Raw genomic sequence first — 115,343 nt, 5'->3', positions numbered from 1 at the left:
CAGGCTGCCCGGGCTTAAAGTTCACACCGCGAAAATCAGCGGGATCAGCAAAGTAGCCGTCGCCACCCACAACAGAATTTCCGGAAGATAAACTTACACAAGAGGAGCTCAATGAAATTCCAAAAATTAAAAAAACAAATTTAAAATCAATTTTTTTTATTGTACTCATCGACAACTCCCTTCACTTGATGCCGCACAGGATGACATAACAGAAAAATTTGCTCTTGCATCAACTGCCTTTTCGTTTATTCCATCACCCGGATTCCAAGGCGCCCAGATATTATTAGAATTCTGAAGAAACCCAGTAGCTTTTTGATAAAGAGCCTCCGCTCGATAACCGTGCTGCTCCCTTTCGAAGCGATCGGATCTCGATTGGGGAAAGCCATACTTAACTATCCGCACCCCGTGATCGCCTTCATGCACAACTCTCATCGCCACACCATTTGCAGCCCCGGAGGCACCAGCGCTTTTACCCTCAATGGCTTTCAAGTCAAACTTCACACTCCCTTTCCCGTCCCTATCCGTATTGATCCGAGCTGCATCTCCATTTAAATTTCCAAAGGAAACCTTCACATCAGCATTGCCTTTCTCACCAAAAAACTTTACAGCGGCATCCAAAGTACTTTTCTCCCCAATGGAGAGCTTCCCACTCTCCGATGCATCCTTAGCCATTTTTATTGCATCATCAAATTTTGAACAATCCTGCTCACTCCCAGAGCAAACATAGCGGCCATCTGGATCTGAAAACCTGAATGGATTGTTATTTGCATACCAGTAGCGATTGAAGTTTGTTCCCGGCTTCGCATAGGCGGTAACAGGATCAATAGATAAGAACCGCCCGACCACCGGATCATAGTACCGCTGCTGCATGTACGTCAGCCCGGTGGCTGGATCCTGCACATGGCCGGTGAACCCGGGTCCATCGGTCAGCGGGCGATTGAGCAGCTTGCCGTAGGGTTCGTACTCGCTGGTCTCGATCAGGTTGCCGCTGGCGTCGGTGACCGCGAGCGGGGTGCCGAGGGCGTCAGTGTGGACGTACTCCACTGTATCGGCCGCCGCATGAAAAGGCAGCGCGGGGACCAGCAGCCACAGCAGTTTGATCAAGGGCTTGGCGATTCCTTTCATTTCGTATCCGATGCTCATTAGCCTCTCCCCTCAAGCGTCGGTGTGAAGACAGCTGACCAAGCCGAGCATCCGTTCTCGTTGCAAGCGCGCACCTGCACGGTGTTGACGCTGCCGGTCTTGCTCAAGGTGACGAAGGTATTGGGTCCGGAGTAGCTGACCGCACCACTTATCTCGTACCGCGTAGCGCGCGCCCTCGGCGTCCAGTCCAGTTCGAACGTGGCTGGTGAGGTGTTGATGTAGCGATAGCCGGTATTGAACGACGGCGTGGCCGGCGGCGAGGTATCCACCACCGTGGTCTGCGTATTGGAATACGGTCCGCAGCCGGCGATGTTGCAGGCCTTGGCCCGGTAGGCATAGCTCCCGTTGCCCTTGCCGGTGAATGCCTGGCTGGTGGCGTTGGCGTTCTGCGTGGCGGTCCAGCCGCCGCCGTTGGCGCTCTCTTCCAGGATGTAGCTGCTGGCGCTGGCCACACCGCTCCAGCTCACCGTGTAACCATTGACGCCGGCGCTGGCCGGGGTGCTCAGGCTGGGCGCGCCGCTCGGGGCGAAGATCACTTGAGTGGAGACGTTGCCCGAGTACGGACCACAGCCAGCCGCATTGCAGGCCTTGATCCGGTACAAGTAGGTGCCGGCGCCGCGGCCACCGACCCCGGCGCTGGTGCCGGGAACCGAGGCGATGCCGGTCCAGGCGCCGCCATTGGCGCTCTCTTCGAGGTTGTAGCTCACGGTGGTGGCCACCGTGCTCCAGCTGAGCGTGTAGCTGCCGCTCGTGTTGGTCGCCGGTGCGCTGAGCGAGGGCGCCGCGGCTGGCGCATAGACGGCCTGTACCGTGCCGGTGCCCGAGTACGGGCCGCACCCGGCCGGGTTGCAGCCGCGCACGCGGTAGGCATAGCTGCCAGCGGCCTTGCCGCTGTACGCGTTGCTCTGCGCGCCGCCGCTGTAGGACACGCCCCAACTGCCGCCGTTGGCGCTCTCTTCCAGGGAGTAGCTGGCCGCGCCGGTGACCGTGCCCCAGCTGACGGTGTAGTTGCCGACCACGCCGGTGCCGGGGACGCTGATGCTGGGCGCATCGCTGGGGGCGAACTGCACCACCGCCGTCCCTGTGGCGCTCCACGCATCGCAGTAGCTGCCCAGGCAGGCGCGGGCGCGGTAGGCATAGCTGCCGGCCGGCTTGCCCGAGATCGCCTGACTGCTCGCAGTCCCCGAATACAGCGCGGCCCAGCTGCCGCCGTTGGCCTGCTCCTGCAGTTCGTAGCGGTTGGCCGAGGCCACCGTCGACCACTGCACGGTATAGCTGCCGGAACTGCTGTAGCCGGGAACGGTCACGCTGGGCGAGGCCAGCGTCGGCAGGTTGCTGACCTTGGCCAGCAGGCTGCCGCCCAGGTACACGTACTCGGTGATCTTGCCGACGCGTTCGTCGCGCTGGTAGCGCAACACGCCGTCCTGCCCGTACAGCGAGACAATGTTGCCCAGGCTCGGGCTGTTGGCCAGCACCCGGCGCCCTTGCGCGTCGTAGCGGTAGGTCTCCAGCCCGGTGACCTCGCGCAGACGATTGCCCTTGTCGAACAGGTAGTGGATGCCGTTCTTGTTGGACAGGTTGCCCTGCGCGTCGTAGCTCAGCCCGATCACCGCTGAGCTGTCGGAACTGTTGTTGACGCTCAACAGTTGCCGATTGGCATTGTAGAAATAGCTGTAGTCGCGACTGCCGCCGACCTTGACCGCGGTCAGGTCGTCGAGCACGTTGTAGCTGTAGCGCGCCAGGTTGTCGCCGCCGAACATCGCCGATTGCGTGGTGGACAGGCGATCCAGCCCGTCGTAGCTCATGCTGCGGGTCTGCCGGCCACGCGCGTAGTCGGTGATGCCGCCGACGTTGCCATTGGCATCGTAGGTGTAGCCCAGGTCGAGGGGATTGCTGGCGCCGCTGTCGGAACTGCGCGCAGGCAGCTGGCGTGCGTTCTGCGCCATCGTGTGCACGATGCCGTTGCCGTAGGTGAACTGCTGGATCGCCCCGTTCGGGTAGTAGCCCACACCCAGTGCGTAACTGTTGGCCTGGGTGGCTTGGCCCAGCGCGTTAGGCGCATAGTTCAGCGACAGTCCCGAGGGATAGGTGACCCCGGCCGGGTGGCCGTTGGCGGTGTAGGCGTAGCCGATGCTCAGCGCGCTGGAGCCCGGCTGAGTCATGCTCTCGCTCTGCAACAGGCGGCGCTTGTTGTAGGTATACGCGTTGACGACTGCGTTGCCACCATTGCTGTTGTTGGTGGTGACCTGCGCCGGCAGTCCATCGACGGTGTAGACGAAGGACTGATTGCCGACGCCGTCCGGGAACGCGAGCGTGGCCAAGCGGTTGCGCGCATCGTAGCCTCTGCCGACCTTGGCGCCGGCGGCAACGTCGGCGCTGTTGCAAGCCGAAGTCGAGGTGTAGCCCTGCCCGCTGGCCGACCAGGCCAGGTTGCCGGCCGCGTCGTAGTCCATCACCGTGGCGCCGGTTTCCGGTTCGATGGTCTTGCACAGCTGCTGGTAGCCGTCGTAGACGTAGCTGCGCGTGACCGACAGCGAACTGTCGGCATTGCGGCGGCGGATCGATGTCGGCTTGCCGAACACATCCAGCGTGATATCGGTATTGGCGCCTTCCGGATGCATGATCCACACCGGCTTGGCGTAATCCGGCTGATCGAATATCTGGAACCCGCTGACCGTCTGTTGGCCACGCGGATTCGTCACGCGGGTCTGGCCATTGGGCAGGTATTCGGTACGTGTGGTCAGCAGTCCTAGTTCGCTGTCCTGCGACACGGAAGTCGCCCGACCCAGTGCGTCGTACTCGTTCCAGGTGCCGGTGCTGAGCGAATCGGACGTTCCAGGATAGGAGCTGAACGTGGCACGGCCGTCGTAGTCGTAGGCGAACTTCTGGAAGCGCTGGGTGCCGGCTTCGTTGCCGGCATCGAACTCGCGGGACAGCACCGGGCGCCACAGCGCATCGAAATAGGTCAGCTTGCGCCCGTTGCCGGTGGCCACGGTCTGCCGCCAGTGGCCGGCGCCCAGCCCGTACTCGCTGCCGTTGACCTGTTCGAACGCCTGGGTGGTGGTGTTCCAGGCCACGCTGTCGTTGGCCGGATAGGCGATGCTCGCCAGCCGGCCCATCGTGTCGTAGCCATAGGTGGTGGTGTAACCGTTCTCGTCGGTGGTCGAGGTGATCCAGCCGCTGTCGTTGACCGTGGCCGACTCGGTGTTGCCGTCGGCGTAGTGGATCGATTGCGGGACGCCGCGTTTCCAGTTGGAGACGGTGGTCGTGTTGTTGTTGCCGTCCTTGACCGTCGCCAGCGTGCCGTCGCTGTTATAGCCCAGGGTCAGGCGCAACTTGCCGAACGACCAGCGTTGCAACGGCATCGCGTTGGTGTCGTAGCTGGTCTGCGACTCTACCAGCCCGGTATTGGTATTGGTGCTCTTGGCACTCTGGCCGACGATCCACTTGCCCAGATCGTCGTAATACTCGGTTGCATCCGTGCGCGAGTGCCAGGGGCTGGCACGGGTGACGCTGAGCGTGCGTGCAAACGCATCGAAGCCGTTTGCGGTCCAAGTGTGGGAGACGCCGTTCTGCTGCACGACTTTGCTGCGCAGCGGGCGAAGCACGTTGGTCAGGGGATTGGGAATACCGAGCAACGACTGCCCCATTTCCGCAGGGAAGGGCTGCGCGTCCACGTCGGCATCGGCGAAATAGGTGTTGCTGGTCTTAGACAGCGTATTGCCGTTGGCATCCAGCGCCGTGGTACTCAGTAGGCGGCCATCGTTGAGGCCGTACATGATTCCGAATTCGTAAGCGGTGGCGGTGCCGTCCGGATTGGTCACCTTGGCCGTCTTGCTCGGCGTGCAGGTTGGGCAGGGATCGGTCGCTTTGCCCGTCTTGTAAAATTGCGTTACGCCCTCGCCCGGCAGGTAATGCCAAACCTGCTGCGCTAGACCCGGACCCGTCACGATCTTCGACGTCAGTACATAGTTGTCGGAGTAGTTGGGGACATAAGGATTCGGCGGCTGCTGACCCGTCGGTAGAGCACACCGGATGATGGGGGTATGGCTCCGGTACTGACGTCGGTAGTCGAAAGCGAACATGCCTACGGCCCCGGAAGGATGGGTCACCTGCAGCGAAACCGCGCCATCCATGAGATCAGGCTCATAGACGCAACTGCTAGCACCACCGCCGGCTGGTGGCTCGCGCTTCGGCAGCATGTTGCCGCTGACGATGCTGTAGGTCCACTGCGAGCCATCGGGTTGAGTAACCGTCTTCAGGCGATAGGCCCCTTGTGCCGATGGATACGCGGTACTGAATTCGTACCCATACGTCCAGGTCTGGCCATTGGTCTGGATGCTGCTGATCAGGTCGCCGTTGTAGTTCAGCGCGATCGCGCGCCCGTCGCTGGATTGGATGGAGGACAGCTTGTCGCCCGTATAGCTGTACGTCACCCAGTTGCCGAAGCGGTCTTCGACGCGGCTGGCCGCAAGCGCGACGCGGGCACGCACAGCAGGATTACCCGTGCCCGCCTGCTCGTAGCCACCGATGGGGGTGACGATCGCGTAATCGAAGTAATACTTAACCCCGGCAGGCGAAATCGCCAGAAAGCCCTCGCCGCCATAGTTGATGGTATTGGCCAGACAACCCAAGCGCCAACCATCCTTGGTGATCCACGGACGCGCAAGGCCATCGGTCGGGCGCGGCGTCTTGGTCTGGTTGTCGACCAACAACTCCTGCTCGCCCGCACCTGGGATATGCAAATAATAGCCATGCCACATGTCATAAGCGCTGTACGCAACGCTTCCGATCGTCATCGCCGCATCAGGTATGGCAGGAATGGAACATCGCGAAGTAGGCGATGCGCCTTTTATCACCCAGCCTATGTCAGCTCGGAACTCGCCATAAACGCGCGGCGTGTCGATTTCCCAGTCGCCGAAGCCTTTTGCCGCGTATACCGAACGTCAATTCATGACCTTGAATTCGCGTCCAACCTCGACGGGCAATCCGTTATTGCCCGGTACGTCCACGTCGGTGGCGTAAAAGCTGACGCTCATGTTGTACAGACTGATGCTCTCACCGAAGATATCGCCCTTCAGCGGGCCAACCACCTGCGAGGCCTTGATCTTCTTCTCGTACTCCTCGTAGGGCCCCAAATTATCTGACGCATGCGTACGCGCGCTCAGGCACAGCAGCACCATGCCGATCACCAGCCGTATCCCGACCATCGATTGCCTCTTCCTTTTCAGCCCGTTGCGGGCCGAATTCCCTGAATGACCGCGAGGCTCCCAACAGCGAGTATCGCGATAACGAAAATCGCAAAAAACGCAATGCAACACTTATCGCGCCAAGGCGCGAGGCAATCGATCGAACGGAAGATCCCCTGTCGGCCGGATTCCGGCTTCGTCGAATTATTTGACCAATTCAGGGATGGCTGTCAAGAAAATTTTCAAGCATCCGATGAGCGGCCTCGCCTCAAAAAGTTCGGCGCCGTCAGCTTGCCGCTACGCAGTTCGCGTACGACCGATTCATTACAACGTCATCCAAGTGTGTGGGCGTTGTCTGGCGCGACGTAACTGGCATGCAGGTCAAACTGTCGATGCTGGCTGGCAGCCCGAGGGTGTTCACAAAGCGCGGCACGGGCGAGAATCCCGGATCCTCCCTTCCGCGCTTTTCCGATGAACGCCAGTGATACCGTCGCACTGTCCTTGGATCAAGCCACCGCGTTGGTCGAACGCATCCTGCGCCATGCCGGTTTCGGCCCGGCGCATGTGCGAACCCTCACCGCCACGATCGTCGCGGGCGAACGCGACGGCTGCGCGTCGCATGGGCTCTACCGCACCCTGGGATGCGTGGCGACGCTGCGCAACGGCAGGGTCGTGGGCGATGCCGAGCCGGTCGTGCGTGACCAGGCACCCGGGATCGTCCGCGTCGACGCATGCGGCGGCTTTTCGCTGCTGGCATTCGAGCGCGGCCTGCCGGCGCTGATCGAGAAGGCGCGTGGCAATGGGCTGGCGGCACTGGCGATCAACCATTGCGTGCATTTCTCCGCGCTGTGGCCGGAAGTCGAACGCATCACCGAGGCCGGGCTGGTCGCGCTGATCTGCAATCCCAGCCATGCCTGGGTCACGCCGGCCGGTGGCCACACGCCCCTGCTGGGAACCAACCCGCTCGCGTTCGGCTGGCCGCGCGGGGACGCGCTTCCCTTCGTGTTCGATTTCGCCACCAGCGCGGTGGCGCGCGGCGAGATCGAACTGCACCGCCGCGCCGGTCTGCCGATTCCCGAAGGCTGGGGGGTGGACGCCGCCGGCAGGCCGACCACCGATCCGAACGTGGTCGCCGGCGGCGGTGGCGCGATGCTGACCTTCGGCGGACACAAGGGGTCGGCGCTTTCCGCCATGATCGAACTGATCGCCGGGCCGCTGATCGGCGACCTCACCAGCGCCGAATCGCTGGCGCATGACGCCGGCGCCGGCGCTTCCCCGTACCACGGCGAATTGATCATCGCCTTGGACCCGGTGCGGTTCCTTGGCGCGGAGTGGGCGACGCACATGGCACGCGCCGAGGCGTTCTTCGCCGCCTACCAGGACACCGGTGCGCGGCTGCCATCGCAACGCCGCTATAAGGCACGCGAGCGCAGCATCCGCGAAGGTGTGCGGATTCCGCACGACCTGCACCGGGACCTGCTGAAGTTGCTGGAGTAAGCCGGCGCGGCGCGGCTGTGCGGCACGAGCGCCAAGTGCGCCCGACGTCACGGCTGCGCAGGAAACAAGGCGCCGCACCAATCGATCCGAAAGCCTAGCCGTCCAGCGTCGACGGCAACCGGACATAACACGCATCGAGGGAAGTGCCGGATTCCTGCGGTCGCCGATTTACCGGCAGTCTGGTACTCGCCGTATCAGTCGTCGGCGCCGTCACAGTCGCGCAATAGGCCAGCGTCATGGGCGCTGATCGCCACGCCTTGGCGATCGCTCCACAGCGCCCCAGGATCTGTCCGCACCGGCGGCAGCCATGTACGGGCTGCCGCCAGGATCGCGCACTACGACATCGAAGCCCGCGTGCAGACGCCGACCGGGAACGGCGTCCGCACGTCCTGGTTCGGACTGGACGACAGCAGGCCTAGAACTTCACCGTCGCCCGCGCCCAGTAGTAGCGGCCGAGCAGGTCGTAGGTGGCCACGTCGGTGTTGGCGTTGCCGACGTTGTTGGCGTAGTACAGCGGCGGTTGCTTGTCGGTGAGGTTGTCCACGCCGAGTTCGACGCGGGTGCGCCACTGCGCGAACTGGTAACCCACTTGCGCGCTGTGATAGACGTAGGCGCCGATGCCGCGCACCACGCCGGGCTCGCCGACGTCGGCCGACAGGTTCTGCCGCGCGTCGGCGCTGCCGATCTCGGTGGCGCCGATGTAGCGCATGCGGTAGTTGGCGCTCCAGTTGCCGAGATTCCAGCCCAGGGTGCCGAGCGCGCGCCAGCGCGGAAAGTTGCCGTAGGCCTGGGTGTACTTGCCGGCGTTGTGGATGGTGACGGTGTTGGGGTCGGTGCTGTCCGGGTTGACGTCGTAGCGGATGGTGTAGGTGCCGTTGAGGCCGGCGTTGAAGCTGCCCCAGGCGGTGTCCGGCAAGCGGTAGTTGAGGCTGAAGTCGGCGCCGCGCGCCCACAGCTTGCCGAGGTTGACCGTGGGCTCGGCGACGTAGTTGATGGTGCCGTTGTCGTTGCGGTGGATCAGCGCGCAGAACGCGCTGCCCGAGTTGGCGTAGCACTGGTTGAACACGGTCTGCGCCGACACGGTGGTGATGGTGTCGTTGAGATCGATGCGCCACACGTCGGCGCTGATCGACAGCCCGTCCAGCCAGCCCGGATCGTAGACCACGCCGAAATCGTAGGACTTGCCGGTTTCCGGCTTGAGCTGGTAGCCGGCCACCACCGCGCCGGAGGCCTTGGCCCCGATCTGGTTGTCGGCCTGCTGGTAGCTGCCGTCGGTGGGCACGTTGGCGCAGGCGCCCTCGTGGCCGCCGGTGTAGCCGTTGCAGGGATCGTTGACCGTGGCCGAATCGCCGACTACGCCGGAATACAGTTCATTGATGTTGGGCGCACGGAACACCTGCGAGACGGTGCCGCGCAACAGCAGGTTCTCGATCGGGCGCCATTCCAGCGCAACCTTGCTGTTGGTCTTGCTGCCGACCGAATCGTAGTCGGAGAAGCGGCTGCCCACGGTCAGGTTCAGCGAATGCACCAGCGGCAGTTCCGACAGCAGCGGGAACAGCGCCTCAGCATAGGCTTCCTTGACGCTGAAACTGCCGCCGAGCACGGTGGCGCAGTATTCGATCACCCCGCACAGGCCGTTCTCGTCGCCGGTCCACAGCGCGTCGGCGGCGGTGGAGGTGCTCTCCTTGCGGTAGGACACGCCGGCGGCCAGGCTCACGGTGCCGGCCGGCAGCTCGAACAGGTTGCCGTTGGCGTTGGCCTCGAACTGCTTGACCCGGTACACGCTGGTGACGATCGGGTTGACCACCAATGCCTGCAGCGCGGCGAGGTTGTTGGGGCTGTTGAGGTTGAAGATGTCGATCGGGGTACAGCCGGCGATCGCCGCGCCGGCGCTGCCGCACTTGACCGTGCCGTCACTGTCCAGGAACGAGGGACCGACCGCGGCGTTGAATCCGGCGTAGTCGAGGAACCCGTTGTTGATCGATTTCTGCTTGACCTTGCCGTAGTTGATGCTGGCGTCCCACTGCCACGAGCTCTCGCCGAAGCTGCCGCGCAGGCCCGGATTGATCTGGAAATTGTAGGTGTTGTACTCGTAGCGGCGATTGCCGAGCACAGTGGCGCGGCTGTTGAAGTCGTTATACGACTGGCCGGCGCTGCGGTCGGTGCCGAAGTTCAGCCCGAACGGGTTGTAGTAGCTGGCCGAGGACACCAGGAAGTTGTCGCCGTTGGCGAAGATCGGGATCGGCGCGATGATCGAGGCCGAGCTGGTCTTGCTGAAGTAGCTGTTGACGTAGCCTTCCAGGTGATCGTTGAAGCGGAAGCTGCCGATCACGAAGGCGTTGGTGCGCTCCTGCGGCGTCTGCAGCAGGTTGTACGGCTGGTAGTTGTAGGAATCGGTGGAGGCGACGTAGCAGTGGTACTGGCTGGGATCGGTCGGGCTGCTGCTGCCGCCATTGAAGGTGACGCGCGAGCAGCCGTTGCTGGCCGCCAGCGCCCTGGCCTGGGCCGAGCCGTCGTTGAAGCTGATGCTGCCGGTCGGCGTGGCCGAGGAGCCCTGCTTGACCGGCACGCCGCCGATCAGCGACAGCGCATCCTTGGAGTAGCCGCGCGCGCCGGCCGAGACCGGATCGATGTCGTGATAGGAGACGCCGGCGATCACGCTGCCGCGGTCCCAGGTCTTGCCGGCGGTCAGCGAGAAGTTGCGGCGGTTGCCGTCGCTGCGCGAACTGGTGCCGAAATCGGTGCTGGCCTCGATGCCGTCGAAACTCTTGCGCAGGATGAAGTTGACCACGCCGCCGATCGCGTCCGAGCCGTACACCGCCGACGCGCCATCGCTGAGCACTTCCACCCGCTCGATCATCGTCGCCGGGATCGCGTTGACGTCGTTGCTGGCCAGGCGCGTGCCGTTGACCAGGATCAGCGTGCGCTTGTCGCCGAGGCCGCGCAGCGAGATGGTCGAGGCGCCGGTACCGCCGCCGTTGTTGGTGTTGGGGTTGGTCGCGTTGCCGGCGATCGACGGCAGTTCCTGCACCAGATCGCCGAGCGTGGCCTTGCCGGTGGCCTCGATCTGCGCGCGGCTGATGGTCACCACCGGATTGGCGGTTTCGGTGTCGACGCGGCGCAGGCGCGAGCCGGTGACCACGATGCTGTCCAGGGTCTGGGTCTTGCCGCCGTCCGCGTCCGCCTCCTGCGCCAGCGCCGACCACGACGCGCCCAGCGACAGCGCGGCGATCACCGCCAGCGCCAGCGGCTGCGGCACCGGTGCGTTGCGATGCGAGGAAGGGTTTGCGTGCGGAAACGACATGGGAATCTCCTGAGCGATGGCGACACGGGGCATGGACGAAAACGAATGGCCGAACGGATCCGCGCCGGCTCTGCGCCAGCGGACGGTTGATGCAACGAGCGCGACGCTTCCAGCGCCGCCAGCAACTGCGTTTCCCGCGCCCGGTCTATGCAAGAACGGACGCAACGGCGGGGATGCTCGATGTCCTTCGCGCAATGCGGTGCGCGCGGATCCCCGGTATTGCAGATGGAGGGCGAACGGCAGCGGCGGGTCCTGTCCCGCACGCCGGCGTGTCGGCCGAAGAAACAGCCAGGTCATCACGTTTTAACGACGTGGTCACAATGTGCCCGGAAGTGGAGCCTGCGTCTTGTCGCAATTAGCGGCTCTGCGTGCGGAATAGTGCATGGTCGTGGCTATCCGGCGCTTCGCTTGCTTGCCCGCCGCGCATGCGGGCTGCTGCGCACGCGACATGATGGTCATGCGCGGCGGGGCTTTGCTTGATGCAACTCGGCATAGCGCCAATCACCCTGGCAGCGTTGCGATGCGCGCGGCGGACTTTCGGCATCGGACCAGATGGCGATCGAAGCGCAAGCGTGGTCGCACGCGCGGCGGGCGGCATGCGCCGCCACGCGTGCCGCCGTCCGTGCGCTCAGTGCGCTCAGTGCGCGCGTGCGGCCGGCGGCGGCGACAACCGCAGCAACACCACGCCATGCGCGGCGACCTGCACGCTGCGCAGTCGCTCGGCCGCCTGCGAACGGCCGCGCCACAGATCGCGCCAACGGCGTCCGTGCAACGCGGTGCCGGCGTCGTCGGCCGTCAGCATCACCTGCTGCGGCTGCGTATCGCGGTTGAATACGCCCAGCGCGACGCCGCCGTCGGCCAGCGGCTTGCGCCAGATCTCGATCGCGCCGTCCTTGCGCACCGCCCTGCCCTGCACGCCCAGAGCATCCTGGTCGATCGCGAGCACCTCGCGGTTGCGCAGGATCGCCAGCGTCGCCGGCGTCATCTGCCGCAGGTCGTTGCCCAGCAGCAGCGGCGCCGCCGACAGCGCCCACAACGCCATGTGCGTGCGGTACTCGTCCATGCTCATGCCGCCGTTGCCGACCTCGAGCATGTCCGGATCGTTCCAGCCGCCCGGCCCAGCGTCGGCGGGATCGCCGTTGCGGTCGAAGCCAATCGAGGCCATCTTCGCGTAGCTGTCCTCGATGTCGCCGGTGGTCCGCCACAGATGGCCGCCGACCTCGTGCCCCCACTGGCCGACGTGGTCGCGTCCGTACTGGCACAGGCTGTAGACGATCGGCCGTCCGGTCGCGCGCAGCGCCTGGCCCATCTGCAGGTAGGCGCGGCGCACCTGCTGCGGATCGCGGAAGATGCCTTCGCCCGAGCACAGGTCGTACTTGACGTAGTCGATGCCCCAGCCGGCCCAGGTGCGCGCGTCCTGTTCGACGTGGCCGTAGCTGCCGGCGTAGCCGGCGCAGGTCTTCGGCCCGGGCGAGCTGTACAGGCCGAGCTTGAGGCCTTTGCCGTGCACGTAGTCGGCCAGTGCGCGCATGTCGGGGAAGCGCGAGTTCGGCTGCAGCACGCCGTCGCGGTCGCGCTCGCCCTGCCAGCCGTCGTCGATGTTGACGTACACGTAGCCGGCATCGCGCAGTCCGGACGCGACCATCGCGTCGGCGATCTGGCGCACGGTGGCGTCGTCGATATGTTCGGCGAACCGGTTCCAGCTGCTCCAGCCCAGCGGCGGAGTCCGCGCCAGGCCGTCGCTCGGCAACGCCGCGTAGTCCGGCAGCGGCGCGACGGGAAATGCCAGCCGCGCCGCATCGGCCTCGCTGCCGCGGCGCGCGCGCACGTCGACCTGCTCGTCCCAGATGCGGCCGGCCACGTGCAGTCGGCCGTCCTCCAGGGTCGCGGTCCACGGCTGCGCCGGCAGCCGCGGATTGCCGTTGTCGATCTGGAAATGGGCCACGCCGCCGTCGATGCGCAACTGCTGCATCGGCACGTCGCCGTACCAGTCGGTGGTGATGCTGCCGTGCGGTTGGCCATCGCGCTCGGCGATGCGCAGATAGCGCGGGCCGGGGAACGATGGGCCCTGGTCGATCACCCAGATGCCCTGCAACTGGCTCGCCGAACGCGCCGCCGCGGCCTGCGACGGCGCATGCGCGCAGCCACCGCTGCCGACGGCGGCGAGCGCGAGCAGGCCGTGCCACAGCCAGCGGCGAGCGGAGGAAACCGAGCGCGCTGCCATCGCCGGTTCCTGGCGGGGAGCCAGGCCAGCGCCGCGCGCGCGCGCCGCGGCAGCGCTCATGCGCTCGCGGCCGGGATCAACCAGCCGCCGAACAACGGCCCGGCGGTGTCGCCGTGCTGCGGCTCGATGCGCAACGTCAGCTGCGCCGCATCGCGGGTCAGTGCCGGCGGCAGCGGATAGTCGCGGTCGACGAAGTCGATCACCTGCCCGCGCTCCACCTGCACCTCCACCGCCAGCTTGCCGTTGACCAGGATGTTGAAGCGGCCCTTGTCGCTGCCCCAGAAGCGCAGGCGCAACGCCAGCGGCTGTGCGCTGCCGCGCATCTGGAATTCGACGAAGCCCTTGCCGCGCACGTCGCGGCACTGCTGGCGGCGGTAGGCGCCGCCGAAGGAGGTGTCGCTGCTCAGCTTGTGCGCCTGCTCGGAGGCCTCGTCGCCGAACTGGATCATGTCCACCGCACTGGCCTGCAGCGCCGCGCGCTCGGCCTGCTGGCGGGTGCGCCGCGCCGCCTCCTGCGCCCACTGCGCCGGTGCCATGCGCTTGAAGTACAGCGCGCTGCGGCGTTCGTACTGCGCATAGAACGGCACGAAGGTCAGCCCCTGCGGCTGCGTGCTGCTGGCCAGGAAATGCCCGGACTGCGGCAGTTCGGCGAAGCCGGCCAGCGGGTCGGCGGTCGCCACCAGCGCCGGGTCCGGCGCATCGTAGGGTTCGGCGACCGGACCGAGGTCGGCGGCCAGCGCCAGCGGACCGCGCATCACCACCACCGTGTCGGCATCGCCGGCGGCGTGCTCCAGCCGCAGCGGCGTGGCCAGGTCCAGTTCGATCACGTCGCCGCTGCGCCAGTCGCGCTCCAGCGCCAGGTAGCCGTCGGCGAGCGTGGCGCGCTGGGCCTTGCCGTTGAGACGCACGGTATAGCGGCCCTGGCACCAGGCCGGCAGCCGCAGCAGCAGGCGCCGCGGCGTGCGCGCGCCGGCGCGGCGCAGCTGCAGCCGCACCTTGCCGTTGTCCGGCACGCCGCTGTCCAGTTCCAGCGTCAGGTCGCGCTCGGGCCAGTCCAGGGTGGAAGGGATGTACAGGTTGACGTACAGCGCGGAAGCGTCCTGCCAGTAGATCGAATCGCCGAACTGCGCGTGCGCTTCCATGCCGCTGCCGACGCAGCACCAGAACGAGTCGAACTTGTCGGAGAAGCCGCGCTCGCCGCCGCTGATCATCGGCGTCATGTAGGTGAACATGCCCGTGCCCGGATGCTGCGCGGCCATGACGTGGTTGTGCAGGGTGCGTTCGTAGTAGTCGAAGTAGCGCGCCTGCGGCGTCCACTGGTACAGGTGCCGGGTCAGCTTGAGCATGTTGTAGCTGTTGCAGTGCTCGCAGGTCTGCTCGGTCAGAAACGCGGCGATGGTGTCCGGTTCCTGGAAGTACTCGCGGTCGGCGTTGCCGCCGATCACGTAGCTGTAGTGCGCGGTCACGGTTTCCCAGAAGAAGCGCGCCGCGGCGGCGGCATCGGCATCGCCGGCGACCTCGAACTGGCGGGCCTCGCCGATGAACTTGGGCACCTGGGTATTGGCGTGGATGTGCGGCAGCGCGTCGCGGCCGGCCGCCGCCGGGTCGATCACCTTCTCGTGGCGCAGGCGCTTGCCGATCGCGATCCAGCGTGCGTCGCCGGTGCGCGCGCCCAGTTCGATGTAGGACTCGTTGAGGCCGCCGAACTCGGTGTCCAGCAAGCTCTGCATCTGCGCATCGTCGAGCGCGTCGAACACGCCGGCGAAATAGCCGGCCATCGGCACCAGCACCGCCAGCGCCTGGGCGTTGCCGGCCAGCGCATGCGCATCGAGCAGGCCGGCGAACAGCTTGTGCTGGGTGTACAGCGGCGACCAGCTGCCGTTGAGGTTGAACTTGCTGCCCTTGATGATGCCGCGGCGCACGTCCTCCATGACCGCCTTGCCGCCCTCGATCTCGCCCTTGTCGTTCTTGCGGGTGAAGCCGCCGACGTAGCCGTCCGCGTCCTTCGCCTGCGCACGCGCCAGTTCGGCGACGATGTAGTCGATGCGCTTGCGCAGTTCCGCGTCGCGGGTCTGCGCATGCATCTTGGCCAGCGCGCTGAGGTAGTGGCCCAGGGTGTGGCCGGCGATGGTGTCGCCTTCCCAGCCGCCGTAGACCGCGCCCTTCGGCGGCAGCCCCGCGTACTGCAGGAAATTGTGCAGCAGCCGGTCCGGCTCGAGCTCCATCAGGTAGCGGCGATTGGTCTGCAGCGAATCCAGGAACAGCGAGGGTTTGAGCGTGACCTGCTGCAGCGGCAACGCCTGCACGCGCCCGGCGCTGGACGCGGCCGCATCCAGCGGGAAGCGCAGCAACCCGGCGGCCATCGCCAGCGCGCTCCATTGCAGGAAGCGGCGGCGCGATGGATCCAGCGTCGCCGCATCGGCGGCGGCGGCGTGCGCGCACTGCGCCGTATGGACATGACCCGAACCCGGACTCATCGGGCACCGCTCTGCTGGACGGCCTCGGGACGCGGCGAGAAAACATGGCAATACATAGCGCTTGCTCCTTTGCACGTGGCGGCGGCAGGCAGGCCCGACCGCGGCCACAACAGGACGGGTTGTCGCCACTGTGTCATCGATACGTCATCGCGTCTTGTCGCCACGGCTGCGCAGACATGCGGATTTGTGCCGAATGGCGCGGGCGGCAGGCGGTCGTCACAGCGCCAGGCGGATCCCGCCGTAGTACATCCGCCCGATCACGTCGTACACGCCGGCGTGGTAGCCGAGTTCGAAATTGGCGCCGCCGGCCTCCGCGCCCGGCACCCGCGGCGGCGCGCGGTCGAATGCGTTGGTGATGCCGCCGAACAGTTCCAGCCCCGACTTGAGCCGGTAGTAGCCGGACACGTCGCTGTAGAACACGTTGCCGGTCCAGACCTTCTGGTAGTCGGTGTCGGTGATCTGGGTGCTGGTGCGCATCTTGGCGATGTGCCGCAGCGACCAGGTCGCGCCGGCATGCTGGTTGGACCAGGTGCTGCGCAACACGCCCTTCCACTGCGGCGAGCCGAACACGCCGGCGAAGCGGGTGACGTCTTCCGGCTGATCCGGATCCAGGGTGTAGTCCTGGCGAATCAGGCGCGTGTAGTTCAGGTCGAACGACAGCGCGCCGGCGTTCTGGCCCCAGAGTCCGGCCAGGTCGTAGCGGTATTGCGCGGCGAAATCGACGCCGCGGGTCAGGTAGCGCGACAGGTTCAGCTTCTGCGTGATCACGTCGAGCAGATTGCCGCCGGCGTCGCGGCCGACGAAGGAACAGAACTGATTGTCCAGCGTCGGCGCGTCGACGCACTTGTTGATGATGGTCTGCGCCGGGAACGAATCGATCGCGCCGCGCAGGTCGATGTTGTAGTAGTCCACCGACAGCGAGAAATCCTCCAGGAAGCGCGGCCGCAGCACCACGCCGACGGTGCGGGTCTTGGCGGTCTCGTTGCCCAGGTCCAGGTTGCCCTTGGTGATGATGTCGCGGTACAGCCAGTAGGTGTCCTTGTCGGACGGGTTGAGCTGCGCGCAGTTGGCCGCGGCGTACTGGCTGCGGTCGGTGCGATAGCGCAGGTTGTAGGTGTTGCACGGGTCGGTGATCCACATGCCGCCGATGCTGCTGGCGGTGTACAGCTCGCCGATGTTGGGCGCGCGCACCGCCTTGCCGTAGGTGCCGCGCAGGGTGATGTCGCGGATCGGCGACCAGTCGATGCCGAACTTGTTGGTGACGGTGCGGCCGGCGGTGTTGTAGTCGGACACGCGCACCGCCGCGTCCACGCCCAGCCGCTCGGCGAACGGCTTGCCGGCCAGCAGCGGCAGGTGCAGTTCGCTGTACAGCTCCTTGACCTCGTACTGCCCGCGCAACGGCAGCTGGGTGGTGCCGAGGGTGGCGTCGTAGGCCGGGTTGGCCGGGTCGTACTGGGCGATCGCGCCGATGTCGTTGCGCTCCTTGCGGTACTCGCCGCCGAACACGATCTGCGCCTCGCCGCCGGGCAGGTCGAAGATGCCGCCGGAGGCATAGGCCGACAGCACCTGCTGCGTCATCGTGGTGGTGGCCCAGTCCGAGTCGTAGCGCAGGTAGCCGATCTCCTCGGCGGTCAGGCGCTTGAACGGGTTCAACGGCACGCAGCCGTTGCCCGGGTCGTCGAGCGTACTGCGGCAGATCGCGCTGCCGTCGGCGGCGGTGGTGGAATCGACCGCCAGGTAGTAGCGGTCGTAGGCCACCGTGTCGATGTCGCGGTTGCGCTGCCGGGTGCGGCCGTAGGAGTAGTACGCCGCGTAGTTCCACGCCCGCCCGCCCAGGCTGAAGTCGCCCTCCAGCCCGACCACACCCTGGAACAGCCGGCGCCGGTACTCGCTGCCGCCCTGCCCCAGTTCGTCGTCGAAGTGCCGCGCGAAGTACACGCCGTCGGTGATCGCGCCGCCGTTGGCCGCGCGCATCTCGTCGGTGATGAACGGGCTGTCGGCCGGCACCGCCTCGCTGCCGAACGCGCTCAGCGCGCGCCATGCCGAGCGCGAACTGTTCTGCGAATAGCCGACGTTGGCGAACAGACGCAGGCTGTCGCTGAAATCGAAATTGAACGTGGCGCGGCTGGAGAAGCGGTCCGACGGCACCGACAGGTACCACGAGTCGTAGCGGCCGCCGTACTCGCCGCCGTCGGTGAGCAGGCTGCCCAGCGCGTCGACCGGATTGGCCAGGCTCAGCGGTGCGGCGTTGACGTAGCCGCCCGGCCCCAGCACCGGCGCGCGCAGGCGCCCGTCGGCGGTCATCGCATAGTGGCGCCCGCCCAGGATCAGCTGCGCATCCTCGGCGTTGTTGATGTTGCGGTTGTTGTCGGAGATCCAGTAACGCTGGTTGCGGTTGTTGCGCGTGTACATCGGATAGCCCATCGCGGTCCACGGCCGGTCCTGGCCGGACACCGAATCGGGCTCGCGTTCGTAGAAGCCGTACACGGTGACGTTGCCGCGGTTGTCGGCAAAGTTGCGGCCGAACAGCGCATCGATGCTGGTGCTGCGCATGTCGCCGCGGCTGGACGCGCCATAACGGGCGCTGGCGTCCACGCCCTGGAAGTCCTTCTTCAGGATGAAGTTGGCCACGCCGGTGACCGCGTCGGCGCCGTACAGCGCCGAGGCGCCGCCGGTGATGACTTCCACGCGTTCGACCAGGCTGGAGGGGATGTTGCTGACGTCCACCGCCGAGGTGCCGGGAATCGCCGGCACCTGGCGGCGGCCGTCGACCAGCACCAGCGTGCGTTGTGTGCCCATTCCGCGCAGATCCAGCGCGTTGATGCCCGGATTGCCGGCCAGGTTGCCGGTCTGGCTGGTCTGGGTCAGCGCCAGGCTCGGCAGCTGGTTCACCACGTCGGCGATCTCGGTATAGCCGGCGGCGCGGATCTGCTCGGCGCCGATCACGGTCAGCGGCGTCGGCCCGTCCAGCGCATCGTTGCGGCGGATGCGCGAACCGGTGACGACCACGCTGTCCAGGGTCTTGGCGTCGGCGGCGGCCGTTTCGCCGCCGTCGGCGGCAGCGGCTGCCTTGTCCGGCACCTTGGTTGCGTCCTGCGCCGCGGCGGGCAGCGCCACCAGCAAGGCCATGGCGATCGCGCCGCACAACAGGCTGCGCCCTTGCCCGCGGCGATCGCGACAGAAAGAGGCTGGACGGAGGGAAGGCAAGCGAACCTGGCGCATGGCGTGTCTCTCGGTTGGTCGGCCTGCACGAAAAATCCAGGCCGCACGACGCCACGTCCCCGTGGCCCAAGGCGGCGGGAACCTACGTCGATCGATGGAGGCCGTGCTTCCCCGCACGGCGCAGAATGCGTTGCGCGTCACTGCGCAGCGCACTTGCAGGGTTTCACGCTTGCGGGCGCAGCGTCTTGTGGAAAAACGTCGCCTTTGATGTGGAAATTTGTCGATATGTCGCAGCCGATGGCGGTCGTCGCCACGCGGCGACTTCCGCATGCCGCATGCGCATCACCGTCAGTGCGCGACCGCTGTCGGCGCCGCCGCCTGGCGGTTCCAGTCCGGCGTCGGCGCCTGCTGCAGCCAGCGCACGAAGAAATCCAGCAACCGGCGCTGGCCGTACGCGCCGCCGGCGCCGTGGTCGCCGCCCGGCACCACCAGCAGATCGAAATCCTTGCCGGCCTTGATCAGGCGATCGGCGACCTGGAAGGTGCTGGCCGGATCCACGTTCTGGTCCATGTCGCCGGTCACCAGCAGCAGATGCCCCTGCAGGCGCCAGGCGTTGTCGACATTGGACGAGGCCGAATACCACGGCCCGACCGGCCAGCCCATCCACTGCTCGTTCCACCAGATCTTGTCCATGCGGTTGTCGTGGCAGCCGGAATTGGCCACCGCGGCGGCATAGAACTCGGGATGGAACAGCAACGCGCCGAGCGCGCTCTGTCCGCCGGCGGAGGTGCCGTAGATGCCCACGCCCTGCTCGATCGCGTACCACGGATACTGCGCCGCGGCGGCGCGATGCCAGGCGATGCGATCGGGAAAACCGGCGTCCTTGAGGTTGCGCCAGGCCACGTCGTGGAACGCGCGCGAACGGTTGTTGGTGCCCATGCCGTCGATCTGCGCCACGGCGAAGCCGAGCGCGGTCAACGCCGGCACGCGTGCGCTGAAGCGCTTGGGCACGAACGCGCCGTGCGGGCCGGGATAGATGTTCTCGACTACGCGGTAGCGGCGCCGCGGATCCAGCCCCTGCGGACGATGGATCACGCCCCATATCTCGGTCTTGCCGTCGCGGCCGGGCGCATGCAGCGGCAGCGGCGGCACCCAGCCGGCGGCGAGCAGCTGCGACAGGTCGGTGCGCTCGACCTGCCGCACCAGCGCGCCATCGTCGCTGCGGCGCAGTTCCAGCACCGGCCCCAGGTCCACGCGCGAATACAGGTCGAGCAGCCAGCGCCCGTCGGGCGAATAGACCACCTGGTGATCGGCCGGCGCCGGAGTCAGCGCGGTCAGGCCGCGGCCGTCCAGGCCGATGCGATAGGCGTGCTGGTAGTACGGGTCTTCGCCCGGGAGCATGCCGGAGGCGGTGAAGTACACCTGCTGCGCGGCCTCGTCGACGCGATCGACCTTGCGCACCACCCACTCGCCGAGGGTGACCTGGCGCGGCGCGGCGTCGCTGCGCGTGTCGTACAGGTACAGATGCTCCCAGCCGTCGCGCTCGGACGCCCACAGGGTGCGCGCGCCGTCGGCGAAATCGTGCCGGTAGTACTTGCCGCCGTCGCCGCTGAGCGCGCTGTACTCGATGAAGGTCGGCGAGGTTTCCTCGATCAGCGTGCGCGCCTGCGCCGTGCGTCCATCGGCCTCGATGACCCGGTAGCGCTGGTGGCCGCGTTCGTTGTATTCGAAGGTGAAGCCGCTGCCGTCGCGGCGCCACTGCGGCCAGCCCAGGGTGAACGCATTGGGAAACAGCGTCGCCGGCACCGCCTGCGCGCGGCGTGTGGCCAGGTCGAACAGCACCGGCCGCAGCACCGGCAGCGGATCGCCGGGCTTGGCATAGGCCTGCTGATGCAGCTTCGGCTGCAGCTGGTCGGAGGGCGCCGACTCGATGTAGTACACCGTGCGCGGCGGCGCCGGCGTGACCCGGTAGGCGACCAGCCGGGTCGAGTCCGGCGACCAGGCGAAGCTGTCCACCGCGTAGTACCCGGCCGCGCTGCCGTCGTGGCTGAGCGCAAAGGGCGCGCCGCCGGCCGCCGCCGCGACCACCACGTTGCCGGCCTCGACCCAGGCCCGCCACTTGCCGTCCGGCGAGGTCTGCGCATGCGCCGGGCCCTGCTTCAGCGGAATGCTCATGTCGTAGGAATCGGGTTCGCGCGCGCCCATGTCGCTGCGCGTGCAGCGGTAGTCCGGCAAGGCGCAGCGCCAGCGCACGCGATCGCGCTCGAAGTCCAACTGGCGCTCGCCCAGCGTCACCTCGGACAACTGCAACGCCGTCGCATCGACCGGCTGCCCGCCACTTGCGGACAGCGCCGCCGCCAGCCGCACGTGGTCGAAGGCGAGTTCGTTGCTGCCGCTGTCCACGGCCGCGCGCCGGTATTCGATCGCCGGTGCGGCGCCGGCGCGCGCGAGCGAACGCCGATACAGGAAATGCCCGGCGTCCAGCCACACCGGTTGCGACGGTTCGCGATCGACCAGCGCCTCGTAGCGGCGACTCAGTGCCTGCGCACGCTGGTAGTCGTCCGCGCCCGGCGCCGCCAGCGCGCACGGCGCCAGCGCGAGCGCCAGCAGCAGCGCTGCCACGGTACGCAGCGGCACACGCAGCAGCCACGCCTGTCGCCCGATGCGATGCCCGCGATCCGTCTGCATTTCCTCACTCCTGCTGTTCAACGATCGTCGCACTGTTGCGCAGCCGCCGCGTCGGCTGGCGCCAGGCGCTGCGCGCGCGTGGCCCACATTTCCCACTCCTGCACCGCAACGGCGGCGTAGCGGCCGTCGGCGCCGGACGCATCGAACACCGCGCGCACGCAGCGCGTGGTCACCGGCGCAAAGCGCAGCGTCTGCACACGGTGGGCGACCGGCGCGTGCGCCGCCTGCGCCAACGGCAGCCACTGTCCGTCCTTGCGGTATTCCAGGCGCCAGCGCGCCGGCGGCGCCACGCCTTCGTTCGCGCCGGGCGCGTGGTCGGCCCAGAACACGATGCGGCTGCGCTCCAGCGCCACCGGCTGCGCCCAGCTGTACTGGATCCACTGCTGCGGCGGATTGTGTGCGCTCCAGCTGCCCCACATCTGCGGCGGCAACGGGTTGCGCTTGACCACCCCGTCGTTGAGCGCGGCGATCCAGTACTGGTGCGGGATGTCCGGTCCGTTGGAGGCGCTGGCCTGGGCGAAACGGGCCACGTTGCGCTGCAACGGCAGCGGCGGCTGCGCCCTGCGCGTGGCCTGCACCGGACGGATCCGCGCCGGCCGATGGCTGTCGTCCCACTGCAGCCGGTCGATCGCCACGCTGCGCCGGAAATGGCCGCCGCCCTTGGCGTCGGCGGTGTGGTAGACCAGATACCACTGGCCCTTGAAGTCGACGATGCCCGGATGCGAGGTGGTGGAGGACACCGGCGGCAGGATCACCCCGCGGTAGGTCCACGGCCCCAGCGGCGACGGCGCCGTGCCGTAGGCGATGCAGGCGTGGTAGAGCGCCGGCGTGCATTCCGAATCCGGCCCGGCGCGGTTGCCGGCATAGGCCAGGTAGTAGGTGCCGTTGCGCTTGAACAGCCATGGCGCTTCGAAATAGCCGTCCAGCGTGGTGACCGCCACCGCCTCGCCCTTGGGCGTGACCATGTCGCGTTCCAGTTCGATGCCGAACAGTTTGCCGAAGGTGCCCCAGTACAGGTACACGCGGCCGTCGTCGTCGACCAGCACGGTCGGGTCGATGTTCTGGATGGTGTTCCTGACCGGCAGCGACTGCGACAGGATCGGTCCTTGCGGATGCGCGTCGCGCCACGGCCCCAGCGGACTGTCGGCGACCGCCACGCCGATCGCGAACGGATCGGCGTTGGGCGAATGCTTCTCGTGGACCGGTGCGTACAGGTAGTAGCGCCGGTCCGGCCCCTGCACGATCTGCGCGGCGTAGGCGCGGCCGGCCACGGCCCAGGCGAATACCTGCTCCGGGCGCAGCAGCGACGGATAGTGGGTCCAGCGGCCGCTGCCGACGTCGTCGGTGGCCAGCAGCTGCCAGCGGCGCATCACGAAGTCGTTGACGTCCGGCGGCGCCTCGTCGCGGCCGGCGATGATGTACAGCTTGCCGTCGGCGACCAGCGGCGCCGGATCGGCGGAATAGTCGCGGCCGTCGGCCAGGATCGGATTGCCGGCGGCGTGCACGCTGCGCGCGTCCGCGGCCGGCGCAGCCTGTGCGCTGGCGGCGGACGCCATGCAGGCGGCCAGCAACAGCCGCGTCCAGCCGAACCCAACATGGCGCAGGCTCACGGCGCCACCGCCGCATCGACCACGATCTGCAGCCGCACCGGCAGCTGTCCGCTGCCGCCGCGCCCTTGCGCGCTGCCGACGATGCTGGCGCTGGCCGGCGCGGCGGACACGGCCGGCGCCAGCGGCGGCCACTGCACCGGCACGCGTTCGCGCGACCCATCGTTGTATTGCACGCTGACGTACTCCGGCAGTGCCGGCACCTGCCCGGCCCGCACATGCAGCGGCGGCGGCGCCTGCACGGTGTTGATCTGCCCCGGCGCGCTGGCGCGCACCCAGATGCTGGCGGCGACCGGCACGCCGCCGTCGGCCAGGCCCTGCAGCTGCACGCGGCCTTCGCCGGCAAGCGCCGCGGGTTCGAGCTGCGGCCAGCGCACGCCCAGCCACGCCCAGCTGCCGTCGGCGAAATAGCCGGCGATGCGTTGCGGCAACGCGGGCATCTGCCCCGGCGCCACGCGCACGTCGACCGGCTCGGTGCTGTCGGCGCGTTCGGCGAACACCTGCCATTCGTCGAGACCGACCGCGGCGTGGCCGTCGCCCTGTGCGGCGGTGTCCAGCACCGCACGCAACGCGGTGGTGGTCACCGGCGCGAACGCCACGCGGCTGGGTGCGCCGCGCGCGGCGACCGCATAGCCGCCGCGCACCGCGATGTCGCGCCACTGCTCGCCATCGCGGTACTGCAGCTTCCACGCGCGCGGCGGCGCCACCCCGCCCTGCGGCTGGTCGTCCCAGAAGTACAGCGCCGCCGCGTTCACCCGCTGCGGTTGCGGCCATTGATACTGCACCCACACCGAGGCCGGTTGCGCGCGGCCCCAGCTGCCCCAGCGCCGGTCCGGCGCCGGCGCCTGGCCAGGCTCGGGCAGCAGCCCGTCGTTGAGCGCCTGCAGCCGATGATGGCCGGCGGTGACCTGCGCGCTGGCCTCGGCCTCGCCCTGCACCTGCAACCCCTGCCCGGCGGGCAACGCCGCGGCGACCACGGCCACGTCGGCATGGCCCTGCAACGCGCCGTCGTCGGCCTGCAGCCGCAGCGTATAGGCGCCGGGCGCGGTGAAGCGCACGCTGGTGCTCGCCGCCTGCGGGTCCTCGAAGATCGCCGCGCCCCCAGGCGCTGCTTGCAGCACGCGCCAGTGCAGCGCCAGCGTGCCGTTCGGCAACGCGTCGTCACCGACCCGGCCGACCAGGCGCAGCGCACCGCCGCCGGCGCCGTCCTCCTGCCAGGCCTCGACCTGCGGCGCCTGGTTGGCATTGGCCGCCGGCGGCCTGGCGCCACTGGCGTAGGCCTGGATCTCCTTGATGCCGGTACGCAGCGCGCCGGCATGCGTGACCAGCACGCGCAGCCGCTGCACGCGCAGCGCCGGGAAGCGCACGCGGTTACGGTTGCCCTGCGCGATCGGCGCATCGCGCACCTGGCCGGGCACGGTCTTCCACTCGCGACCATCGAAATACTGCAGCGCGTACAGCCACGGCGGCGCATAGCCGGCGCGGGTGCCGGAGGCAAAGCCGTGCTGTTCGCCGGGCGGCGAGGAGCTGCGGTAGAAATACAGGCGCACGTCGTCCAGCAGTTGCGGCCGGCCCAGGTCGAGTTCGATCCAGTCGCTGCGCGACGGCGAGCCGGCGCTGCCCCAGAACGGTTCGTTGGCGGTGCTGCCGTCCACCGCCGCAGTGGCCGGAAAGCCGTCGGCGGCGTAGCTGGCGCTCACCGTCGCGCCCTGCGCGAGGTTGCGCGCCGAAGCCGGCAACGCCGTGTCCACGCCGGCGTCGGTCAGCACGGCGGCGATGCGCGCATCGGCGGCGAAGCGCACCTGCTCCGGCGTCTGCAGCGCACGCGCGTGCGCGGCCAGCACCCGCACCTGCGCGGCATCGGCATTGACCGCGTCCGGCGCCGCCTGTACCTGGCCGCTGGCCGGGTCGTAGATCACATGCGCCAGGCGATCGACGGTGAACGCGAGCTTCCCGTCCAGATACACCGAATAGCCTTTGGGCACCGCGCCACCGTAGTGGCGGCCGTCGCGATCCCAGACGATGCTCAGGTCGCGGTCGCGGTAGCGCAGCGCGTCGGCGGCGAAGTGGTCCCAGCCGATGTCGATCGGAAACAGTTCGATCCTGCCGTCGCTGCGCGGGCGCAGCCCCATCGCGTCCTCGATCACGGTGAAGTTGGTCGCGCCGAGCTGGGTATGGTGGATCCACGAGCGGTAGCCGATGCGGCCACCGTCGGCGGCGCTGCCCTGGGCCCAGAACTCGTTCTGGTCCGGATAGCGGTTGTCGCCGTCGATGTAGTGCGCCCAGGCGTTCCAGTACAGCAGCTTGCGGTAGCTGCTCGCGTCCAGATACGGGCTGGGATAGTCGCGCAAGGCGCTGCCCAGCAGGCGGAACGCCACGGTGGAATTGATCACCGAGAAGTTGTTGCTGCCGCCGTCGCCACGCGCCTGCTGGTCGGCCTGGTTGGCGGTATAGAACGGGAACAGCGGGTACTGCCGCGCATCGGCGAACAGGCGCAGCGCGCGGACGTACTTCGGGTCGTAGTCGGCCTCGCCTTGCTTCGGCATCAGGCCGACGCTGAACGGGTAGTAGTTGTTGGTCTCCTTCCAGTCCACCGGCAACCGCGCACCGTCGGCCTGGCGCTGCTTGAGCAGGTCGCCATGCAGGCCCATGCCGTCGGCGCCCGCGCTGCGGTCCTGCCACAGCACGGCGAGCACGGCGCTGCGGATCTTCGCCGCCAGCGCCTGCATCCGCGTCGCGGTGGCGCTGTCGCCGGCCAGTTGCGCGGCCTGCGCCGCGGCCAACGCATTGGCGTAGACGTAGGCGCTCTCGCTGCGGTCCATGCGCACCTGGCCGTGCTGCTTGGCCCAGTCGAAGGACACCGCGTCGGCGTCGTTGCCGGTCATCGCCGCCCAGTCGTACTCGATCAGGCCGTTGCCGTTGCGGTCGTAGGCGCGCAGCAGCGCGTCCACGTCGGCGCTGGCGTAGCGCGCCAGTTGCGCGGCCACCGCCGGCGGCCCGCCGTGCAGTTGGTAGGCGCGCCAGGCGGCGGCGCTGAGGTATTGGGCGTAGGAATTGGACCAGTTCTCCGGCGCGCCGGGGTTGTCCACGTACTTGCCGCCGCCGGCGGTCTCGCCGGCGCCCAGCCAGGAGCCGTAGGCATAGCTGGGATCGCGCAGGTACTTGAGGTCGTCGATGAACATGCCGGTGGTCAGCACGATCGCGTTGTCGTAGCCGAGCACGCCTTCGATCGCCACCGGGAACTGGTAGTCGTTGCCGGGCACCGCGGCGTCGAGGAAATTGAAGCGCAGCAGCCACCAGCGGTAGAACAACGTCTTGTCGATGTTGTCCTCGGGGGTGTCCATGTACGGCAGGTTGTCGGCCCACCAGCGGTTGTAGGCGACGACGTGTTCGCTGTAGGCGTGCTGCGGCGACTGCGCGGCGATGCGCCGGTATTCCTGCAGCGATGCCGGCAACTCGCGCGTGACCAGCCCCAGCTGCACCTTCAGCGTGGCCGCCTCGCCGCGCGCCGGCACCGCCACGCGGCGCGCGATGGAGCCGCCGTCGACCGCGAAGCCGTCGCCGGACAGGCGCGGGAACACCGTGGTGATCGCGTTGTGGGTGACGAACGCGCCGGTGAGTTCGGCGCCGCCGGCATGCGTGGCCATCGGCGAGGTCGCGCGCAGGGTCAGCGTCCGCGCCACGCCGTCGCTGCTGGACAGCGTGGCCTCGGCCACGGCCACGTTCTGCTCGCTGATGAACTTGACCAGGCGCAGCCGCACGCCCGCGGCGGCATCGGCGTAGACGCTGCTGAAGTAGCTCGGCGTCTGCCGCCGCTGCGCGCTGTCCTCGACCAGCTGCAACGGCGTGCCGTCGCGTTCGAGCTGCAGCCGGAACAACGCATCGTGGCCGGTCTTGTGCGCGTAGGCGACATCGCCGACGAAGCCCGGCTGCTGCGGCGCGTGCGTGTACATGTACGCGGCGCGGCCGCGGCTGAACAGCCAGTTGTTGCTGTCGTCGAAGCCGCCGCCGGTGCCGCTGCGCGCGAGCATGCGGTCGATCCAGAAATCCTTGCCGGGCGCGCTGCCGGCGCCGGCCGCCAGGTCCGCGGCGAACACCCGCCGCAGATGGCCGCCCGGGGCGAAGGCCACGCCGTTGTCCGGCAGTGGCTGCGCATCGCCCTTGAAGCGCGGATAGCCGAGCGCGGCGTTGCTGTCCTGCAATCCTTCGCCGTCGCTCGCCGCGGCCGCCACCGTGGCGACCGCGGCGCAGAACAGCGCCGCGGTCAGTGCCACCGCAGCGCGGCGCCGCCAGTCCGAGGCGGCCTTGCCGCCGCTTGCCGCCAGCCTCAAAACTCGGTCCTGAGCCGCGCCCAGAAATACCGCCCCAACGTGTCGTAGGTGAACGCGTCGGTGTTGGCCGCGCTGGCATAGCCGTAGTACTGCGGCGGCTTGCGGTCGCCGAGGTTGTTGACGCCGGCCGACAGCGTGGTGTGCAGGCTCTCGAACTTCCGGCTCAGCGAGGCGTCGTGGTAGGTCACCGTGCCGACGCGGAAGTACACGCAGCTGCCGTCGGCGGCGGTGTTCACGCAGAAGTCCTCGTAGGCGCTGCCGACCGTGGTCGGGCCGAGCAGGCGCGTGTTCCAGCTGGCGTGCCACGGCCCGTTGTCCCAACCCAGGTTGAAGCTGGCGCGCCAGCGCGGCATGTTGCCGTAGCTGGAGGTCTCGCCGACGTAGTTGTGGTCGTCGCCGCTGAACTTGTAGCTGGACAGGAAAGTGGCGTCGACGCCGGCCTGGAAGCTGCCCCAGGCGGTGTCGCGCAGCGCGTACTTGATGCCGATGTCGTAGCCGCGGATATCGACCTTGCCGCTGTTGATCGCGAACGGCACGGTGACGCTGACCAGCTGCCCGCTGGCGTTGCGCTGGATCAGCGGGCAATACGCGCTCTGCCCGTCGTAGCAGTTCTGCAGCACCTGGTCCAGGCCGGAACCGTTGATCATGTCGTCGAGCGTGACCCGCCAGCTGTCCAGGTTCAACGACAGGCCGTCCGCCCAACCCGGATCGTAGACCGCACCGAGGTTGTAGGAACGGCCCTGCTCGGGCTTGATCTTGAAACCGGCATTGGCCGAGCCGGTGGTCAGCACGGTGAACGAGGAGGTGTTGACGAAGCTGCCGTCGGTGGGCACGTTGGCGCAGGCCGCCGCATTGCCGCCGCCGGTGTAGCCCGCGCACGGATCGGTGAAGTCGCCGCTGGCGTCGACCACCCCGTTGAACGGCGAGCCGTACAGGTCGCCCAGCGCAGGCGCGCGGAACACTTCCGAGCCGGTGGCGCGGATCAGCAGGTTGTCGATCGGCCGCCATTCCAGCGCGATCTTGCTGTTGGTGGTGTTGCCCCAGTAGTCGTACTTGGAATAGCGCGTGCCCAGGTTGAGGTTCAGCGCCTGTGCGCCGGGAAGATCCTTGAGCAGCGGGATCAGCACTTCGGCATAGGCCTCCTTGATGGTCTCGTCGTGGCCCTGGTTCATGATGCAGCCGTCGTTGTAGTCGCAGCTGCCGCCCGCATCGGCGGCGGCGACCGGGTTGCTGGTGCCCTGCGAGAAATCGTTCTTGCGCAACGACAGCCCGAACGCGGCCTGCACCATTCCCGCCGGCATCTTGAACAGGTCGCCGTTGACGCTGGCCTCGGCGAACTTCATCGTGCTCTCGTCGATCAGGTCGACCGCGCTCTGGGTGGCCTTGATCCCGGCGATGGTGGCCGGATCGTCCGGGTTGAACACGTTGATCGGGGTACAGCCGGCGATCACGTTGCCGGGCGTGCCGCACTTGACCACGCCGTCGCTGTCCAGGAACGAGGCGCCGGCCGCGTTGTTCAGCGCCGAGGTGATCGAGAAGCCGTTGCGCACCAGGGTGTCCTTGTAGCGCGCATAACCGGCCGCCGCGTCCCACTGCCAGCTGCTGTCGGAGAACTTGCCGCGCAACCCGGCCACGATGTTGGTCTGGGTCATGGTCGAGGAATAGACGCGGGTGTTGGCCGGCACCGAGCGCAGCAGGTAACGCGACAGGTCGCTGCCGAACGGGTTGTAGTAGTTCTGCGCGGCGTTGGGCAGCTCCAGGCCGAAGGCGGTCAGCTGCGAGGTGGTCTTGCTGCGGGTCCAGAACATGTCCAGGTAGCCCTGCACGTCCGGGGTGAAATCGAAGCTGGCGTGGGCGGAGAAATTGGTGCGCTCCACCGGGGTGATCAGGTACTGCCCGGTGTAGGAGTTGTAGCCCTCGACCGCCTGGCTGTAGGTGTGGAAGTCGCCGGCGTCGACCGCGCCGGGCGCCAGGTTGCTGTTCGGGGTCAGCACGCTGCCGTCGCTGAGGAAGGCGCGGGTGCCGTTGCCGCGGCGTTCCACCACCTGCCCGTTGAGGTAGTTCACCGCGGTCTTGGCGTAGCTGCGGTCTTCGTCGTACAGCGCGTTCATCGAGCTGCGGCTCAGGCCCAGGATCAGCCCGCCGCGCTCCCAGGTCTTGCCCCACTCCACGCCCAGCGTGCGGCGGTTGCCGTCGCCATGGGTGCTCTGGCCGTAGTCGACGGTCGCCGCGGCGCCGTCGTACTTGTCCTTGAGGATGATGTTGACCACGCCGGCGATGGCGTCGGAGCCGTACACCGAGGAGGCGCCGTCGGTCAGCACTTCGATGCGCTCGACCATCGCCGCCGGGATCGCGTTGATGTCCACGCCGGGCGCGGCGGAGACGCTGCTGGCCGGGCCGGCCATGCGGTGGCCGTTGACCAGCACCAGGGTGCGCTCGGCGCCGAGGTTGCGCAGCGACACCAGCGCGCGGCCGTGGCTGAAGCCGGAGTTGAGCGAGATGTTGGGCATGTTGCCGGCCATCGCCGGCAGCTGCTGCAGCAGTTGTCCGAGCGTGTTCTGGCCGCTGTCCTCGATCCGCTGCCGGTCGATGGTGATCACCGGGCTGGCGGTTTCCGCATCGACGCGGCGGATATGGCTGCCGGTCACGCTGACCCGTTCCAGTGTGGTCGCCGCCGGATCGGCGGCGGTGGCGTCCTGCGCCAGCGCGCACGGCGCCGCCGCGGCGACCGCCAGTGCGCTGCAGATCGCCGCCGCCAGCGGACCTGGCCGCTGCACGCGGCGCCATGACGACGGGAAAAGCGGCGCAACGCGTTGGGACAAAGACGACATCGGAATCTCCTGGGCGGCGAGGCATGGCGATCGGCGAGGTCGGCGCCCATCCCCGGGCAGCCGTCCCCATCGCCAGTGGTCGGTGGCGGGTACGGAAAGGACGTGTCCGCGGGCGCGACGGCAGGTGGAGGGTCCCACCGCCGCGTCCGCGGCGACGCGTACGACGACGCGTTGCGTCCGGCTACTTCGTGCAGGAATCTCCCCCGGAGATTTCACTGCACGGCCACAATGTGCGCGTAGGGTGACGGCCCCGTCTTGTCGTATTTATCGGGAAAATGTGCGGAATATCGCACTGCGCGACAGGTTTCGGGACGTTTCCGACTTTTTCGCCACTCAGCCGTAGGCGGCCGAAATCGTCATCTGCCGCGCCGCGCCGGCCGGCACCTGAACGCGCTCGTTGCGCGGCCCGGACAGCGCCACCGCGCGCCCGTCGATCAGCACCTCGCGCAGCTGCGTGCCGGCCGGCACGCGCAGGGTCAGCCAGGTCCGTGCCGGCGCCTGCGCCGGCAGGGTCAGGGTGCCGTCGATGCGCTTGCGCGCCGGATCGCCGCGCAGCGCCAGCGACACCGCGCCCCACCGGGTCGGCGCGGCCTCGATCGCGATCGCCTCGCCGCTGCCCAACCAGTCGCGCGGCAGCGCGCGCGCCAGGAACAGCTCCTCGCCGGCGCTGTCCTCGAACACCAGCATCCAGCGCAGCAGCAGCGGGATGGTCATCTGCGCCGGGATGCAGAACAGCGGCATGCCGCCGGTGATGCCGCTGACCTCGCCCGCGGTCCAGCTGCCGCGCGTGTGCACGTGGTAGCGGTGCGCGTACAGGAACAGCAGGTATTCCTCGATCCGGTCCAGGCGCAGCAGTTGCTGCGCATAGCCGTAGGAAATGAAACCGAGCAGGTCGCGCCCTTCCGGCGTGGGCGGGGCGATGTTGCCGACCACGCCCAGGCTGGTGCCGCCATGGCCGCGCACGCAGTCGATGACCAGGTGCGCGAGGTCGTCGGGCAGCACGTCGGCCTGCAGCAGCTCGGCATAGACGCGGTGCGGCCAGCCCTGCTCGCTGGGCTTTTCCTGCTGCAGCGACTGGCGGAAGGTCAGCTTCACCCCCGGCAGCGGGCCGATGTAAGGCGGGGTCAGGTCGCGGCGGATGTTGCCGCGCAGGGTCTTGTGCAGCTGCGCGGTGAGTTGCTGCGCGCGCCGCCGCCACTGCGCCGCGGTGCCCTGCGCGCCCGGACCGGCGATGGTGGTCCACACCGCGGCGATGTCCTGCCAGCCGCGGATCGCCAGCGCGCTGTTGGCGTAGTACGGCTTCCACCACAGGGTCGGGTCCGGGAACAGGCAGGCGTCGGATTCGTTCCAGCCATGGATCAGGCCATGCCCGGGCGCCTTCGCCGGCAGCTGCAGGCTGGCGTCGTGCAGTTCCAGCAGGATCTGCGCGGTCGCGGCGATCTTGCCGCGGTGCTTGCGCAGCAGCGCCGCATCGCCGGTGTAGCGCAGGTAGCGCGCCAGCAGCGACAGGGTCAGGCCGAACTGGCCGGTCTCCGCGCCGCGCATGTTGACCATGCCGTCGTCCTGCACGAAGTCGCTGAAGTAGCCGTCCAGCACCGCCGCGGCCTGGGCGAAGCGGCCCCACTCCAGGTTCGCGTACAGCGAGCTGGTGAAGGTGTCCTGGAAGCCGTCGTATTCGTTGCCGTAGTAGTCGCGATCGACCGCGCCGTATTTCGGATAGGTGCCGCCGGGGCGCACCACCAGTTCGCGGGCGAAGGCGAAGCGCGCCATGTCGCTCCAGCTCGGGTCGGGCAGCCGCGCCTGCACGGTGTCGGCCAGCAGCCCCTGCCAGTAGCCGGCGAAGGCCAGCAGGCCGCGGTAGAAGTCCTCGGCGCTGCGCGGGCCGCGCCGCGGCGGGTAGTCGGGATAGCTGTAGCCGTACACCACCTTGGTCACCTTGCCGTGCTCGACCAGCGCGCTGCGGTGCCAGGTCTGCACGATGAAGCGATCGGTGGCCAGCACGTCGGCGAACAGCAGCACGTCGTAATAGCGACCTTCGCCGGCCGGCACCACCTTGCGCACCGCCGGCATCCAGCCGCCGATCAGGCCTTCGTGGCGGCGTGCGACGAGGTCGGCCTTGCCCAGCTCCGGGAACGCGTGCAGCGCGCGATAGGCGCGGGTGCGGCCGTCCGGATACACCGGCATGGTGTCGGCGCATTCGCGGGTACCGACGAAGGTGGTCCACGGCAGGCGGCCGTTGTAGTCCTTGGGATCCAGTTGCGAGGCCGGTGGCGGCGCCGCGTCGCGCACCTCGTCCGGGCGCGGATCGCCGTCGCGCAGCAGGCGGTCGGCGAGCAGGTCGGCTTCGGCCATCGCCACGTCGGCCAGTTTCATGCCGAAGTACGGCGCCTGCGCGCTGGGATAGACCGCTTCGGTGCGCTTGCCGAGCACCAGCGCGCCGCCTGGGCCGAGCAGGGTCAGGTCGCCGTCGGCGCTGCGCAGGTCTTCGTACACCTGCCATTGCGCGCCGGCCTCGACGAAGCGGCATTGCAGGGTGTGGCCGGCGAGCGCATCGGCGGCCAGCGGCTGCAGGCGCAGCGGCGCAGGCGCAGACGGCGCTGCCGGCACCGCGTTGGCGGCCGCAGCGACGCTGCCGGCGAGCGCCTCGACCCCGGCCACCGCGCCGACCGCCAGCCCCTGACGCAGGAAATCTCTCCGATCCATGTCCCGTCCCCGATGAGCAATAGCGCATCATCGTGCGCCGCAGGTGGCGCTACGTCTTGTGCGCTGTGGCGCGGATCGGTGCGGAAGATTGCATAGCTGGGGCGGGGCGGCGGCGACGGCACGAGGCTTCGCGCGTGCCCTCAGAGGTGTGCAAGACCGGCTGCATGAGGCTTTGCGCGTACCCTCGTCCCCCATCGGGGCACCTTCTCCCCGATGGCAAAAGGAACGGCCGGCTAGCCCCTCTCCCACCGGGAGATGGTTGGGGTGAGGGTCCGGCGCGAAGCGTCTCACGGAGTTGGGTGCACGAGGCTTTGCCCCTACCCTCATCCGACCTTCGGGACACCTTCCCTCCGATGGCAAAAGGAGCGGCCGGCTAGCCCCTCTCCCACCGGGAGAGGGGTTGGGGTGAGGGTCCGGCGCGAAGCGTCTCACGGAGTTGGGTGCACGAGGCTTTGCCCGTACCCTCATCCGCCCCTTCGCGCGCGCCTTCTCCCCGATTGGAAAAGGAGCGGCCGGCTAGCCCCTCTCCCACCGGGAGAGGGGTTGGGGTGAGGGTACGGCGCGAAGCGTCTCACGGAGTTGGGTGCACGGAGGCTTTGCCCGTACCCTCATCCGCCCCTTCGGGGCACCTTCCCCCTAGAAGGGGGCCATGGTCCCGATGGGAGAAGGAAACGGCCGTGGCCTCAGGCCAGGACGTCCAGCAGGCTGCCGACCGTGTCGTCGGCCGCGCGCAGCACCCGCGCGTTGGCCTGGAATTCGTTGCGCGCGGACAGCCCGCCGACCATGTCGTCGACCAGGTCGCTGCCCTCGCCGCCCACCGCCTGCACCTGGCTGGTCACGCCGCCGCCGGGCGCTTCCTGGTTCACCGTCACCTGGCGCTGGAAGCCCTCGGTGGCGGCGTTGGCCACATTGTGCGCACGGGCCTGCAACCCGGACTCGGCGGCGCGCATGCCGGACAGGGCGATCGAGGACACCGAGGCGATGGAACTCATGCGCGTTTGCTCGTCGGGCGGCCGTGGTGCGGTCGCAAGGTCGATAGGTTGCCACAGTCTCCCGCAGCGCGTCGGGGCCATTGCGCAGCGCTTGCGGCCGCAGCCGGTCGCGTCGCCGCTCGACAGGCGTACGTACCGGCCACCGCTACGAACGTGGCGGCCCTGCTCCAGGCGCAATGGTTGCCCGTTGTTGCCATCGGCATGATCGCCGACAACTTTACTGCGGGAACTGAAACCTGCGACCAGGGACACCTTCGACTGCCGTTTCCGACGCCGGCGCGTGCAGCAGGGCCAGCGCTGTGCGGTCCGGCCGATGCCTGGATCCGCCTCTGCAAAGGCAGCGACGTTCCGTCACCGCCCGACCCCAGCACTGCCTTCCTGGCTCAACCTGCGGCCAAGGCGCAGGATTGACCGGGACCGCTGCGCCAGACGCCCGACGTCGCCCCCCTGTAGGAGCGGCTTCAGCCGCGACAGAGATTCCCCGACGCAGGGATCGTCCGGCTCCGATATCGCGGCCGAAGCCGCTCCTCAGGCGAAGCGGCAAGCGATTCAGTCACCGCGCCCGCCCGACGGCAGCGCATTCCAGCGCGGCGTCGGCGCATCCAGCAGATGCCGCACGAAGAAGTCGTACTGGCGGCGCTGCACGTAGTCGATCGGACCGCTGGAACGGCCCACCGAATGCTCGCCGCCGGGCACGTTCAACAGGTCGAAATCCTTGCCGGCCTTGATCAGCGCATCCACCACCTGCGCGGTCGAGGCCGGGTCGACGTTGCTGTCCTGCTCGCCGACGATCAGCAGCAGCTCGCCGCGCAGCTTCGCCGCGTTGTCCACGCCGGAGGCGGCGGCATAGCTGGCGTCCACCGGCCAGCCCATCCACTGCTCGTTCCAGCTGATCTTGTCCATGCGGTTGTCGTAGCAGCCCGCGAACGCCACGCCGACCTTGTAGAAGTCCGGATGCCGTTCCAGCGCGCCGAGCGTGCTCTGCCCGCCGGCCGAGGCGCCGTAGATGCCGACGCGGGAAATGTCGTAGGACGGGTCCTGCGCGGCCAGCGCCTTGTGCCAGGCGATGCGGTCGGGGAAGCCGGAATCGCCCAGGTTCTTCCAGGCCACGTCGTGGAACGCCTTGGACCGGTTGGCGGTGCCCATGCCGTCGATCATCACCACGATGAAACCCAGGTCGGCCTGCGCCTGCATGCCGATCTGCTTGTCGCCGCCGGAGTGGTAGCCGAACGGCCAGAAGGTCTTGGGCACGAAGCTGTCGTGCGGGCCGGCGTAGATGTTCTCGATCACCGGGTATTTCTTGTGCGGATCGTAGTCGCGCGGGCGCACCACCATGCCCCAGATGTCGGTGCGGCCGTCGCGGCCCTTGGCGACGAAGGTCTGCGGCGCGCGCCAGCCGGCCGCCTGCAGCTTGCCGATGTCGCCGCGCTCGACCACCTGCAGCAGCGTGCCGTCGATGGCATGCAGCTCCATCACCGGCGGCAGGTCCGGACGCGAATAGGTGTCCACGTAGTGGCGGCCGTCGCCGGCGATGGCCACGTCGTGGTCGGCATCGGCCGTGCTCAACCGGGTCAGCCGGCCGCCGTCGAAATCCACCGCGAACAGTTGCCGGTAGTACGGATCCTTGCCCGCGTCCATGCCGCTGGCGGAGAACCAGATGCGCCGCTGCGCATCGTCCACGCGCAGCACCTCGCGCACGATCCAGTCGCCCTTGGTGATCTGGCGCTTGACCTTGCCGCTGGCCCCGTCGAACAGGTACAGGTGGCGCCAGCCGTCGCGCTCGGAGATCCACAGGATCTCCTTGCCGAGCCCGTCCACGTCGTGGCGGAAGCTGCGGTCGGCGTAGACGAAGGTCTTGGCATCCTCGCCCACCGCCACGTGCGCGCGGCCGCTGGCCGCGTCCACCGCGATCGCGCGCATGCGCTGGAAGCCGCGCTGCACGTAGTCGAACACGAAGCTGCGGCCGTCCTTGCGCCACTGGATCGGCGACAGCTGGTAGGGATTGGCGAACAGCGCAGCGTCGATGTCGATGCGGCGCACGCCGGCGCCGGTGGACATGGCGCTGAGGTCGAACAGCACCGGCCGCTCGACATCCACCGCGTCGCCAGGCTTGGGATACAACTGGGTACGCACGCGCGGTTGGCCGCCGCCCGGCGGCGCCGCCTCTACCCGTGTCACCCGCCGCGCGAATCCGGGCCTTACCCGGTACAGCGCCAGCCGCTGCGAATCCGGCGACCAGGCCAGCGTTTCCGGATCGTAGAACTCGTCGGCGCGGCCATCCTCGCTCAGGCGCAGCACGTGGCCGTCGGCGACGCTGCGCAGCACGATGTCGTGGCCGTCGGCGAACGCCTCCCAGCGCCCGTCCGGCGAGCGCCGCGGCGTGTTGTCGGCGGCCACCGCCGGATCGCGGACCACGCCGAAGCCGCGCGGACGCGACTGTGGGCCGTCATCGGCGCGCGCGCAGACATAATCGGCGAGCGTGCAGCGCCACGGCGCATAGTCGATCTGGAACACGATTGCGGCATTGGCGCGGCCGGCGTCGGCCGCATAGTCGAAGCGGTCGAACGGCAGGCGCAACGCCGGGTAGTCGGTGCCTGCCGCCTTGCTCAGCGCGCGCGCCAGCCGCGCCGCATCGAACGCCCGCTGCTTGCGCTGGCCGGCCACGTCCTCGAGCACGAAGGCGAAACCACCAGGCACCGTCTTGCGGTAGTAGAACGCACCGTCGTCGCGCCACTGCGCCGGCCACGCGACGTTCTCGGTCAAGGTCATCCACGCCTCGCGCAGGCCGAGCGAGCGCTGGTAGTCGGCGGCGCTGGGCGCGGCCTGGGCCTGGCCGGCGAAGGACGCCGCGGCCAGCACGATCGATGCAAGGAGTCTGTTCATTACGTTCCGATATCCCCTGAATTCCGGCTCTTCTGTAGGAGCGGCTCTACGTGGCCTCGGGCCATCAGCCGCGACAGGATGCTGCAGAGCGCCTGTCGCGGCTGAAGCCGCTCCTACAAAAAAGCGAGCAACCTATTCCCCGTCGTCCTCTTCCAGCGCCAGTTCGTCGCTGCGCAATCCGGTGCGCGCGCCCCAGTGGTAGCAGCCGAACGCGATCACCGCCACGCTCAGCGTGTCCCAGGGATGCGCGATCCAGCCGATGCCGCCGAAGGTGCCCAGGTAGGACACCAGCAACACCAGCACGAAGAAGCCGATCAGCCACAGCGCGCCACGCACCTGCCGCCACAGCAGCGCGCGTGCGGACGCGCGCGGCAGCCGGTACAGCACGTACAGCACGAACATCGCGATCTGCAGGCCGAGCAACCACGACAAGGTTTTCCAGGTGGACCAGTACACGATCAGCGCGGCGACGATGAACGACAGCGGCCCGAGCAGCCCCATGCCGCGCAGCAGGAACGGCCGCGGCAGCTCCGGCGCGCTGCGGCGCAGCGCGGCCACGGTGACCGGCGCCACCGCATAGCTCAGCACCAGCGCCGCCGACACCACCTGGATCAGCGTCTCCCACGACGGGAACGGCAGAGTCCAGAACACCGACATCGCCAGGCTCAGCCACAGCGCCGGGCGCGGGATGCCGGACTTGGCGTCCACCTTGGTCAGCACCGGCAGGAAGCCGCCGCTGCGCGCCCAGCCGTAGACCACGCGCGGGGTGGCGTTCATGTAGATGTTGCCGGTGCCGCTGGGCGAGATCATCGCGTCGCAGATCACCAGCGCCGCCAGCCAACCCAGGCCCAGCGCCAGCGCGATGTCGTGGTACGGCAGCGCGAACGCCTTGTCGATGCCGCCCCAGCCCTGCGCCAGATAGCTGCCCGGCACGCTGCCCAGGAACGCCAGCTGCAGCAGCACGTAGATGACCGTGGACAGCGCCACCGACAGGATCAGCGCGATCGGGATGTTGCGCTGCGGATCGCGCACCTCGCTGGCCACCGACACGATCGGGGTCAGCCCGAGGTAGGCGAAGATGATGCCGCCGGCCGAGATCGCCGCTTCCACCCCGGCCGCGCCGAACGGCGCGAAACCCTGCACGTGCAGGTTCTGCGGATTGAAGTGCGCCATCAGCAGCACGATGATCAACACCGGCACCAGGAACTTGAACACGCTGACGATGTTGTTGGCGGTGGCGAAGGTCTTGACGCTGAAGTAGTTGAGCAGGAAGAACACCAGCAGCAGCGCGAACTGCAGCAGCCAGCCGGCGATGCTGGGATGGCTGCTGCCGGCCTGGTTCAACGAGGGGAACCAGGCCGCGGCGTACTGCCGCGCGGCCTCGACCTCGATCGCGATGAGGCTGGAAAACGCGATCAGGGTGATGAAGCCCATCAGCCAGCCGAGCAGCGCGCCGTGCGAATACTCCGGGTAGCGCACCACGCCGCCGGCACGCGGCAGCGCCGCGCCCAGTTCGCAGTACACCAGGCCCAGCAGCAGCACCGCCACGCCGCCTGCGATCCACGACACGATGCCGGCCGGACCGGCGATGGCCGACACGTGGCTGGCCGAGAACAGCCAACCGGAACCGAAGATCGAACCGAGCCCGATGAAGGTCAGGTCGGTCAGGCTCAGACGCTTGTGGAACTTGCCTTGTGTGGCCATGGTGCCCCCGCTGGAAGTTGTAACCGACTATTCCTAACTACTGTTCCCTTCTCCTTCGGGAGAAGGTGCCCCGAAGGGGCGGATGAGGGTACGGGCGAAGCCTCGTGTCGTTCGACTGCATGAGGCTTCGCGCCGTACCCTCACCCCAACCCCTCTCCCGAAGGGAGAGGGGCTCAAAGCGACGCGCCCAGGTGCTTCCTGCTCCAATTGCAAGCTTCCTCCCCCCCCTTCTCCCCCCGGGAGAAGGTGCCCCGAAGGGGCGGATGAGGGTACGGGCGCAGCCTCATGTCGTTTCGATTGCTTGAGGCTTCGACCGTACCCTCACCCCAACCCCCGCTCCGCGCCCCGGCCCGCGCCAGCGGCGCGGGCTCCAGAGCACGCGCGCCAGTGGCGCGCAAGCTGTGCCCTGCCGCCCCGATGGGAGAGGGGCGTTAGCATGCCTACTGCTTTGGCGCCTCCTGTGTCCACGGCGATTTCCCACCCTCGGCGATGAAACGGTCGATGCGCTGCTCCAGTACCGGCAGCGGCACCGAACCGGTTTCCAGGATTGCGTCGTGGAAGGCGCGGATGTCGAACTTCTCGCCGAGCGCGGCCTCCGCCTTGCGCCGCAGCTCGATGATCTTCAGCTCGCCCAGGTAGTACGACAGCGCCTGCCCCGGCCAGGCGATGTAGCGGTCGACCTCGGTGGTGACTTCGTGCTCGCTCAGCGCGGTGTTGTCGCGCAGGTAGGCGATCGCCTGTTCGCGGGTCCAGCCCTTGTGGTGGATGCCGGTGTCGATCACCAGCCGGCAGGCGCGCCACATCTGGTAGGTCAGGTAGCCGAAGCGGTCGTACGCGGTGTCGTACATCCCCATCTCCTGCCCCAGGTATTCCGAGTACAGCGCCCAGCCTTCGCCGTAGGCGGAGATGTAGCCGTAGCGGCGGAAGTCCGGCAGGCCCTGCTGCTCGGCCGCCAGCGGCATCTGCAGCGCGTGGCCGGGCGAGGATTCGTGCAGGGTCAGCGCGGTCAGGTTGTACAGCGGCCGCGACGGCAGGTTGTAGGTGTTGACCAGGTAGATGCCCGGGCCGCCGCGGCCGCCGGTGTAGAACGGCGCCAGGTCCGGCGGCACCGGCTCGATCGCGAAGCGCTGCCGCGGCAGCCGGCCGATGTAGTCGCCGACCTTGGCGTCCACGCGCTTGGAGATCCACGCCGCCTGCTTGAGCAGCTCCTCCGGCGTCTTCGGATAGAACTGCGGATCGGTGCGCAGGAATTTCAGGAACGCCGGGAAGGTCGCCTGCCCCGGCGGCGCGACGAAGCCGCTGGCGGCGATGGTCTGGTCCATGTCCTTGCGCAGCTTGGCCACTTCGCGCAGCCCGATCTGGTGGATCTGCTCGGGCGACAGGTCCAGCGTGGTGAACTCGCGGATCTGCGCGCGGTAATAGTCCTTGCCGTCCGGCAACGCCTCGCCGGCGAGCGTGCTGCGCGCCTTGGGCTGGTATTCCTCGCGCATGAAGCGCAGCAGGTCGGTGTAGGCCGGCACCACGCTATGCGCGATCGCGTCCAGCGCCTGCTGCCGCAGTTGCGCCTGCGCCTCGGCCGGGATGCTGGCCGGCATCTGCTTGAACGGGGTGTAGAACAGGTTGGCCTCGCCGCTGGCCGAGGCCACGTCGGCGATCGACTGGTCGCGGCCGGCCAGCGTCACCTTCGGCTGGCTGAAACCGCGCGCCAGGCCGGCGCGCATGTTGACCATCTGCTCGTCGAAGTAGCGCGGGATGTCGGCCAGCACTTTCAGGTAGCGCTGGTAGTCGTCGCGTGTGCGCAGCGTGGCGCGGGCGCTGAAGCCGAGATTGCTCCAGAACGCTGTGTCGCTGTTGAACGGCATCTCCCAGGCGCGGAAGCGTTGCTGGTCCAGGAACACCGCGATCTGCTGGCGGTAGACCTGGTAGTTCACCTGGTCCTGCGCCGACAGCTGCGCCGGCGCGATCGCATCGAGCTCGCGCAGCACCTGCTGCCAGTACGCGGTGCGCTGGTTCTGCGTGGCCAGGTCGACCTTGGGCAGATGGTCGGCCGCGGCGCCCTGGCTGTCCTCGTCGTCGGCGCCGGCGGACTGCTCCTGGCGCCATTTCCACTCGCGCAGGTACAACGCCTTGAAGCGCGCGCCGGCGTCGTTGGTGGTCGCTGCGGCGGCCTGCGCGGGTTCGGCGGCGATGGCGACGCCCTGCCCCGCCAGCGTGCAGACGATCGCCAGCAGCAGCGGCGCGCGAAGTCGGGAACTCAGGCTCATCGGGGTTTCTCCGGGGTGGCGACCGCAGCGGCCTTGACCTGCGCGATCCACGCGTCGATGCGCGCATCCAGCAGGTCCAGCGGCATCGCGCCGCCGCCGAGGATCTGGTCGTGGAAGGCGCGGATGTCGAAACCCGCGCCGAGTTCGCGCTTGGCCTTCTCGCGCAGCGCCAGGATGTCGAGCTCGCCGAGCTTGTAGCCCAGCGCCTGGCCCGGCCAGGCGATGTAGCGGTCGGTCTCGGCCTGGATGCTGGGTTCGTCGTCGGACGGATGCGCGTGGAAGAAGTCGATCATCTGCTGCCGGGTCCAGCGTTTGTAGTGCACGCCGGTGTCCAGCACCAGCCGATTGGCGCGCAGCAGCTCGCCGGCCAGGCGGCCGTAGTCGCTGTACGGGTCCTTGTAGAACCCCACGTCCTTGCCCAGCCGCTCGGCATACAGTGCCCAGCCTTCGACGTAGGCGTTGTAGCCGGACTGCTGGCGGAACAGCGGCAGCGGCAGGGTCTGCGCGAGCGAGATCTGCAGGTGATGGCCGGGCACGCCCTCGTGATACGCGGTGGCCTCGATGTTGACCAGGGTGCGCTGCGCGTAGTCGCTGGTGTTGACCATCACCAGCGCCGGCTTGCTGCCTTGCGCGTCGCTCTGCCAATACTCGGCGCCCGGCGCGGTGCTGCGGAACTCGGCCATCGCGCGCACTTCCAACGGCGTCTTCGGCAAGGTGCCAAACAGCTTGGGCAGCTGCGGCTGCATCTGCGCGATGTCGTCGCGGTAGCGCTGCAGGATCTGCTCGCGCGAACTGGCGAAGAACCTGCGGTCGCGCGCCACCGCCTTGCGCAGCGCGGCCAGGTCGGCATAGCCGAGCTGTTTGGCGATCGCGCTCATCTCGCCTTCGATGCGCGCCACTTCGGCCAGGCCGATCTGGTGGATCTGCTCGGGCGACTTGTCGGTGGTGGTCTGGGTATGGATCGCGTAGCGATAGCGGCGCTCGCCATCGGGCAGCGACCACAGACCTTCGTCGGCGCGGCCCTGCGGCGCGTATTCGTCGGCGACGAAATCGGCCAGCTTGGCGTAGGCCGGACGCACCTGCTGGTCGATCGCCGCGAGCATCGCCGCGCGCAGGCGCGCGCGCTCGGCCGCCGGCACCGCGTCGGGGAACGTCTGCAGCGGCAGCGCGAACGGGCTGTCGGCCCCGGCCGGCGCGGCGATCTCGCGCACCTGCGCCGGAATGCGCTCTAGCAGGTATTTGGGCTGCACCAGCCCGACCTTGGCGCCGGCGCGCGACAGCGCCACCACCTGGTCGAGCAGGGCCGGGATCGCCTGCAGGCGCTTGATGTAGTCCTCGTAGTCCTTGACGCTGGCGAACGGGAACGCCTGCGCATAGCCCGGCAACGCCAGTTGGATGCCGCCGACCGGCTCCAGCGGCATCGCATCGTTGTTCAGCGCGATCGCCTCCAGCCGGTCGCGCAACTGGCGCAGCATCATCTGCAGGCTCAGCTGGTCCTGCGCCGACAGCGCCGTCGCATCCACCGCCTCGAAGCGCTTCAGGAACTCGGCGGTGGCCTGCCGCTCGGCCTGCAGCGCCGCCGGCGAATAGTCGCTCCAGCGATCGTTGTAGCGCGTGTCGCCGATGATGCTGGCGAATTCCGGATGGTGTTCGAGCTGGTACTGCCACTGCGCGTCGAGCAAGGCGGCGAAGGCTTCGTCGGGCTTCTGCAGCGGCGCGGCGGTAGCTGTGGCCGTGGCTTGCTGCGGTGGCGTGGCCGGCTGGCAGGCCACCAGCAACGCCGCGGCCAGCGCACCGGGGACGAACAGGCGGACGCATCTCATCAGCGGACTCCGGCAAACAGATGCAACGCGGGCGGCGGCACGCGCGAGCGGCGCAAGGCGCTGGTGGCCGCCGCGCGCATCAGGCGAACGGCCGATCGATCGCCGGCGACGGCGGCGTGAACCACTGCGCGCCGTGTTCGGTGACGTAGAAATGGTCTTCCAGGCGCACGCCGAACTCGCCCGGCACCACGATCATCGGCTCGTTGCTGCAGCACATGCCCGGCGCCAGCGCCAGCGCGTTGCCGCGCACCAGGTACGGCGCCTCGTGGATGCTCATGCCGCAGCCGTGGCCGGTGCGGTGCGGCAGTCCCGGCAAGCGATAGTCGGGCCCCAGGCCCGCCGCCTGCAGCACCTCGCGTGCGGCCTGGTCCACGGCCGCGCAACTCACGCCCGGGCGCACCGCGGCGAACGCGGCGGCCTGCGCATCGTGCTCCAGCTGCCAGATACGCCGCTGCTTCTCGCTCGGTTCGCCGAAGATGTAGGTGCGGGTGATGTCGGAGTGGTAGCCGTGCACGGTGCAGCCGGTATCGATCAGCACCAGTTCGCCCGGACGCAGCGCCTGCACCCCGGGGATGCCGTGCGGATAGGCGGTGGCATGGCCGAACTGCACGATGCAGAAGGTGGAGCCGTTGTCGGCGCCGAGCGCGCGGTGCGCCTGGTCGATGAAGCGCACCAGTTCGGCGGTGGTGATGCCTTCGTGGACCAGGCCCGCGGCCAGGCGCTGCACCTGCAGGGTCATGTCGCAGGCCTGCTGCATCAACGCCAGCTCCGCGGCCGACTTGCGCATGCGGCAGCCATCCACGATCAGTGTCGCGTCGCGGATCGCGACCCGGTCCAGCACCGCGCTCAACCCGCTATGCACCGCGAAGGCGATGCCCGGATCCAGCGCCAGCGCCTGCGCGCCGAGTTCGCTCAGCGCCTCGGCGACCAGCCCGTGCGGGTCCTCGTGTTCTTCCCACAGCCGCTTGCGCACCGGGATGCGCAGCACCGCGTCCAGCGAGCCTTCCTCGAACGCCGGGCAGATCAGCAGCGGATCGCCCTCGGCGGTCAGCAGCATCGCCACCAGGCGCTCGCTGGCGCCCCACGCCACGCCGGTGAAATAACGCAGCGAGGCGCCGGCGCCGATCAGCAGCGCATCGGCGCCGTGCGCGCGCAGCAAGGTGCGTGCCTGCGCCAGCCGCTGCTGGTATTCCTGCGGCTGGATCGGCGGCGCCGGGGTCGGCCACGGCGCCAGCTGCGCCTGCGCCATGGCCAGGCTCAGCCCGCCGATCTGCGCCGCGCTCATGTCGCCTGCCCCACGTCGGCGGTGCTCCACTGGCCGTCGATCAGCCGCTGCACGCCGCCAGGATTGCGGTCGCGCAGCAGTTCCGGCAGCAGCGCATCGGGCAGGCCGTCGTAGCTGTGCAGCGCGGCGAAGCGGCGGATCGCGGCCGGCATGCCGACCGCGGTGAAGCCCGGATGGCCGGTGCTCGGGTACGGCCCGCCGTGATTCATCGCCGCGCTGACCGCCACGCCGGTCGGCATCTTGTTGCAGATCAAGCGTCCTACCCGCGGCCGCAGCGCCGCGGCCACCGCGGCGAACAGCACGTCGTCGCTGCCGTCGGCGGCACGGTACACGGTGCCGGTGAGGTTGCCCTCCAGGCTGTGCGCCAGCGCGGTCATTTCCGCCAGGCCGGCGACACGCACCACCAGGCTGACCGGGCCGAACGCCTCGGTCTGCAGCGCCTCGGGCTGTTGCAGGAAGGCCTGCGCCGAGACCTGCAGCAGGGTCGGCGCATGCCGATAGCCCGGCGCCGCTGCTGCGTCGCCGCCGGCCAGCAGCGCGGCGCCGGCGTCGCGCAGCGTGGCCACGCCGCGTTGCAGGTGCTCGAGCACGCCGCGCGAGAACAGCAGGCTCGGCGCAGCGCCGGCGAAGTGCGCCGCGGCCGCGGCGACGAACGCATCGCCGGCCTCGCCATCGGGCACTACCAGGATGCCGGGATTGGTGCAGAACTGGCCGCTGCCCATCGTGCACGAGGAGAAGAATTCCTGCGCCAGCGCCGTGCCGCGCTCGGCCAGCACGCCCGGCAGCAGGAACACCGGATTGACGCTGGACAGCTCGACATAGGCCAGCACCCCGGCGCGGTCGGCCGCGGCCTTCAGTGCCAGCCCGCCGGCACGGCTGCCGGTGAAGCCGATCGCGCCCAGCCGCGGATCGCCGGCCAGTTCCAGGCCCAGCGCGTTGTCGAAGTGGTACAGCAACTGCACCGCCGCGGCCGGCAGGCCGTTGTCCAGCAATGCCTGGTGCGCGAGCTGCGCCAGGCGCTGGCTGGTGGCCGGGTGCGAGGGATGCGCCTTGGCGATGACCGGATTGCGCGCGGCGATCGCCGAGGCGAAATCGCTGCCGGCCACCGCGTTGAACGCGAACGGGAAGTTGTTCGGGCCGAACACCAATACCGGCTTGTGCAGCGGCCCCAGCTGCGCGCGCAGCCCGGCCGCGGTGTCGATCACCGGCTGCGTCCAGCTATGGCTGCGCACCGCCTGCGCGGCCTGGCGCAACTGGCCGCTGGCGCGCGGCAGTTCCACCTTGGCCAGGCGCGGCTCGGCCGGCAGGCCGGTCTCGGCATGCGCCAGCGCGACCAGTTGCGCGACGTCGGCCTCGATCGCCGCGGCGTAGGCGTCGAGGAAGCCGGCGATGCGCTCGGGCGACGCCGCGGCCAGCGCGTCGGCGACCAGCACCGCCGCGCTCAGCGCCGCTTCCAGGTCGGCGGCGCCGCTGACCGGGAACTCCGGGCCGAATGCGTTCCCGTCGCGCGGATCCTCGGCGCGGAAGCTGCCGCGCAGCTCCAGCGAGGGCTGCCAGTGGCCGGCGAGCAACAGCGGCTGCATGCTCATCTCAGAGCCCGGGGTGGGTGGCGATGGCGTGGTCGATCACCTTCAGCGCCGCCTCGCGCTCGGCACCGTCGACGACCAGGCGCGGCGCGCGCACGCGCTCGCTGCCCAGGCCGACCTTCTCCTGCACCAGCTTGATCAGCTGCACGAACTTGGGCACGGTGTCCAGGCGCAGCAGCGGCAGGAACCAGTCGTACAGCGCCTTGGCCGCCGGGTAGCCGCCGTCGCGGGCCAGCTCGAACAGCTTCACCGACTCCTTCGGATACGCATTGACCAGGCCGGCGATCCAGCCCTTGGCGCCCATGCTGAGGCCTTCGACGATCGCATCGTCCATGCCCACCAGCAGCACCAGGCGGTCGTTGAGCAGCTCGCCCAGCGCGGCGAAGCGGCGCACGTCGCCAGAGGATTCCTTGACCGCCTGCAGGTTCGGGAATTCGGCGGCCAGTTCGGCGATCTGCGCCGGGCTGAAATCGGTCTTGTAGGCCACCGGGTTGTTGTACAGGATCACCGGCAGGTCGGTGGCGGCGATCACCGCACGCGCATGCGCGCCCATCTCGCGCCAGTCGGTGGAGTACACATACGGCGGCAGCACCATGATCCCGCCGCAGCCGACCTGCTTGGCGGCCTGCGCCAGGCGCACGGCCTCGTCGGTGGACAGCGCGGCGATGCCCGGCACCACCGGGATGCGGCCGTCCAGCGCCTGCACCAGGGTCTTCAGGACCGCGACCTTGTCGTCGAAGCTGAGCGTGGCCGCTTCGCCGAGCGAACCCAGCGGCACGATCGCGGTGCAGCCGGCGTCGACCATGACCTGCGCATGCTTGGCCAGGAACGCGTGGTCGATGCTGCCGTCGGCATTGAACGGAGTGGTGATGGCCGGCAGCACGCCGTACCAGAAGGAAGCCTTGCTCATGGGATTACACCTTGTCGAGGGTTGGGAAGGAGTGGTCGGGAGGGGAAGCGCTTGGCAGGCAATCGGCCAGCGCGGCCAGCCGCACCGGGAACAGCGGCGGCCGGCGGCCGTCGTCGGAGAAATCGTCGTGCCGCGGCGCCAGACCCAGCTCGGTCAGCGCGCTGCCGCAGATGCGGCCCTGGCAGGCGCCCATGCCGCAACGCGTGGCCAGCTTGGCGTCGCGCAGATCGTCGTAGCCACGCAGCGCCGACAGCGGCACGTCCTCGCAGCGGCACACCAGCGTGTCCGGCGCGGCCAGCGCGTGGATGCGCGGGTCCAGCGCGAAGTGGCGCTGCAGCAAGGTGGCGAACGCGCGCGCGCGCCGCCGTTGCGGGTGCAGCGCCTGCGCGGCGGCGCCCTGTCCGGCCGCCAGGTGCCCGGCGATGGCGCCTTCGACCCGCGCGCAGTCGCGGCCGCCGATGCCCAGCGCTTCGCCGGCCGCGTACACGCCTTCGACGCTGGTGCGCAGTTGCGCGTCCACCGCCACGCACGGATGCGCGCCGCTGTGCGCCAGGCGGCAGCCGAGCAGCTGCGCCAGTTCCACGTTCGGCACCAGGCCGTAGCCCACCGCCAGCTGGTCGCAGTCGATGCGGCGGCGGCCGCGCGGGCCGTCGATCTCCACCGACTGCAGTTGGCCCTCGCCGTGCGCGGCCAGCACCACGCTGCCGCTGTGGTAGCCGACGCCGGCAAGTTGCGCGCGCAGCGCCAGCGCCTGCAGCGCCTTGTCCGGCCAGCGCCACGGCAACTGCGCGGCGAAGCCGGCCAGCGCGCGCAGCGGCGCCTGTTCGACGATGCCCAGCACCTGCGCGCCGTGCCGGCGCAGCGTCGCCGCGCTGGCCAGCAACAGCGGACCGCTGCCGGCGACCAGCACGCGCTTGCCGGCCAGCGGCCAGCCCTGCTTGGCCAGCGCCTGCGCGCCGCCGGCGCCGGTGACGCCGGGCAAGGTCCAGCCCGGGAACGGCAGCAGCAGTTCGCGCGCACCGGTGGCCAGCACCAGCGCGTCGTAGCCGATCCAGCGCGCGCCCTGCGGGCCATCGGCCAGCAGTTGCCGGTCCTGCGCCATCAGCAACTGGGTCTGCGACAGGAATTCGATCTTGCTCGCCGCCAGCTGCGCCAGCACGCGCGCGGCCAGCCGCGGCGGCGCGTGGGCGACGTCGTGGCGCCAGATCTGGCCGCCGGCGCGCGCCTGCAGGTCGACCAGCGCCACGCGCCGGCCGTGCCCGGCCGCGGCCAACGCCGCCGCCAGCCCGGCCGGACCGGCGCCGGCCACGACCACGTCGTAATGCAGCGCGCGCGGCTCAGCCATCGGTCCACACCTGCATGCCGTCGCGCGCCGGGGTGATGCAGGCGCGCAACTGGCCGACGCCGTCGATGCGCACCCGGCATTCGCTGCACACGCCCATGCCGCACAGCGGCGCGCGCGGCTGGCCGCTGCGCGAGCGGCGGAAATGCACCGCGACCTGCGCCACCGCCGCGGCCACGCTGCTGCCGGCCAGCACTTCCAGGGCCTGGCCGTTGACCTGCAGGCGCAGCATCGGCGCGCTCACGACAATGCCCGCGCCGGCGCGAACGGCGCCGGGTCCAGTGCGGGGGTGCGCTGCAGCAGCAGATCCAGCAGCAGCCGTGCGCTGCCCAGCGCGGTGGTCACGCCCAGCCCTTCGTGGCCGGCCGCGACCCACACGCCGTTGCGCTGCGGCACCGCGCCCAGGTACGGACGGCCGTCGGGCGTGGCCGGACGCAGCCCGGTCCAGACCCGGATCGCCTGCAACTGGCGCAGCCCGGGCAGGAACGCGAACGCGCGCTCGAGCATGCGCTGCAGCATCGGCATCGACACGCCGCGGTCGCTGGCGTCGAATTCGCGCGAGGAGCCGATCAGGATCTGCCCGGTCGGCCGCGGCTGCACGTTGAACGCCACGCTGCTGCCGTCGCTGCCGTGTGCGCTGTCGGCATAGCCCAGCTCCAGCAACTGATGGCCGACGAAGCCGGGATAGCGGTCGGTGATCACCAACTGGCCCTTGCGCGCACGCATCGGCAGTTCCGGCAGCAGTTCCGGCAGCGCGCAGCCAGTGGCGACCAGCACCGGTCCGCTCAGGCGGCTGCCATCGTCCAGGCGCAGCCCGTCGGCGGCCAGCGCCAGCGCACGGCGCCCGGCGAAAAGCTGCGCACCGGCGGCGAGCGCGCGGCCGACCAGGTGCCGCGCCATCCGCGGCGGATACACCACCGCCTCGGCGGCCACGCGCATGCCGCCAGCCAGGCCCGGCACCAATGCCGGCTCCAACTGGTACAGCGCCTCGGCGCCGATCGCCTCGGCGCGCACGCCGGCGGCGGCCAGGCGCTGGATCTTGGCCGGGATCGCCTCCAGCTCGCGCGCCTGCCGCGCCACCCACAGCGTGCCGCAGCGGCTGTACTCGGCCTCCGGCAGCTGCGCGAATTGTTCCCACAGGCGCAGCGAATACGCCGACAGCGCCAGTTCCGCGGGGTCGTCGTCCATCGCCACCAGATGGCCCATCGCCGCGGCGGTGGAACCGCCGCCGATGCTGCCCGACTCGACGATCGCCACCCGCAGGCCCTCGGCGGCGGCCGCATCGGCGCAGGCTGCGCCGACGATACCGGCGCCGACGACGATCAGGTCGAAGCCGCTCATTCGGCGCCGATGCCCCAGGCGAACGGATCCTGCGGATCGATCAGCAGCTGCGCGCGCGCGGTGAGGTGGGCCTGCCCGGTGATCCGCGGCAGCACGCCGCGGGTGCCCGGCACGTAGCTGGCTTCGAACAAGCTGCCGAGGATGCCCTGCTGGCGCCACACCTGGCCGGCGGCCAGCTTGCCGTCGGCGGCCAGGCACGCCAGCTTGGCGCTGGTGCCGGTGCCGCACGGCGAGCGGTCGTAGGCCAGGCCCGGGCACAGCACGAAGTTGCGCGCATCGGCGCTGGCGTCCGGCGCCGGGCCGTTGATCTCGATATGGTCGATCTCGCCGTCGTCGGCGCCGCGGATGCCGGCCGCCTCCAGCGCCAGCCGCAGCGCCTCGGTGTAGGCGGTCAGCGCGCGCTGGTTGCGCAGTTCCAGCGCGCACGGGGTCTGCTCGGTGATGAAGAACCAGTTGCCGCCCCAGGCCACATCGCCGCGCACGCGGCCGTAGCCGGGCACCTGCACTTCGATGCCGGTGGCGTGGCGGTAGCTCTCCACGTTGTCCACCGACACCCGTCCGTCGCCGTGCAGTTCCACCCCGACCGTGCCCACCGGCGTCTCGATGCGGTGCGTACCTGGCGCCAGCCGGCCCATGTCGGCCAGCGTGCGCACCAGGCCGATGGTGCCGTGGCCGCACATGCCCAGGTAGCCGACGTTGTTGAAGAAGATCACCGCGGCGCAGGCGTCGGCCGCGATCGGCGGCAGCAGCAGCGCGCCGACCATGGTGTCCGAGCCGCGCGGCTCGCAGGCGATGGCGCTGCGCCAGCGATCGAAACGATCGCGGAACAGATCGCGCCGTTGCGCCAGGGGGCCAGTGCCCAGGTCGGGGAAGCCGGCGACGACGACACGGGTCGGTTCGCCGCCGGTATGCGAGTCGATCACATCGAGTGTATGCATAGGCCCATGCTCACATTCCGAGCTGCCGCGGGCTAGCAGCGTTTGCCTGTCATAAATGCGGAAGTTCGCACAACCCCAATCGCCCGGGGCGCCCCACATAGGCTAGGATCGACTTACAGGGGTACGCCGCGGCGTACCTGTCGCAGCAGCCTACAACCGCCCGGTGAATGCAGATGGAGACGATGATTTCGGCGCTGGAAATGCAGACGCTGTTCGATGCGTTGCCGGACGTGGTGTTCTTCGTCAAGGACCGCGACGGCCGCTACACCCACGTCAACCTGACCCTGGTGCGGCGCCTGGGCAAGAAATACCGCACCGACCTGATCGGCAAATCGGCGCTGGAAGTGTTCCCGTTGCCGCTGGGCGGCAGCTACCTGATGCAGGACCGGCGCGTGTTGTGCGGGGAGATGATCGAGAACCAGTTGGAAGTGCACCTGTTCCCGAACCGCACCCCCGGCTGGTGCCTGACCTTCAAGCGCCCGCTGTGCGAGCACAACGAGGTGATCGGCGTGGTCGGCATCTCCCGCGACCTGGGCCAGCCCGACAGCCGCCACTCCGCCTACGAACGCATCAGCCGCGCGATGGAGCACATGCAGGTCCACTACGGCGACAACCTGCGCGTGCAGACCCTGGCCGACCTGGCGGAACTGTCGGTGGCGCAGCTGGAGCGGCACTTCCGCCGCGTATTCCAGCTGACCCCGCAGCAACTGCTGACCAAGATGCGGATCGAAGCGGCGATGCGCCTGCTGCACGGCGAGGACAGCATCGCCAGCATCGGCCAGGCCTGCGGCTTCGCCGACCAGAGCGCGTTCGCGCGCCAGTTCAAGGCCACGGTGGGGATGACGCCGCGGGATTACCGGTCGATGAAGGGGAAGCTCTAGGTGGAGCCGGGACTGGGGACCGGGGACCGGGGACCCGGGAAAGCAGCCTGCGCGAGGTGATGCGGCGCAAGCTGGGCATGGCCTGAAGCGCGGTTGCGCATGCGCGGCCATCACGGAAATGAACTGCCGATCTGCCCCCGGGTCCCTGGTCCCCGGTCCCTAGTCCCGCCAGTGGTAGCATTCGTGGTTTAAGGTCCACGCGTTACCCATGGTCAGCCTATTCCGCCGCAACAAGCCCCAGGACAACGCTGGCGACAGCCGCAGCACCCAGCGCTACAGCATCGAGGAACTGGCGGCCGCCTTCCCCAAGTCGGCCGCTGAAGCCGCCACGCCGGCAACGGCACCGGCCGCACCCGCTGCGCCCACGGCCGAAGCCGCTCCGGCATCGCCGCCGCCTGAGGTCGCCGCGCCCGCCGCCCTGCGCGATGCGCCCACGGCCGCGCCCGATCCCATTCCCGCGCCCGGCCACGTCGCGCTCCCGCCGCAGGCGCCCACGCCGCCGCCCGAGGCGCGCGTGCCGGCCCCCGTGGCTACGCCGGCTGCAGCGGCGCCGCTTCCCGATCCGGCCGCGGCCTTCGCGGCGGCCTTCGACGTACGCGCCGACGCGCCGCCCGCCGCCGCGGCCGGCAAGTCCGGTTGGCGCGAACGCCTGCGCAACAGCACCATCGCGCGCAGCTTCGGCGGCCTGTTCTCGCGCAACCCCAAGCTCGACGACGACCTGCTCGACGAGATCGAGACCGCGCTGATCAGCGCCGACGTCGGCGTGCCGGCGACCACCGCACTGATCGAGAACCTGCGCAAGCGCATGAAGGCGCGCGAATTCGTCGACGCGCAGGCGCTGCTGCGCGCGCTGCGCGCCGACCTGATCGCGATCCTGCAGCCGGTCGCCAGGCCGCTGCAGATCGACCGCAGCGCCAAGCCCTACGTGGTGCTCACCGTCGGCGTCAACGGCGTCGGCAAGACCACCACCATCGGCAAGCTGGCCAAGCGCTTCAAGGACGAGGGCCACAGCCTGATGCTGGCCGCCGGCGACACCTTCCGCGCCGCCGCGGTGGCGCAGCTGCAGGCCTGGGGCGACCGCAACGGCGTGACCGTAATCGCGCAGGGTCAGAACGCCGACGCCGCCTCGGTCGCGTTCGATGCGCTGCAGGCCGGCAAGGCACGCGGTACCGAGGTGCTGATCGCCGACACCGCCGGGCGCCTGCACACCCAGACCGGGCTGATGAACGAACTGGGCAAGATCCGCCGCGTGCTCGGCAAGATCGACCCGGCCGCGCCGCACGAAGTGCTGATGGTGATCGACGGCACCACCGGCCAGAACGCGCTGTCGCAGCTGCGCCAGTTCCACGCCGCGGTCGGCGTCACCGGGCTGGTGGTGACCAAGCTCGACGGCACCGCCAAGGGCGGCGTGGTGTTCGCGCTGGCGCGCGAGTTCGGCATCCCGATCCGCTTCGCCGGCATCGGCGAGCGCCCGGAAGACCTGCGCGTGTTCGACGCCGAAGCCTTCGTCGACGCCCTACTGCCCGAAGCGCTCGGCGCCTGACCTAAAGCCCCTCTCCCACCGGGAGAGGGGTTGGGGTGAGGGTACGGCGAAGTCCACTGGCGCAGGCACTTGCGCTGCCCGAACCGCACAGGCTTCGCCCGTACCCTCATCCGCCCCTTCGGGGCACCTTCCCCCGAGAAGGGGGCCATGGTCCCGCTGGGAGAAGGAATAAGAAGCCAGCATGCGCCAGCCCCCAGACACCTTCGCCCCCCGCCTGCTCGCCTGGTTCGACCGCTCCGGCCGTCACGACCTGCCCTGGCAGCACCCGCGCAGTCCCTACCGGGTATGGCTGTCGGAGATCATGCTGCAGCAGACCCAGGTCGCGGTGGTGATCCCGTATTTCCTGCGCTTCCTGCAGCACTTCCCGACCCTGCCCGACCTTGCCGCGGCCGGCACCGATGCGGTGATGGCACAGTGGGCCGGGCTGGGCTACTACGCCCGCGCGCGCAACCTGCACGCCGCGGCCAAGCGCTGCGTGGAACTGCACGACGGCGAGCTGCCGCGCGATTTCGACGCGCTGCACGCGCTGCCCGGCATCGGCCGCAGCACCGCCGGAGCGATCCTGAGCCAGGCCTGGAACGATCGCTTCCCGATCCTGGACGGCAACGTCAAGCGCGTGCTGACCCGCTACCACGGCATCGCCGGCTATCCGGGCCTGCCGGCGGTGGAGAAGCCGCTGTGGGCGATCGCGCAGACGCACGTGGCCACGGTCGCCGACGGGCGCATGGCCGACTACACCCAGGCGCAGATGGATTTCGGCGCGACCCTGTGCACCCGCGCCAACCCGGCCTGCGTGCTGTGCCCGCTGCAGGACGACTGCGTGGCGCGTCGCGACGGCCTGGTCGAGGCGCTGCCCACGCCCAAGCCGGGCAAGATCCTGCCCGAGCGCGAGGCGCTGGCGCTGCTGCTGGAGAACGCCGCCGGCGAACTGCTGCTGCAGCGGCGTCCGCCGAGCGGCATCTGGGCCTCGCTGTGGACGCTGCCGCAGGCGGACAGCGAGACCGAACTGCGCGCCTGGCTCGAGCGCGAGACCCGCGGTCGCGACTTCGACGACGCCGAACCGATGCCGCCCATCGTCCACACCTTCAGCCACTATCGCCTGCACCTGCAGCCGCTGCGCCTGCGCAAGGTCGCCTTGCGCGACGCAGTGCGCGACAATGACGACCTGCGCTGGGTCGCGCGTGCCGACTTGTCCGCGCTCGGCCTGCCCGCGCCGATCCGCAAACTGCTCGACGGCCTCTGATCGTCGCCCGCCGCGCCACCAGGAACCGCCATGTCCCGCACCGTCTTCTGCCAATACCAGCAACGCGACGCCGAAGGCCTCGACTACGTGCCGTATCCCGGCGAACTCGGCCAGCGCGTGTTCGCGCAGATCGGCAAGGCCGGCTGGCAGGCATGGCTGGCGCACCAGACCATGCTGATCAACGAGAACCGCTTGTCGCCGCGCGACCCCAAGCATCGCGCGTTCCTAGAAGCGGAACTGGAGAAATTCCTGTTCCAGGGCGGCGCCGCCAAGCCCGAAGGCTACGTGGAACCCGAACAGGAATCCTGAGCCCAGGCGACCCAAGCCCCTGTAGGAGCGGCTTCAGCCGCGACAGAACCCATCCGCAAAACCCGCTGTGGCCGCAGCTACGCCTACAAGCTGCACCCACCCGTTCGACACCGACCGCAACCCGCTGACGCCAACGCTACTCCGCCGGCGCTCCCTGCTGCGTCCGTTCCTGGACCTTGGCCTCGCGCAGTTCCTTTTCCGAAGTGCGCAGCGCCTTGACGTCGAGCGGGCGGATGCTCTGGATGCGGCACGGCAGACGGATCGCACCCGGGCTGCCACCGATCACCAGCACATCGTCGAAACGCGCCGAGACCCGGTCGCTGAAGTGGGTAATGGCGATCGTCGGCGCGAAATCCAGGTCGGCGCAGCGGCCGCTCAGTTCCAGCAGGTAGGCCTGGTTGGGCCGCGTCCACACCGCCAGCGCGCTGTCGCCGAGCGCGGTCCAGCCGCTGATCCGGTTGAAGTACTGGAAGTCGCGCACCGGCGCGGCGGCATGGGCGCGGTACAGCGCCAGCCGCTCGTCGTCGCCGAGGCGATTGGTGGCGCAACCGGCCAGCAGCGCGGCCAGCCCGAGCGATGACAGCAAGAGGCGGTTCATGGCGAATGCTCCCGTGGCGATAAGCCAATGATGCACCCGCCCCATGCCATGCCGTGTGCGCGCAGGCGGGGCATTCAGCCACAAGGCAGCAAGACGGAATGGCTCTGAGCCCAACCCCGATCCCGCCCATCGCGCGTTTGCAGCCTCGGACCAACACCGAGCGCATCGCCATGCATCCACGCCCGTACCGCCCCGCCCTGCCGCCCCTGATCCTTGCCGCGCTGCTGGCAAGCTGCAGCACCGCCGAAGACCGCGCCGACGTGCGCGCGGCGGCACCGAGCGACGCCTTCGTCCGCGTCAAGGCGCAGGCATCCCACGAAGACCTGGTTGAAACCACCGCGCAGCCAGCGTCGCAATCGCCGATGACTGCGCCCGCGCCGCCGGCGCCGCTGGCGCAGGCCTTGGCGCCGGCCACGCCTGCCGCGCCTTCGCCGACACGCAAGCGGGCCGCTGCCGCCCCACGCACACAGGTGCCGATGGTCGCCGCGCCGATGCCGCAGCTGGACCGCGAACACTACGAACGCCCATCCGACAACCCCGTGCACAGCGCGCGCGAGCAACCGCTGTCCACCTTCTCGATCGACGTGGACACCGGCAGCTACACCAACGTGCGGCGCATGCTGCACGACGGCCAGCGCCCACCGGCCGACGCGGTGCGCGCCGAGGAATTCATCAACTACTTCGACTACGCGCATCCGGCGCCGCGCGATACCGATGCGCCGTTCCGCGTCACCGCCGAACTGGCCGCCGCGCCTTGGAATCCGCAGCGGCAGCTGCTGATGATCGGCATCAAGGGCTACGACGTGCCGCGCCAGGCGTTGCCGCCGGCGAATCTGGTGTTCCTGATCGACACCTCCGGCTCGATGGCCTCGGCCGACAAGCTGCCCCTGCTCAAGCAGGCCTTCGCCATGCTGGTGCCGCAGCTGCGCGCGCAGGACCGGGTCTCGATCGTGGTCTACGCCGGCTCCGCCGGGCTGGTGTTGCCGCCGACGCCCGGCGACCGCCATGCCGAGATCCTCGCCGCGCTGGAGCGGCTGCAGGCCGGCGGCAGCACCAACGGCGGCGACGGCATCCGCCTGGCCTATGCGACCGCGCGGCAGGGCTTCGTCGCCGGCGGCAGCAACCGGGTGATCCTGGCCACCGACGGCGACTTCAACGTCGGCACCGTCGACCAGGGCGCACTGGAAACCCTGGTCGCCGACCAGCGCCGCAGCGGCGTGGCGCTGAGCACGCTCGGCTTCGGCCGCGGCAACTACAACGATGCGATGGCCGAGCGCCTGGCCGACGTCGGCGACGGCAACCACGCCTACATCGATTCGGCGCGCGAGGCGCACAAGGTGCTGGTTCGGCAGATGCAGGCCACGCTGCTGACCATCGCCCGCGACGTCAAGATCCAGGTCGAGTTCAATCCGGCGCAGGTCGCCGAGTACCGCCTGATCGGCTACGAGAACCGGCTGCTGGCACGCGAGGATTTCGCCAACGACAAGGTCGATGCCGGCGACATCGGCGCCGGCCACAGCGTCACCGCGCTGTACGAGATCACCCCGGTGGGCAGCGCGGCGCAGCGCCTGCCGGCCCTGCGCTATGCCGAACCGGCGCAGCCGCAGGCGCCGCGCCAGGCCGGCGAACTGGCGCAGTTGCGGCTGCGCTACAAACTGCCCGGTCAGGAACGCAGCCGCCTGCTGCAGAGCACGATCGCCACCGCCTCGGCGACGACGCAGCCGAGCGCGGATCTGCGCTTCGCCGCCGCGGTCGCCGCCTACGCCGACCTGCTGCGCGGCGGCACGCACATCGATGGCTGGGGCTGGGCGCAGGTGGCCAGCGCGGCGCGCGCGGCGACCGGCGAGGACCGCAGCGGCAGCCGCCGCGAGTTCGTCGAACTGCTGGCGATCGGGCAAGGGCTGGTCGCGCCCGAGGCGGCGACGCCGGTCCAGGTGTCCACACGCTGATCCGGCAACCGGCGGCGGACTGCGCACGCAACCGCGTGCGCAGTCCTGTTAGGCACGACACGCGCGAGCGCGCGAGCGCCACGCCTACGACGCCTACGACGCCTACTACCGCTACCGCTGCGCAGTCTTCGCCGTTTCGCAGAAGCGCTGCCGGTATTCCATCGCCTTGGGCATCAGCGCCTGCAGGTTCTGGATCCGCGTGCCCGGGTTCGGGTGCGTTGAGGAGAACTCCGGCGGCGCCTGGCCGCCGCTGCTGGCGCTCATCCGCTCCCACAGCGGGATGGCCTCCTGCGGATCGAAGCAGGCCGCTGCGGCCAGCATCAGCCCGACCTCGTCGGCCTGGGTCTCGTGGCTGCGTGCGTACGGCAGCAGGTAGCCGTAGCCCATCGCCGCCATCGCCATCTGCTGCTGTTGCGGATCCATGCCGCTGGCCGCGCCGGCCATCTGCCCGATCTGGGTCAGCTTCTGCTGCGCCATGCGCTGCGCGCCATGGCGCAGCAACGCGTGCGCGATCTCGTGGCCCATCACCACCGCCACCGCATCGGCGTTCTTGGCCACCGGCAGCAGGCCGGTATAGACCGCCATCTTGCCGCCCGGCAGGCAGAACGCATTGGCCTGCTCGGACTCGATCACGTTGACGTCCCAGTCGAAACCGCGCGCATAGTGCTTGGCCTGCATGCCGTGTTCGGCGGCCAACGCATCCTCGACCACGTCCACCTTGGCAATCAGCCGCTGCGCGATCGCGCGCACCTGCTGCGCCACCTTCGACTGCGGATCGAGCGGACGCTCCTGCGCCAGGATCTCCTGGTAGGCCTGCAATCCCAGCGCCTTCTCGTCCTCCACGCCGAGCGAACTGTCGATCAGCACCTTCTCGCCGGTATACGGGTCTTCGCTGCGATTGGAGAACCAGTAGAACCCCGCGTACGCGGCGAAGCCCAGCAGCACCAGCCAGCGCAGCCCGCCCAGCGGCCCGCGACGGCTACCGCCCTGCTCCCCGCCCTGGCGGCCGAAGACGTTGCTCATGTCCAATCCCCTTGCTGGCTGGTGGGTGGCGACGGCGCCTGCCCGTGCGCCGCACTGTAGCCGCCGCGGCCACGCGGCCGCGTCAAATTCCGCGCACCAGGCGGAAACCAACCCGGGCGCTGGTGGTGTCGGAGTCCTGCATCAGCCGCCAGGCGGCGCGGGTCTGCTCCGGCGCATTGGCCCAATTGCCGCCGCGCACCAGCCGCGAGCGGCAGCCGGGGTTGTACCAGGCGTTGCCGTCGGCGGGCGCGCGGCGGTAGCTGGAATGCCAGCAATCGGCGACCCATTCGCTGAGGTTGCCGCCCATGTCGTGCAGGCCCCAGGCATTGGCCTTGAAGCTGGCGACCGGGGCCGGTCCCCAGAAGCCGTCGGCGTAGCCGACGAAGGCGTTGTTCCAGTGCCGGCCGCTGGGCGAGACGTCGCCGCCGCCGGTGAAGTTGCCGCTGCCGCGCGGCGGGACGCCGGCGTTGCCCCACGGATAGCGGCCGCGGCTGCCGGCGCGCAGCGCGTATTCGAACTCGGCTTCGCTGGGCAGCCGGTAGTGGCGCCCGGTCTGCAGCGACAGCCATGCCGCATAGGCCTCGGCATCGCGCACGCTGACGTGCATCACCGGGCTGTTGGGCGCGGCGCGCGCGCCGTTGTAGTCCGATTGCCAGTCGGTGCCGCTGCGGCGCACGAAATTGCCGCTGCGCTCGTCGTAGACGATCGAATGCCCGCGCCGGGTCGCGCGCGGCCGCGCGCCGCTGGCCTCGACGAAACGGCGGAACTCGGCCACGGTGACCTCGGTGATCGACATCGCGAACCCACGCTCGAAGCGCACGTAGTGTTGCGGCTGCTCCGCCGGCACCGCGCCGGGCTCGGTCGCGCTGGCGCCCATGCGGAAGCCGCCGTGCGGCACCACGATCATCTGCGGTCCGCGCTCGCCGCTGCTCATGCCGTCGGTGAACACCTGGCCGGGGCGGAAGCTGCCGTAGTGGGTGGCCAGGTCGATGCGCTCGCGCAGCATCGCCGCCACCGGGTCGCCCGGGTCGGCGATGCGCAACACCTCGCCCAGCTTCTCGCGCGCGGCCTTCAGCCCGGCCGGCGTGGCCAGGTCGCGCAGGCCGGCATCGCGCAGGCCGGCGATGCGCGCGGTGCGCACGCCCTCCACCCGCGCGCGCGCATCGCGCACCGTGGCGGCGCCGCCGCGGATGCGTGCGGCGCGCGCCAGCCAGCTGCCGGCGGCGGCGAAATCGGATGCCGCCGCGGCCGCCTCGGCGCGCCGGATCACCGCGCTCTCCACCGCCGCCACGCCCTGCCGCGCGCGCGCATCGTCGGCGTCCAGCTGCAGCGCTTCGCGGAAGTTGGCCAATGCGCCGTTGCCGTCCTCGCCGAGCCGGCCGGCGCGCAGATCCTCCTCGCCGGCACGGTTGTAGGCCAATACCCGCAGCGCGACCTCCACCCGCTGCTGCAGGCGCCGCACCGCCGGATCGTCGGCATCCAGCGACAGCGCCACCATCGCGATGAGGCCGGCGCGCTCCAGTGCCTGCTCCTGCTGCTCCGACGCGTGCAGCAGCGCATCGCCGAGTTGCAGCAACCGCAACCGCGCCTTGCGCAGGCCGTCGCGCGCCACCTTGTCCTCCGGCGCCAGCGCGCGGATCGCCAGGTACAGCGGGATCGCCGATTGCGGGTCCTCGAACAGGCGGTCTTCGGCCAGTGCGCGCGCGGCATCGCGCCGCGCCTGGGCCAGGCCGCCGCGATCGAGCGTCGGCAGCGGCGGCTGCCAGCGCGCCACCGTCTCCGCCGCATCCTCGCCGCCGATGGTGACGCTGGGCGCCTGCACCGGCTTGGCCGGCGCGGGCCTGGCCTGCGGCGCCGGCTTGGCAGGCGCAGGCGCGGGCGCCTGCCCGGTGCAGCCGCCCAGCAGCGCGGCCAGCAGGGTCCAGGCGATCACAGAACCGCTCGTGCGCACGCATCCTCCAAACGACATTTGCCTTCCGACGACATCCGCGCCATCGACGTCCGTACGGCCGGCGGGCCGACGTTAGGCTATTCTCGCCTGCCTGAGCAAACCCTGCATTCGACGGAAACCACGTGCCCTATTGGATCAAGCAACCCGCCGAGCTGGCCGAACGGCTGGCGCAGCGCCCGGCCAGGATCGGCCTGGATACCGAATTCGTCCGCGAACGCACCTACTGGCCGCAGCTGGCGCTGGTGCAGATGGCGGTGGCCGACGAGATCCTGCTGATCGATCCGCTGATTCCCGGCATGCCGCAGGCGCTGGCGCCGTGGTTGTCGGACCCTGCCATCCTCAAGGTCATGCACAGCGCCAGCGAAGACCTGGTCGCGTTCAAGTGCGCCTGCGGCGCGCTGCCGCGGCCGTTGTTCGATACCCAGATCGGCGCCGGCCTGGCCGGCATCGGCGCCGGCATGGGCTACCAGAAGCTGGTGCTGGAGATCACCGGCGTGCACCTGGCCAAGGGCGAGACCCGCTCGGACTGGCTGCGCCGCCCGCTGTCGCCGGCGCAGCTGGAATACGCCGCCGACGACGTGCGCCACCTGTTCGCGATCCACGACGCGTTGCAGCAGCGGCTGCAGGCGCTGGACCGCAGCGCCTGGCTGCACGAGGACGGCGAACGCCTGCTCGGTACCGTCGAACACGACGAAGGCGAGCGCTGGCCGCACCTGGGCATGCGCGCGGCGCAGTTCATGGATCCGCCGTCGCAACAGCGCCTGCTGCGCCTGCTGCGCTGGCGCGACGTACAGGCCCGGCACAGCGACAAGCCGCGCAGCTGGATCCTGGACAACGAGCTGGCCGCCACCCTGGCGCGTTTCCCGCCGGACGACCGCAACGGCCTGCAGGCGCTGCTCGACAAGCATCCCAAGGCGCCGCGCAAGCTCGGCGACGCATTGTGGCAGGCGCTGACCACGCCACTGCCCGACGAAGCCGAGGCACCGCTGGCGCTGGCCGCCAGCGACGACAACAAGGCGGCATTGAAGCGCCTGCAGGACGCGGTATCCGCGCGCAGCGCCGAACTGGGCCTGCCCGACGGCCTGCTCGCCTCGCGCAAGCACCTGGAAGCGCTGCTGGAAAGCGGCCAATGGCCACAACCGCTGGCCGGCTGGCGCCGCCGCGAACTGGAAGCGACGCTGCAGCCTCTGCTGGGCAGCGCCAGCCAAGGGATCTGAAGGCATTTGTAGGAGCGGCTTCAGCCGCGACAGGCGTTACCGGTAACGCCCGTCGCGGCTGAAGCCGCTCCTACAGGGTTGGTTGCCTACGCACATCGCCCCCTGCAGCCGCGACGGTGGAGAAGATGCCGCCATCAGGTTTGGATCATTCCATGCGCCGTTCGATTTCTCCGCCGCGGTTTATCGCGGAGAAACGCAAGCAATGGCAATGCCGCGCATAAAACCCACGCCCATAAAAAAGGCCAGGGAGACCTGGCCTTTTCGACCGATCAGTATTTGACCAGCGGGAACTTCAGATCCGGGTGGCGCGCCTTCCATTCGTTGTAGGCGGCGGTGCCTTCCCAGGCGGCGAACGCCTTCGGCGTGCGGCCACGGCCGGACCAGGTCTCGCCGGTGTGCGGCAGCTGGTACTTCGGCTTGACCTCGCTGCGGCCACCGGCGGACTTGGCGCTGGCGGCCTTCGGCGCGGCGCTGGTCACGTAGGCGGCGATCTCGTTGCGCTGCTTGGCGCTGAAGAACTCGGCGAACTGCTCCAGCAGCGACAGCACGTTGGCATGCGCAGCGCTGGTCTCGCCTTCGCGCGCCTGCTTCTCCTGCTCTTCCAGCTTGCGCATCTCTTCCTGCAGCTTGGCCTTGGCTTCGGCGATTTGTTGCAAGTTGCGAACTTCCGTCATTTTTCAAGGACCCGTGAATAAAAGATTTGGAACGGACGGAATATTTCATCCGGAACGACGAAATCGTCTGACGAGGATTTCGGCCTGCGATTATATCGACTCCGTTAGGCGGTTGCCCAAATGCGGCGCCGCATTCCCGACTTCGGCCGCAGCCGGACGCGGCGACGATCGCGCATGCGGCGCCCTGGCTTGCCGCCGCCTCGCGCCGCGCTTGGGACGCCGCGCCGCCGCCGATCCGCATCGCCCTCTTGGCACGCATGCCCCGGGCCAGTTAGACTACGCGTCTGATGTGGGGCGGTAGCTCAGCTGGGAGAGCGTCGCGTTCGCAATGCGAAGGTCGAGGGTTCGATCCCCTTCCGCTCCACCACTTTTCAGACGAAAGCCCCGGAGGCGACTCCGGGGCTTTTTTGTGTCTTCGGGGTGCCGCCTGCGGGATGCCAGCGCACCGTTGCCCTGCACGCCGCAGGCTGGCGGACCAGCCGGTCCGCGACGTGCGGCTCAGCCGGCCTGGTCGTTGCCGGACTTGGGCCCGCGCTCATGCGCTTCGCGCAGCTTCTGGTCCTCCAGACCGGGGCGCTGCTTGGCCACCTCGTCCTGCGCCCGGTCCTGTCGGCCCTCCTGGATCCCTTGCTGCTTGCCCTGCTGCTGCTTGTCTTTGTCTGCCATGGTCCGGACCTCGCTGTGGCGGGCGCATGCCCTGTCCCGCAAACACTAGCGAGGCAGCCGTGACGCGCATATCACGGCGCAGCCTTCGATGCGGATGACGTGCCTTCCTGCAAACAGCCGCGCGACCATGCACCGACTCTCGCGCATCGCGTCGGCGTATGCCACGCGATCGGTGCACTCCTCCGCCCTCAGGCCGCCGCCGGCAGCGCCGTCTCGGCGATGTCGTCCACGCGCAGCAGGCGCGCGCGGTCCAGCAGGATCACCAGGCGGTCCTCCAGCTTGCCCATGCCCTGCAGCAACTCCTGGCGGATGCCGCTGCCGAACGACGGCGCCGCCTCGATCTGCTGCGCCGGGATGTCCAGCACTGCACTGACCGCATCGACCAGCAGGCCGAACGCCTGGGTGGTGCCCGCGTCCTCTGCGGTCACGATCACGATGCAGCTGCGCCGGGTGACGCGGCTGGGCGCGCGGCCGAGCCGCAGTTGCAGGTCCACCACCGGCACCACCGCGCCGCGCAGGTTGATCACGCCGCGCACGCAGGCGGGCATGGTCGGTACCGCAGTCGGCGGGCGGTATTCGATGATCTCGTGGATGCCGTCGATGTTCAGGCCGAACAGTTCCTGTTCCAGTTGGAAGGTCAGGAACTGCGCCGGGACCGACGCCAGCGCCGGATCCGCGTCCAGCGGCACGGCCGCTGCGTTGCCAAGTTGTGCGCGCATGGCGTGCTCCTCAGAAGCTGGCGAACTGCGATTCGTCCGGACCCGCCGTCATCGCGTACGCCGGCTGCGGCGCACGCGGACGCACGCGCTTGGGCTCGATGCGGCTGCTGCCGAGCGCCTTGGCGCTGGGCTTGTCGGCTGCGCGCGGCGGGCGCGGCGCCTCGCCATGGCCCAGGCGGAAGAACGCCATCGACTGCTGCAGGTACTCGGCCTGCGAACTCATTTCCTCGGCGGTCGCGGCCAGTTCCTCGGACGCGGTGGCGTTCTGCTGCGTGGTCTGGCTCAGCTGCACCACCGCCGAGTTGATCTGCGCCACGCCGGAGGACTGCTCCAGCGAGGCCGCGGCGATTTCCTGCACCAGGTCGGAGGTCCGCTTGATGCTGGGCACGATGGTCTCCAGCAGGCGTCCGGCCTTTTCCGCCAGCTCGACGCTGGAACCGGCCACTTCGCCGATCTCCTGTGCGGCGACCTGGCTGCGCTCGGCCAGCTTGCGCACTTCCGCAGCGACCACGGCGAAGCCCTTGCCGTGCTCGCCGGCGCGCGCGGCCTCGATCGCCGCGTTCAGCGCGAGCAGGTTGGTCTGGTAGGCGATGTCGTCGATGATGCCGATCTTCTGCGCGATCTGCTTCATCGCCGCCACGGTGGCGACCACCGCTTCGCCGCCTTCCACGGTTTCCTTGGCGGCCTGCGCGGCCATGCCGTCGGTGATGCGCGCGTTCTCGGTGTTCTGCCCGATCGACGCGGTCATCTGCTCCAGCGATGCACTGGTTTCCTCCACGCCCGCGGCCTGCTCGGTCGAGGCCTGGCTCAGCGACTGCGCGGTGGCGCTGACCTCCTCCGACGCGCCGGCCAGGGTCTGCGCGCTGGCGTTGACCTCGCCGACTACCTGCTGCAGCTTCTCGACCATGCGCCGCATCGCCAGCAGCAACTGGCCCGCCTCGTCCTTCGAAGTGGTTTCGATCACGACGCTCAGGTCGCCGTCGGCCAGCGCATTGGCAACGTCCACCGCCTTGCCGATCGGCTTGGTCACGCTGCGGCTGATGAAGAAGCCCAGGCACACGCCGAGCAACACGCCGCCGATGATGATCGCGGTCAGCATCCTGGCGCCGCTGACATGGATCGCGCCGGTTTCCGCGCTTGCCTCGGCCGCGCGGGCTTCCTTGATGGTGGCCAGTTCGCTCATCAGCACGTCGAGCTCGTCGGAGGCGCTGCGCACCGAGGCCGACAGCGCGATGAGTTCCGGATTGGCTTCCTGCAGCGGCTCCTTGGCGACCTTTTCGATGAACTGGCCGCGATGCAGCAAGTACTGCTTCCATACCTCGTCGAAACGCGCCAGCTTGGCCTTGGACTCCGGGCTGCTGAACGAAACGCGCGCCTTGGCGACGTAATCGACCACGTTCGCGGTGTACTTGTCGATGCTGGCCAGGTGCTTGGCACGGTCCTCTTGCGTGGTCGACAGCTGCAGGTTGGAGCGCGCGCGGCCGGCATAGATCAGGTTGATGTTGGCTTCCTTGATATTGGACAGGCCGACCAGTTCGCGCTCGTACAACTGCGTGGCGTAGTCGTTGATGCGTCCCGAATTGCGGATGCCGATCGCGCCGATGCAGGCGCCGATGGCGGCCACGATCAGGAACGCGCAGGTAAGCCTGATACCGATCTTCATATTGCCCAACATGATGTCTTCCCCGATTTGTTTGGTAACGACCGCGCCAAGACGACGCGTCCGGATGTCCTTCCCGTTGCACCCTGCTGGGCTCGGAAACGAGCATCAACGTGCGGACTGCAGCGATGCGCTGCGTAGCGCTGCATCGCCCGTTGCCTGAGAGCTATCGGCGCTCCCCGATTCCCCTTTAATCGCCACCACAAGTGCGGAATTACGCACAGACGCGGGCGACGGCGGAGCTTCGCTGAATACGGATAGGACCTTTCTGGGCGAGGCTCTTCGGTCGGCAAAGGTACGCGGCCCATGCCTGCCGCTCAGTGCCGCACTTTTCTCAACGGGAAATTGCCGCTGCGGAATCCCGAAAAAAATGGTGATTTGCACCACAATAATTTGTAGACAACACGTGAAGAACCTCAATCGAACGGCATCGCGCTGCTTGTCGAGCGAGAACGGCGATCGGGGTCTCGCTGCGGCGTCTTCAGCCCATGCCGGCGAGCATCGCGGCGATGGCGTCGCGCGTGCCCGACGCGACCGGCTCGCTCAGCCGTTGCCGCGCCGCGGCGCTGTCGGCGGCGCTCATGTCCTGCAACGGTTCGAAACGCTCCGCGACCCAAGTCGCCATCGGCAGCCCGTCGCGGTACAGCACGCGCGCGCCGGGCACCCGCGGCACGCGGTTGCCCGGCAGCACGCCGCCGAGCAGGTTCGCCGGATCGGCGGCGGCGATGCACAGCCAGGCGCCATCGTGCGGCTGGCGCCGCAGCTGGCGCAGCAGGCCGATCGCCTCGGGCAGCGCGAACTGCTCGCCGGACAGCCCGCTGATGAAGCGGCCGCCGCGGATCTCGCCGCGCGCCTCCAGTCGGTGGTAGACGCGCAGCAGCTCGCGCCACGGCGGCAGCCACGCCGCCTCGCGCTCGAGCAGGCGCCAGCAGACCACGCCGTAGCGGCGCAGCAGGGTCCGCGCCAGGTGTTCGATGGCCTCGCCGCGCACGGCCGCGTCGCCGCCATCGGTGGCGCCGCGCAACAGCGCCCAGCGGCCCGCATCCTGGATGCCGTACAACGGCACCCGGCGCCGCCGCCGCGACAGCGCCGAAGGCCGCTTGGAGGCCGGCACCAGCAAGGCGCGCAGCCCGGCGTAGCTGTCGCAGTGGATGCGGCCGGCCGCCACCAGGTCCGCCAGCGCCTCTTCCAGTTCGGTGGACAGCAACCGCGTGGCGTCGGCGATCTCGTCGAAGAACGAAGCGCCGTGCGCCTCCAGGTAGTCGGCGACCTTCTGCGCGCGCGAGCCGAGCGCGACCGGCGCGGCCGCCGCCGGCAGCAGCCGCGACCATTGCGCGGCACTGCGCCGCGGCAACAACAGGATCGGGGTGCTGCGCAGCGAGCCTGCGCCGCCGGCGCTGGCCGCGGCCGGGCGCAGCCGCGTCCACAGCGTGCGTCCGGCGCTGCACAGTTCGTCCAGCCAGGCCGGGGCGTAGTCGCGTACCCGCGCCGGCAACAGCTCGCTTTCCCACAGCGCCGCCGGCGCCTCGAAGCCTTCCAGTTGCGCCAGCACGCTGGCCAGCGCTTCGGCCCCGGCGACCCGGCCTTCGCCGTCCAGGTGCTGCCAGCGGAACAGGAAGCGCGCGTAGTCGCGCGGCGCCACCGGTTCGATCTCGCGGCGCAGCCGGCCCAGGGTGTAGCGATGGATGCGCGCCAGCAGATGGCGCTCGCACCACTCGTCGTCGCCGGCATCGGCGTTGAAGCGGCCGGGCAGGACGTAGCCGTCGCGTTGCAACGCCAGCAAGGCGGCCTGCACCTCGCGCAGCGGCAGCCGCAACGGCGCCGCCAGCGCGGCCGCGGTCACCGGCCCCAGCGCAGCCAGGCGCAGGCGCAGCAGCTCGCGCAGCGCGCTGTCGCGCTGCCAGTCGTCGATCGCATAGCCGTCGGGCACGGCGATGCGCGGCTGCGCCGCGGCCTGCGGATACAGCGGCGCGACCAGCGCCAGCGACTCGGCCGCGACCCACAACGCGGCGCCGTCGCTGCCGACGCCCTGCAACCGGGTGGCACGCGCATCGGCCGCCAGTTCCGCCAGCCAGGCCGGCCACGCGTCGTGCGCAGCGGCTTCGGCGGCGTCCAGCGCGCCGAGCGCGACCAGCGCCTCGTGCATCTCGTCGCGGCTGCGCGGCTGCGGCCAGGCCTCCTCGCGCACCGCGGCGATCGCCTCCGGATCGAGCCGGCCCAGATCGTCGGCGCTGTCCGGATCCTGGTAGCGGCGGCTGTGCACGGCCTGGGTGCGGCGCTCTTCCAGCGGCGCATCGTCGAGGAACGCGTACGGCCGCGCATCCAGCGCCTCGGCCGCCAGCGGCGACGCCGCGGCAAGATCGCGCGCCAGCACGCGCACGCTGCCGTCCGCGATGCCGCGCAGCAGCTGCAGCCAGCCGTCGCTGTCCATCGCCTCGTGCAGGCAGTCGTGCAGCGTCTGCGCGACCAGCGGGTGCTCGGGAATCTCGCGCTCGCCGACCAGGTTCTCGGCGCAGGCCACTTGGTCCGGGAACACCGTGGCCAGCAGATCCTCGGACTTCATCCGCTGCAGCTGCGGGGCGACCTTGCGCCCGCCGGTGAAGCGCGGCAAGGCCAGCGCGTTGGTGGCGTTCCAGCGCCAGCGCACGCCGAACAGCGGCGCCTCCAGCAGCGCCTGCACCAGCACATCCAGCGCCGACGACGGGTGCAGGTAGCGCGCGACCTCCTCCAGCGCGAAGCTGTGCCGGGTCGACAGCGACAGCACGATCGCGTCCTCGGTGGCGGCCGCCTGCAGTTCGAAATTGAAGGTGCGGCAGAAGCGCTTGCGCAGGGCCAGGCCCCAGGCGCGATTGATGCGGCTGCCGTGCACGCTGTGGATCACCAGTTGGGTGCCGCCGCTGTCGTCGAAGAAGCGCTCCAGCACGATGCAGCGCTGCGTCGGCAACGCACCCAGCGCGGTACGCGCGCGGCCCAGGTAGTCGACCAGTTGCTGCGCCGCGGCCGCGTCCAGCGCCACGTCCTCGTGCAGCCAGGCCAGCGCCTGCGCCGCGCCGCCCTGTTCCAGGCACTGCTCCAGCTGCGCGCGCAGCCGCGACACGCCGGCCGACAGCTCGTCGCTGCGCCCCGGCGCCTCGCCGAGCCAGAACGGGATGTTCGGCGGCGCGCCGCGCGCATCTTCCACCCGCACCCGCCCCGGCTCCACGCGCAGGATGCGGTAGCTGGCGTTGCCGAGCTGGAACACGTCGCCGCTGAGGCTCTCGACCGCGAAGTCCTCGTTGACCGTGCCGATGTTCTCGGCCTGCGGCTCCAGCAGCACGCTGTAGTCGCCGGTCTCGGGAATGGTGCCGCCGGAGGTCAACGCCGCCATGCGCGCGCCGCGGCGCTCGCGCACGCGGCGGTGCACCGCGTCGCGATGCAGGTATCCGGCGCGCGGGCCGAGCCGGGTGCTGAAGCCGTCGCTGAGCATCCGCAGCACTGCGTCGAAGCGCTCGCGCGGCAGCGTCGCGTACGGCCAGGCGCCGCGCACCAGCGCGTACAGCGCGTCTTCTTCCCATTCCTGGCACGCCACCTCGGCGACCAGCTGTTGCGCCAGCACGTCCAGCGGCGCGTCGAGCATGTGCAGCGCATCCAGCTCGCCGCGGCGCACGCAGTCCAGCAGCGCCGCGCATTCGACCAGGTCGTCGCGCGACTGCGGGAACAGCCGCGCCTTCGGGATGCCGCCGACGGCGTGGCCGGAGCGCCCGGCGCGCTGCAGGAAACTGGCGATCGAGCGCGGCGAGCCGAGCTGGCACACCAGGTCCACGTCGCCGATGTCCAGGCCCAGTTCCAGCGATGCGGTGGCGACCAGCACCTGCAACTGGCCGGCCTTGAGCCGTTGCTCGGCAAGCAGCCGCGCCTCGCGCGCCAGGCTGCCGTGATGCGCCGCCACCGCCTCGTTGCCGAGCAACTCGCCGAGGTGGCGCGCGGTGCGTTCGGCCATGCGCCGGGTGTTGACGAACACCAGCGTGGCGCGATGCGTGCGCACCAGCTCGGCCAGGCGCGCATACACCTGCTGCCACTGGTCGTTGGACATGCTCACGCTGAGCGGCGTCGGCGGCAGTTCCAGCGCCAGGTCGCGGGCGCGCGCATAGCCGATGTCGACGATCTCGCAATCGGGCTGGCCGTCGTGTACCGCTGCGCTGCCGACCAGGAAGCGCGCGACCGCATCGATCGGTTTCTGCGTCGCCGACAGGCCGATGCGCAGCGGCGGCACCGCGCACAGCTGCTGCAGGCGTTGCAGCGACAGCGCCAGGTGGCTGCCGCGCTTGTTCGCCGCCAGCGCATGGATCTCGTCGACGATCACCGTGCGCACGTGGCGCAGCGCGTCGCGACCGGAGACCGAGCCGAGCAGCACGTACAGCGATTCGGGCGTGGTCACCAGCACGTGCGGCGGGCGCCGCCGCGCCTGAGCGCGCTCGCGCTGCGGCGTGTCGCCGGTGCGCACCGCGGTGCGGATCTCCACGTCGGGCAGGCCGAGCGCGGCCAGTTCGGCGCGGATGCCGGCCAATGGCGCGTCGAGATTGAGCTGGATGTCGTTGGACAGCGCTTTCAACGGCGACACGTACAGCACCTGGGTGCGATCGGCGAGCCCGCCCTCGCGCAGGCCTTCACGCACCAGCGCATCGAGCGCGGCGAGAAACGCGGTCAGGGTCTTGCCGGAGCCGGTCGGCGCCGCCACCAGCGTATGCCGCCCGGCCTGGATCGCCGGCCACGCGGCCGCCTGCGCCGGCGTCGGCGCAGGGAAACGGCGCTCGAACCAGCGAGCGACGGCGGGATGGAAGCGTGCTTGCGGCAACGACATGCGGTCTCCTGCGGCGCGGCCATTGCGAGCGAGTGCAAGGCCGGCGGAAGCGGACCCGACCGATTGTCTCACGCGACAATCGCGGCAACGGCGTACCCATCGATAACTGGTGACGTTACCAGCGCCGATCAAGCGTGCAGGCGCGACGCCGCTGTTTTGCAGGGGTTTCCGGTTAATCGTTCATCGGAAATCGCACTGTCTACCACGAGACCCGAGATGCGCGGTTATGTTGTCGACGTCGTCACGTTTGCGCATCCAGCATCGGCAACGGACATGACACTCGCTCGGGGAGTCCTGCATGCGGCATGGCAGCATGATCGAACAGCAGCGTCGACGTCGGCAGGCATTCGCGCCGGCGTTGTTCGAACGCATCGGCCGCGCCGCCCGTCGCACACCCGAGCGCGGTGAAGCGTGCGTGCATGCCGCCGGCGTACATGCGCGCAGCGCATATCGCCTTCCCACCCCTGCGCCTACTGTCGGCGCCGCGCAGTTCTTGCGTTAACGCCCTCGTTCCACTTCGTCACCAGCAAGGAGCATCGTCCATGGCACACAGCAGCCCGAACGTTTCCACCGCCCACTGGGTGCAGCGCATCAACGACAGCAGCGATGCGCTGGATCTCACGCCCAGCGTGTTCGAACGCGACGATCCGGTGTCCATCGCCCGTTCGCTCAAGCACTCCGCCGACCAGAGCGCGCGCCGCCGCACCGGTCCCTACCGCTCGGCGATGTCGATGCTGACCTTCTACATCAACCGTGCCGGCAAGCAGCTGCCGGCGCAGCGCCGCGAAGTGCTGGAGCAGGCCAAGGACGAACTGCGCAGCCTGTACGGCAAGCCGCGCAAGGACCGCACCGCCGTTTGAATGCCGCGGCCCGGCGCGCGGCGGCGCAGCCCGGCGCATGCGGCGATCCCGCGCCCGGCTGACCGCTCCGGGCGCCCCGTTGCTCTGCGCCGACCCATCGGCGCATGATCCGGACATGACCAAGCAACCCGACGTTTCGGACCGGGTCCAGCGCCCTGCCGATGCCGCTGCCGAGCGCGGCCCCGCCGCCTCGGCGATGAGCGAAGACGCCTTGCTGCTATCGCGGATCATCCTCGCCCAGGGCGAGATCGCCGCGGCCGGCAGCGACCCGCTGCAGGTGGTCGACGTGGTGACCCGCCGCGCGCAGGAGCTGACCCGCTCCACCGGCGCGGTGGTGGAGATGCGCGACGGCGACGACATGCTGTACTGGTCGGCCAGCGGCGTCGCCGAACAGCACCTGGGCCTGCGCCTGCCCAGCGGCAGCAGCCTGTCCGGGCTGTGCATGCGCAGCGGCCAGGTGCTGCGCTGCGACGATTCGGAAGAAGACCCGCGGGTCAATCGCGAGGCCTGCCGCAAGGTCGGCCTGCGCTCGATGCTGGTGGCGCCGCTGCGCTACGGCGAGCGCGGCATCGGCGTGCTCAAGGTGATGTCGCCGTACCGCTGCAGCTACACCCCGCAGGACGTGCGCACGCTGGAGATGCTGGCGACCCTGGTCGGCGCGACCCTGGCGCTGGCGATGGACCGCGCCGCGCTGCAGACCGATATCGCGCGCCGGCAGGACGCGGAGAAACACGCGTTCCGCGAGAAGGCGGCGATCGCCACGCGGATCCGCGAAGCGGTCGCCAACGCGCGCCTGCAGATCGTGACCCAGCCGGTACTGGCGCTGGCCTCGCGGCGCATCGTCGGGGTCGAGGCGCTGTCGCGGTTTCCGTCCCATCCCGGCCTGCCGCCGCTGCGCTGGTTCGACGACGCGCGCAAGGTCGGGCTGGCGCTGGAGCTGGAACTGGCCGCCGCGCGCAAGGCGCTGGACCTGCTGGCGCAGCTGCCGCCGCCGCTGTACCTGGCGATCAACGTCTCCGCGCAGACCCTGCTGCATCCGCAGCTGGAGGCGCTGCTGCACGGCCACGACCTGTCGCGGGTGGTGCTGGAGATCACCGAGCAGCTGCAGGCGCCGGACTATCCGCGCCTGTCCGAGCATATCGGCGCGCTGCAGCGGCAGGGCCTGCGCATCACCCTGGACGACGCCGGCACCGGCTTCGCCAGCCTGCGCCACCTGCTGCACCTGGCGCCGGACATCATCAAGCTGGACCTGACCCTGACCCGCGGCATCGACGCCGAACCGCGGCGCCAGCGGCTGGCGCTGGCGATCCTGTCCTTCGCCGCCGAGACCGACGCCAGCGTGATCGTCGAAGGCATCGAGACCGAGAGCGAACTGGCCACGCTGCAGGCGCTGGGCGCGCGCTACGGCCAGGGCTACCAACTGGCGCATCCGGGGCCGCTGTCGGCGCACCTGGCGCGGTATCCGGCGGCCGGCGACGAGCCGGTCTGAGTCCGCTGCAAGCTTCGTCGGGGCGTGTCGGCCGGGGTGTTGCAGCTGGTACGGCGTTGTGGGAGCGACTTCAGTCGCGACGGGCGTACCAGTAATGCCCGTCGCGACTGAAGTCGCTCCCACAATGTTCGCTCCTTGGTAGCTTGAGCGCCGAGCCAGCATGCGTGCTTCGCGCCCACACCGCCCATAAAAGCCAAGCGCGCGGCGAGCCTCGTCAGAGCATCCGGATCGATGTTGTAGGAGCGGCTTCAGCCGCGACCTGGCATTCACCAGGGAAGGCTCCGGTCGCGGCTGAAGCCGCTCCTACAGGGATCGATCGTGGCCTTCGCGTCCCGACCGCTCAGCAACGCACTCCGCCAACCGCGCCCATAAAAAAAGCGGGCCGAAGCCCGCTTTTTTTGCAGCGATGACGCCGACGGCTTACTCGGCCGACACGCCCTCGCCTTCCTCGACGGCCTTCATCGACAGGCGGATGCGGCCCTGCTTGTCGACTTCCAGCACCTTGACCTTGACCAGATCGCCTTCCTTCAACACGTCGCTGACCTTCTCGACGCGGTCGCTGGAGATCTGCGACACGTGCACCAGACCGTCCTTGCCCGGCAGGATGGTGACGAACGCACCGAAGTCCATGATCTTGGCGACCTTGCCTTCGTAGATGCGGCCCGGCTCCACGTCCGAGGTGATCTGCTCGATGCGCGCCTTGGCGGCCTGCGCAGCGATCGCGTTGACCGAGGCGATGACGATGGTGCCGTCGTCCTGGATGTCGATCTGCGTACCGGTTTCCTTGGTGATCGCCTGGATGGTCGAGCCGCCCTTGCCGATCACTTCGCGGATCTTGTCCGGGTGGATCTTGATCGTCAGCAGGCGCGGCGCGTAGTCGCTCAGCTCCGAACGCGGACCGGTCAGCGCGCTGGCCATCTCGCCGAGGATGTGCAGGCGGCCGGCCTTGGCCTGCGCCAGGGCCTGCTTCATGATCTCTTCGGTGATGCCTTCGATCTTGATGTCCATCTGCAGCGCGGACACGCCTTCGGCGGTACCGGCGACCTTGAAGTCCATGTCGCCCAGGTGATCTTCGTCACCCAGGATGTCCGACAGCACCACGAAATCCTCGCCTTCCTTGACCAGGCCCATCGCGATGCCCGCGACCGGCGCCTTCACCGGCACACCGGCGTCCATCAGCGCCAGCGAGCTGCCGCACACCGAGGCCATCGACGAGGAACCGTTGGACTCGGTGATTTCCGAAACCACGCGGATCGTGTACGGGAACTCTTCCATGCTCGGCATCACCGCCAGCACGCCGCGCTTGGCGAGGCGGCCGTGGCCGATCTCGCGACGCTTCGGCGCGCCGAAGCGGCCGCACTCGCCCACCGAGTAGGGGGGGAAGTTGTAATGGAACAGGAAGTTTTCCTTGTACTCGCCGGAGACCGCGTCGATCACCTGGCCGTCGCGGGCGGTGCCCAGCGTGGTGACCACGATCGCCTGGGTCTCGCCGCGGGTGAACAGCGCCGAGCCATGGGTACGCGGCAGCACGCCGGCCTTGACGCTGATCGGACGCACGGTGTCCAGCGCACGGCCGTCGATGCGTACCTTGGTGCTCAGCACCGAGCCGCGCATGGTCTGGTATTCCAGCTCGCCGAATTCCTTGGACAGGTCGGCCACGACCCAGCCTTCCACCGCGGCGCGCGGCGTCAGCTGCGCCAGCACGTCCTTCTTGATCGCCGAGATCGCGTCGCGGCGCTGCAGCTTGTCGCGCACTTGGAACGCCGACGCCAGCTGATCGCCGACCGCTTCCTTCAGCGCCGCGATCATGCCTTCGTTCTTCGCCGGGGCGACCCAGTCGGACGGCTTGGTGCCGGCTTCGACGGTCAGCTCGTTGATGATGTTGATGACCTTCTGCATCTCGCGATGGCCGAAGGTGACCGCGCCGAGCATCACTTCCTCAGACAGCAGCGCCGCTTCGGACTCGACCATCAGCACCGCGTTGGCGGTACCGGCCACGACCAGCTCCAGCTGCGATTCCTTCAACTCCGACACGGTCGGGTTGAGGATGTACTCGCCGTTCTTGTAGCCGACCTTGGCGGCGGCGATCGGACCGTTGAACGGGGTGCCGGCCAGCGACAGCGCGGCCGAGGCGCCGATCAGCGCGGCGATGTCGCCGTCGATGTCCGGGTTCATCGACATCACCGTGGCGATGATCTGCACTTCGTTCTTGTAGTCCTCCGGGAACAGCGGACGGATCGGACGGTCGATCAGACGCGAAATCAGCGTCTCCTTCTCGGTCGCACGTCCCTCGCGCTTGAAGAAGCCGCCGGGGATGCGGCCGCCGGCGTAGAACTTCTCCTGATAGTCGACCGTCAGCGGGAAGAAGTCCTGACCTTCGCGCGCGCTCTTGGCGGCGACGGCGGTGACCAGCAGTACGGTGTCGTCCATCTTGACGATGACGGCGCCGCCGGCCTGGCGGGCGATCTCGCCGGTTTCGAGGGTGACGGTGTGCTTGCCGTACTGGAAGGTTTTGGTGATTTTTGCCACGGGGTTTCCTTGGATGATGCTGTCTTCGAATGGACCGCTGACGGCCCATGCCGCTGGCGGGTGGCCGGGAGGATCCGGCCGGCGGCGCGGAGCATTCCCCGGGCCACGGTACTACCCAAAACAAAACCGCGGCGCATCACTGCGCCGCGGTGGGGTTCGTTGCCTCAGCGACGCAGGCCGAGCTTCTCGATCAGCGCCTTGTAGCGCTCGCCATCCTTCTTCTTCAGGTAGTCGAGCAGGCTGCGGCGGCGGTTGACCATCTGCAGCAGGCCGCGGCGGCTGTGGTGATCCTTCTTGTGGGTCTTGAAGTGGCCGGTCAGCAGCTCGATGCGGGCGGTCAGCAGGGCCACCTGCACTTCCGGGGAGCCGGTATCGGCGGCGCCGCGCTTGTTTTCTTCGATGACTTTCTGGGTGTCGACGGACATGGTGTGTTTTCTCTGAGATGCGGGGCCGGCAGGAACGTGCTGATGACGCACCGCCTGGCTCGCCGATTGCGAAGGATTGCGCCGGAGCGCAGGGATGCCGTAAAGGCCGCGGAATTGTACCGGTCCCAGCCCTGGCGGACAAGGTGTTAACGCTGCGTCACGATTCGACCGCGCGCCCGACCGCCCTTCCGCGACCCGCCGGTGCGCCCTGCGCGCGCCGGATCACAGGTTGAACATGCGCTGCGGCGCCAGCAGCCCGCTGGCGTCGACCTGGCCCAGCCCCAGCGGCAGGTCGTCGGCGCCGAACACCGCGACCGCGCCAGGCGCCCAGGCGGCATCGCGTAGGCGTTGGCCCATGCGGAAGCGCTGCGCCGCAGCATGGTCCAGGCACAGCGGCGGGAAATCGGCCAGGCCGGCGGCCAGCGGCAGCAGCAGCGCGTCCAGCGCCGCCGGATCCTGCGTGGCGAGCCGCTGCAACTGCTCCAGGGTCACCATCCGCGGCTCCCGGAACGGCTCCACCCACAAGCGACGCAGCCCGGCGATATGCGCGCCGCAGCCCAGCGTCTCGCCCAGGTCGCGGGCCAGGCTGCGGATATAGGTGCCGGAGCCGCAGGCCACGTGCAGGTGCAGGCGCTCGCCCTCGTGGGCGAGCACGTCGATGGCGTGCACCTCGACCTCGCGCTCCGGCGCCTCGATCGCCTCGCCGCGGCGCGCCTTCGCATACAGCGGCTCGCCGCCCTGCTTGAGCGCCGAATAGATCGGCGCGCGCTGGCGGATGCGACCGCGCAGCGGCGCCAGCGCCACCTGCAGGGTCGCCGCATCGATCGGCGGCACCGGCCGGGTGCGCAGCACCGCGCCGTCGGCATCGTCGCTGTCGGTGGTCACCCCGAGCACGATCTGCGCCTCGTAGGCCTTGGCCGAGCCCAGCAGCAGCCCGGCCAGCTTGGTCGCTTCGCCGAAGCACAACGGCAACAGGCCGGTGGCCAGCGGGTCCAGACTGCCGGTATGGCCGCCCTTCTCCGCGCGGAACAGGCGCCGCGCCGCCTGCAGCGCGGCGTTGGAGCTCATGCCGGCCGGCTTGTCGAGCAGCACGATGCCGTCGAGGCGACGAAAGGAAATGCGGGGCAGTCGGGGGCCGAAGACGGGCATGGGGTTCGGGACCGGGGACTCGGGACTCGGGACTCGGAAAAGCGCAATCGGGAGTCGGACGGTGAAAGCCTGCGATGGCGCAGGCTGGACTTGGGTGGTAGCTGCCGAATGGTCAGCGGACAGCGGGTACGACTATCGCAGGCGACGACGCTGGAAAAGCACGGCCATCGATGCAAAAACCTGCTTGCCGTTCGCCAATGCGGCTTGCGTACGGCATCGATGCTTGCGCATCGTGCGACCGTTCACTCCTTGGACGGAGCCGGCTCGCTATCGCTGTCGCCGTCTTCGGACTGCTGCAGTTCGGGCATGTCGCGCAGCAGGTTGTCGATACGCTCGCCGCGGTCGACCGAATCGTCGTAGTGGAAATGCAGTTCGGGCACGTGACGCAGCTTCATCGCCCGCGCCAACTCGCTGCGCAACTGCGGCGCCAGCTCTTTCAGGCCCTTGACCGCTTCGGCGGAACGCTCCGGCAGCAACGCGGTGACGAACACCTTGGCATGGGCCAGGTCGCGGCTGATCTCGACATCGGACACGCTGACCGACGGCAGGCCGTGATCGCGCACGGCCGAATGCACGATCGTGCCCAGGTCGCGGCGGACCTGCGCGGACACGCGATCGGTGCGGTGGAAGGATTTTGTTGCCATGGTCCGGGATCTCGTTGATGCGGGACCAGGGACCGGGGACCGGGGACCGGGAAGAGCAAGAGCGGTTGCCTTTGCTTTTCCCGGGTCCCCGGTCCCCGGTTCCCGGTCCCGACGTGCGTTACAGCGTGCGCTGCACTTCGATGCGCTCGAAGCACTCGATCTGGTCGCCCGGCTTGACGTCGTTGTACGCCTTCACGCCGATGCCGCACTCGGTGCCGTTGCGCACCTCGTCGACGTTCTCCTTGAAGCGACGCAGCGATTCCAGTTCGCCTTCGAACACCACGGTGTTGTCGCGCAGCACGCGGATCGGCTTGTTGCGCTTGACCACGCCCTCCACGACCATGCAGCCGGCGACCGCGCCGAACTTGGAGCTGCGGAACACGTCGCGCACCTCGGCGGTACCGATGATCTCTTCGCGGATCTCCACGCCGAGCAGACCGGAGGCCACCTGCTTCACCTGGTCGATCACGTCGTAGATGATCGAGAAGTAGCGCAGGTCGATGCCGTTGGTTTCGATGATGCGACGCGCCGAGGCGTCCGCACGCACGTTGAAGCCGATCACCGTGGCCTTGGAAGCCAGCGCCGAGTTCGCATCGGACTCGGTGATGCCGCCCACGCCGGAGTGGATCACGTTGATGCGGATCTGCTCGTTGGACAGCGCCACCAGCGACTGCTTGAGCGCTTCCACCGAACCCTGCACGTCGGCCTTGATCACCAGGTTCAGCGACAGCTGGCCTTCGCCCTTGCCGAGCTGCGACATGATGTCTTCCATGCGGCTGCCCGCCGAGGACACCAGGCGCGATTCGCGGCGCTTGGTCTCGCGCTGCTGCGCCACGTCCTTGGCCAGGCGCTCGTCGTCGACCACCACGAAATCGTCGCCGGCATCCGGCACGCCGGACAGACCCAGCACCTGCACCGGGATCGACGGGCCCGCCTCGGACGGCTGGCCGCCGGTCTCGTCGAACAGCGCACGCACGCGGCCGTACTGCACGCCGCACACCAGGTAGTCGCCCTTCTTCAGGCTGCCCTGCTGCACCAGCACCGTCGCCACCGGGCCGCGGCCCTTGTCCAGCGAGGATTCGATCACCACGCCGCTGGCGCGGCCATCGAACACCGCCTTCAGTTCCAGCACTTCGGCCTGCAGCGAGATCGCGTCGAGCAGCGTATCGATGCCCGCGCCGGTCTTGGCCGAGACTTCGACGAACTGGGTGTCGCCGCCGAATTCCTCGGCGACCACGTCCTGCGAGAGCAGTTCGTTCTTGACCCGCAGCGGATCGGCGCCGGACTTGTCGATCTTGTTGACCGCCACGATCAGCGGCACGCCGGCCGCCTTGGCGTGCTTGACCGCCTCGATCGTCTGCGGCATCACGCCGTCGTCGGCCGCCACCACCAGCACCACGATGTCGGTCAGCTTGGCGCCGCGCGCGCGCATCGAGGTGAAGGCCGCGTGGCCCGGGGTATCCAGGAAGCTGATGACGCCACGGTCGGTTTCGACGTGGTAGGCACCGATGTGCTGGGTGATGCCGCCGGCTTCGCCGGAGGCGACCTTGGTGCGGCGGATGTAGTCCAGCAGCGAGGTCTTGCCGTGGTCGACGTGGCCCATGATGGTGACCACCGGCGGCCGCGGCAGCTTCTCGCCCTGCTCGTCCTCGGTGTGCGCCAGCAGCGCGTCCTCGGCGTCGGCGCTGCCCGCGCGCACCGGCTTGTGGCCGAGCTCTTCGGTGATCAGCGCCGCGGTGTCGTGGTCGATGGACTGGGTGATGGTGGCCATCACGCCCATCTTGAACAGCGCCTTGACCACGTCGCCGCCCTTCAGCGCGAGCTTCTGCGCCAGGTCGGCCACGGTGATCGTCTCGCCGATCGCCACTTCGCGCACCACCGGTGCGGTCGGACGCTCGAAGCCGTGCGCGCCGCCGCCGCTGCGCGAGACCTCGGGCTGGCGACGGCCGCCGCTGTTGCCGCCGCGCGGCTTGCCGCGCACGTTGGAACGGCGCGCGCGATCGGCTGCGGACAGGTGCAACTGGCCGGCGAAGCGGCTGGTGCTGTCGTCGTCCTCGACGCCGGCGACCATCACGTGCGAGCCGCGGGTCTTGTGCTTATTGCCGGCGTTGCGGTCGTCGCTGCGCGGCGCGGCCGGCTTCGGCGGATGGTGCGGCGCGGTGGCCGGACGCGGCGCGCGCGGCGCGGCGGCGGCGCCAGTGGCGGCACCGGCATTCGGCGTCGCAGCGGCGACAGGCGCAGCCGCCGGCGGCGCCGATTCGGCCTCGGCAGCCGCCTGCGCAGCCTTGCGCTCGGCTTCCACGCGGTCGCGCGCGTCCTGCTCGGCCTGGCGCTTGCGCTCGATTTCCTCGGCGCGCGCGCGGTCCTGCTCGGCGAGCTTCTGCTGTTCGGCCAGATTGCGCTGCTTGGAGGCTTCCAGCTTGCGCAGGATCTCGGCGCGCTCGTCATCCACCCGTCCGCCCGACGACATGCCCGCGCGCTCGGCGGCCAGGTCCTCGGCGGTCTTGACGTAGGTCCGCTTCTGCCGGACCTCGACGTTGACCGTGGTCTTGCTGCGCCCGGCGCTGACCGTCACTTCCTGCAGCTTGCGCCGGTTCAGGGTGATCTTCTTCGGCGCGGCCTGGGCTTCTTCCTCGACCGGCTTGTCGGTCTTGCCGTGGGTACGGCGCAGGAAGCCGAGCAGCTTCATCTTTTCGGTGCTGGTCACGACCTGGTCGGGACCGCTGAACTTCATCCCGGCCTCGGCCAGTTGAACCAGCAGTTTATCGACCGGCGTGTTCACCAGTTCGGCCAGCTTGCGGATGGTGGTTTGCTGCGACATTCGGATCCTATGATCTGGTTGGCGCCCCCTCGCGTGCGAAGGTAGCGCGGATTCTAAGCCCTGATCGGTTCAGGGCGGCATTCATCGCTGACTCATTCGCCGCGTTCCAATCGGGCGATCTCCTCGGCACGGGCGGCCAGGATGAGCGCGGCGGCGCGCTCCTGGTCCAGGTCCTCGATGCCGAACTCGAGGATTTCGTCGGCGGCCAGATCCGACAGGTCCTCGCTGGTCCGCACGCCATGGCTGGCCAGCGCATAGGCGGTGGCTTCGTCCATGCCTTCCAGGGCCAACAGGTCCGCCGTCGGCACGCCGCTGTCGTCGCTTTCCTCGGCGGCCAGCGCCTCGTTGAGCAGCGCATCGCGCGCGCGGGCCCGCAGTTCCTCGACGATATCCTCGTCGAAGCCTTCCACCGCCAGCAGTTCGCCGACCGGCACGTAGGCGATTTCCTCGACCGAGTTGAAGCCCTCGGCGACCAGGATCGCGGCGATTTCCTCGTCCACTTCCAGCTTGTCCATGAACAGCTGGCGGGCGACGGCCTGCTCGGCCTCGGACTTGGCCGCGACCTGCTCGGCGGTCATCACGTTGAGCTGCCATCCGGTCAGGCGGCTGGCCAGGCGCACGTTCTGGCCGCCCTTGCCGATCGCCTGGGCCAGGCGGTCCTCGGCCACAGCCAGGTCCATCGAGTGCTTCTCTTCGTCGACGATGATCGACTGCACTTCCGCCGGCGCCATCGCGTTGATGACGAAGTTGGCCGGGTTGTCGTTCCACAGCACGATGTCCACGCGCTCGCCGTTGAGCTCGTTGGACACCGCCTGCACGCGCGAACCGCGCATGCCGATGCAGGCGCCGATCGGGTCGGTGCGGGTGTCGTGCGCCAGCACCGCGATCTTGGCGCGGTCGCCGGGATCACGCGCGCAGGCCTTGATCTCGACCAGGCCCTGGCCCACTTCCGGCACTTCCAGCTTGAACAGCTCGATCATGAACTCCGGCGCGGCGCGGCTGATGAACAGCTGCGGGCCGCGCGGCTCCGAACGCACTTCGGCCAGGTAGCCGCGGACGCGGTCGCCGGCGCGCAGCACGTCGCGCGGGATGCCCTTGTCCTTGGGGATGAAGGCCTCGGCGTTGCCGCCCAGGTCGACATAGATGTTGCCGCGCTCGGCGCGCTTGACCACGCCGGTGATCAGTTCGCCGACGCGATCCTTCCACGCGTCCACCACCTGCTGGCGCTCGGCCTCGCGCACGCGCTGCACGATCACCTGCTTGGCGGCCTGCGCGGCGATGCGCCCGAAATCCGGATTCTCGATCTGCTCTTCGATGTAGTCGCCGACGTCCACGCCCTCGGCCTCGTCGACCGCGTCCATCAGGCGGATCTGCCGGTCCGGCGATTCCATCACCACGTCGTCGGCCACCACTTCCCAGCGGCGGTAGGTTTCGTAATTGCCGTCCTTGTGATCGATGGTGACGCGCGTCAGCACGTCCTGATCGGGGTAGCGCTTCTTCGCCGCCGACGCCAGTGCGGCCTCGATCGCGTCGAAGATCACTTCGCGCGGCACGCCCTTTTCGTTGGCCACCGCGTCGACTACCAGCAACAGTTCCTTGCTCATTCTTTCACTCCGCGCGCAGCCTTGTCGGCCGCCGGTTCGTTGGATGGTTTCTTATTGGATTTTGCGGTCTTGCCAGCCGGCTTGCGCTTGGGCAAGAGCTTGGGCTTGGGAGCCATCTTGCCCGGCTGCTTGGGCGCCTTGCCCGGCTTGGTCGGAGCCAGGCCCAGCGCCGCCCAGTCGGGCAGGATCCGCGCCTTGTCGATATTGTCGAAGTCCACCGCCAGTTCGGCGCCGTCGACCTCGAACACGATGCGGCCGGCGTCCGCGTCGACCTGGGCGATGCGCCCCTGCAGGCGGCGACGGCCCTGCAGCGGCAGCTTCAGCACCACCTTGGCCGATTCGCCCTGGTGGCGCGCGAACTGCGCCGCGGTGAACAGCGGGCGGTCCACGCCGGGCGAGGACACTTCCAGCGTGTAGTTGCCGCTGATCGGATCTTCCACGTCCAGCTGCGCCGACACTTCGCGGCTGACCCGTTCGCAATCGTCGATGTTGACCGTGCGCTCGGGCTGTTCGGCCAGCGGCACGTCGATATACAGGCGCAGCGTGGCGCCGCCCGAGGCCGGCAGGTATTCCGCCCCCAGCAACTCCAGGCCCAACGCGTCCACGGTCGGGCCCAGCAGATTCGCGATTTCGTTTGCCTTGTCGCTCACAGCCTGCCTTGCATCAGAATGAATGGAGAATCGGTCCTGGCGGTTTTCCCGGACCCCGGAAACGACAAAGGGCCCGTTGGGCCCCTTATCCGGTACGACTCCGGTAACGCTGGATTCCGGTTGCAAAGACGGGAACATGCGTCTTCGCGAAGCCCAGATTTCCCTACCGCAGGCAACCGATGCACTGGTTGCCGCTGTAGACAAATATGGTAGCGGGGGCAGGATTTGAACCTGCGACCTTCGGGTTATGAGCCCGACGAGCTGCCAGACTGCTCCACCCCGCAGCAGAAGCGGAATTATGAAGAATCAGCGCGATGATTGCAAGCCCTGATTTTCCATCCGACCCGGTGGCGATGCCGCCGGTCTTCGAGCGACATGATACCCGCAAGCGACCGATTGCGGAATAGCGATAGCATCGCTCGATGCACAAACGACAACGCCGCCAGGACGGCGGCGTTGTCGCAAACGGCTTGAAAACAGCGCTTTCGCGCGCGATCAGGCCAGGTGCGCGAAGGCGCGCTGGCACCACGCCATCAGCGGGCTCCAGGCCAGGCCCAGCGCCAGCAGGCCGATCGAATTGACCCCCAGCACCACGCCGAGCACGCGGTCGTCGTTGGCCGGCAACGGCTCGCCGACCGGCTCGTCGAAATACATCACCTTGATCACGCGCAGGTAGTAGAACGCGCCGATCACCGCGCACAGCACCGACAGGATCGCCAGGCCGGTCCACCACAGGTTGTCGGTCGGCACCGCGACCACCGCGCCGAGCACCGCCAGCTTGGCCCAGAAGCCCAGGAACGGCGGCACGCCGGCCAGCGAGGCCATGATGCACAGCACCAGCAGCGCCATCCACGGATTGCGCGCGTTCAGGCCCTTGAAGTCGTCGATGTGCTCGGCTTCGAAGCCCTTGCGCGACATCGCGATGATCGCGCCGAACGAGGCGGTGGACATGACCGCGTAGCAGATCGCGTAGAACAGCGCCGCCGCATAGCCGCGCTCGCCGCCGCCGGCCACGCCGAGCAGCAGGAAGCCGATGTGCGAGACGGTCGAATACGCCAGCATGCGCTTGAGGTTGCTCTGCGCCAGCGCCATCAGATTGCCGACCAGCAGCGACAGCGCGGCCAGCCCGCCGATCACCCAGTGCCACTGCTCGGCCAGCGGGCCGACGCCCACTTCCAGCAGCCGGTAGGCCATGCCGAACGCGGCCAGCTTGGACGCCGAGCTGATGAACAGCGCGATCGGCGCCGGGGCGCCCTGGTACACGTCGGGCAGCCACATGTGGAACGGCGCCGCGCCGAGCTTGAACGCCACGCCGGCGATCATGAAGATGGTGCCGGTCAGCAACAGGGTGCGCTCCTGGCTGGACCCGATCGCCTCGTGGATGCCGGTCAGGCTCAGCGTGCCGGTGGCGCCGTAGATCAGCGACATGCCGTACAGCAGCAGGCCCGAGGCCAGCGAGCCGAGCACGATGTACTTCATCGCCGCCTCGGTGGCCATGCCGTTGTCGCGGTTCGACGCGACCAGCGCGTAGGAGCACAGCGCCAGCAGTTCCAGGCCCAGGTAGACCATCAGCAGGCTGCCGGCCGAGACCAGGATCATCATGCCGACCGTGGCGAACAGCACCAGCACCGGGATCTCGCCCTGGTACAGCTTGCGCTCGCGCAGGTAGCTCCAGCCGTAGATCAGGGTCAGCGCGCTGAGCCCGACGATCACCGTCTTCATCACGTCGGCGGCGGCGTCGCGCACGAACATGCCGTTGAACACCTCGCCCTGCCCGCCCACGCCGGCGAGCAGCATCGCGAACACCGCGATCAGGATCGCGACCGAGACGATGTGGGTCCAGACCTTGTTGCGCTCGCTGACGAACAGATCGAGCATCAGCAGGGCGAAGGCGCCGGCGGTCAGCACCAGCTCGGGGAGCAGGGGCGGCAGGTCGACGGCGGTCAGGGGCAGTAGCGCAGGGGTGGTCATCATCAAATCTCTGGAATCATTTCGCTCGACGGCCCGATTACAGCTTGCTGGTGGCGATCTGCGCCGCCAGCTTTGCGATCGAGGGTTCCATCAGGTCGGTCAGCGGCTTCGGATACAGGCCCAGGGCCAGCACGCCCACCGCGAATACACCCAGCACCAGCGCCTCGCGGCCGTTGATGTCCTTCAGCTCGGCCACGTGCGCGTTGGCCACTTCGCCGAAGAACACGCGGCGGTACAGCCACAGCGTATAGGCGGCGGTGATCACCAGGGTGGTCGCCGCAGCGAAGGCGAGCAGCGGGTGCGCCTGGAAGCTGGCCATGATCACCATGAACTCGCCGACGAAGCCGCTGGTGCCCGGCAGGCCGGCGTTGGCCATGAAGAACAGCATCGCGAACGCGGCGAACCACGGCATCACGTTGGCCACGCCGCCGTAATCGGCGATGCGGCGGGTGTGCATGCGGTCGTAAAGCACGCCGACGCAGGAGAACATCGCGCCGGACACGAAGCCGTGCGAGATCATCTGCACCATCGCGCCCTGCAGGCCCAGACGCGCCGCGTCGGTGCTGCCGAAGCCGACCAGGGCGAAGGCGACGAAGGTGCCGAGGGTGACGAAGCCCATGTGCGCGATCGACGAATAGGCGATCAGCTTCTTCATGTCATCCTGCACCAGCGCGACCAGGCCGACGTAGATCACCGCGATCAGCGACAGCGCGATCACCAGCCAGGCCCACTCGTTGCTGGCGTCGGGCAGGATCGGCAGGTTGAAGCGCAGGAAGCCGTAGCCGCCGATCTTCAGTGCGATCGCGGCCAGGATCACCGAACCGGCGGTCGGCGCCTCGACGTGCGCGTCCGGCAGCCAGGTATGCACCGGGAACATCGGCACCTTGACCGCGAACGCGATCAGGAACGCGAAGAACAGCCAGGTCTGCTCCTTGGCGGTCAGCGACAGCTGGTACAGGTCGGCGAGCTGGAAGCTGCCGCCCTTCAGGTACAGGTAGATCAACCCGACCAGCATCAGCACCGAGCCGAGGAAGGTGTACAGGAAGAACTTAACCGCGGCGTAGATGCGGCGCGGGCCGCCCCAGATGCCGATGATCAGGAACATCGGGATCAGCATCGCCTCGAAGAACACGTAGAACAGCATCGCGTCGGTAGCGGCGAAGATGCCGACGGTGACGCCTTCCAGGATCAGGAACGCGGCCACGTACTGGTTGACCCGCTTCTCGATCGAGGTCCAGGCGCCGATCAGCGCCAGCACCGTGACCAGCGTGGTCAGCACGATCAGCGCCACCGCGATGCCGTCGGCGCCGAGGTTGTAGCCGATGTCGTACGCCGGGATCCACGCATGGGTCTCGACGAACTGCAGCGCGTCGCTGGCGTAGTCGAAGCCGGTGAGCAGCGGCAGGCTCAACGCGAAGGTCAGCAACGCGACCAGCAGCGACGCCCAGCGTGCCGCCTTGGCGTCGCGCAACGCGAGGATCAGCGCGCCGCCGAGGATCGGCAGCCAGATCAGGATAGTAAGTAGGGGCCAGTTCGACACGTGTTCTTATTCCGTACAGGTCAACGCCAGAAATGCATCAGCACGCCCAACAGGGCAATGAGACCGATGATCATCGCGAAGGCGTAGTGATAGAGGAAACCGGATTGCGTGCGACGCAGCAGGTTGGCTGCCAGGTCGATCACGCGCGCGGTGCCGTTGACCATGACGCCGTCCACGACATGCGTATCCACCGCGCGCGACACCTTGCCCAGGCCGAGACCGCCGCCGGCGAAGCCGTTGATCCAGAGCTTGTCGAAACCGTACTTGTTCTCCAGCACCCACACCGGCAGCGAGAACGTCTTGCGCGCCTTGGCCGCCAGTTCGGGCTTCCACAGGTACAGGATCCAGGCCAGGGCGAAACCGGCCACGGTCAGGAAGAACGGCGGCTGGGTCATGCCGTGCAGCGCGAACGCGACCGGACCGTGGAACTCCTCGGCCAGCGCGCCGACGCTGTCGCGCGCCGGGTTGTAGAAGTCGACGATGCCGCTGAAGAAGCCCAGCGCCTGGCCCTTGATCGCCACCGCGGCGTGGTGCCCGGCCCAGTCGGTGCCGAACAGCATCGGGCCGATGGTGAAGAAGCCGATCGCGATCGACGGGATCGCCAGCAGCACCAGCGGCACCGTCACCACCCACGGCGACTCGTGCGGCTCGTGTGCGCCGTGGCCGAGACCATGGTCGTCGTGCGCGTGGTCGTCATGGGCGTGCGCGTCGTGCGCATGGGCCTGCACCTCGGCATCGGTGTGCGCGCTGTCGTGGTGCGCGTGCACCGCGTGCGCATCCGCGTCACGGAAGCGTTCCTTGCCGTGGAAGGTCAGGAACAGCAGGCGGAAGCTGTAGAAGCTGGTGACCAGCACGCCGCCGAGCACCGCCCAGTAGCCGTAGGTCGCGATCCAGTTGTGCGATTCGTGCGCATGGTGCGCGGCCGCCTCGATGATCGTGTCCTTGGAATAGAAGCCGGCGAAGAACGGGGTGCCGACCAGGGCCAGGGTGCCGATCACGCTGGTCCAGTAGGTGACCGGCATGTACTTGCGCAGGCCGCCCATCTTGCGCATGTCCTGCTCGTGGTGCATGCCGATGATCACCGAGCCGGCGGCCAGGAACAGCAGCGCCTTGAAGAAGGCGTGGGTCATCAGGTGGAACACCGCCGCCGAGTACGCCGACACGCCCAGCGCCACGGTCATGTAGCCCAGCTGCGACAGCGTCGAGTAGGCGACCACGCGCTTGATGTCGTTCTGCACGATGCCGATCAGGCCGGTGAAGAACGCGGTGGTGGCGCCGATGAACAGCACGAAGTTCAGCGCGGTCTCGGACAGTTCGAACAGCGGCGACATGCGCGCCACCATGAAGATGCCGGCGGTGACCATGGTCGCGGCATGGATCAGCGCCGAGATCGGGGTCGGGCCTTCCATCGAGTCGGGCAGCCACACGTGCAGCGGCACCTGCGCCGACTTGCCCATGGCGCCGATGAACAGGCAGATGCAGATGATCGTCGCCACGTTCCACGGGTGGCCCTGGAACAGCTGCACCTGGGCCAGGCCGCCGGCGGCTTCGCTGCCGAGCACCGCGGTGGCGTTGGCGAACACGGTGGCGTAGTCGAGCGTGCCGAACCACAGCAGCACGCCGGCGATGCCTAGGATGAAGCCGAAGTCGCCGACGCGGTTGACCAGGAACGCCTTCATGTTGGCGAACACCGCGCTCGGGCGCTTGAACCAGAAGCCGATCAGCAGGTACGACACCAGGCCCACCGCTTCCCAGCCGAAGAACAGCTGCAGGAAGTTGTTGCTCATCACCAGGCTCAGCATCGAGAAGGTGAACAGCGAAATGTAGCTGAAGAAGCGCTGGTAGCCCGGATCGTCGGCCATGTAGCCGATGGTGTAGATGTGCACCAGCAGCGACACGAAGGTCACCACCACCATCATCATCGCGGTCAGCCGGTCGACCATGAAGCCGACGTGGGCCGAATAGTGGCCGACCTCGAAGAAGGTGTAGACGTTCTGGTTGAACGGCGCGGCGCCCTGCCCGACCAGTTGGTACAGGGTCCAGCACGACAGCGCGCAGCTGACCGCCACGCCGAGGATGGTGACCAGCTGGGCGCCCTTGCGGCCGACCTGGCGGCCGAACAGGCCGGCGATGATGCTGCCCAGCAGCGGCGCGAGCACCACGGCGATCAGCAGACTCTTGGAGAGAGTGATTTCCATCTACGGGTCAGCCCTTCAGCGAATCGACTTCGGCCACGTTGATCGTGTGGCGGGTACGGAACAGCGTCACCAGGATCGCGAGGCCGATGGCGGCCTCGGCCGCGGCCACGGTCAGGATGAAGAACACGAACAGCTGACCGGCGGCGTCGCCGAGTTCGCGCGAGAACGCCACGAAGTTGATGTTGACCGACAGCAGCATCAGCTCGATCGACATCAGCAGCACGATGACGTTTTTACGGTTGAGGAAGATGCCGGCCATGCTGATGCAGAACAGCACCGCGCCGAGCGCCAACAGGTGGCCTAGGGTGATCATGGCTGGCCCTCCTGCGGTGCCGCGGCCGGGGGGGTGTGCAGCGTGGGTTTCTCGGCATCCATCTTGACGATGCGCAAGCGGTCACCGGCCTTGACCCGCGCCTGGTCGCCGGGATTCTGGGTCTTGATGCCGGTGCGCTTGCGCAGGGTCAGCATCACCGCCGCCACCACCGCCACGGTCAGGATGATCGCGGCGAACTCGAACGGCAGCAGGAACTCGGTGAACAGGACCTTGGCCAGCCACGCGATGTTGGAGGTGTCGGCGGCCTGCGCGGCGGCGTTGTCGGCCGGGAACGGGGTGGCGGTGCGCGCCTTGACCCCGATCAGGGTGACCATCTGCACCAGCATCGCCACCGCCACGATCAGCCCGACCGGCAGGTAGCGTACCCAGCCCTGGCGCAGCCGCGCGGTATCGATGTCGAGCATCATCACCACGAACAGGAACAGCACCATCACCGCGCCGACGTAGACCAGCACCAGGGTCACGCCGAGGAACTCGGCGCCCACCAGCAGCCATACGCAGGCGATGGAGAAGAAGGTCAGGATCAGGCACAGCACCGCGTACACGGAGTTGCGCACGCTGATCACCGCGCCGGCGGAGACCGCGGCGATGGTGGCGAAGATCCAGAAAGCGATATTTACCCAATCCATTTCAGGACCTCAGCGGAAGGGAGCGTCGGCGGCGCGGCGCTCGGCGATCTCGGCTTCGAGCCGGTCGCCGATCGCCAGCAGCTGCGGCTTGGTGACGATGTTCTCGCCGCGCTTCTCGAAGTGGTACTCGAGCACGTGGGTCTCCACGATCGAATCGACCGGGCAGCTCTCCTCGCAGAAACCGCAGTAGATGCACTTGAACAGGTCGATGTCGTAGCGGGTGGTGCGACGGGTGCCGTCCTCGCGCTTGGTGGAATCGATGGTGATCGCCAGCGCCGGGCACACCGCCTCGCACAGCTTGCAGGCGATGCAGCGCTCCTCGCCGTTGGGATAGCGGCGCAGCGCATGCAGGCCGCGGAAGCGCACCGACTGCGGGAACTTCTCCATCGGGTACAGCACGGTGTACTTGGGACGGAACGTGTACTTCAGGGTCAGCCACAGGCCGCCGAGCAGCTCCAGCAGCAGCAGGCTCTTGAAGTAATGGGTGACTTTATTCATCGCTTACACGCCCTTCTGGATCACGCCGTAGAACACCATCAATGCCGTCACCGCGATCCACACGATCGTCAGCGGGATGAACACCTTCCAGCCCAGCCGCATGATCTGGTCGTAGCGGTAGCGCGGGAAGCTGGCGCGGAACCAGATGTAGGCGCTGGCGAAGAACAACACCTTCATCAGCAGCCACGGCCAGCCGCCGGTCCAGATCCAGTTGACCCACGGCGAGATGTCCGCCGTGACCCAGCCCTGGATCGGGCTCAGCCAGCCGCCCAGGAAGAAGATCGAGACCAGGAAGCTGACCAGGATCATGCTGGCGTATTCGGCCAGGAAGAACAGCGCGAACGCACCGCCGGAATACTCGACCATGTGCCCGGCGACGATTTCCGACTCGCCCTCGACCACGTCGAACGGCGCGCGGTTGGTCTCGGCCACGCCAGACACCCAGTACACGATGAACAGCGGGAACAGCGGCACCAGGAACCAGTCGAAGAAGCCGGAGTTGCCGGCCTGCGCGGCCACGATCGCGCTCAGGTTGAGGCTGCCGGCGGCGATCATCACCCCGACCAGGGCGAAGCCCATCGCGATCTCGTAGCTGACCACCTGCGCGGCCGAGCGCATCGCGCCCAGGAACGCGTACTTGGAGTTGGACGCCCAGCCGGCCAGGATGATGCCGTACACGCCCAGCGAGGTCATCGCCAGCAGGTACAGCAGGCCGGCATTGGCGTTGGACAGCACCAGCTTGGCGTCGAACGGCACCACCGCCCAGGCCGCGAACGCCGGCGCCAGGGTGATCAGCGGCGCGATCACGAACATCGCCTTGTGCGAGCTGCTGGGCTGGATGATCTCCTTGAACAGCAGCTTGAACACGTCGGCGAAGGCCTGGAAGATGCCCATGCCCACGTACATCGGCCCGTGGCGCACGTGCATCCAGCCGATCAGCTTGCGCTCCCAGACCACGTAGAACGCCACCGAGATGATCACCGGCATGGCGATCAGCAGGATCTTCAGCACGATCCACAGGATCACGCCGATCGCGCCCAGGCCGACGAACCACTGGTGCAGCGGGTCGACCACGTTCAACAGCATCTCGTTCATGCAGCCACCACCGTCACCCGACCGGCACCCAGCGGCGCGGTCGCGCCGTGGCCCGTTTCAACCCAGGCCGCGCCCGGCGCGACCCGCTTGTCCGTCACCAGCGGCAGCGTCGCGCTGCCCGCCGCGGTACCGACCTTGACCACCTGCCCTGCGGCCAGGCCGAGCCGGGCGGCGTCGTCCGGGTGCAGCGCCAGGCTCGGCGCCTGGTTCAGCGGATGCTGCTGCAGCGCCTGCGCGCGCCGCACCACCGCATCGGTGCGGTAGATCGCCGGGCTCGCCGCCAGTTCCAGACCGTCGTCCTGCCGCGCCGGCTGCGCCGACGCCGCCGCGGCGACCTCGACCGGCTGCAGCCCGGCGCGCAGCCCGGCCAGGTCGATGAATTCGAAACCGCCCAGGCCCAGTTCGCCGCCGAGCGCGCGCAGCACGCGCCAGCCCTCGCGGGCCTCGCCCGGCAGCTTGCCGCCGGCACGGGTGCGCTGCTCGCTGCCGCTGAGGTTGGTCAGCGTCGCCTCGATTTCCGGCAACGCGCCGATCGGCAGGATCACGTCGGCCACGTCGCGGGTGGAGGCGCAGGCGAAATGGCTGAACGCCACCACCTTGGCCCCGGCCAGCGCGGTGCGCGCCGCGGCGGCGTCGGCGAAGTCCAGGCCCGGCTCGACGCCGTACAGCAGATACGCGCTGCGCGGCTCGGCCAGCATCGCCGCGGCGTTGCGCGCACGCGGCAGCACGCCGTAGCGCGCCAGGCCCAGCGCGTTGGCGCCTTGCGGGATGCGGCACAGCGCCGCGCCGGTGGCCGCGGCGAAGTCGCGCGCGGCGGCACGCAGTTCGGCCGCCTGCGGATGGTTCTCGGCCAGCGCTCCGACGATCAGCACCGTGCGCCCGGCCGCACCCTGCACCGCCTCGCGCAGCGCGCCGTCGGCCAGGGCCTCGGCGAACCTGGACGGCGCCACGATCTGGCGGCCGGCCTGGTTGAAGGCGAAATCGAAATCGACCGGGTTGATCGAATACACCTTGGTCTGGCGCTGCATCTGCGCCTTGCGGATGCGGGCGTGCAGCAGCGGCAGTTCGTGGCGCAGGTTGCTGCCCAGAATCACCACCACGTCGGCCTGTTCGATCTCCGCCAGCGGCAGGGCGAACGGTTCGGCCAGCGCGGCGTCGGAGAAGTCGCGGTTGTACAGGCGGTGGTCGATGTTGCCGCTGTCCAGGCCGTCGGCCAGACGCGCCAGCAGCGCCCCTTCCTCGTTCGAGGTGGCCGGATGCGCGAGCACGCCGAGCGCGTCGCCACGGTTGGCCTTGAGGATCTCGGCGGCGGCGGCGAGCGCTTCGGCCCACGGCACTTCGCGCCACTGCCCGTCGATCTTGCGCAGCGGGCGCAGCGCGCGGTCCTCGGCGTACAGGCCCTGGTGCGAATAGCGGTCGCGGTCGGACAGCCAGCACTCGTTGACCGCGTCGTTCTCGCGCGGCACGGTGCGCAGCACTTCGCCGCGGCGCACGTGCAGGAACAGGTTGGAGCCCATCGCGTCGTGGTAGCCCACCGACTCGCGCGCCACCAGCTCCCACGGACGGGCGCGGAACTGGAACACCTTGTTGGTCAGCGCGCCGACCGGGCACACGTCGACCACGTTGCCGGACAGTTCGGTGGTCAGCGGCTTGCCGTCGTAGGTGCCGATCTGCAGGTTCTCGCCGCGGTACATGCCGCCCAGTTCGTAGGTCCCGGCGATGTCGGCGGTGAAGCGCACGCAGCGGGTGCACTGGATGCAGCGGGTCATCTCGGTGGCGACCAGCGGACCGATGTCCTCGTCCGGCACCACGCGCTTGCGCTCGTTGAAGCGGCTGACCGAGCGGCCATAGCCCAGCGACACGTCCTGCAGTTCGCACTCGCCGCCCTGATCGCAGATCGGACAATCCAGCGGGTGGTTGATCAGCAGGAATTCCATCACGCTGCGCTGGTACTTCAGCGCCTTCTCGCTGCGCGTGGCGACCTTCATGCCGTCCATCACCGGCGTGGCGCACGCGGGCGACGGCTTCGGCGACTTCTCCACGTCGACCAGGCACATGCGGCAGTTGGCCGCGATCGGCAGCTTCTCGTGGTAGCAGAAGCGCGGGATCGGGATCCCGGCCTTGTCGGCGGCCTGGATGATCATCGAGCCCTTGGGCACGACCAGGGACTGGCCGTCGATCTCGACGGTCACGTGTCCCTCCGGCACCACGGCCGGGGTCGCGCCAGGATTGTTGGGTTGCGCGCTCATGCGGCGGCTGCCTCCAGCTTCTTGCCGTCAACCATCGAATGACCGTTGACGATGTAGTACTCGAATTCGTCCCAGAACTGGCGCAGGAAGCCCTGGATGGGCCATGCCGCCGCTTCGCCGAACGCGCAGATGGTGTGGCCTTCGATCTGGCCGGCCACTGTCCTCAGCTGGTGCAGGTCTTCCATCGTGGCCTTGCCGGCGACGATGCGCTCCAGCACGCGGTGCATCCAGCCGGTGCCCTCGCGGCACGGGGTGCACTGGCCGCAGGATTCCTTGTGGAAGAACTGCGAGATGCGGCAGGCGAACTTGACGCAGCACACGCTGTCGTCGAGCACCACGATGGCGCCCGAGCCCAGGCCGGTGCCCAGCGCGCGCAGGGTGTCGTAGTCCATCTGCAGGCCCTTGAGCTGCTCGGCCTTGAGCACCGGCATCGACACGCCGCCGGGCACTGCGCCCTTGAGCGTGCGGCCCGGCTTCAGGCCGCCGGCCATCTCCAGCAGTTCGTCGAAGGTGGTGCCCAGCGGCACCTCGAAGTTGCCGCCCTTCCGCACGCAGCCGGACACCGAGAAGATCTTCGGCCCGCCGTTCTTGGTCTTGCTCAGGCCCAGGAACCATTCCGGGCCGTTGCGGATGATCGCCGGCACCGAGGCGTAGGTCTCAGTGTTGTTGATCGTCGACGGCTTGCCGTACAGGCCGAAGTTGGCCGGGAACGGCGGCTTGTAGCGCGGCTGGCCCTTCTTGCCTTCCAGCGACTCCATCAGCGCGGTCTCTTCGCCGCAGATGTAGGCGCCGGCGCCGAGCGCGCCGTAGATGTCGATGTCCACGCCACTGCCGAGCACGTTCTTGCCCAGCCAGCCGTTGGCGTAGGCATCGGCCAGGGCCTGCTCGAAGTGTTCGAACGGCTCGTGGTGGAACTCGCCGCGCAGGTAGTTGTAGGCCACCGTGCTGCCGGTGGCGTAGCAGGCGATGGCCATGCCCTCGACCACCGAATGCGGGTTGTAGCGCAGGATGTCGCGGTCCTTGCATGTGCCCGGCTCGGACTCGTCCGAGTTGCACAGGATGTACTTCTGCGGCGCGCCCTTGGGCATGAACGACCACTTCAGGCCGGTCGGGAAGCCGGCGCCGCCGCGGCCGCGCAGGTTCGACTGCTTGACCATCTCGATCACCTGCTCCGGCGCGATCTTCTCTTCGAGGATCTTGCGCAGGGCGGCGTAGCCACCGGTCTTCAGGTAGCTCTCGTACGACCACGGAATGTCGTAGTGCAGCGTGGTGTACACCACCTGGTGCGGCAGCGGCGCGGGGCCGACCGGACCGGTGGGAGCGTGGGGATGCTGTGCCATTGCCGTTACTCCAACCCGTCCAGCAGCGCGTCGACCTTGTCCTTGGTCAAGTGCTCGTGATAGTGGCCGTTGATCACCATCATCGGCGCGCCGGCGCAACCGGCCAGGCATTCTTCTTCGCGCTTGAGGTAGACGCGACCGTCGGCGGTGGATTGGCCCAGCTTGCAGCCGAGCTTCTTCTCCGCATGCGCGACCAGGTCCTCGGCGCCGTTGAGCCAGCAGCTGATGTTGGTGCAGAAGGCGACGTTGTTGCGGCCGACCTTCTCGGTCTCGAACATCGAGTAGAAGCTGGCGACCTCGTAGGCCCACACCGGCGGCAGCTCCAGGTACTTGGCCACGCCGGCGATCAGCTCGTCGGTCAGCCAGCCCTGATTCTGCTCCTGCGCGGCGTGCAGGCCCTGCAGCACGGCCGAGCGCTTGCGGTCCGGCGGGAACTTGGCCAGCCAGTGATCGATGTGCGCGCGCGTCTTGTCGCTCAGCACCACCATCGGATCGACGTCGCGCGCCGCTTCGAAATTACCTGTCGCTTTCATGCGTGGAACTCCGGGACTCGGGACTGGGGACTCGGGACTCGCAAGAGCCCGCATCCGGCAGTGTCCGAACCATGAGAAAGAACAACCGCGTTTACAGAAAAGACCAGCGCAGACCCGGCTTCGCCGAGTCCCGAGTCCCGAGTCCCGAGTCCCGGCTTCATCGATCCACCTCGCCGAACACCAGGTCGTAGGTACCGATCATCGCCACCACGTCGGCCAGCATGTGCCCGCGCACGATCGCGTCCATCGACGACAGATGGGCGAAGCCCGGCGCGCGCAGGTGCACGCGGAACGGTTTGTTGGCGCCGTCGGAAGACAGGTAGCAACCGAACTCGCCCTTCGGCGCTTCGACCGCGCAGTAGGTCTCGCCGGCCGGCACGCAATAGCCTTCGCTGAACAGCTTGAAGTGATGGATCAACGCTTCCATGTCGTCCTTCATGTCGGCGCGCTTGGGCGGCGCCACCTTGAAGTTCTCGACCATCACCGGGCCGGGGTTGGCCCTCAGCCACTTCACGCACTGCTGGATGATGCGGTTGGATTCGCGCATCTCGGCCACGCGCACCAGGTAGCGGTCGTAGCAGTCGCCGTTGGTACCGACCGGGATGTCGAAATCCACCGCGTCGTACTTGGCGTACGGCTGCTTCTTGCGCAGGTCCCACTCGATGCCCGAGCCGCGCAGCATCGCGCCGGTCATGCCCCAGCCATAGGCCTGCTCCGGAGTGACCACGCCGATGCCGACGGTGCGCTGCTTCCAGATGCGGTTGTCGGTGAGCAGGGTCTCGTACTCGTCGACCCGGCCCGGGAACGTGCTGGTGAAGTCTTCCAGGAAGTCGAGCATCGACCCTTCGCGCGCGGCATTGAGCCGCTTCAACGCGTTGCCCTTGTGCCAGCGCGATTCCTTGTACTTGGGCATGCGGTCCGGCAGGTCGCGGTAGACGCCGCCGGGCCGGTAGTAGGTCGCGTGCATGCGCGCGCCGGAGACCGCTTCGTAGCAGTCCATCAGCTCTTCGCGCTCGCGGAACGCGTACAGCATCACCGCCATCGCCCCCAGGTCCAGACCGTTGGAGCCGACCCACATCAGGTGGTTCAGGATGCGGGTGATCTCGTCGAACAGAGTGCGGATGTACTGCGCGCGCTCTGGCGCCTCGATCCCCATCAAGGTCTCGATCGCGCGCACATAGGCGTGCTCGTTGCACATCATCGACACGTAGTCGAGGCGGTCCATGTAGCCGATCGACTGGTTGAACGGCTTGGACTCGGCCAGCTTCTCGGTGCCACGGTGCAGCAGGCCGATATGCGGATCGGCGCGGACCACGGTCTCGCCGTCCATTTCCAGGATCAGGCGCAGCACGCCGTGCGCGGCCGGATGCTGCGGGCCGAAGTTCATCGTGTAGTTGCGGATCTCCTGCTTGCTCTCGGCAGGACTGCTGGCGAACCCATCGTGCGCCTGCTGGTACTCGCTCACTTGGCGGGCTCCTTCTGTGCTTCGCCTGCGGCGGTCTGGTAGCGCGCATCGTCGCGGATCACCCGCGGCACGCCGACGCGCGGCTCGACCGAGGTCACCGGCTCGTAGACCACGCGCTGCTTCTCTTCGTCGTAGCGCACTTCGACGTTGCCGATCAGCGGGAAGTCCTTGCGGAACGGATGGCCGACGAAGCCGTAGTCGGTGAGGATGCGGCGCAGGTCCGGATGGCCGGCGAAGACCACGCCGAACAGGTCGAACGCCTCGCGCTCGAACCAGTTCGCGCCCGGCCAGATGTCGGTGACCGAGGCCACCACCGGCAGGTCTTCGTTCGGCGCATAGCAGCGCACGCGCAGGCGCTGGTTGTGGCGGTAGGACATCAGCTGCGCCAGCACCGCATAGCGCTGCAGCGGCACCGGCAACGGCTGGATGTCGCCGGCGGTCTCGCCGCTGGGGAACTCGCCCCAACCGAAACGGCCCATGCCCTTGCCTTCGACGCCACGGCTGAAGCCTTGCGACGACACGTCGGCGGTATCCCACTCGTCGCTGCCGTAGCCCAGGTAGTCCACGCCGCACAGGTCGGACAACTGTTCGAAACCGAACTCGTCGCGCAGCGCCAGGCAGGTGGCGTGCCAGGCGTCGGCCGGCACTTCCAGGGTGACTTCGCCACGCGGGAGGACCACGAACACCTGGCTGCCGGGAAAACGGGCGCCGAGTCGGTCGCTAAAGGAAGATGCTTGCTCTGCCATGGGGGCTTGGCGTGCTCTTAAGAAGTAAGAGGAATCAGCGCGCGATGGTCTGGGTTCGCCAGATCTTCTTCTGCAGCTGCAAGATGCCGTAGACCAGCGCTTCGGCGGTCGGCGGGCAGCCCGGGACGTAGATGTCCACCGGCACGATGCGGTCGCAACCGCGCACCACCGAGTACGAATAGTGGTAGTAGCCGCCGCCGTTGGCGCAGCTGCCCATCGAGATCACCCACTTCGGGTCGGGCATCTGGTCGTAGACCTTGCGCAGCGCCGGGGCCATCTTGTTGACCAGGGTGCCGGCGACGATCATCACGTCGGACTGGCGCGGCGACGGACGGAACACCACGCCGTAGCGGTCCAGGTCCAGGCGCGCGGCGCCGGCGTGCATCATCTCGACCGCGCAGCAGGCCAGGCCGAAGGTCATCGGCCACATCGAGCCGGTGCGTGCCCAGTTCAGCAGCGCATCGACGCTGGTGGTCACGTAGCCCTTCTCAAGCAACGGGTTCTCGCCTTCGGGACGCAGGATGTCGTCGACCCGCCCTTCCGGGATCGGGTTGGTCATCAGGCGATCCAGGGTCTGAATCACTCCCATTCCAGCGCTCCCTTCTTCCACACGTAGATAAAACCGAGGAACAGCATGCCGACGAACAGGCCCATGGTGACCAGGGAGCGAGCGCCCAGGTCCATGAACACCTGCGTCCACGGCACGATGAAGATGATTTCCAGATCGAAGACGATGAACTGGATCGCGATCAGGTAGTAGCGCACGTCGAACTTCATGCGCGCGTCTTCGAACGCTTCGAAGCCGCACTCGTAGGGCGAGAGCTTCTTCAGGTCCGGGCGCCGGGGAGCGAGGAACCGTCCCACCAGCATCAGCGCGACGCCGATTCCGGTGGCCACGATCAGAAACAGCAGGGTCGGCAAATATTCGGCCAGCACTCGCAATTCTCTCTTGCCTGTGCCCGCGCGCGTGCCGCGCAGGCATGGGATAGACGATTCTCCAGGCAGGGACGTGACGTTCCCGCGTAGAAACCGTAGCCAAACAATGGTGCCCAAGAGGGGACTCGAACCCCTACGACCTAAGTCGCTACCACCTCAAGGTAGTGCGTCTACCAATTCCGCCACCTGGGCTTGCGTATCGCGCGCGGCATCCCGCCGCGCAACATATTGTAACCGTCTTCAGTCTTTCTGCGACGGGGCAGGCGACTTTTGTTGTGCATTTTCCGGCGCCTGCGGCGCGGGCGGCGCAACGGCGGGTGCGGCGACCGGCGCGGTCGACGCCGGCGCCTGCGGGATCTGCAGCTCGCCGGCCGGCGCGGCCGGGGCCGGGGTCGCGGCCTGCGACATCACGCCGAGGTTGGCCTCGGCCGCCGGGCGCGCGCTGTGGCCGGCATACCAGGCCATGAACAGGCTGATGGCGAAGAACACCACCGCCAGCCACTTGGTCGACTTGGACAGGAAGTTGGACGCGCCGCGCGATCCGAACACGGTGCCGGACGCGCCCGCGCCGAACCCCGAACCCGCCGCCGCGCCGGAACCGCGCTGCATCAGGATCAGCGCGATCATCGCGATCGCCACCAGCACGTAGACCACATTGAGGATGACCATCAGCATTTCGAAATCCGTCCGGACTTAAGTACGACTTGAGTAGCGAGCGGCCGCCACCGCGGCGACCGTTCGGTTAACGGGCCGCCGCGCGCGCGATGGCCAGGAATTCCTCGGCGACCAACGATGCGCCACCGACCAGCCCTCCATCGACATCCGGCTGCGCGAACAGCTCTGCGGCGTTGTCGGGCTTGACGCTGCCCCCATACAGGAGCGGCAGCGAATCAGCGATTCTAGCATCGTGGGCGGCGACTTCGCCACGGATGAACGCGTGCACCGCCTGCGCCTGGGCCGGGCTGGCGGTGCGCCCGGTGCCGATCGCCCAGACCGGCTCATAGGCGATCACGGCCTTGGCGAAGCCCTGCACGCCGACCAGCGCCAGCACCGGCGCCAGCTGCGCGGCGATGACCGGTTCAGTCTGGCCGGCCTCCCGCTGTTCCAGGGTCTCGCCCACGCACAGGATCGGGATCAACCCGGCGTGCAGCGCGGCGGCGAACTTGCGCGCGACCAGTTCGCTGCTCTCGGCATGGTACTGGCGTCGCTCCGAATGCCCGACCAGGCCGTACTCGGCGCCGACGTCGACCAGCATCGCCGCCGAGACCTCGCCGGTGTAGGCGCCCTTCTCGTTGCTGCTCACGTCCTGCGCGCCGAAGCGCAGCGCATGGCCCTCGAAATCCTCGATCAGGTCGCCCAGGTAGGGCAGCGGCGGCAGGATCACCACCTCCACGCCGGCGGCGGGCAGGCCCGCGGCCACCTCCTGCACCAGCGCCGTGGCGAAATGGCGGTTGCCGTGCAGCTTCCAGTTTCCGGCTACGATCTTGCGTCGCATCGGCGCGTTCTCCGGCGAAAAAGTGCCGAAAGGATAGCCGATGCGCGGTGAGGCCCGGCTCCGCCGGCCTGCCTGCCCTCCCCCCCGCCCGCCGCCGATCCCTGCGAGACCCCCATGCCCCAGCCCTCCGGCCATGCCCTGATCACCGGCGCCTCCAGCGGCATCGGCCGCGAGATCGCCCGCGAATACGCCCGCCGCGGCGTGCCGCTGATCCTCAGCGCGCGGCGCGAGGCGCTATTGCAGGCGCTGGCCGAGGAACTGCGTGCGCAGGTGCCGGTGCAGATCGTGGTCGCCGACCTGGCCGACCCGGCGGCACCGGCCGCGCTGGTGGCCGAACTGGAACGGCGCGGCCTGGCGGTACGGATCCTGGTCAACAACGCCGGCTATGGCGTGCCGGGGCGCTTTCCCGACAGCGACTGGGCCACCCACGCCGCGTTCCTGCAGGTGATGGTCGGCGCGGTCTGCGAGCTGACCTGGCGCCTGCTGCCGGCACTGCGCGCCAGCGGCCACGGCCGCATCCTCAACGTCGCCTCGTTCGCCGCGCTGGTGCCCGGCGCCGACGGGCAGACCCTGTACTCGGCGGCGAAGAGCTTCATGCTGCGCTTCAGCGAATCGCTGGCGCTGGAGAACGCCGACCGCGGGGTCAAGGTCTGCGCGCTGTGCCCAGGCTTCACCTGGTCCGAATTCCACGACGTGACCGGCACCCGCGCGCAGATGGACAAGCTGCCACGCTGGGCCTGGCTACACGCCGACGCGGTCGCGCGTGCCGGCATCGACGGCGCCGAACACGGCCGCGTGCGGGTGGTGCCGGGGCTGTTCTACCGCGCCCTGCTGAGCCTGGTCGCGCTGTTGCCGAACGCCCTGCTGCTGCGGCTGATGCGCCGCGGCTCGCAGCGGATCAGGCCGTTGTGAAGCCGGGATTGGGGATTCGGAATTGGGGATTCGCAAAGGCGGGACGTACGCGCCGGACACAAATGCAACGCGGGAACCCGCTCTTGCGAATCCCCAATCCCGAATCCCCAATCCCTGCTATTTCAGCTTGATCTCGCGCAACCGCTCTTCCAGATAGCCCTGCGCGGTGATCGGCTCGGGATAGCGGCTGGGGTTGTCGGCGCTGACGCAGGACGGCAGCACGTCGATCAGGAAATCCGGGTTCGGATGCAGGAAGAACGGCACCGAGTAGCGCGGCTGGCGCGCCTGTTCGCCCGGCGGGTTGACCACGCGGTGGGTGGTCGAGGGATACACGTGGTTGGTCAGGCGCTGCAGCATGTCGCCGATGTTGACCACGATGGTGTCGGCGTCGGAGGTGAACGGCACCCACTCGCCCTGCTGCGACTTGACCTCCAGGCCGGCGGCGCTGGCGCCGACCAGCAGGGTGATCAGGTTGATGTCCTCGTGCGCGCCGGCGCGCACGTTGGGGATGTCGTCGGCGGTGATCGGCGGGTAGTGGATCGGGCGCAGGATCGAATTGCCCGAGTCGGTCTTGTCGGCGAAGTAGTGCTCGGGCAGGCCGATGTGCAGCGCCAGCGCGGCCAGCACGCGCGCGCCGAGCTGGTCCAGCGCCTGGTACAGGCCGTAGCCGTGCTCGCGGAAGCCCGGCACCTCGCTCGGCCACAGGTTCGGCGGCATCGCGTCGCGGTACCTGGAATCGTCGGGGATCTCGCGGCCGATGTGCCAGAACTCCTTCAGGTCGAAGTGCTTGGAGTCCTTGGCGGTTTCCACGCCGAAGGCGGTGTAGCCGCGCGCGCCGCCGCTGCCCGGCAGGTGGTACTTGCGCTTGACGTCCTCGGGCAGCGCGAAGAACGCCTTGAACACGCCGTAGGCCGCATCGATCTGCGCCTGCGCGATGCCGTGGTTGCGGATGCCGGCGAAGCCCCACTCGCGGTAGGCCGCGCCCAGTTCGGCGACGAAAGCGTCGCGGTCTTTGTCGAAGCGGGTGATGTCCAGGGTGGGGATGCGCGCAGTCATGGCGGAAACCGTAGTCGTCGTGAAAGGGAAACGCCGCGATCAGATCAGCAGGCGGTACAGCAGGTAGAAGGTGGCCATCTTGGCGATGACCACCGCAACGGCGATGACGAACGACTCACGCCGCGTCACGGACCGCCTCGGCGAGTCGTTCCAGCGTGTCCTGCATCAGCGTGGCGTCGTCGGCCTCGACCGTGACTCGCACCACCGGCTCGGTGCCGGACGGGCGCAGGAACGCGCGCCCGCGCCCCTGCACCGCCGCCTGCGCCGCGGCCAGCGCGGCCTGCACGCTGGCCGCCTCGGCCGGGCGCGCACCCTGCTGCAGGCGCACGTTGACGGTCTTCTGCGGCACCTTGTCCAGGCCCTGCAGCGCCTCGCGCAGGCTCTGCCGCGAGCGCTTGAGCACTTCCAGCACCTGCAGCGCGCTGACGATGGCGTCGCCAGTGGTGGCGCGATCCAGGCACAGCATGTGCCCGGAGGTCTCGCCGCCGAGCACGCCGCCCTGCTCGACCAGCGCCTGGTGCACGTAGCGGTCGCCGACCTTGACCCGCAGGAACGGCAGCTGCAGCGCGGCCAGGGCCTTTTCCAGCCCGTAGTTGGTCATCAGTGTGCCGACCACCGGCCCGCGCAGGCGGCCACTGGCCTGCCAGCCGCGCGCCAGCACGTACAGCAGGTCGTCGCCGTCGACCGGATTGCCCTGGTCGTCGGCCATCAGCACGCGGTCGCCATCGCCGTCGAAGGCGATGCCCAGCTGCGCGCCATGGCCGCGCACGTTGCTGGCGAGGTTGTCGATGTGCATCGAACCGACCCCGGCGTTGATGTTGAGCCCGTCCGGCGCGGCGCCGATGGCGATCACCTCGGCGCCCAGTTCGCGGAACAGCAGCGGCGCGATGTGGTAGGTCGCGCCGTGCGCGCAGTCCAGCACCACTTTGAGCCCACGCAGGTCGAAGCCGCGTGGCACGCTGGCCTTGCAGAACTCGATGTAGCGGCCGATCGCATCGCGCGCGCGCATCGCCTTGCCCAGCCGCTCGGATTCCACGGTGGCGAACGGCGCATCGAGCGCCGCTTCGATCGCGCTCTCGGTGGCGTCGTCGAGTTTCTCGCCCTCGGCGGAGAAGAACTTGATGCCGTTGTCGTAGTGCGGATTGTGCGAGGCGCTGATCACGATGCCGGCGTCGGCGCCGAGCGTGCGGGTCAGGAACGCCACCGCCGGCGTCGGCATCGGCCCGAGCAGTTGCACGTCGGCACCGGCGGCAACCAGTCCGGCCTCCAGCGCCGATTCGAACATGTAGCCGGAAATGCGCGTGTCCTTGCCGATCACCACCGTCGGCCGCGCATTGCCTGCGCTGCCGGCGCCGAGCACGCGGCCCAGCGCGTTGCCCAGGCGCATCACGAAATCGGCGGAAATCGCGCCCTGCCCGACCCGGCCGCGAATGCCGTCGGTGCCGAAGTATTTGCGCGAGCTCATGCGGACGGGACTCGGGACTCGGGACTCGGGACTCGGTCAAAGCCGGAGACATCCAGGGATCCAGAGAAATGAGCACCTGCCGCGCAATACGTCCGTTGCGCCGGGCCACGAGTCCCGAGTCCCGAGTCCCGGGTCCCGGCCGTCATACCACCACCTCGGTCTTCGCCGGCGCCGGCTGGCGCATCATCATTGCCAGCAGTTCGGACAGGCGGTCGCGCAGTTCGCGGCGGTCGCAGATCTGGTCGATGGCGCCGTGCTCGAGCAGAAACTCCGAGCGCTGAAAGCCTTCCGGCAGGGTCTCGCGCACGGTCTGCTCGATTACCCGCGGGCCGGCGAAGCCGATCAGCGCGTGCGGTTCGGCGATGTTGATGTCGCCGAGCATCGCGAAGCTGGCCGAGACGCCGCCGGTGGTCGGGTGGGTCAGCACCGACACGTACGGCAGGCCGGCCTCGCGCAGGCGCCCGAGCGCGGCCGAGGTCTTGGCCATCTGCATCAGCGACAACAGGCCTTCCTGCATGCGCGCGCCGCCGCTGGCGGAGAAGCACACGAACGGCGCGCCGATCTGCAGCGCGGTCTCCGCGGCCAGCGCGAAGCGCTCGCCGACCACCGAGCCCATCGAGCCGCCCATGAAGGCGAAGTCGAACGAGGCGGCGACCAGCGGCTGCGCCTTGAGCAGGCCCTGCATCGCGATCAGCGCGTCGTACTCGCCGGTGCTCTTCTGCGAGATCTTGATGCGTTCGCTGTACTTCTTCTGGTCCTTGAACTTCAGCGCGTCGGTCGGACCCAGGCGCGCGCCGATCTCGGTCGGCGTGGTGTCCGGGTCGAACAGCGCCGCCAGCCGCGCGCGCGCGCGGATCGCCATGTGGTGGCCGCACTTCGGGCACACCTCCAGGTTCTCCTCCAGCTCCGGCCGGTACAGCACGGCGCTGCAGTTGGGGCATTTCTCCCACAGGCCTTCGGGAACGCTGCGCTTCTTGCTGGGCGTGCTATCGGTGCGGATGCCGGAGGGCATCAATTTGCTGAGCCAACTCATGCGGAATGACGATCCAGTCGCGCGGCCCGCCGGGCCGCCAAGGGGCGACAGTCTAGCGCGCCGCGGCAAACGGCGCCGCAGGCACGCCCCGATGCCGACGCAACGGACGCGGCCGCCACGCGCTGCGCTGCAGCAATCGATCGGCGTCCGCAGGCCGCCGGGCATGGGCGGCTTCGCCGTCCAGAGACGCGGCAGCGAGCGGATTCTTCACCACGGAAGCGACTTCATCGCAGGGCGGCGCCATGACCGCCGGCTGCGACCCGCGATGTGAGGAAATCGTCGCGGCTGAAAGTCCTTCTCTACAGGGCTCCCGGAACGTCGCGCCGAGCATGTTCACAAGGGGCTCGGCGTCCTATTGGCGCCGCATCGTCACCTGGGCGCACCGTGCCGCAGCCTCACGGACCGCCTCACGACGGATTGCGGCTCCGCGACCGCCGCACACTGGCCGCATCCGCCGCGCGTGTCAGGCCCGGTCCAGTGCCGCGCGCAGCGGCGCCAGGAACGCCAGCGCGCGTTCGCGCACCGCGTCCAGGGTCGTTGCCTCGGCCAGCGCCGCGACCAGCGCGCTGCCGACCACCACCCCGTCGGCGTCCACCGCCATGGCCTTGGCGCTGGCGGCGTCCTTGATCCCGAACCCGGCCACCACCGGCACCGTCGAGCGCGCGCGCAGCTGGCGCAGGCGATCGCCGGCGGCGCGGGTGTCGAGGTGGTCGGCGCCGGTCACGCCGGCGAAGCTGACGTAGTACAGGTAACCGCGCGCCGCATCGCACAGCAGGCCGATGCGCGCGTCGCCGGTGGTCGGCGAGGCCAGCACGATCAGGTCCAGGCCGGCCGCGGTGAAGATCGCCAGGGTCTCGGCCGATTCTTCCGGCGGCAGGTCGACCAGCAGCACGCCGTCCACGCCGGCGGCCACCGCTTCGTCGGCGAAACGCGCGGTGCCGTGGATCTCGACCGGGTTGAGGTAGCCCATCAGCACCACCGGCGTGGTTGCGTCGTCGCGGCGGAACGCGCTGACCGTTTCCAGCACGTAGGCCAGGCCGGCACCGCGCGCCAGCGCGCGCTCGGAACTGCGCTGGATGGTGGGGCCGTCGGCCATCGGATCGGAGAACGGCACGCCGAGCTCGATCACGTCGGCGCCGGCCTCGACCAGCGCATGCATCGCCGGCACCGTCGCCTCCAGCGACGGATCGCCGGCGGTGAGAAAGGGAATCAGCGCCTTGCGCGATTGCGTGCGCAGGCGGGCGAAGGTTTGGTCGATGCGGCGCATGAGGAGTCCAGGCAATGGTGAGGATCAATCGGTTGGCGGCGAATCGGGCCATGCGCTGCAGGCCAGCATGTGCCGCGGCAGCTCCGCCAGCGCCTGCTCTGGCGCTTCCACATCGAAGCTATCCACGCAGCAACCGCAACCGGTGTTTTCGGAACAGGTACGCAGGTCGCCGCGCCAGCGATCCAGCCAGTCGAGCAGCAGGTCCTGCTCGCCCGGCGCGTCGATCTCGGCAATCAGCGTCGCGCGTACCCAGCGCATCGCTCAGATCTGCATGCCGTCGCGCGCGGCGATGGTGTGCACGTCCTTGTCGCCACGACCGGACAGATTGCACAGCACCAGCGCGTCCTTGGGCAGGTCGCGCGCCAGCTTGATCGACTGCGCCACCGCGTGGCTGGATTCGAGCGCGGCCAGGATGCCCTCGGTGTGCGCCAGGAGGTGGAACGCGGCCAGCGCCTCGTCGTCGGTGATGCCCTGGTAGACCGCGCGGCCGCTGTCGGACAGGAACGCGTGCTCGGGGCCGACGCCGGGATAGTCCAGGCCGGCGGACACCGAATGGGTCTCGGTGATCTGGCCGTCGTCGTCGCAGATCACGTAGGTGCGGTTGCCGTGCAGCACGCCCGGGCGGCCGGCGGCGATCGAGGCGGCGTGGCGGCCGCTGGCGATGCCGTCGCCGGCGGCTTCGGCGCCGTAGATCTTCACCCCGGCATCGTTGAGGAAGGCATGGAACAGGCCGATGGCGTTGCTGCCGCCGCCGACGCAGGCGCTGATCGCGTCCGGCAGGCGGCCGTAGTCTTCCAGCATCTGCGCGCGCGCTTCGCGGCCGACGATGGCGTTGAAGTCGCGCACCATGCGCGGATACGGATCCGGGCCGGCGACGGTGCCGATGATGTAGAAGGTGTCCTGCACATTGGTCACCCAGTCGCGCATCGCCTCGTTCAGCGCGTCCTTGAGCGTGGCCGAGCCGGAGGTCACCGGCACCACCCTGGCGCCGAGCAACTGCATCCGGTAGACGTTGATCTTCTGCCGCTCGATGTCGGTGGCGCCCATGTACACCACGCACTCCAGGCCCAGCCGCGCGGCCACCGTGGCGCTGGCCACGCCGTGCTGGCCGGCGCCGGTCTCGGCGATGATGCGGGTCTTGCCCATGCGGCTGGCCAGCAGCGCCTGGCCGATGGTGTTGTTGATCTTGTGCGCGCCGGTGTGATTCAGGTCCTCGCGCTTGAGCAGGATCTGCGCCCCGCCCACTTCGCGGCTGAGCCGCTCGGCGTGGTAGATCGGGCTGGGGCGGCCGACGTAGTGCTTGAGGTCCTTGTCGTACTCGGCGATGAAGGCCGGATCCTGGCGCGCCTGGTCGTAGGCGGCGGCCAGTTCCTGCAGCGGCCCGATCAGGGTCTCGGCGACGAAGCGGCCGCCGTAGCGGCCGAAGTGGCCGCTGGCGTCGGGATAGGCGTGGAAGTCGCTGATGGGGACGGAGGACATGGCGATCGCAGGCAGCAGGACAGGCCCGCACTTTAGCGCACGCGTCGCCCGGCAAAAACCGATAAAGTCTGAGCCTATCCGTCAGGAAATCTCACATGTCCAACCTGCGCCGCCTGCCCTCGCTGAACGCGCTGCGCGCATTCGAGGCCGCCGCGCGGCTGCGCAGCGTCGGCGCCGCGGCGGCCGAGCTGCATGTCACCCACGGCGCGGTCAGCCGTCAGATCCGGCTGCTGGAGGAGGAACTGGGGCTGGCGCTGCTGCAGCGCGAAGGGCGCGGCATCCGCCCGACCGCGGCCGGCGAGCGGCTGCGCGACGCGGCCGGCGGCGCCTTCGCGCAACTGCAGGACGCGGTGGCCGAACTGCGCCGTCCCTCGCGCGCCAGTGCCCTGGTGCTGGGCTGCCCGGGCAGCATCCTGGCACGCTGGATGATTCCGCGGTTGCAGGCGCTGCAGCGCGACCTGCCCGAACTGACCCTGCACCTGTCCGCGCACGAGGGCGACTTCGCCGCCGACCTGGACGGCCTGGACGCCGCCCTGCTGCTCGGCCAGGCGCCATGGCCGGACGGCTGGCAGGTGCACGTGCTGGCGCCGGAGCGGATCGGCCCGGTACTCAGCCCCGCCCTGCCGCAGGCGCAGGCGCTGGCGGCGGGCCCGCCGTCGGCGCTGCTGCAGCAGCCGCTGCTGCACACCGCCTCGCGCCCGCAGGCGTGGCCGGCGTGGGCGCAGGCGCATGGCGTGGACGCCACCGCACTGCATTACGGCACCGGATTCGAACACCTGTACTACCTGCTCGAAGCCGCGCTGGCCGGCATCGGCGTGGCGATCGCGCCGCAGCCGCTGGTCGCCGACGACCTGGCCAACGGACGCCTGCTGGCGCCGTGGGGCTTCGCCGAGACTGGCGGGCAGTGGGCGCTGTGTGCGCGCCGGGGCCGCCAGGATCCGCGCGTGGACGCGCTGGCGGGCTGGCTGGCCGGCGAACTGCGGCGCGACGGCAGCTGAGGGCGTCAGTGTCCGTTCGCGGCAAGGCTCGGCACTCCTTGTCGGTCAATGCCACTGGCGGCACACCGTCGCGGACAAGGCGCAGGCCGACCGCGCGTGCTCGGAGCGCAATTGCGGCACGCCGACTGGCGCCGGCCGCTTCGTCGGCACGTCTGCAATGGCCGCTGGGGGCGGCATGCCCTCGGTCGCCGCAGCATGGCAGCGGCTGCGGCCGGGCTCGCGCGCAGTCGCAGGCGCAGCAGGCCGTTGCGCGCCGGAACGTCGCCGACGTCGCCTGCGTGGCCGCCGCGTCAGCCGCCCGGGGTCGGCGCGGCCAGGCGTCGTTGCAGGTCGTCGCGCAACCGGCTCAGTTCGGTTTCGGCGCTGCGCCGCTGCTGCATGCCGTCGCGATGGATCTCGCGCACTTCCTCCACCGTGGCGATCAGTTGCTCGTGCACGTGGCGCAGCGTGTCCATGTCGATCACCGCGCGCTGGTTGGCGCGCGCCGTCTCCACCGAGGTCTGCCGCATCAGGTCGGCGTTGCGGCGCATGATGTCGTTGGTCGCATCGTCGATGGCATTGGACAGCGCCGCCGCGTTCTGCTGCTCGCTCAGCGACAGCTGGATCGCAAACTGGCGCTTCCACGACGGGATGGTGATGTCGCGCACCGTGTTGAACTTCTCGATCAGCTGCAGCGCATTGGCCTGGATCAGGCGGATCATCGGCAGCGACTGGTCGGCCGCATGCTGCATCACCTGCAGGTCGCCGACGCGCTTGTCGAGCAGGCGGACGGCGGTATCGATCTCGGCGCGCTGGCCGCGCGCCTGCGGGTCGTCCTGGTCCGCCAGCGCCAGGTGCTGTTGCTGCAGTTCGGCCAGCCGCAGCTTGCCGGCAGCGACGTGCAGGCCCAGCTCGCGGCGCTCGGCCTGCACCATCTGGTGCATGCGGTCGAACTCGCCCACGCGCTGGCTCAGGCTCGCCTGCTGCGCGCCGACATCGCGCAGCAACTGTTCGATCTGGCGGTTGGTGTCGCTGAACTTCTGCACCAGTTCGTCCTTGGACGCGCGCAGCCGGTCGATCAGGCCCCCGATCAGCGGCACCCGCGAACGCTCGCCGAGCTGGTCCAGCTTGAGCGCGCGCGCGATGCGCACGACTTCGCCGAGCTTGTCGCCGGTGGCCTCGAGATCGCGGTTGCGCACCTGGTCCAGCAACTGGCTGGAGAACGCGGCGGTATGCGCGGCAACCTCGGTCCCGAACAGATGCAGGCTGCCAGGTGCGAGTTCGCGCAGGCCCTGCGCCAGCGTGGCGATCTGTTCGCGATCGTCGGCCACCAGGCCCAGCGCCTTGAGCTCGGCCTCGTCGGGCTGCATCGGCACCACCTGCGGCATCAGCGGATGTTCCTGGGTCATCGTTGTTCTCCTTCGATAGCGGTACGCGGCGGCGGGTCGCAGGCTCAGCGCAGTCTAGCCCGCATGGCCTGGACTTCGGCCAGGATGTGCTGCTGCGCCTGCCCGGCGCGGGTGGCGTGCTGCGCGCCGTGGGCCGCCTGTACCGCCGACGCGGCCTGGCGCCATGCCGGCAGCAGCACGTCGCGGATGTGCCGGTAGCGTTGCGACAGTTCCCTGCCCTGCTGCTCCAGCAGCCGCCATTGCGCCGCTTCCAATTGCCAGGTGGCGACGACGCGACGCAGATGGTCGAGGCGGCGGCTCCAGGCCTCGCCCAGCGCCGCGGCGCCGGCCGCTGCCGCTGCCGATGCGGGCGCGGCCGCGGCGCCGATCCAGCGCTCGAGCGCGGCCATGCCGGCCTCGGCGAGATCGGCCATCGCGGCGTGCGCGTCGATGGCGAGCTGCAGGCGCGTGGCGTGCTGGTCGGCGCGCAGGAGCACCACGCCAAGCTGGGCATGCAGGGTCTCGGCCTCGGCCTGCCGTTCCAGGTCGCGGCCGAACAGGCGCCCGAGCACGCCGCTGTCGCGGCGGATGCGTTGCGGGTCGAGCGCCTGCAGCGCCTGCTGGATCTGCTCCAGTTCGCGCACCAGCGCCGCGCCGGCATCGGACCCGGCCACCTGCACCGCCAGCGCACGTGCGACCGCATCCAGCAGCGGCGCCGCATAGCCTGCCGCGGCCTGCGCATCGCCCACCGCGTGCGGCGCGGCGGGCGGCTCAGGCAGCTCCGGGACAGCGTGGCCGCTCACGCCGGGCCAGGCTCGGCGTCGTCGCCGCGCGCGGCCGCATCGCCGTAGAAATGCCGTGATAGCGCTTCGTCGAGTTGGCGTTCGGCCAAGGTGCGCGGCCGCCGCACGCGCGGTGCGGCGGCGGCCGCCGGCGCCGGCTCGCGCAGATAGGCGCGCATCGCCTCGACCAGCGCGGCCAGCGCCTGCCCGGTCTGCGCCTGGCTATCGTGCGAGCGCGCCAAGGCCTCCAGCAGCGGCTGCAGCTGCAGCTGCGGCGTCGCCGGCACCGTGGGCGGCAGCGGCGCCGGCACCGGCGGGGCGTCGGACAGCGCGGCGCGTTCGCGGTCGCGTTCAGCCAGCACCTGCCGCAGCAGCGCCAGCATCTGCTCCCAGCGCTGTTGCGCCGATTCGGGTTCGGCGCGCAGCACTTGCAGGCCGCTGGCGATGTCGGCCAACTGCGCCACCATGCGTCCGCCGACATCGGCCTCGTCCGCGCCCATCGCCTTGTTGCGCAGGAAGTCGCGCTTGATCTGCTCCCAGCGCGCCAGTTCCTCGGCCGCCATCAGGCCACGCAGTTCGGCCAGCTTGAGCAGGTTTTCCTCGGCGCCGCTGGTCAGCAGTTGCGCCTCGCCCAGGTAGTGGTCGGAGATCAGCTGCTGCAGCTCGGCCTCGTTCATCACCGGCGAGATCTTCTCCGCCAGCTTGTTCATGTTGCGGTAGCTGCCCTGCAGCCGGAACGGCGGCTCGCTGCGGTAGCGATCATCCTGCGCGGCGCTGGCGATGTACTGCTGGTTGACCCGGTAGACCACGTCGCGCACGCGCAGCATGCGCTGCAGGGTGGCGACGATCTCGTTGATTTCCGCACCGCTGTAGGCGTGACTCAAGGCGTTGGTGGAGATCTCCTTGCCGCGGGCGCGCTCGACCAGCAGGTACAGATCGGCCAGCTCGCGCGTGGCCAACGGCGCCAGCACCGGATTGGAGGTCAGGCTGTTCTCGATGTAGCTGAGCACGAACGCGTCCTCCATGCCGCCGAGCACGTCGCCGAGGTTGTAGACGTCGGCGCGATTGGCCAGCATGTCCGGAATCTTGAACACCTCGCCGGACTCGGTGTACGGATTGCCGGCCATCACCACGCAGAACTTCTTGCCGCGCATGTCGTAGGTGCGCGTGCGCCCCTTCCAGACGCCTTCGATGCGGCGGGTGCCGTCGCACAGCGAGATGAACTTCTGCAGGAACTCAGGATGGGTGTGCTGGATGTCGTCGACATACAGCATGGTGTTGTTGCCCATCTCCAGCGCCAGGTTGAGCTTGAGCAGTTCCTGCCGCGAGGTGGCGTCCGGCGCCTGTGCCGGATCCAGCGAACGCACCGCGTGCCCCAGCGCCGGACCGTTGATCTTCATGAAGACCAGGCCGAGACGGCTGGCCACGTATTCCATCAGCGTGGTCTTGCCGTAGCCCGGCGGCGAGATCATCAGCAACAGGCCCATCAGGTCGCTGCGCTTGTTCTCGCCGACGGTGCCCATCTGCTTGGCGAGGTTGTCGCCGATCACGCCCAGATAGACCTCGTTGATCAGCTTGTTGCGCACGAACGAGGACAGCGGCCTGGCCTTGAACTCGGACAGGCGCAACTGCTCGCGCTCGCGCACGATGACCTGCTGGCGCAACGCCTGGTAGTGGCGGAAGCCGGGCACGAAGGTCTGTTCGTGGCGGTGCAGGCGCGCCAGGAAATCGTCGATGGCGATGGTCAGGCGGCCGCCCTGGATGCGCGGATGCTCGCCGAGCAATCCCTCCACCGTGGTCATCAGCAGCACATCGCTGTGCTGGCTGCGCAGCCGCGACGCCAGCAGCACGATCGCCACGGCTTCCGGCACGTAGCCGGAATAGGCGACGAAGCGCTGATCCTGGCACAGGCCCTGCAGCCAGTGGCTGGCCAGCGCCCAGCCGGCGGCGAGCTCGCCGCGCACGCGCTCCAGCGAGCGGTCGAAGTCCTCGCGCAGGCCCGCCTCGCCAAGCCGCGCATGCAAGGCGTCGAGCAACTCGCGCGCGTGGCGGCTGAGCGGGAAGGTCGGCTCGCCCAGCGCCAGCTCGGCGGCCAGGTAGGCGGCAGCGGCCGCTGCATGGTCGGCATCGACGGGCAGCAAGCTGTCTTCGACGAACCGCTGCAGCGCCTGCTGCATCTCTGCCTGCAGCGCCTGACGGCCCTGCTCCGCGCCGAACAGGCGGAAGATCGCATCGGCGCCGGCCTGGCGCGCGACCCATGCCGCGACGGCGTCGTCGCGCTGGCGCTCGGCCCAGAACGCCATCGCCAGCGCGCGTGCGGCCGGCGCATGCACCAGCGTGCCGGCCGCCTGATGCAGAGGCAGCAAGGCCTGCAGAATGCGCGTGGCGTCGTGGTCGTGGATGCCGCGCTCGTAGCCTTCGCGGTAACGCGGCGCGGCGAAATCGCGCACGCTACGTGCCAGCGTCTCCGGCGCGGCGGCCTGCTGCAGCAGGCCAGGCAGGTCGAGTCCATCGCGACCGGCCAGTGCGGATTCCAGCAGGCTGCCGGCCAGGTATTCGCCGCGGTACAGGTCCGGCGATTCCGAATCCAGCGTCACCTGCCAATAGGCGCGCGTCGCCTCCAGCGCCTCGTCGTGCAGCGGCTCCAGGTAGTCGGTGCCGGTGAGGTGCAGCGCCAGTCCGTCCTCGCGCGGCAACAGGGTCAGATCCAGCGGCTGGGTATTGACGCTGAAGCGGTGCCGCGGGCCGAGCCGGACCACGTTGCCGCCTGATTCGAACAGCTCGCTGCGGTCTCGCAAGGCGCGCACCGCCTGGTCGCGCACGCCCTTCAGACGCGCCTCGACATCGTCGGCCTTGACGCTGTCGCGGTAGCCGCGCAGGCGCTCGGCCAGTTCGCGCAGCTTGAGGATCAGCGGATCGCCGGCGAAGAACGCGTTGAGCTCGTCGGCCGTGGCGAAGCGCTCGGTGCGCCGAGGCAGGCCGTCGAGAATGCGGGTGGCCGCGTCGAGCAGCGAGCGCGCCTTGCGCTGGCGCTCGTCGAGCAAGGCCTGCTTGTGCGTCTCGAACGCCTCGATCAGCTCCTCGCGCTTGCTGAGGATGTCGCCGAGGAACTGCTCGTGCTCGCCGAACTGACTCTCCAGCTCTTCCAGCTGCACCATCAGCCGCGACAACTGCTCGTCGGCGCGCTCGGGATCGGTGGACAGCGCCAGCGCACTGGTGATGGCCTGACCGAACAGCGCGAACTGCGCCGCGAACTGGGCCACGGTCTCGGCCGAGCCCAGCGTCTTGCGCCGCTGCTCGGCGCGGGCGCGTGCCTGGTTGAGCCGCGCATAGACTTCGGACAGGGTCTCGACCACGCGGGTGCGTGCGGTGGCGTCGTCGACCTTGAGCCCGGCCATCAGCTCGGAGAGCAGATCCAGATCGTTCGACAGCGCCTGCATCGCCTGCAGCTGCTCGGACAACGTGCGGGCGGTGGTGGCGGCCTGCGCCGCCGCGTCCAGTTCGGCCAGGCGCGCGTTCAACGGCGCCAGCGCGGTCTCGCTGCCGAGGAAGCGGCCTGTGGCCGCACCGATCGTGTCGTGCGCCTGCTGCAGCGCCGTCCCCATCGCATCGATCGTCTCGGTATCGATGTAGCGGTACTCGCGGATCGTCAGCAGATGCCCGCGCTGGGCGGCGATGGCATTGAGCGGCTCGACGAACTCCTGGATGCCGGTCCAGTTCTCCGGCTGCAGCCGCGCCAGCAGCGCCTTGTGCGCGGCGATGGCTTCGGTCATCGCCTGCTCGGACTGCTGGCGGATCGACAGCACCTTCTCGTACTCGTCGAGCACCGCTTCACCGGTGGCGCTGATGCCGCGCAGCACGCCCGCGAGACCGCCGCAGTATGCGTCGTCCAGCCAGTGGTGCGCATCGAACAGGCGCCGCGCGTCCTCGACCAGCAACTCGTAGCGCTGCACCGAGACCTCGTCGTGCTCGATCGCGCGCGCCAGCCCGAACAGATTGGAGATGCCGCGCACCAGTTCGGCATTGCCGATGCGGCCCAGGAAGCTGTTGCCCGGCGCGCGCCGGGCGGCGAATTCGTCGCTGCTGAACGGGGTCTGCCACACCTGCATCGGATGGATGCGGGTCGGCTCGGCACCCTCGGCATGGAACAGCACCATGCGCCCGTCCTGCAGCAACGCGTAGCCGTGACCGAACACCGGGTTCTGCAACGCGCGGCGGATGGTGTTGTAGACGAACAACGCCGACTTGCCGCCTTCGCGCTCGTAGAAGATGTACAGCACGTCCTCGCCGTTGGGCGAACGGATCGCGCGCTTGAACTGCATGCCGTCCATCGCCGCGTCGAAGGCCTTGTGGTCGCCGTTCTGCAGGTAATAGCCGCCGGGGAAGATGATGCCGTGGTCCTCGGGCAGCTGCACGCAGGCCTGCACGATGGCGTCGTTGCGCACGATGCGGCCGCTGAGCGTGTTGTAGATCAGCCCGCGCCATTGCGTCTCGCGGTACGGCAGCACCTTGAGCAGGACCAGGGTGCCGACCCGCGCGAAATCGAACTGCGCATCGTCCAGCGACTGGGTCTTGTCCTCGACCGGTTCGCTGTAGATGCCCTGCCCGGTCTCGGTGTTGTTCTCGACCTTGATCGTCAGGTCGCCGCCGATGGTCTCCACGAACAAGGTGTCGAGAATGTTCAGGTGCGAGTGGCGCCCGTTCACCGCCATCTCGCGAGTGGCGCGAACCCATTCGAAATCGAACGGCGGCGGCAGCGCGATGTCGCGCTCGCCGCGCGCGTCGATGTAGGTCAGCTCGCCGGCGCTGTCGATCGCCCAGCGGAACACGCGCACATCGGCGCTGCGTTCGCCGATCTGGAACGCCGCCAGCAGCTTGCCGCCGATGACGATCAGCTGCAGCAGCCGCGCGTGCTTGTAGTAGGCGTACAGCTCGCCGAAATCGTGCACGAAGCCGGCCTGGCCAAGGAAACTGCCGGCCACGTCGACCGGGCTGACGTCGTAGCCGTCGGCGCCTTCGACCAGCCGGTACAGCCCGAACACGTCCTCGATGCGGGTCTGGTTCTTGAGCCCGAGGAACACGTTGTAGCCGAACAGCAGCATGTCCTGGCCGACCTGCACGATGTCGCGGCCGACGCAATTGTTCTCGGTGCGGATGCGGAAGCGTCCGGCCACTTCGAGCCGGCTGTCGCCGAATTCCTGCAGACGCTGCGTGTTGAGCGCCTCGACCGCTTCCTGCAAGCGCGCGCCTTGTTCGACCAGACGCCGGCGCAGCACCTCGTAGGCGCCGCCCTGGGCGACGGCGTGGTCGACCTGGGACGGATTGCCGCCCTCGGACTGCGGATCGGTCGGGGATTGGGTTGCTGCCATCGTCAACGGCTCCTGCCGGCTTGCATACGCCCGGCGCGCGTCGCCACGCGCCGTCTCAACGGGGTCCGGCGGCACGCGGCCGCTGGTGGGCCGCGCTCCCGGCGCGGATCAGCCCAGGCTCAGGTCACGGAAGCGCAACGGGCAGCGCGCCGGCGCCATCGGGCGCCAGCCGCGGCGTCGCTGGTGCGTTGCGCTGCACGCCCAGGTAGCGCTGCATCAGGTCCTGCACGATCGGGCTCTTGTCGGCCAGACCTTCGATCGACTTGCCGAGCGAGACCGCCTTGATGAGGTTCTCGAACATGCCGCCGTCGCCGCCGACCAGGTCGATGTCGGCATTGCGCAACGCGCTGGCGATGACCTCGGCGTTTTCCTTGGACACTTCCTTGCCGGCCTCGATCGAGGCCAGCGCCTGCTTCAGGCTGGTGTCGAGCATCATGCGGAACTCCTCGTGGCCGCGCGCGGTGTCGCTGAGCGCGCCGATCGCCTCGAACTTGCGGGTCAGGCCTTCGGCCTCGGCGAACAGACGCTTCTCCACCACCACCGCTTCCGCCAAACCGATCGACTCGGTCGCGCTGGCCTTGGCCTTGCCCATCTGTTCCTCGCCCTGCGCCTTGGCCTGCAGCGTCTCGGCCAGCACGCGCGCATCGTTGCTGCCCTGCTTGAGGCTGGCGTCGGCCTTGGCCTCGATCACCCGCGCCTCGGCGATACCGACCTTCTCGATCGCCAGCGCCGACGCTTCCTTGACCTGCGCGTCGGCCAGGCCCGGGGCGGCCTTTTCGGCGCGCATGCCGTCGGCGAGCAGCTTCTTGGCTTCGGCCTGCTTGCCGGCGGCCTCGTGCTCGGCCTGCGCCAGCGTGGTGAGCTCGACCGCGCGATGCTTGGCCGCGGTCTCGCGCGCCTGTGCTTCCTTGACCTGGC

Annotated in this window: 79 protein-coding genes and 3 tRNA genes (2 of these 82 cut by a window edge); 13 read left to right on the top strand and 69 right to left on the bottom strand. The window is 69.0% G+C overall.

Annotated features, from left to right (window positions below):
* From J2Y70_RS03185 to J2Y70_RS03170, 4 genes are all read right to left on the bottom strand, one after another.
* Nucleotides 1-169: the 5' end (the start) of an OmpA family protein gene (locus J2Y70_RS03185; RefSeq protein WP_309913141.1), read on the bottom strand. It extends 335 nt beyond the left edge of the window; the window shows 169 of its 504 coding nt (coding positions 1-169); it begins with the start codon at nucleotides 167-169; the stop codon falls past the left edge of the window.
* Complete coding sequence (locus tag J2Y70_RS03180; RefSeq protein ID WP_309913139.1) at nucleotides 166-1,143, bottom strand: RHS repeat-associated core domain-containing protein; 978 nt, start codon at nucleotides 1,141-1,143, stop codon at nucleotides 166-168. Before J2Y70_RS03180 ends, J2Y70_RS03185 begins: the two co-directional genes overlap by 4 nt.
* Nucleotides 1,143-5,888, bottom strand: coding sequence for an RHS repeat protein (locus J2Y70_RS03175; protein ID WP_309913137.1), 4,746 nt, complete (start codon nucleotides 5,886-5,888; stop codon nucleotides 1,143-1,145). The genes J2Y70_RS03180 and J2Y70_RS03175 overlap by 1 nt, the downstream gene beginning before the upstream one ends.
* 201 nt (nucleotides 5,889-6,089) lie before the next feature.
* Entirely contained in the window at nucleotides 6,090-6,353 is a 264-nt protein-coding gene (locus J2Y70_RS03170; RefSeq protein WP_309913134.1) for a hypothetical protein, read from the bottom strand.
* A gap of 450 nt (nucleotides 6,354-6,803) precedes the next feature.
* Between J2Y70_RS03170 and J2Y70_RS03165 the strand changes: the two genes are divergently transcribed.
* Nucleotides 6,804-7,829: an Ldh family oxidoreductase gene (locus tag J2Y70_RS03165; protein ID WP_309913132.1), complete on the top strand. Its 1,026-nt coding sequence runs from the start codon at nucleotides 6,804-6,806 to the stop codon at nucleotides 7,827-7,829.
* A gap of 415 nt (nucleotides 7,830-8,244) precedes the next feature.
* Here J2Y70_RS03165 and J2Y70_RS03160 read toward each other — a convergent pair whose 3' ends face one another.
* From J2Y70_RS03160 to J2Y70_RS03115, 10 genes are all read right to left on the bottom strand, one after another.
* Complete coding sequence (locus J2Y70_RS03160; protein ID WP_309913130.1) at nucleotides 8,245-11,133, bottom strand: TonB-dependent receptor; 2,889 nt, start codon at nucleotides 11,131-11,133, stop codon at nucleotides 8,245-8,247.
* 637 nt (nucleotides 11,134-11,770) lie between these two features.
* Complete coding sequence (locus J2Y70_RS03155) at nucleotides 11,771-13,357, bottom strand: glycoside hydrolase family 27 protein (protein WP_309913128.1); 1,587 nt, start codon at nucleotides 13,355-13,357, stop codon at nucleotides 11,771-11,773.
* Nucleotides 13,358-13,413: 56 nt separating this feature from the next.
* Nucleotides 13,414-15,834, bottom strand: a complete 2,421-nt coding sequence (locus J2Y70_RS03150) for a glycoside hydrolase family 127 protein (RefSeq protein ID WP_309913126.1) — start codon at nucleotides 15,832-15,834, stop codon at nucleotides 13,414-13,416.
* A 216-nt stretch (nucleotides 15,835-16,050) separates the two neighbouring features.
* Nucleotides 16,051-18,963 (bottom strand): TonB-dependent receptor, encoded by a 2,913-nt coding sequence (locus J2Y70_RS03145; protein WP_309913125.1) that lies wholly within the window; start codon nucleotides 18,961-18,963, stop codon nucleotides 16,051-16,053.
* Nucleotides 18,964-19,344: 381 nt separating this feature from the next.
* Nucleotides 19,345-21,684: a prolyl oligopeptidase family serine peptidase gene (locus tag J2Y70_RS03140; protein WP_309913123.1), complete on the bottom strand. Its 2,340-nt coding sequence runs from the start codon at nucleotides 21,682-21,684 to the stop codon at nucleotides 19,345-19,347.
* 17 nt (nucleotides 21,685-21,701) lie between these two features.
* Nucleotides 21,702-23,240, bottom strand: a complete 1,539-nt coding sequence (locus J2Y70_RS03135) for a family 43 glycosylhydrolase (protein WP_309913274.1) — start codon at nucleotides 23,238-23,240, stop codon at nucleotides 21,702-21,704.
* A gap of 50 nt (nucleotides 23,241-23,290) precedes the next feature.
* The gene (locus tag J2Y70_RS03130) at nucleotides 23,291-27,523 is read right to left on the bottom strand and encodes an Ig-like domain-containing protein (RefSeq protein ID WP_309913271.1); all 4,233 of its coding nucleotides are present in this window, start codon (nucleotides 27,521-27,523) and stop codon (nucleotides 23,291-23,293) included.
* A 95-nt stretch (nucleotides 27,524-27,618) separates the two neighbouring features.
* Nucleotides 27,619-30,453: a TonB-dependent receptor gene (locus J2Y70_RS03125; protein WP_309913120.1), complete on the bottom strand. Its 2,835-nt coding sequence runs from the start codon at nucleotides 30,451-30,453 to the stop codon at nucleotides 27,619-27,621.
* Between the two features lie 333 nt (nucleotides 30,454-30,786).
* On the bottom strand, nucleotides 30,787-33,156 hold the full coding sequence (locus tag J2Y70_RS03120) for a Tat pathway signal protein (protein ID WP_309913118.1): 2,370 nt from the start codon (nucleotides 33,154-33,156) through the stop codon (nucleotides 30,787-30,789).
* A 683-nt stretch (nucleotides 33,157-33,839) separates the two neighbouring features.
* On the bottom strand, nucleotides 33,840-34,148 hold the full coding sequence (locus J2Y70_RS03115; protein ID WP_309913115.1) for a hypothetical protein: 309 nt from the start codon (nucleotides 34,146-34,148) through the stop codon (nucleotides 33,840-33,842).
* Nucleotides 34,149-34,301: 153 nt separating this feature from the next.
* Between J2Y70_RS03115 and J2Y70_RS03110 the strand changes: the two genes are divergently transcribed.
* Entirely contained in the window at nucleotides 34,302-34,559 is a 258-nt protein-coding gene (locus J2Y70_RS03110; RefSeq protein ID WP_309913111.1) for a hypothetical protein, read from the top strand.
* Nucleotides 34,560-34,697: 138 nt separating this feature from the next.
* Here the strand turns inward: J2Y70_RS03110 and J2Y70_RS03105 are convergent, their stop codons facing one another.
* The 11 genes from J2Y70_RS03105 to J2Y70_RS03055 form a co-directional block, all read right to left on the bottom strand.
* The gene (locus tag J2Y70_RS03105; RefSeq protein ID WP_309913110.1) at nucleotides 34,698-37,031 is read right to left on the bottom strand and encodes a DPP IV N-terminal domain-containing protein; all 2,334 of its coding nucleotides are present in this window, start codon (nucleotides 37,029-37,031) and stop codon (nucleotides 34,698-34,700) included.
* Nucleotides 37,032-37,163: 132 nt separating this feature from the next.
* The gene (locus tag J2Y70_RS03100; protein WP_309913107.1) at nucleotides 37,164-38,735 is read right to left on the bottom strand and encodes an APC family permease; all 1,572 of its coding nucleotides are present in this window, start codon (nucleotides 38,733-38,735) and stop codon (nucleotides 37,164-37,166) included.
* A gap of 440 nt (nucleotides 38,736-39,175) precedes the next feature.
* Nucleotides 39,176-40,999 carry a DUF885 family protein gene (locus tag J2Y70_RS03095; protein WP_309913104.1) on the bottom strand — a complete coding sequence of 608 codons (1,824 nt, stop codon included), beginning with the start codon at nucleotides 40,997-40,999 and terminating at the stop codon, nucleotides 39,176-39,178.
* The gene (locus J2Y70_RS03090) at nucleotides 40,996-42,822 is read right to left on the bottom strand and encodes a DUF885 family protein (protein ID WP_309913102.1); all 1,827 of its coding nucleotides are present in this window, start codon (nucleotides 42,820-42,822) and stop codon (nucleotides 40,996-40,998) included. The genes J2Y70_RS03095 and J2Y70_RS03090 overlap by 4 nt, the downstream gene beginning before the upstream one ends.
* A 79-nt stretch (nucleotides 42,823-42,901) precedes the next feature.
* On the bottom strand, nucleotides 42,902-44,107 hold the full coding sequence (locus J2Y70_RS03085; RefSeq protein ID WP_309913100.1) for a Xaa-Pro peptidase family protein: 1,206 nt from the start codon (nucleotides 44,105-44,107) through the stop codon (nucleotides 42,902-42,904).
* Complete coding sequence (locus tag J2Y70_RS03080; protein WP_309913097.1) at nucleotides 44,104-45,696, bottom strand: aldehyde dehydrogenase family protein; 1,593 nt, start codon at nucleotides 45,694-45,696, stop codon at nucleotides 44,104-44,106. The genes J2Y70_RS03085 and J2Y70_RS03080 overlap by 4 nt, the downstream gene beginning before the upstream one ends.
* Nucleotide 45,697: 1 nt before the next feature.
* Nucleotides 45,698-46,603, bottom strand: a complete 906-nt coding sequence (locus J2Y70_RS03075) for a dihydrodipicolinate synthase family protein (protein ID WP_185813247.1) — start codon at nucleotides 46,601-46,603, stop codon at nucleotides 45,698-45,700.
* Nucleotides 46,604-46,607: 4 nt separating this feature from the next.
* Nucleotides 46,608-47,948, bottom strand: a complete 1,341-nt coding sequence (locus J2Y70_RS03070) for an FAD/NAD(P)-binding oxidoreductase (RefSeq protein WP_309913092.1) — start codon at nucleotides 47,946-47,948, stop codon at nucleotides 46,608-46,610.
* On the bottom strand, nucleotides 47,941-48,177 hold the full coding sequence (locus J2Y70_RS03065; protein WP_263398421.1) for a (2Fe-2S)-binding protein: 237 nt from the start codon (nucleotides 48,175-48,177) through the stop codon (nucleotides 47,941-47,943). The genes J2Y70_RS03070 and J2Y70_RS03065 overlap by 8 nt, the downstream gene beginning before the upstream one ends.
* An 8-nt stretch (nucleotides 48,178-48,185) precedes the next feature.
* Entirely contained in the window at nucleotides 48,186-49,286 is a 1,101-nt protein-coding gene (locus tag J2Y70_RS03060) for an FAD-dependent oxidoreductase (protein WP_309913089.1), read from the bottom strand.
* Nucleotides 49,283-50,224: a 4-hydroxyproline epimerase gene (locus tag J2Y70_RS03055; protein ID WP_309913086.1), complete on the bottom strand. Its 942-nt coding sequence runs from the start codon at nucleotides 50,222-50,224 to the stop codon at nucleotides 49,283-49,285. The genes J2Y70_RS03060 and J2Y70_RS03055 overlap by 4 nt, the downstream gene beginning before the upstream one ends.
* Before the next feature lie 173 nt (nucleotides 50,225-50,397).
* Here J2Y70_RS03055 and J2Y70_RS03050 point away from each other — a divergent pair, with 173 nt between their 5' ends.
* The 4 genes from J2Y70_RS03050 (at nucleotide 50,398) to J2Y70_RS03035 (ending at nucleotide 54,200) form a co-directional block, all read left to right on the top strand.
* A complete protein-coding gene (locus J2Y70_RS03050; protein ID WP_309913083.1) occupies nucleotides 50,398-51,105 on the top strand; it encodes an AraC family transcriptional regulator in 708 nt (235 codons plus the stop codon).
* A gap of 208 nt (nucleotides 51,106-51,313) precedes the next feature.
* Nucleotides 51,314-52,648, top strand: coding sequence for a signal recognition particle-docking protein FtsY (ftsY, locus tag J2Y70_RS03045; RefSeq protein WP_309913080.1), 1,335 nt, complete (start codon nucleotides 51,314-51,316; stop codon nucleotides 52,646-52,648).
* Nucleotides 52,649-52,829: 181 nt separating this feature from the next.
* Nucleotides 52,830-53,891, top strand: a complete 1,062-nt coding sequence (gene mutY, locus J2Y70_RS03040) for an A/G-specific adenine glycosylase (protein ID WP_309913077.1) — start codon at nucleotides 52,830-52,832, stop codon at nucleotides 53,889-53,891.
* A gap of 30 nt (nucleotides 53,892-53,921) precedes the next feature.
* The gene (locus J2Y70_RS03035) at nucleotides 53,922-54,200 is read left to right on the top strand and encodes an oxidative damage protection protein (RefSeq protein WP_309913074.1); all 279 of its coding nucleotides are present in this window, start codon (nucleotides 53,922-53,924) and stop codon (nucleotides 54,198-54,200) included.
* Between the two features lie 136 nt (nucleotides 54,201-54,336).
* On the opposite strand, the gene J2Y70_RS03030 is transcribed toward J2Y70_RS03035, so the two are convergent.
* Nucleotides 54,337-54,798, bottom strand: a complete 462-nt coding sequence (locus J2Y70_RS03030; protein WP_309913071.1) for a DUF6491 family protein — start codon at nucleotides 54,796-54,798, stop codon at nucleotides 54,337-54,339.
* Between the two features lie 170 nt (nucleotides 54,799-54,968).
* On the opposite strand from J2Y70_RS03030, the gene J2Y70_RS03025 reads away from it, so the two are divergent.
* Nucleotides 54,969-56,747 (top strand): VWA domain-containing protein, encoded by a 1,779-nt coding sequence (locus J2Y70_RS03025; protein WP_309913068.1) that lies wholly within the window; start codon nucleotides 54,969-54,971, stop codon nucleotides 56,745-56,747.
* A gap of 111 nt (nucleotides 56,748-56,858) precedes the next feature.
* On the opposite strand, the gene J2Y70_RS03020 is transcribed toward J2Y70_RS03025, so the two are convergent.
* Complete coding sequence (locus tag J2Y70_RS03020) at nucleotides 56,859-57,770, bottom strand: M48 family metallopeptidase (RefSeq protein WP_309913065.1); 912 nt, start codon at nucleotides 57,768-57,770, stop codon at nucleotides 56,859-56,861.
* An 82-nt stretch (nucleotides 57,771-57,852) separates the two neighbouring features.
* The gene (locus tag J2Y70_RS03015; RefSeq protein ID WP_309913061.1) at nucleotides 57,853-59,703 is read right to left on the bottom strand and encodes a formylglycine-generating enzyme family protein; all 1,851 of its coding nucleotides are present in this window, start codon (nucleotides 59,701-59,703) and stop codon (nucleotides 57,853-57,855) included.
* A 140-nt stretch (nucleotides 59,704-59,843) separates the two neighbouring features.
* On the opposite strand from J2Y70_RS03015, the gene rnd reads away from it, so the two are divergent.
* Nucleotides 59,844-60,938 (top strand): ribonuclease D, encoded by a 1,095-nt coding sequence (gene rnd / locus J2Y70_RS03010; RefSeq protein WP_309913057.1) that lies wholly within the window; start codon nucleotides 59,844-59,846, stop codon nucleotides 60,936-60,938.
* A 269-nt stretch (nucleotides 60,939-61,207) separates the two neighbouring features.
* On the opposite strand, the gene J2Y70_RS03005 is transcribed toward rnd, so the two are convergent.
* A complete protein-coding gene (locus J2Y70_RS03005; RefSeq protein WP_263397891.1) occupies nucleotides 61,208-61,612 on the bottom strand; it encodes an H-NS family nucleoid-associated regulatory protein in 405 nt (134 codons plus the stop codon).
* Nucleotides 61,613-61,903: 291 nt separating this feature from the next.
* On the opposite strand from J2Y70_RS03005, the gene J2Y70_RS03000 reads away from it, so the two are divergent.
* Nucleotides 61,904-61,979, top strand: a tRNA-Ala gene (locus J2Y70_RS03000).
* Nucleotides 61,980-62,110: 131 nt separating this feature from the next.
* Here the strand turns inward: J2Y70_RS03000 and J2Y70_RS02995 are convergent.
* The 5 genes from J2Y70_RS02995 to J2Y70_RS02975 form a co-directional block, all read right to left on the bottom strand.
* Nucleotides 62,111-62,278, bottom strand: a complete 168-nt coding sequence (locus tag J2Y70_RS02995) for a hypothetical protein (RefSeq protein ID WP_263397890.1) — start codon at nucleotides 62,276-62,278, stop codon at nucleotides 62,111-62,113.
* A 188-nt stretch (nucleotides 62,279-62,466) separates the two neighbouring features.
* Nucleotides 62,467-62,997 carry a chemotaxis protein CheW gene (locus tag J2Y70_RS02990; RefSeq protein WP_263397889.1) on the bottom strand — a complete coding sequence of 177 codons (531 nt, stop codon included), beginning with the start codon at nucleotides 62,995-62,997 and terminating at the stop codon, nucleotides 62,467-62,469.
* A gap of 10 nt (nucleotides 62,998-63,007) precedes the next feature.
* Nucleotides 63,008-64,672 carry a methyl-accepting chemotaxis protein gene (locus tag J2Y70_RS02985; protein WP_263397888.1) on the bottom strand — a complete coding sequence of 555 codons (1,665 nt, stop codon included), beginning with the start codon at nucleotides 64,670-64,672 and terminating at the stop codon, nucleotides 63,008-63,010.
* A gap of 466 nt (nucleotides 64,673-65,138) precedes the next feature.
* Nucleotides 65,139-69,497, bottom strand: coding sequence for a DEAD/DEAH box helicase (locus J2Y70_RS02980; protein ID WP_309913048.1), 4,359 nt, complete (start codon nucleotides 69,495-69,497; stop codon nucleotides 65,139-65,141).
* Between the two features lie 241 nt (nucleotides 69,498-69,738).
* Nucleotides 69,739-69,918 carry a hypothetical protein gene (locus J2Y70_RS02975; RefSeq protein ID WP_309913045.1) on the bottom strand — a complete coding sequence of 60 codons (180 nt, stop codon included), beginning with the start codon at nucleotides 69,916-69,918 and terminating at the stop codon, nucleotides 69,739-69,741.
* Between the two features lie 121 nt (nucleotides 69,919-70,039).
* Here J2Y70_RS02975 and J2Y70_RS02970 point away from each other — a divergent pair, with 121 nt between their 5' ends.
* Nucleotides 70,040-70,357 carry a DUF3175 domain-containing protein gene (locus tag J2Y70_RS02970; protein ID WP_263397885.1) on the top strand — a complete coding sequence of 106 codons (318 nt, stop codon included), beginning with the start codon at nucleotides 70,040-70,042 and terminating at the stop codon, nucleotides 70,355-70,357.
* 115 nt (nucleotides 70,358-70,472) lie between these two features.
* On the top strand, nucleotides 70,473-71,846 hold the full coding sequence (locus J2Y70_RS02965; RefSeq protein WP_309913042.1) for an EAL domain-containing protein: 1,374 nt from the start codon (nucleotides 70,473-70,475) through the stop codon (nucleotides 71,844-71,846).
* Nucleotides 71,847-72,266: 420 nt separating this feature from the next.
* Here J2Y70_RS02965 and pnp read toward each other — a convergent pair whose 3' ends face one another.
* The 25 genes from pnp to tpiA all read right to left on the bottom strand — a co-directional run bounded on the left by pnp (nucleotide 72,267) and on the right by tpiA (nucleotide 98,697).
* Nucleotides 72,267-74,375 (bottom strand): polyribonucleotide nucleotidyltransferase, encoded by a 2,109-nt coding sequence (gene pnp / locus J2Y70_RS02960; RefSeq protein ID WP_263397883.1) that lies wholly within the window; start codon nucleotides 74,373-74,375, stop codon nucleotides 72,267-72,269.
* A 164-nt stretch (nucleotides 74,376-74,539) separates the two neighbouring features.
* A complete protein-coding gene (gene rpsO / locus J2Y70_RS02955; RefSeq protein ID WP_104558665.1) occupies nucleotides 74,540-74,800 on the bottom strand; it encodes a 30S ribosomal protein S15 in 261 nt (86 codons plus the stop codon).
* Nucleotides 74,801-75,022: 222 nt separating this feature from the next.
* Nucleotides 75,023-75,949 carry a tRNA pseudouridine(55) synthase TruB gene (gene truB, locus J2Y70_RS02950; protein WP_309913037.1) on the bottom strand — a complete coding sequence of 309 codons (927 nt, stop codon included), beginning with the start codon at nucleotides 75,947-75,949 and terminating at the stop codon, nucleotides 75,023-75,025.
* 242 nt (nucleotides 75,950-76,191) lie between these two features.
* On the bottom strand, nucleotides 76,192-76,593 hold the full coding sequence (rbfA, locus tag J2Y70_RS02945; RefSeq protein ID WP_309913034.1) for a 30S ribosome-binding factor RbfA: 402 nt from the start codon (nucleotides 76,591-76,593) through the stop codon (nucleotides 76,192-76,194).
* A 118-nt stretch (nucleotides 76,594-76,711) separates the two neighbouring features.
* Nucleotides 76,712-79,414, bottom strand: a complete 2,703-nt coding sequence (gene infB, locus J2Y70_RS02940; protein ID WP_309913031.1) for a translation initiation factor IF-2 — start codon at nucleotides 79,412-79,414, stop codon at nucleotides 76,712-76,714.
* Between the two features lie 92 nt (nucleotides 79,415-79,506).
* Nucleotides 79,507-81,018 (bottom strand): transcription termination factor NusA, encoded by a 1,512-nt coding sequence (nusA, locus tag J2Y70_RS02935; protein ID WP_263397879.1) that lies wholly within the window; start codon nucleotides 81,016-81,018, stop codon nucleotides 79,507-79,509.
* Nucleotides 81,015-81,668: a ribosome maturation factor RimP gene (gene rimP, locus J2Y70_RS02930; RefSeq protein ID WP_309913027.1), complete on the bottom strand. Its 654-nt coding sequence runs from the start codon at nucleotides 81,666-81,668 to the stop codon at nucleotides 81,015-81,017. The genes nusA and rimP overlap by 4 nt, the downstream gene beginning before the upstream one ends.
* A gap of 207 nt (nucleotides 81,669-81,875) precedes the next feature.
* A tRNA-Met gene (locus J2Y70_RS02925) sits at nucleotides 81,876-81,952 on the bottom strand.
* A 211-nt stretch (nucleotides 81,953-82,163) separates the two neighbouring features.
* On the bottom strand, nucleotides 82,164-83,639 hold the full coding sequence (gene nuoN, locus J2Y70_RS02920; protein WP_309913267.1) for an NADH-quinone oxidoreductase subunit NuoN: 1,476 nt from the start codon (nucleotides 83,637-83,639) through the stop codon (nucleotides 82,164-82,166).
* Nucleotides 83,640-83,676: 37 nt separating this feature from the next.
* Entirely contained in the window at nucleotides 83,677-85,179 is a 1,503-nt protein-coding gene (locus tag J2Y70_RS02915; protein WP_309913024.1) for an NADH-quinone oxidoreductase subunit M, read from the bottom strand.
* A gap of 20 nt (nucleotides 85,180-85,199) precedes the next feature.
* Nucleotides 85,200-87,377 (bottom strand): NADH-quinone oxidoreductase subunit L, encoded by a 2,178-nt coding sequence (gene nuoL / locus J2Y70_RS02910; protein ID WP_309913021.1) that lies wholly within the window; start codon nucleotides 87,375-87,377, stop codon nucleotides 85,200-85,202.
* A gap of 7 nt (nucleotides 87,378-87,384) precedes the next feature.
* On the bottom strand, nucleotides 87,385-87,690 hold the full coding sequence (nuoK, locus tag J2Y70_RS02905; protein ID WP_145700751.1) for an NADH-quinone oxidoreductase subunit NuoK: 306 nt from the start codon (nucleotides 87,688-87,690) through the stop codon (nucleotides 87,385-87,387).
* The gene (locus J2Y70_RS02900; RefSeq protein WP_309913016.1) at nucleotides 87,687-88,340 is read right to left on the bottom strand and encodes an NADH-quinone oxidoreductase subunit J; all 654 of its coding nucleotides are present in this window, start codon (nucleotides 88,338-88,340) and stop codon (nucleotides 87,687-87,689) included. Before J2Y70_RS02900 ends, nuoK begins: the two co-directional genes overlap by 4 nt.
* 9 nt (nucleotides 88,341-88,349) lie before the next feature.
* A complete protein-coding gene (nuoI, locus tag J2Y70_RS02895; RefSeq protein ID WP_263397874.1) occupies nucleotides 88,350-88,838 on the bottom strand; it encodes an NADH-quinone oxidoreductase subunit NuoI in 489 nt (162 codons plus the stop codon).
* A 3-nt stretch (nucleotides 88,839-88,841) separates the two neighbouring features.
* The gene (gene nuoH, locus J2Y70_RS02890) at nucleotides 88,842-89,933 is read right to left on the bottom strand and encodes an NADH-quinone oxidoreductase subunit NuoH (RefSeq protein ID WP_309913013.1); all 1,092 of its coding nucleotides are present in this window, start codon (nucleotides 89,931-89,933) and stop codon (nucleotides 88,842-88,844) included.
* Entirely contained in the window at nucleotides 89,930-92,182 is a 2,253-nt protein-coding gene (gene nuoG, locus J2Y70_RS02885) for an NADH-quinone oxidoreductase subunit NuoG (protein WP_309913010.1), read from the bottom strand. Before nuoG ends, nuoH begins: the two co-directional genes overlap by 4 nt.
* Nucleotides 92,179-93,522, bottom strand: coding sequence for an NADH-quinone oxidoreductase subunit NuoF (gene nuoF, locus J2Y70_RS02880; RefSeq protein ID WP_309913007.1), 1,344 nt, complete (start codon nucleotides 93,520-93,522; stop codon nucleotides 92,179-92,181). The genes nuoG and nuoF overlap by 4 nt, the downstream gene beginning before the upstream one ends.
* A gap of 5 nt (nucleotides 93,523-93,527) precedes the next feature.
* Nucleotides 93,528-94,055, bottom strand: coding sequence for an NADH-quinone oxidoreductase subunit NuoE (gene nuoE / locus J2Y70_RS02875; RefSeq protein WP_184411164.1), 528 nt, complete (start codon nucleotides 94,053-94,055; stop codon nucleotides 93,528-93,530).
* 157 nt (nucleotides 94,056-94,212) lie between these two features.
* Nucleotides 94,213-95,520, bottom strand: a complete 1,308-nt coding sequence (locus tag J2Y70_RS02870; protein ID WP_263397870.1) for an NADH-quinone oxidoreductase subunit D — start codon at nucleotides 95,518-95,520, stop codon at nucleotides 94,213-94,215.
* Nucleotides 95,517-96,266: an NADH-quinone oxidoreductase subunit C gene (locus tag J2Y70_RS02865; RefSeq protein ID WP_309913003.1), complete on the bottom strand. Its 750-nt coding sequence runs from the start codon at nucleotides 96,264-96,266 to the stop codon at nucleotides 95,517-95,519. The genes J2Y70_RS02870 and J2Y70_RS02865 overlap by 4 nt, the downstream gene beginning before the upstream one ends.
* Nucleotides 96,267-96,300: 34 nt before the next feature.
* A complete protein-coding gene (locus J2Y70_RS02860; protein ID WP_003467428.1) occupies nucleotides 96,301-96,855 on the bottom strand; it encodes an NADH-quinone oxidoreductase subunit B family protein in 555 nt (184 codons plus the stop codon).
* Nucleotides 96,846-97,202 (bottom strand): NADH-quinone oxidoreductase subunit A, encoded by a 357-nt coding sequence (locus tag J2Y70_RS02855; RefSeq protein WP_263397868.1) that lies wholly within the window; start codon nucleotides 97,200-97,202, stop codon nucleotides 96,846-96,848. Before J2Y70_RS02855 ends, J2Y70_RS02860 begins: the two co-directional genes overlap by 10 nt.
* 107 nt (nucleotides 97,203-97,309) lie before the next feature.
* Nucleotides 97,310-97,394: transfer RNA gene (locus tag J2Y70_RS02850), tRNA-Leu, on the bottom strand.
* Nucleotides 97,395-97,442: 48 nt separating this feature from the next.
* Nucleotides 97,443-97,877, bottom strand: a complete 435-nt coding sequence (gene secG / locus J2Y70_RS02845; protein ID WP_309912997.1) for a preprotein translocase subunit SecG — start codon at nucleotides 97,875-97,877, stop codon at nucleotides 97,443-97,445.
* 67 nt (nucleotides 97,878-97,944) lie between these two features.
* The gene (gene tpiA, locus J2Y70_RS02840; RefSeq protein ID WP_309912994.1) at nucleotides 97,945-98,697 is read right to left on the bottom strand and encodes a triose-phosphate isomerase; all 753 of its coding nucleotides are present in this window, start codon (nucleotides 98,695-98,697) and stop codon (nucleotides 97,945-97,947) included.
* A gap of 114 nt (nucleotides 98,698-98,811) precedes the next feature.
* Here tpiA and J2Y70_RS02835 point away from each other — a divergent pair, with 114 nt between their 5' ends.
* Nucleotides 98,812-99,609: an SDR family NAD(P)-dependent oxidoreductase gene (locus J2Y70_RS02835; RefSeq protein WP_309912990.1), complete on the top strand. Its 798-nt coding sequence runs from the start codon at nucleotides 98,812-98,814 to the stop codon at nucleotides 99,607-99,609.
* Nucleotides 99,610-99,726: 117 nt separating this feature from the next.
* Here J2Y70_RS02835 and J2Y70_RS02830 read toward each other — a convergent pair whose 3' ends face one another.
* The 6 genes from J2Y70_RS02830 to trpB form a co-directional block, all read right to left on the bottom strand.
* Entirely contained in the window at nucleotides 99,727-100,665 is a 939-nt protein-coding gene (locus J2Y70_RS02830) for a 2-oxoglutarate and iron-dependent oxygenase domain-containing protein (RefSeq protein ID WP_309912987.1), read from the bottom strand.
* Nucleotides 100,666-100,780: 115 nt separating this feature from the next.
* Nucleotides 100,781-102,130 (bottom strand): phosphoglucosamine mutase, encoded by a 1,350-nt coding sequence (gene glmM, locus J2Y70_RS02825; RefSeq protein ID WP_309912983.1) that lies wholly within the window; start codon nucleotides 102,128-102,130, stop codon nucleotides 100,781-100,783.
* A gap of 142 nt (nucleotides 102,131-102,272) precedes the next feature.
* Nucleotides 102,273-103,163, bottom strand: coding sequence for an acetyl-CoA carboxylase, carboxyltransferase subunit beta (gene accD / locus J2Y70_RS02820; RefSeq protein WP_263397862.1), 891 nt, complete (start codon nucleotides 103,161-103,163; stop codon nucleotides 102,273-102,275).
* Nucleotides 103,164-103,626: 463 nt separating this feature from the next.
* The gene (trpA, locus tag J2Y70_RS02815) at nucleotides 103,627-104,430 is read right to left on the bottom strand and encodes a tryptophan synthase subunit alpha (RefSeq protein WP_309912979.1); all 804 of its coding nucleotides are present in this window, start codon (nucleotides 104,428-104,430) and stop codon (nucleotides 103,627-103,629) included.
* Between the two features lie 24 nt (nucleotides 104,431-104,454).
* Nucleotides 104,455-104,688 (bottom strand): hypothetical protein, encoded by a 234-nt coding sequence (locus J2Y70_RS02810; protein WP_309912976.1) that lies wholly within the window; start codon nucleotides 104,686-104,688, stop codon nucleotides 104,455-104,457.
* A 3-nt stretch (nucleotides 104,689-104,691) separates the two neighbouring features.
* Nucleotides 104,692-105,909 carry a tryptophan synthase subunit beta gene (gene trpB, locus J2Y70_RS02805; RefSeq protein ID WP_309912974.1) on the bottom strand — a complete coding sequence of 406 codons (1,218 nt, stop codon included), beginning with the start codon at nucleotides 105,907-105,909 and terminating at the stop codon, nucleotides 104,692-104,694.
* A gap of 95 nt (nucleotides 105,910-106,004) precedes the next feature.
* On the opposite strand from trpB, the gene J2Y70_RS02800 reads away from it, so the two are divergent.
* Entirely contained in the window at nucleotides 106,005-106,907 is a 903-nt protein-coding gene (locus J2Y70_RS02800) for a LysR family transcriptional regulator (RefSeq protein WP_309912971.1), read from the top strand.
* Nucleotides 106,908-107,197: 290 nt separating this feature from the next.
* Here the strand turns inward: J2Y70_RS02800 and J2Y70_RS02795 are convergent, their stop codons facing one another.
* From J2Y70_RS02795 to J2Y70_RS02780, 4 genes are all read right to left on the bottom strand, one after another.
* A complete protein-coding gene (locus tag J2Y70_RS02795) occupies nucleotides 107,198-108,295 on the bottom strand; it encodes a toxic anion resistance protein (RefSeq protein ID WP_309912968.1) in 1,098 nt (365 codons plus the stop codon).
* A 44-nt stretch (nucleotides 108,296-108,339) separates the two neighbouring features.
* Nucleotides 108,340-109,077 carry a hypothetical protein gene (locus J2Y70_RS02790; protein WP_309912965.1) on the bottom strand — a complete coding sequence of 246 codons (738 nt, stop codon included), beginning with the start codon at nucleotides 109,075-109,077 and terminating at the stop codon, nucleotides 108,340-108,342.
* Nucleotides 109,074-114,425 carry a DNA repair ATPase gene (locus tag J2Y70_RS02785; protein WP_309912962.1) on the bottom strand — a complete coding sequence of 1,784 codons (5,352 nt, stop codon included), beginning with the start codon at nucleotides 114,423-114,425 and terminating at the stop codon, nucleotides 109,074-109,076. Before J2Y70_RS02785 ends, J2Y70_RS02790 begins: the two co-directional genes overlap by 4 nt.
* Nucleotides 114,426-114,549: 124 nt before the next feature.
* Nucleotides 114,550-115,343 carry the end of a hypothetical protein gene (locus J2Y70_RS02780; RefSeq protein WP_309912959.1) on the bottom strand. Its footprint extends 1,207 nt past the window's final position, so only the last 794 of its 2,001 coding nucleotides appear in the window; its start codon lies off the right edge, out of view — the gene reads right to left on this strand; it ends in the stop codon at nucleotides 114,550-114,552.

This window comes from Xanthomonas sp. 1678 (assembly GCF_031455575.1).
Lineage (GTDB): Bacteria > Pseudomonadota > Gammaproteobacteria > Xanthomonadales > Xanthomonadaceae > Xanthomonas_A.
Note: the sequence above shows the minus strand (reverse complement) of the source record. Positions and strands in the feature narration are given on the sequence as shown.

Coding starts and splice junctions, on each gene's coding strand:
- J2Y70_RS03150 (WP_309913126.1), bottom strand. CDS start 15,834: ATGAGTCCGGGTTCGGGTCATGTCCATACGGCGCAGTGCGCGCACGCC.
- J2Y70_RS02785 (WP_309912962.1), bottom strand. CDS start 114,425: ATGGCAGCAACCCAATCCCCGACCGATCCGCAGTCCGAGGGCGGCAAT.
- tpiA (WP_309912994.1), bottom strand. CDS start 98,697: ATGCGACGCAAGATCGTAGCCGGAAACTGGAAGCTGCACGGCAACCGC.
- accD (WP_263397862.1), bottom strand. CDS start 103,163: ATGAGTTGGCTCAGCAAATTGATGCCCTCCGGCATCCGCACCGATAGC.
- glmM (WP_309912983.1), bottom strand. CDS start 102,130: ATGAGCTCGCGCAAATACTTCGGCACCGACGGCATTCGCGGCCGGGTC.
- J2Y70_RS03025 (WP_309913068.1), top strand. CDS start 54,969: ATGCATCCACGCCCGTACCGCCCCGCCCTGCCGCCCCTGATCCTTGCC.
- secG (WP_309912997.1), bottom strand. CDS start 97,877: ATGCTGATGGTCATCCTCAATGTGGTCTACGTGCTGGTGGCGATCGCG.
- nuoF (WP_309913007.1), bottom strand. CDS start 93,522: ATGGCACAGCATCCCCACGCTCCCACCGGTCCGGTCGGCCCCGCGCCG.
- J2Y70_RS03135 (WP_309913274.1), bottom strand. CDS start 23,240: ATGGCGTCCGCCGCCAGCGCACAGGCTGCGCCGGCCGCGGACGCGCGC.
- mutY (WP_309913077.1), top strand. CDS start 52,830: ATGCGCCAGCCCCCAGACACCTTCGCCCCCCGCCTGCTCGCCTGGTTC.
- J2Y70_RS03140 (WP_309913123.1), bottom strand. CDS start 21,684: ATGCAGACGGATCGCGGGCATCGCATCGGGCGACAGGCGTGGCTGCTG.
- J2Y70_RS03005 (WP_263397891.1), bottom strand. CDS start 61,612: ATGACGGAAGTTCGCAACTTGCAACAAATCGCCGAAGCCAAGGCCAAG.
- J2Y70_RS03100 (WP_309913107.1), bottom strand. CDS start 38,735: ATGGCCACACAAGGCAAGTTCCACAAGCGTCTGAGCCTGACCGACCTG.
- ftsY (WP_309913080.1), top strand. CDS start 51,314: ATGGTCAGCCTATTCCGCCGCAACAAGCCCCAGGACAACGCTGGCGAC.
- J2Y70_RS03170 (WP_309913134.1), bottom strand. CDS start 6,353: ATGGTCGGGATACGGCTGGTGATCGGCATGGTGCTGCTGTGCCTGAGC.
- J2Y70_RS02975 (WP_309913045.1), bottom strand. CDS start 69,918: ATGCACGCACGCTTCACCGCGCTCGGGTGTGCGACGGGCGGCGCGGCC.
- J2Y70_RS03065 (WP_263398421.1), bottom strand. CDS start 48,177: ATGCTGCGCCTGCAGGTCAACGGCCAGGCCCTGGAAGTGCTGGCCGGC.
- J2Y70_RS02990 (WP_263397889.1), bottom strand. CDS start 62,997: ATGCGCGCACAACTTGGCAACGCAGCGGCCGTGCCGCTGGACGCGGAT.
- J2Y70_RS03095 (WP_309913104.1), bottom strand. CDS start 40,999: ATGAGCCTGAGTTCCCGACTTCGCGCGCCGCTGCTGCTGGCGATCGTC.
- J2Y70_RS02995 (WP_263397890.1), bottom strand. CDS start 62,278: ATGGCAGACAAAGACAAGCAGCAGCAGGGCAAGCAGCAAGGGATCCAG.
- J2Y70_RS03080 (WP_309913097.1), bottom strand. CDS start 45,696: ATGAGCATGCAGCCGCTGTTGCTCGCCGGCCACTGGCAGCCCTCGCTG.
- J2Y70_RS02810 (WP_309912976.1), bottom strand. CDS start 104,688: ATGCGCTGGGTACGCGCGACGCTGATTGCCGAGATCGACGCGCCGGGC.
- J2Y70_RS03105 (WP_309913110.1), bottom strand. CDS start 37,031: ATGAACAGACTCCTTGCATCGATCGTGCTGGCCGCGGCGTCCTTCGCC.
- nuoK (WP_145700751.1), bottom strand. CDS start 87,690: ATGATCACCCTAGGCCACCTGTTGGCGCTCGGCGCGGTGCTGTTCTGC.
- trpA (WP_309912979.1), bottom strand. CDS start 104,430: ATGCGCCGCATCGACCAAACCTTCGCCCGCCTGCGCACGCAATCGCGC.
- nusA (WP_263397879.1), bottom strand. CDS start 81,018: ATGAGCAAGGAACTGTTGCTGGTAGTCGACGCGGTGGCCAACGAAAAG.
- J2Y70_RS03155 (WP_309913128.1), bottom strand. CDS start 13,357: ATGGCAGCGCGCTCGGTTTCCTCCGCTCGCCGCTGGCTGTGGCACGGC.
- J2Y70_RS02860 (WP_003467428.1), bottom strand. CDS start 96,855: ATGGGAGTGATTCAGACCCTGGATCGCCTGATGACCAACCCGATCCCG.
- J2Y70_RS03075 (WP_185813247.1), bottom strand. CDS start 46,603: ATGAGCAAGGCTTCCTTCTGGTACGGCGTGCTGCCGGCCATCACCACT.
- J2Y70_RS03180 (WP_309913139.1), bottom strand. CDS start 1,143: ATGAGCATCGGATACGAAATGAAAGGAATCGCCAAGCCCTTGATCAAA.
- J2Y70_RS02795 (WP_309912968.1), bottom strand. CDS start 108,295: ATGACCCAGGAACATCCGCTGATGCCGCAGGTGGTGCCGATGCAGCCC.
- nuoE (WP_184411164.1), bottom strand. CDS start 94,055: ATGAAAGCGACAGGTAATTTCGAAGCGGCGCGCGACGTCGATCCGATG.
- J2Y70_RS03145 (WP_309913125.1), bottom strand. CDS start 18,963: ATGGCCTTGCTGGTGGCGCTGCCCGCCGCGGCGCAGGACGCAACCAAG.
- J2Y70_RS02965 (WP_309913042.1), top strand. CDS start 70,473: ATGACCAAGCAACCCGACGTTTCGGACCGGGTCCAGCGCCCTGCCGAT.
- J2Y70_RS02800 (WP_309912971.1), top strand. CDS start 106,005: ATGTCCAACCTGCGCCGCCTGCCCTCGCTGAACGCGCTGCGCGCATTC.
- J2Y70_RS03120 (WP_309913118.1), bottom strand. CDS start 33,156: ATGGATCGGAGAGATTTCCTGCGTCAGGGGCTGGCGGTCGGCGCGGTG.
- rpsO (WP_104558665.1), bottom strand. CDS start 74,800: ATGTCCGTCGACACCCAGAAAGTCATCGAAGAAAACAAGCGCGGCGCC.
- J2Y70_RS03125 (WP_309913120.1), bottom strand. CDS start 30,453: ATGTCGTCTTTGTCCCAACGCGTTGCGCCGCTTTTCCCGTCGTCATGG.
- J2Y70_RS02900 (WP_309913016.1), bottom strand. CDS start 88,340: ATGGATTGGGTAAATATCGCTTTCTGGATCTTCGCCACCATCGCCGCG.
- J2Y70_RS02985 (WP_263397888.1), bottom strand. CDS start 64,672: ATGTTGGGCAATATGAAGATCGGTATCAGGCTTACCTGCGCGTTCCTG.
- J2Y70_RS03160 (WP_309913130.1), bottom strand. CDS start 11,133: ATGTCGTTTCCGCACGCAAACCCTTCCTCGCATCGCAACGCACCGGTG.
- J2Y70_RS03035 (WP_309913074.1), top strand. CDS start 53,922: ATGTCCCGCACCGTCTTCTGCCAATACCAGCAACGCGACGCCGAAGGC.
- J2Y70_RS03085 (WP_309913100.1), bottom strand. CDS start 44,107: ATGAGCGCGGCGCAGATCGGCGGGCTGAGCCTGGCCATGGCGCAGGCG.
- J2Y70_RS03165 (WP_309913132.1), top strand. CDS start 6,804: ATGAACGCCAGTGATACCGTCGCACTGTCCTTGGATCAAGCCACCGCG.
- J2Y70_RS03115 (WP_309913115.1), bottom strand. CDS start 34,148: ATGAGTTCCATCGCCTCGGTGTCCTCGATCGCCCTGTCCGGCATGCGC.
- J2Y70_RS02970 (WP_263397885.1), top strand. CDS start 70,040: ATGGCACACAGCAGCCCGAACGTTTCCACCGCCCACTGGGTGCAGCGC.
- J2Y70_RS03055 (WP_309913086.1), bottom strand. CDS start 50,224: ATGCATACACTCGATGTGATCGACTCGCATACCGGCGGCGAACCGACC.
- nuoL (WP_309913021.1), bottom strand. CDS start 87,377: ATGGAAATCACTCTCTCCAAGAGTCTGCTGATCGCCGTGGTGCTCGCG.
- infB (WP_309913031.1), bottom strand. CDS start 79,414: ATGTCGCAGCAAACCACCATCCGCAAGCTGGCCGAACTGGTGAACACG.
- truB (WP_309913037.1), bottom strand. CDS start 75,949: ATGCCCGTCTTCGGCCCCCGACTGCCCCGCATTTCCTTTCGTCGCCTC.
- J2Y70_RS02830 (WP_309912987.1), bottom strand. CDS start 100,665: ATGACTGCGCGCATCCCCACCCTGGACATCACCCGCTTCGACAAAGAC.
- trpB (WP_309912974.1), bottom strand. CDS start 105,909: ATGTCCTCCGTCCCCATCAGCGACTTCCACGCCTATCCCGACGCCAGC.
- nuoH (WP_309913013.1), bottom strand. CDS start 89,933: ATGAACGAGATGCTGTTGAACGTGGTCGACCCGCTGCACCAGTGGTTC.
- J2Y70_RS03060 (WP_309913089.1), bottom strand. CDS start 49,286: ATGAGCGGCTTCGACCTGATCGTCGTCGGCGCCGGTATCGTCGGCGCA.
- rbfA (WP_309913034.1), bottom strand. CDS start 76,593: ATGGCAACAAAATCCTTCCACCGCACCGATCGCGTGTCCGCGCAGGTC.
- nuoN (WP_309913267.1), bottom strand. CDS start 83,639: ATGACCACCCCTGCGCTACTGCCCCTGACCGCCGTCGACCTGCCGCCC.
- J2Y70_RS03020 (WP_309913065.1), bottom strand. CDS start 57,770: ATGAGCAACGTCTTCGGCCGCCAGGGCGGGGAGCAGGGCGGTAGCCGT.
- J2Y70_RS03070 (WP_309913092.1), bottom strand. CDS start 47,948: ATGGCTGAGCCGCGCGCGCTGCATTACGACGTGGTCGTGGCCGGCGCC.
- J2Y70_RS02835 (WP_309912990.1), top strand. CDS start 98,812: ATGCCCCAGCCCTCCGGCCATGCCCTGATCACCGGCGCCTCCAGCGGC.
- J2Y70_RS03050 (WP_309913083.1), top strand. CDS start 50,398: ATGGAGACGATGATTTCGGCGCTGGAAATGCAGACGCTGTTCGATGCG.
- J2Y70_RS03090 (WP_309913102.1), bottom strand. CDS start 42,822: ATGAGATGCGTCCGCCTGTTCGTCCCCGGTGCGCTGGCCGCGGCGTTG.
- J2Y70_RS02980 (WP_309913048.1), bottom strand. CDS start 69,497: ATGTCGTTGCCGCAAGCACGCTTCCATCCCGCCGTCGCTCGCTGGTTC.
- J2Y70_RS03030 (WP_309913071.1), bottom strand. CDS start 54,798: ATGAACCGCCTCTTGCTGTCATCGCTCGGGCTGGCCGCGCTGCTGGCC.
- nuoI (WP_263397874.1), bottom strand. CDS start 88,838: ATGAATAAAGTCACCCATTACTTCAAGAGCCTGCTGCTGCTGGAGCTG.
- nuoG (WP_309913010.1), bottom strand. CDS start 92,182: ATGAGCGCGCAACCCAACAATCCTGGCGCGACCCCGGCCGTGGTGCCG.
- J2Y70_RS02865 (WP_309913003.1), bottom strand. CDS start 96,266: ATGGCAGAGCAAGCATCTTCCTTTAGCGACCGACTCGGCGCCCGTTTT.